Consider the following 109128-nt stretch of genomic DNA (forward strand, 5'->3'; position numbering starts at 1 on the left):
TAGTCACCTCCTTTTCCCGATCTCAATTGCTGTCTGGAGGAAAACGTACCAAGCTGTTCAGTTTGCGGGGTAGCGCGCCGCTAATGGTATTACCTTTGCAGGCCCATAAACAGCGCGGTTATCCAAAATCGGCGTGAATATTAATCCACCAATCTGAACCAAGCGGTCTATTTTATGGGTGATTCCACTCCCTGAATCACCCGCCAAAACAGTGGTGGGGTGTCAAGCTGGCCACTATGCTGGATGGGAAAGGACAGATAAATCTCATCTAAGGAGCACCTGCACTCATGAACCCCACCGCAGTGAATATGGCGTTGAAGACCGGTTCCAATCTGTGGAAGCAATTACGCGATTACCGGCAAGAAAAGTCCCGCGAAACGTATACCGCGCTCGAAGAGGCTGCCCAGCAGATGCAAAAGGAAGACAATAGCGCCTTCGATGAGGCCCGCAAGCAGGCAGGCGCAGTTACCCAGGCCGCGCATTCCCGCCTCGAGCGCGCCCTAGAGGAATTCAATAACTACCGCGAGGATGCCGTCGAGCGTTTCGATGAGGCCAAGAAGGAAGCCACCAAGAAGGACAAGAAGTCTTCCAGGTTCTGGACCGTTGCCGGAATCGTTGCCCTGCTCGCCGCGGCAACCGGTGCGATTTACTACTGGCTGCGCTCCAATGACAAGCCTTCCCAGACCCCACCGCGCGTGGATGACTACCGCGGTGGCACCCAAAACACCGCCCCAGAATCCACCTTGGTCTACACCTCCACCAGCGAAGCTAAGCACGAAGCCGATTCGGACCTCGCCGAAGAGGGCGCTGTGCGCGATGAGGAACTCTTGGGTTCCATCGATGAGCAGCTGGCCAAGCACCGCGAGGAAGAAGAGGCCGCCGCGGAGGAAGCGGATACCACCCGCATCACCGATGATCACCAGAGTGAGGGCAAGCACCGCCTGCAATCTGACGAGCAGTAGTTCCTTTCGCACCCCCGCGGTGGGGGTGCAGTAGGCGTTGCCTAGATCTCATTGCTTTGCCTAATCAAAAATCTCCTGCTTGAATTCACCCATTAAGGCTTTCTACAAGGAGATAAACAATGAGCTTTGAGTCTCTCACCGTCAAGCTCAAAGACGGTTCAACGTACTATTTCCCCGCAGGCCCAGTAACCGATGATCCCTCCCCGCGCGTGGATAACCTCCGCTTTGCCATCGATAACGGCGCTACCTTCCGCTCCGTTGACGAATCCGGTGAAATGCGCGAATTCAACGGCGCGGACGTGCATAACTACCACTTGGCTTAACTAGCCCGGCGGATTCTTCATATATCCTGGGGATTATGGAAATTCGCGCGACACAAGAATCTGATCGCACTTATATAGCTCGCCTCAACTTCCTGACCGATACCTTCGGCGATGAACGAGGCGAGCTTTCTTCCGGTTTTGCCGACGATTTTTCCTTCTACGTGGAAAATTGGGAGCCCAACCAGGGAGGTTTCATCGCTTGGGAGGACCTCGTGCCCGCCGGCGGTGTGTGGCTCAATTGGGGCACCGAGGACAATCACGGTTACGGGTTCGTGGAACCGGCCATCCCAGAATTTGCCATCGCGGTAGAAAGCCGCTTTGCGGGCCAGGGCATTGCCACCGCGCTTATCGATGCCGCCATTTCCCTCGCCCAGACCCTCAAAGCGCCCGGCATTTCCTTAGCCGTCCACCCCGATAATCCGCGTGCGCAGGGACTTTATGAACGCTTGGGATTCGAGCATGTAGGTGTGTACGCCGAGCATTACATCATGGTCAAGCGCTTTTTATAGCCCTATGCATGACTAAAGTCCGGATTCTTTAACCAGAATCCGGACTTTTCCTGTGGAGCATAGGAGAATCGAACTCCTGACCTTCTGCTTGCAAAGCAGATGCTCTACCAATTGAGCTAATGCCCCAGTGGCTTGTACTCTACTACTGCAGCCGCTCATTCCAAAAATGCCGAAGACACCGCGGCACAGTGATGTACTTCTATCACATTTATCACACGCGTTTAATCCATAATTCCCTTCGCAGTGGAGTAGGCTGGCTAATCGTGCCCATCTGTCCTCGTTCCTAGGAAAAGTATGCGTCGTCTTCTTACCTCCGCGCTCACCGTGCTTGCCACCGCTGCCCTTCCCGCCTGCGCCAATGCGCAATTCCTCGAAGGCACCCCAAAAGTAGCCGGGTCCTCAGAACCAAATATCCAGTCCGCGGTTTCTGAGATTCAGACCGATATTCAAAGCCGCATCGACAGCACCCGCGCGCAGGCACAAGATCTTGTTTCCTCGGTAGCACCACAAGACGAGCCGCAGAATGAGGCTGCACCCGCACCGGATCCCCAGGCTGGGGCCGCACCGCAACCAGCCCCGCAGCCACAGGCTAACGGCGTCGATTGCCCGAATTGCGTGGCCCTGACCTTTGACGATGGCCCAAGCCCTTATACCAACCAGCTCTTGGATACCTTTAAGGCGAAAAACGCCCACGCCAGCTTCATGGTGCTAGCGGATCACGCCTACCAGTACCCCCAAGCGCTCCAGCGCATGCAGGCAGAAGGTCATACCATTGGCAATCACACCAAGACCCATCGCCAGCTCAACCAGTTAGCTTACGGCGATATTGCCCAAGAAATCGACGCCGGCAATGCGGCGATCCGCAATGCCACCGGGCAGAATCCAAAGTGGCTGCGCCCGCCCTACGGTGCCACCAATGAAACGGTTGACCAGGTAGCCAGGGATAAGGGCTTGTCGCAGGCCCTATGGAACGTGGATACCTTGGACTGGAAGATCCGCGACTCGCAGCACGTCTGCAATGCCGCCGTCCAGGATGCTAACCCAGGCTCCATCGTCTTGATGCACGATATTCACCCGACCACCGTCAATGCGGCCGAGTGCATTATCGATGGCCTGCGCGCCAAGGGCTTGGAGCCGGTCAGCCTCGATGAGTTGCTGCGCACCCCGGTAGACGGAAAGCGCTACTACTCCCGTTAATGATTGATTTCTCCCACACTGCTGATGTCGTAGCCCCGCAGCTCCTTGGCTGCGTCATTACGCACGCCGGGGTGAGCATTCGCCTTACGGAAGTCGAGGCCTATTTGGGCACGGACGATGCCGCCGCCCATACCTTTCGTGGGAAAACCCCGCGCAATGCCGCCATGTTCGGCCCACCGGGCCGACTGTACGTGTATGCCTCTTACGGCATCCACCGCAATGTCAATATCGTGTGCGCGCCCGAAGGCGTGGGCCAAGGGTGCCTACTGCGCGGCGGTGAGGTGCTATCCGGGATCGATACCGCCTTTGCACGCCGCGGCACCAGCGATTTTCATAATCTAGCCCGCGGCCCTGGGAACCTCGGTAAAGCTCTTGGAGCAACGCTGGAGGATAACCACCTACCAGTGCAGCTTTCTGAGCGCGAGTCTGCACCGGAATGGGTGCGCGGCCCGCGCATTGGTATTTCCAAAAACCAGGAAGCGGCCCTGCGGTTTTGGATTCCCTTTGATAAGACCGTCTCCGGCCGCCGCGGCTATCCCAAAAATAATTAATAGCGCCCGCCGTAGCGCTCATCGGCTTCGATGGCTTTGATGATGCGCTCATTAATTTGGGTCATTTGATGGATCTGCGCGCGGGTCAGGTTATCGATAACGGATCGGCGGGCCTGCTTAGCGTGGCCCGGGGCGGTTTCTACTACCTTGTCCCAGCCGCTATCGGTAAGGTGCGCCATCGTCGTCCGCCCATCATTGGGACAAGGACGCCGCACGACCCAGCCCTGGCGCTCCAAACGGGTAACAACCTGGCTCAGACGGGACAAGGAGCCGTTTGCGGTGATGGCGAGGTCTCGCATGCGCATCTCATGGTTCTCGGCCTCTGATAGCCGTGAGAGCACCGTATATTCAAAGAAGCTTAGCTTGGCATCATCGCGCAGCTGCGCGTCTAGAATATTGGTGAGCCGGACATTCACGCTCATCAGGGACATGAATGCTGCTAGTTCATCCTCTTCCAGCCAAAAGTCGTCCCGCTCGGTCATGAGGATTATTTTAGCAACTGGACTTCAATTCTAAAATAATCCCAAGTAGCCGGAGCCCGTCCCACTTATTCGAACTTGGTCTCCTCCACCTAGTGGCTGGTGGGTGCCAAGCGAGCTGGGTCCAATTCAATCCGGCGCAGCAACTGCGCGTTGAATGCCACCACGATGGTCGATAGCGACATCAATACCGCGCCGGCCGCCGGGGAGAGCACGACACCGATGGGTGCGAGTACGCCTGCCGCCAAGGGCACGGCAATGATGTTGTAGCCAGATGCCCAAATAAGGTTCTGGATCATCTTGCGGTAGCTAGCGCGCGACAAGGTGATCATCGAAAGCACCGACCGCGGGTCGTCGCTGGCGAGCACCACCTCGGCGGATTCCATGGCGACATCGGTGCCGGCGCCAATGGCGATGCCGACTTCCGCGCGGGCCAAGGCTGGGGCGTCGTTGACGCCATCGCCAACCATGGCCACGGCTAGACCGCGCTCCTGTAATTCGGTGACCTTGGAGTCCTTGTCCTGCGGCAGGACTTCGGCAAAGACCTCGTCAATACCCAATTCTTCGCCAACGGCCTCGGCGACCTGCGTGGCATCGCCAGTGATCATCGCAACCTTGACGCCCTGCTCTTGGAGGGCCTGTACGGCCGCGCGGGATTCGGGACGAACCTTGTCTTCAACCGCGAGAGCGCCGATTATCTGACCATCGCGCACGACGTGCAGGACACCCGCGCCGCGTTGGGACCACTCTTCAACCTGCGCATCAAACACCCCAGGGGTGGCAAGCTCTAGCTCGCGCAGCATATTCGGTCCACCGACGAGGACCTCTGCCCCATCGACGGTGGCCTTGATTCCCCGGCCGGCGGCCGCACTGAAATCGGTGCTGTGCAGCTGCTCCTGAGATGCTTCCGCGTGGTCTTCGGCTGCCTTGACGATGGCGCGGGCCAATGGGTGTTCACTATCGGCCTCGGCCGCGGCGGCCACTGCTAGCAGCTGCCCCTCGCTGATGTCCTCAACGGTTGCAACACCGGTAACGGCATGAGCGCCTTCGGTCAGGGTACCGGTCTTATCGAAGAGGACGGCGTCGATGGTGCGCATGCGCTCCAACGCCAAACGTTCCTTGATGAGTACCCCAGACTGTGCGGCCTGCTCGGTAGAGATCGCAATGACCAGTGGGATAGCCAAACCGAGGGCGTGGGGGCAAGCGATGACGAGCACGGTAACGGTGCGCACCACGGCGTCGCTTGGGCTCCCGATAATGGCCCAGACCACCGCAGTAATGAGGGCTGCGATTAGCGCAAACCAGAAGAGCAACGCTGCGGCGCGATCGGCAAGGGCTTGGGCGCGGGAGGAGGATTCCTGCGCCTCGGCGACCATGCTTTGGATACCGCCCAGGGCCGTATCTCCTCCGATGGCTTCTACCTGGACGCGGACGGTGTTGTCGGTGGCCACCGTACCGGCGACCACGCGCTCACCTTTATCGCGGAAGACTGGGCGGGATTCACCGGTGATCATGGATTCATCGAATTCGGCTGAGCCTTTAACAATGGTGCCATCGGCAGGCGCCCGCGCTCCAGCGCGGACCAGTACTATGTCATCCACCGCCAGCTCAGAGACTGGCACGGTGTGGGCCTGCCCATCGATGATCTTCTCGGCTTCGTCAGGCAAAAGTTCTGCTAAGGCGTCCAAAGCGGAGGAGGCCGCGCCGAGTGCACGCATCTCCAACCAGTGGCCCAGCAGCATAATGACGACCAGGAGGGCCAGCTCCCACCAGAAATCTAGGTCGAATCCTCCAATCCCCAAGGTGGTGACCCATGAGGCGACGAACGCCACGGTAATAGCCATGGCGATAAGCAGCATCATCCCGGGCTGGCGGGATTTCAGTTCCGACCAGCCGCCTTGCAGGAACGGCGTGCCGCCATAAATGAAGATGATGGTGCCAAGCACCGGGGGAATCCAGGATGAACCATTGAATTCGGGTACGCCGTAGCCGAGCAATTCTGCGACCATAGGGCTGAAGATGACGACCGGTACCGATAGCAGCAGCGACCACCAGAAGCGGCTGCGGAACATCGCCGCGTGATCGCCGTGTCCGTGCCCATGGCCGTGGCCATGCCCGTGCTCGTGGCCATGACCTTGATGGTCACCGTGAGAGTGCCCTTCGTGGCCGCCATGATCTGTGTGTTGCGTATGATCCGCTCCCGCGGCCTGGTGAGCACCGGAATGCTCACTGTGTTGGTGGGAAGTACTCATGAAGTTCCTTTCTTCTCCTCCCTGCACCAAGAGGAGTTCTAGCGTCGGTGGAACACAGTGATGGTTACTCTCCCCACCATATACCCCGTGGAGGTATATTTACAGAACGGAAGGAGCCATTCTCGTATAAGAGGCGAAGTGGAGCTGCCGAGATGGCCACCCAGCTTAAACGGGCCTAGCCCCCGGAAAGTGGACACGGCGCGGTCAGCCCGACCCCATCAGCTCGGTTATTCTTCAACGTCATTGCAGATGAACTCGACAGAGAAACGGTCCCGGCATTTAGCGATGAACCGGATCATAACGGAGGCTTTGGGCCCAGTTCTGGGAAGTTTCCTGCACGATGGGCCTCCTGCGCCCATTGCCAGGCTGTGTGCCATGAAACGCCGAGCTTCGGGGCTTACTGCCTAACATGCTCTTCCAGCAAGATGCGATCTTCCACAAGTGGGACACTTCAGGTTTCACCTACCGTTTTCGCCTACTCAAAGTGGAAGAAAGAGGCAAAGAAACGACATATGGGGCACTCCATTTTAGTTGGAGTGCCCCATGTTGGCTTTAAAGAGGAACTTTAGTCCTCATCACCCGAAAACTTCTTTCTCATTGTCCAATCTATCCAGAACCAAATGCAGAACAAGATGAGACCGATCACCGTTCTAGGGACGACATCTAAGTCAAAAACGATTCCGAGAAATAGTCCCAGAAGGACCAATGAAGCAAAAAATACAGCCCACGATACTCGTGAATTATATTTTTTGGATTTTAGCTTCTGCATTCATGCCCTCCAACTGGATGCGGACGATCTCCCATGTATGGTGCAATCTTAAGCTGATAGCAGGTGTTGTGGTCGTATTCAGCGAATGCGGGTTAAGGGACAGAATGTGTGTCCGGATGTGCGTCGGTAGCTAGGTTGACCAGTCGCAACGAGGATTCCGCTCTAGGCGGTGAGGCGCAGCGCGGGGTCTGGGCGCGAAATCCACGTATCTGGCTGAGAATGTGGTACCCGACGGGGTAGGCAGCAAACTAACCCGCGTGGTTAATCAACACATCACGTGCCCCGTGTGCCTGGGGCCAGTAAAGAAAAATGGCACAACGTCCGCAGGCAAGACTCGTTGGCGCTGCAAAGACCGTTCATGCGGCCACAGCTTCACCAATACCAACGATGACCCCATCCAGACTGCCAGGTTCCGGATGTTCTACGAGTGGTTCTTGTCTTCATCAACCCTGTCGTCAATCGCCGCAGAGCACGGCTATAGCCGTCGGCAACTCACCCGGTGGTTCGAAAACTTCTGGCTCGTCCACGTTCCCGACAACACCGACTCCAATCGCATCTATGACCAGCTATTTGTCGACGGAACCTACTTCGGCCACCAGAACTGCCTACTGGTGGCATCAACGAAAGCCCACGTCGTGGCCTGGCATTGGTGCCGCCAAGAAGACACGTTCAACTACAACCGTCTCTTCGACAAGGTCGGGCATGCCCCACTGGTGGTCACCACCGATGGACACCAAGGCTCGCTAGAAGCCATCAAAACAACCTGGTCACAAGCACACATCCAACGCTGCCTCGTCCACGTCAAACGCAACATTCAACGCTACGTCGGCTTGTACCCCGTGCTGCCATCTGGCAAAGCACTGCGCGGCCTATCGTTGTCACTGCTGCGGGTAAGCAACCTGGATGAGGCCGCGGAATGGACCGCGAAGCTGCAGCAATTCCACGACGTGTACGGCAAGTGGCTCAGTGAGAAGACCTACATCAAAGACCTCAAACCGGAAGAGATTCCAAAGAAATTCCGTCGAAACAAGAAGTTCTTTTACATGCATTCCCGACACCGCAGTGCCTACGAACTGCTCGCCAAACTGGAACGGAACAAGCACCTATTTACGTTCCTGACCAGTCAGGAAGACGCAGTCGAAGGACAACTCGCTCGCGATACCAACAGCCTGGAAGGCGGCATAAACGCCGGAGTAAAAGCCCTTGCCAGGTACCACCGAGGAATGCCAGAGGAGCACCAGCGCACTGCCGTGGACTGGTGGCTGCATCTGCACACGCAATATCCCGGTGACCCTATTGAGATTGCCCGAAGTCAAAAATGGGGACGCAGCGCACTCGCCAAAGTACAAGCTGCGTCCACCAACAACACGGCTAACGACCTCGACGGCGCACCAGCACGGTACGACACCGGAATCGAAAGCACGCACACCAACGATATCGGTATCCGCAAAGGCTCCATGCGCTAACCCCTAAACCCCCAGCCCAAACCCCTAAACCGCGGGGCGGCAGACACACAAAATGTCCCACCCCGCGACACGCCGGCCTAGACACTCATTTTGTCCCTTAACCCGCGAATGCCTTTGCTGTTTTAACAATATCAAGCGCGTTGATGCCTGCTATCGGACAAACACCCCCAAAACCAGTTTGATAGGTGTGGGGAGCTTCGAGAGGGTACAAAAAGCAAAAAGTCCGACTCTCTTAAGGAAGCCGGACTGATGCTGTGGAGCATAGGAGAATCGAACTCCTGACCTTCTGCTTGCAAAGCAGATGCTCTACCAATTGAGCTAATGCCCCATTGTTCCGTGGTGGGCCTAGCTGGAATCGAACCAGCGACCTCATCGTTATCAGCGATGCGCTCTAACCGACTGAGCTATAGGCCCTTTAGCGGAACGAGATGTAACTTTACATACTACCCCGGAAAGAACACAAATCGGCAGCTCAAAGAGGTTTTCAGAGGCGCACTTCGTGGGTCTAATGAGGACGCTACTTCGCGCTTAAAACTAGAAAAATGCCGGCAACCGTAGCTGCCGGCATAGTCTCCCACTCACAGTGGTCTAGATGTCATCCAAGCTGACCTTTAGCCCACCGAAGACATCCACGATGGCGTTATAGATTACGGCCATCAGCGGTGCGAGCAAGGTGAACAGGACGGCGAAAATAACGCCAATCAGCGCGCTGGCTGCGATCACCACTCCAAAGGTGACCTCAAAGCCGCCGCCGACGCCACCAACGAGGCTATTGACTGACTCCCATATGCCCACCTGGTGCAAACCGATGTACAACAGGCACACGGCCAGCAACCACGCGATGAGTCCGACGAGTGACAGGGCCAGACCAACGCGAAACGCCGAGGTGGGCGAGATGTGGTGGATGGTTACGTCTCGTCGTTCCATGTCCTACTCCTCGTCCTTGGAGGCATCGCTTACCTTGTGGTGCTCTTGCTGGACCTCATCGACGGTCTTTTCGCCCTTGGCCACAGCCTGCGCGTCTTCCTCACCATCTTCTTCAACATTGCGGTCGATGGCAAGCAATTCGACGTCATCGGCAAGGTCAACCAGGCGCACGCCCATCGTGGCGCGCGAGGACGGACGAATCTGGTTTACTTCGGTGCGAATAACCCCACCGGCGGAGGTAATGGCGAAGATTTCATCGTCCTTGTCAATGGAAATGGCACCAATGAGCTTGCCGCGCTTCGGAGTGTACTTGAAGGTCATGACACCCAAGCCACCGCGGCCCTGCGGGGTGTATTCCTCAATGGCGGTGCGCTTGCCGTAACCACCCGAGGTAGCAACGAGTAGGAACTCGCCGTCGTGGACGACGGACATCGCCAGCAGCTGGTCATCGCCGCGGAAGCGCATGCCCTTCACGCCGGCGGTAGCGCGGCCCATGGGGCGCAGCTGGTCGTCATCGGCAGTAAAGCGAATGGCTTGGCCCTGCTCAGAGGTCAGCAGGATGTCATCGCCCTCAGAAACGAGCTGGGCGCCAATGAGCGCATCGCCCTCGTTCAGATTGATGGCGATAAGGCCTGCGGAACGAGCGGACTCGTAATCGGTCAGGCGCGATTTCTTCACGCGGCCCTGCTGGGTGGCCAGGACCAGGTATGGCGCATCCTCGTAGGACTGGATCTGAATGACCTGGGCAATCTTTTCCTCCGGCTGGAATTCCAGCAGGTTGGCCACGTGCTGGCCGCGGGCGGCGCGGCCGCTCTCTGGCAGCTCGTAGGCCTTCAGGCGGTAGACGCGGCCAAAGTTGGTAAAGAACAGGATCCAGTCGTGCGTGGAGCAGACGAAGAAGTTCTTCACAATGTCATCTTGCTTGAGCTCCGCACCGCGCACGCCCTTGCCGCCGCGCTTTTGTGACTTATAGGTATCGACCTTGGTGCGCTTGGCATAACCCGTGGCGGTAATGGTGACCACGACGTTTTCGCGGGCAATGAGGTCTTCATCGGTGACCTCGCCGGAGGCAGGCAGGATCTCGGTGCGGCGCTCATCGCCGTACTTTTCGACGATCGCCTCCAGCTCATCGTGGACGATCTGGCGCTGGCGTTCCTCGTGGGCGAGGATGTGCTTGAGGTCGGCGATCTCCTCTTCGATTTCTGCCAATTCATCGACGATCTTTTGGCGCTCCAGGGCAGCCAGGCGGCGCAGCTGCATCGCCAGGATGGCATCGGCCTGGATATCGTCGACATCGAGAAGTTCCTTCAATCCCTCGCGCGCCTCATCAACGGTGGGCGAACGACGGATCAGGGCGATGACCTCATCCAACATATCCAGCGCCTTGACCAAGCCACGCAAGATGTGCGCGCGCTTTTCCGCCTCATCCAGGCGGTACTGGGTACGGCGAACGATGACCTCGATCTGGTGCGCAACATAATTGCTCAGCATCTGATCCAGGCGCAGGGTGCGCGGCACGCCATCGACGATGGAGAGCATATTCGCACCGAAGGAGGTCTGCAGCTGGGAGTGCTTGTACAGGTTATTGAGCACCACGCGGGCGACGGCGTCGCGCTTCAGGGTCACAACAATGCGCATGCCCACGCGGTCAGAGGACTCATCTTCGATCTTGGAAATACCGGCGATCTTGCCGTTGGCTACGGACTCCGCGATATTGGAGATGAGGTTATCGGGGTTGACCTGGAACGGCAGCTCCGTAATCACGATGGTCTGCCGGGAACCGGATTCCTCGATGGAGGTCACACCGCGCATGCGGATGGAGCCGCGGCCGGTGGTATATGCATCCTTGATGCCCTGATCGCCCACGATGAGGCCGGCGGTGGGAAAATCCGGGCCCTTCACGCGTTCCATGCAGGCCGCGAGCGCGGCATCCTCGTCTGCGTCCGGGTTCTCCAGCAGCCAGTAAATGGCCGAGGCCAACTCATTGAGGTTATGCGGCGGGATATTGGTGGCCATGCCCACGGCAATGCCGCCGGAACCATTCATCAAAAGGTTAGGCACGCGGGACGGCAGGACGTCCGGCTCGCTGGTCTTGCCATCATAGTTGGGCGAGAAATCCACGGTATTTTCGCGGATATCGCGGACCATTTCCATGGCCAACGGGGTGAGCTTGCACTCGGTATAACGCATTGCGGCGGGGCCGTCGTTACCGCGGGAACCGAAGTTACCCTGGCCATCGACAAGCGGGTAGCGCATATTCCAAGACTGCGCCAAGCGCACCAAGGTGTCATAGATGGCCGAGTCACCGTGCGGGTGGAATTGACCCATGGTGTCAGAGACCGGGCGCGCGGACTTCACATATCCGCGCTCGGGGCGGTAACCCGAATCGAACATGGCGTAGAGAATGCGGCGGTGCACTGGTTTTAGGCCATCGCGCACCTCAGGCAGCGCGCGGCCCACAATGACGGACATGGCGTAGTCGATATAGCTCGACTCCATCTCCTCATTAATGTCAATGGGAAAAATCCGATCAAAAAGATCGTCGTTACTGTCACTCATAAGGCCAAATTCTACCTTCTCCGGGCTTTATCGGCCTTATTTGCCGCACCGGTGGTATCACTGTGGTATCACTGGGGCATGGCAATGACATTGCGGCTTACCGCAGAACAAGATCACGCCCTTACCCTCTTGGCCTCCGCGCAGGGAACCTCCAAGCACGAGGCGGTGGTGCGTGCCATCGTGGCGGCGGCCTCGCGCACGCTTGCCGATGCCCACGTGCAAGCCACCGCCCGCGAGCTCCTCCCCGGCCGCGCGGATCTAGAGGCCGAAATTCGCAGGGCGCGAAAGACACACGCATGAGCCCCGAACAGCTGTACCTATTGGCCCAAGAATTTTGCGCCCGCTTTAATCTCCGCATCATCAACTATTCCGCCTTAGTGTCTGCCGCCGCTGCCAGCACCGCGCGCCTAGAGGGCATCGCCATCCACGGCGATGAGCGGCAGGCCGCTCGAGCTATGGCGGAGGTTTTGGAAAAGGTGCCAGCGTTAAACGCTGGAAATCAGACCTTCGCGCAGTACTGTGCCCGCGTCTATATGGCCACTAAATTCGCGTAAAGTATGGCACCATGTCTCACCTTTCTACCTTGATGCACGGATCCACCCGCACCGAGTTCATCGCCGAATGCGGGGATCTCGTTGAAAAAGTCGCCTCCGCCAAATCCGGCATTTCCGGCATAGCCATTAAAGGCGGATTGGCGGCCGCCAAAAAAGCCGATGCCAATGTCGTCCCCAAGGCGCTGGAACGGATCCTGCCGGATGTCCTCGATGCCCTGGATCCACGGTGGCAAGACTTTGCGGAAAGCGGGAAGGATGATTTCGGCGCCTTCCTTGAACCGCACCAGGAAGAGGTCAGCGATGAGATTATGAACATCGCAGATAAGCACGTGGAAAAGGTAAACTCCGCCGCACTGCGCAAACCCTATAATTCCCTGCGCGGCAAGGCCACCAAGATCTTAAGCCCGGAAGTTCCTGCATTCGGCCGCGTCGTGCAAAAGCACATGTAAATAATTAATTTCCACCGGTTTTCCTGCGGTTGAAGGTTATCTGGACTGCGGAGTATAAGTGTGGAAGTGACTTTTTCCCCACATCATAAATCGTCGACATCAGAAGCAAACCGTACCGATTACCCCGCCGGCCAAGACCCCGCCCGCTGGCGGGTTCTTATTATTGTGCTGGTCACGGTGTTCATGTCACTGATTAGTGTGTCCATCGTGAACGTGGCACTGCCGTCGATCCAGTCTGGGCTTGGTGCCACGGATTCGGATGTGCAATGGGTGCTGTCTGGTTATGCGCTTACCTTCGGCGTGGTCCTCGTCGCCGCTGGGCGCGCCGGCGATCTCGTGGGGCGCGGGGGCATCTTCCTGCTCGGCATCGCCGTCTACACCATCAGCGCCGCCGTGGCGGGTTTCGCGCCGAATGCGCATTCTCTGAACATCGCGCGCTTTGTCCAGGGTGTTGGTGCCGGATTACTGAACCCCCAAGGCGTGGGAATGATTCAGCAATACTTCCGCGGGGAAGAACGCGGCCGCGCCTTCGGATACTTTGGCGCCACCGTGGGAATCGCCGTGGCCATCGGCCCGGTATTGGGCGGCTTCCTCATTAAGCTCGGTGGTCCTGACCACGGGTGGCGGCTGACCATGCTGGTCAACGCGCCTATCGGCCTGCTAGCCATCATCTTGGGCCTCATGTGGTTCCCACGCCCGCTGTTTTCCCGCGTCCGCGATGCCGCGGGCAATAAGCTGGGCATCTTCAAGGCACTGGCCACCCTGGATCCCATCGGCGCGCTCATCCTCGGCGCCGCGGTATGGTGCATCCTCTTCCCCTTCATGGACTCAACCGGCTCCCCGGCCGTGTGGTGGCTGCTTCTGGCGGGTGCCGTCCTCATTGGCGTGTGGGTGCTGTGGGAGCGCCACCACAAGGCCACCGGCCACCCGCCGATGGTGGATCTCAATATCTTTGCCACCTCGAGCTTCCGCAACGGCACCATCATCGCCACGTTGTGGTTTATGGGTATTACCAGCATCTGGGTGCTCGTTGCGTTGTATTTCCAAAATGGCCTGGGCTACTCCGCCCTAGCGGCCGGCTCGGTGGGCATTCCTTCCGCACTCCTCAACTCCATTACCGCCACCATCGCTGGCCGCAAGATCTCGCGGTATGGGCGCATGGTGGTCATCATCGGCATGCTAACCACCATCTTCGGTCTCATCGCCACGGTGGTCTTTATTTGGAGCACCACGCATTGGGGAATGAACGAATGGTGGCTCATCCTCTCCTTGGCATTTATCGGGCTTGGCCAGGGTGCCGTGGTCTCACCTAACCAAACCCTGACCTTGGCGCAGGTCCCAGATAACTACGCCGGTTCCTCCGGCGCGGTCCTACAAACCGGCCAGCGCATCGGCACCGCCATTGGCTTGGCCGTCATTACCGCCATCGTCTTTGCCATGCTCCAAAGCACCTCCGGAGATTGGCCCGTATCCATCATGACCGGCTTTGGCGTCATCATCGCCGTCTGCCTAGTGTCCTTGAGCTTTGGTTTTGCGGATCAGCGCGCTTCCCGCAGCTAATACCTCGCCCCATAGTTAAAGCCCACCGTGGAATTATCCACGGTGGGCTCTAGCTTTTTGCCTAGCCCCTGCACGCAGAAGGGCTAAGCCAACGGTTTAGATATCCAGGAAGCGGACATCCTTCGCGCGGCGGGTAATAAAGGAGCGGCGGGCGGCCACGTCATCACCCATGAGGATGGAAAACAGCTCATCGGCGCGCTGTGCGTCTTCCAGGTCCACGCGGCGCAACAGGCGCGTGGAGGGATCCAGGGTGGTCTCCCAGAGCTCGGAGGCGTTCATCTCGCCCAAGCCCTTGTAGCGCTGGATGCCGTCATCCTTGTTGATCTTACGGTTGTGCTCCAGGCCTTCCGCCAGCAGCTTATCGCGCTCGTCATCAGAGAAGGCGTAGCCCGGCGTGCCCTTGGACCACTTCAGCTTGTAGAGCGGCGGGTTAGCTAGGTACACGTGGCCATCCTCAACCAACTGCGGCATAAAGCGGAAGAGCAGGGTCAACAGCAGCGTGGCGATGTGCTGGCCGTCCACGTCGGCATCGGCCATCAGCACGATCTTGTCGTACCGCAGCTTCTTGATATCGAATTCCTCGTGGATGCCAGTACCCAACGCGGTGATGATGGCTTGGACCTCGGCATTTTTTAAGACCTTATCCATGCGGGCCTTTTCCACGTTCAGGATCTTGCCGCGCAAGGGCAAGATGGCCTGGAACATAGAGTCACGGCCGGCCTTCGCGGAACCGCCCGCGGAGTCACCCTCCACGATATAAAGCTCCGAACTCCGCGGATCCTTAGAACGGCAATCCGCAAGCTTGCCGGGCAGTCCACCCAGATCGGTGGCGGACTTGCGGCGCACCATCTCGCGCGCCTTACGCGCTGCCATGCGGGCATGCGCCGAGGAGACGGCCTTATTGATAATGGCCTTTGCCTCTGCCGGGTTGGCATCAAACCAGTCATTGACGTACTCGTTGACCGAGCGCTGCACAAAGCCTTTGATCTCGGAGTTGCCCAGCTTGGTCTTGGTCTGACCCTCGAACTGCGGGTCGCCCACCTTGACCGAAATAACGGCGGCCAAGCCTTCGCGGCAGTCATCGCCGGAAAGGTTGCCGTCCTTGTCCTTGATGAGCTTGTGCTCCTTGGCATAGCGGTTCATCAAGGAGGTCAGGGCTGCGCGGAAGCCCTCTTCGTGCGTGCCGCCCTCGTGGGTATTGATGGTATTGGCAAAGGTGTGCACGGACTGCTTATAGCCCTGGTTCCACTGCAAGGCCACCTCAACCTCGTGGTCCTCGCCTTTTGCCTCGAAGGACACGATGGTGGGGTGAATGGCGCTCTTGGACTTATTGAGGAATTTTACGTAGTCCGTCAGGCCCTCCGGATAGTGAAAGGTGATCTTCTTGCGGCGCTTCTTATCGGCCTTGGTGACGTTCTTGGAATCGGCTTCCTCGTTAAAGGTATCGCCGGCATCGGGGACATCATCAAAGGAGGTCTCATCCGCGCTCGCCTCACCGGATTCCGCATCCGCGATTTCCTCGAGCTCGATCTGCTCTTGAGTCACGCGTTCATCAATCAGCTCGATGGTCAGGCCCTTGTTCAGGAAGGCCATCTCCTGCAGGCGGCGCGCAATGGTGTCGTAGTCGAACTCGGTGGTTTCAAAGATCTCCGGGTCCGCCCAGAAGCGAATCTTGGTACCCGTGCCACGGGCGTTGCCGCCTTCTACAAGGTCATCCGGGATGGCGTTCTGGAAGTTTTGGTACCAGTGCTTGCCCTCACGCTTGATCTCCGCCTCCACGCGGGTGGACAGGGCGTTGACCACGGAAATGCCGACGCCGTGCAAGCCGCCGGAAACGGCATAGGAATCGGAGTCGAATTTACCGCCGGCGTGCAGCTGCGTCATGACCACCTGGACGGTCGGCGCACCGGAGGCGTGCATCTCCACCGGGATGCCGCGGCCATTATCGATGACCTCGACGCCGCCGTCTTCCAAGAGCTTGACGGTAACCTTGTCCGCGAAGCCTGCCATGGCCTCATCGACGGAGTTATCGACGATCTCCCAGATAAGGTGGTGCAAACCGCGCGATCCGGTAGAACCGATGTACATACCGGGGCGCTTGCGGACGGCCTCTAGACCTTCCAGGATCGTAATTGATCCAGCATCATATGCGTGTTCTTCAGCCACGGATTCGTGCTCTCCTTTTGGCTATAGCTAATTCTAAGACTTTCACTATTCTACACGCATACCCCCTACTGAATGACACCCCACACCGGCCAGAGGTAGCTATGTGGCGCGCTCTGTGGTTATTTATCTTTTAAAGGGCAGAGCTAACCTGCGCCTATCAGCCACTTATCAGCCGTAGGTATCTTGCGATCCCTGAGGTTTCACCCACTGCCGCCCCTCGTAATTGCGCTGCTGCCGCGGGCCGTGGATCCGCAGCTCAGCGATGACATCGGGGCCGAGCCGGTCCGCAATTTTGCGCAGGATTTCCCGCTGCAGGTAGCGCAGTTCCGTCGCCCAAGTGGAGTTATCGCAGGAAATATAGACGATCTTGTCCTTGATTTTTTGCGGCTGCGTATGGGCGGCAATGCGCTCACCCACCAGGTTTTCCCAATTTCCCATGACCCAGCCGTGCGCTAATTCATGCTCCCAGCCGCGGTGAGAAATCTCCTTTTTAATCTGTGCGCCCAGGCTCGGCACGTCGATCTGTCGCCGCGGCCTCCTGCCATCGGCGCCGGTAGGCCTACCCACCTGGTAGCCGCGATAGTTCTGCTGTTGGGCATCCGCCAAGGAGGGAACCGGCATCTTCGGCACCGGGCGCGTAAGTTTTGGCGGGTTCTTCGAGGTAGAGCGCACCAAGCGGAAGTATTGGGTGACGGGATCCGTGCGCTGCGTGCCGGTTTCCCCTTCTTCCTCACTCATGCTTCTTCCTCGCTATCCTCTCCTGCGGTGGCTTCCGTGTGCAGGGTGGAAATGCGCCCCTGGTCCGTATCTTCCACTCCTACCCGGTAACGCACGATGGGCTCTAGGTTATCCGGTAAGTCCTCATCCACCGCGGCGGTAATTAGCACCTGTTCTGCCGTGGCGGCGAGGTAAACCAGCTGAGTGCGGCGCTTGGCATCGAGCTCGGCAAAGACATCATCCAAGATGAGGACCGGATCGGATCCCCCATCCTCTCGCAGGAGCTCAAACTCCGCCAGGCGCAGGGCGATGGCATAAGACCAGGTTTCGCCGTGGCTGGCAAAACCCTTGGCCGGCTGATCCCCCAGGTGGAGCACGAGATCATCGCGGTGCGGGCCCACCAGAGAGATGCCGCGCTCGATCTCGCGCTGCCGGGCAGTGGCCAGCTCGGTCAGCATGACGGCCTCCAGCACCTCGCGGTCAGAGGTATCAATGGTGGATTTATACTCCACGTGCGCAGGCCGCGACTCCGGTGCGAGGCCGGCATAGGCGGCGGGAATGTGGTCCAAGAGGGCATCGACAAGCGCAAGGCGCGCCGCAATGACCTGTGCGCCTAAGCGCGCGAGCTGGGCATCCCACGTATCCAGCGTGGACAGGGCCGATGCGCCGTCGCTATCGCCGTAGCCGCGCCGCAAGCTTGCCGATGCCGACTTCAACAATGCATTGCGCTGCTTTAATACCTTGTCATAATCCGCCTTAACCCCAGCTAAGCGCGGGGTGCGCGAGGCGATGATGCTATCGAGATACGCGCGGCGCCCCGCGGGCTCACCGCGCACCAAGGCCAAATCTTCAGGGGAAAACAGCACCGTTTTCACCACGCCGAGCAGCTCGCGCGGGCTGCGCAACCTCGTGCGGTTAATCTGCGCCTGGTTGGCGGCATGGGGTTTTATCAGCAGGTGGGTGGTTAATTCGCGCCCCTGGTTCACGGCAGTAAGGGACACCCGCGCGCTCTGCGCGCCCTGGCGCACCAGCGGCGAATCATGGGAGACGCGGTGGGAAGACAGGTGGGCGGTATAGCCCACGGCTTCCACGATATTGGTCTTGCCAAAGCCATTGCGGCCCACAAACAGAGTGATCCCCGGGCCCAGCTCAAGCTTTAGTTCGGGCCATGAGCGAAAATCCCGAACATCGAGATCCCGTATAAACATTAACCTGGCAGGCGAACCGGCATTAAGAGGTAGGTGAAATTGGTCTGCGGCGTAGGGAAATTGCCATCCTCATCGGCTTCCGGCAGCTCTTCTGGCTCCGGGATCATGATGGCGGGGCGGGAAGGCTCCGTGAATCCGAAGACCACGCGGTCGGTGTTGATGACCGCTAGGCCGTCCTTCAGATAGCCCGGGTTGAAGGCGATGAGGAATTCATCGCGGCCGTGGAATGCGCATGGCAGGGTCTCGGTGGCATTACCGGCATCGGCGCCGGCGGACAGGGTGACCTGGCCATCGGCAAATTCCATGCGGATCTGCGCATTGCGGTCCGTCAGCAGGGAAACGCGACGAATGGCTTCTTGCAGCGGTGCCACCTCAACCGAGGCAATATTCGTGTGCGACTTGGGAAGCAAGGGCTGGACGTTTGGGAAGTCCGCATCCAGCATGCGCGTGGTGGTTTCGCGGTTATCCGCGTGCAGGCCAAAGAGGCCATCGGCGCCGATATTATCGCCGGAGCCCACCGCGATCTCGATGGGATTATTCAAATGCGGATCCAGGCTGCGCCCGGTATCTTGCAGGGTCTTTGCCGGGACTAGGAGCTTAGCCTCAACGTCCTCAGCCGCTGGCTCCCACTCCAGGGTGCGCATGGCCAAGCGGAAGCGGTCCGTAGCCGTCATCTCAATATCCTTGCCGTGGATATCCATGTGCACGCCAGTGAGCATGGGCAGGGTGTCATCCTTGCCGGCTGCGGATGCTACCTGCTGGATGGCCTCTGCGAAGAGCTGCGGCTGGATCGTGCCGGTGACCTCAGGCAATACCGGCAATTGCGGGTAATCATCGAGCGGGATAAGCGGTAGCTCGAAGCGGGAGGAACCACAGGCAACCAAAGCCTTGGAATCTACCTGGGAGATCTCCACTTCCTTATTGGGCAAGGTAGCCACGATATCGGAAAGCAACTTACCGGCAACAGCGATCTGGCCGGGCTCATCCACCATGCCGGCGATGCGCACCTTGGTAGAAACCTCGTAATCAAAGCCGGTGAACTCTAAGCCGTTGTCATCAGCGGTGATGAGCATCGCGCGCAGCACCGGTTGGGTGACCTTGGAAGGCAGGCTGCGGGCAACCCACGCTACGGCGTTGGCAAGGTCATCTTTGGCAACGCGAAATGACACGGCTTCATCCATGGTGCGAAGAGCTCCTCTTTGGCGGGGTAGGAATGTGTAACTTTCAAAAGCTGGCTTCCAACTTACCGCATCCGGTGAGCCTTGTAATTTTCCCTCCGCCCGTCCGAGCCAGCGCCGCGTGCTCGGCGCCGGGCACAATTCCACACATCCCCTTTCTACTTACAAGATCAGAGAAATAATTTAGTAGTAGTAATAAGCGTTGTGGGATCTGTGATCAACGGGGTAAATGACAAGTTCAGCGCGGCGATCCGGGGTGTGCCAATTCTTGTGATCTTGCTGTGATCAACCGGCCCGGAGTGTGGATAAATTGGCGGGTCATCGTTTTATCCACAGCCTGTACTAGTTTTCCACGGATCTGCACACAGTGTTGATCACAGGGGCGTCTGTGCTGGATAGGGCCTGTGGAATTTAAAACTGTGAGCAAAATCTACAAATTACATCCGTGAAATTACACAGGTGTGGATAACTCTGTGGATAGCTGTTCATACGGTCTTTACAGGGACATAACCGCAGGTAGGCGGTGGTGGAAGGTGGAGGGCACCGGGAAGCGCGGCGCCTGCTTACAAAAATGGCGCCTTCCTGTTATTTAAGGAAGACGCCACCGAGTGGTTCGTTTGATCTAGGCGCGACCGCGATTCTTGATGCGCTGGGTCAGGGACTGAATCTCGTCGTAGGTATTGCGCTTTTCCGTCATCTCTTTGCGGATCTTGCGATCGGCATAGATCACCGTGGTGTGGTCCTTGCCGCCGAATTGCTCGCCAATCTTGGGCAGCGATAGCTCGGTCAATTCGCGGCAGAGGTACATCGCCAGCTGGCGGGCATGAGCCACCGCGCGCTTCTTACCAGCACCGCGCAGGGTTTCTACATCAATATCGAAGTATTCCGCGGTGACCTCCATGATGGAGGCCGCGGTAATTTGCCTGTCAGCAGAATCCGGCGCGAGATCGCGCAATGCAATTTCTGCCATTTCCACGTTGATCGGCTCATTGACCAGGGAGGAGTAGGCGGAGACGCGAATGAGCGCGCCCTCGAGCTCGCGAATGGAAGACTCGAAGCGCGAGGCGATGAGCTCCAGGACGGAGCGATCCACCTCAGTGCCATCGGCGGCGGCCTTCTTCATCAAAATGGCGATGCGGGTTTCCAGGTCAGGCGGTTGAATATCTGTAATCAACCCACCCTCAAAGCGGGTGCGCAGGCGGTCTTCCAGCGTGGTGAGCTGTTTTGGCGGGCGGTCCGAGGACAAAATGATCTGTTTATTGGCCTGGTGCAGCGCATTGAAGGTGTGGAAGAACTCCTCCTGCGTGGATTCCTTGCCCTCTAAGAACTGGATGTCATCCACCATCAAGATATCGAGGTTGCGGTAGCGCCGCTTGAAGGATTCCTGGCGGTCATCGCGCAAGGAATTAATATAATCATTCGTAAATTCTTCCGAGGACACGTACTTCACGCGCAGCCCCGGGTGCAGCACCTGTGCGTAGTTGCCGGCGGCATGCAAAAGGTGCGTTTTGCCCAGTCCAGAACCACCCCAAATAAATAGCGGGTTATAGGCGCGGGCGGGATTTTCCGCCACCGCCACCGCCGCGCCATTGGCAAAACGATTCGATGAACCGATGACGAAGCTTTCAAAAGTGTGCTTCGGGTTCAGCGAGGTCTCCCGGTTGGGATCGTGCGCCGGGGCTTCCCGCGGAATGCGCGCGGCATTCGCAGATCCGCCGAACTCTGGTTGCTGGCGGTTATCGTCCTGCTGGCTGGTGTAGTGCTCCGCCAATTCATCCAGGCTTGCCGGGGCATGGCTGGACCGCCAATTAGGCGGGGTCTGACCTGCGGTGGGGTTGTTATTTCCGCGGGCTGCCGCCGCATCCGTTTGCTGGGGGCGAGAGACGTAATTGTGCGCGGAGGAAGAATCGGTCTGCGCCGGTGGCATGTGCTGTGCCGGCGGGTTGGGTTGGGAGGAAGGGGCCTGCGTGCTTGCCGATGCCCCTCCTGGTGCCGGCTGCGAATTCGATGGGTCAGCCGGCGGTTGTGGTTCTTGCGGGGTAGCCAAAGTGACGGCGAAGGAACACGGGCGGCCGAGGTGGCGGGTAAGGGCCTTGGAGATGTATCCGCCGAGCTCATTTTCTACAACTTCTTTGGCGTTGACATTTTCCGCTGCGACAAGCGTGTAGCCTTCCACCATCATGATCGGGCGAACCAGCTGCAGGTAGAGCCGTTGCGTATGCGAAAAGCTCGGGACCTCAGAGTTGGGCTGCTCGGATTGCGCGAGCAGATCATCGACGATCGCGCGCCAGACAGCTTCTAGGTTCGCTTGTGGTTCAGTCACAACGGGCTACCTTCAATAATTCTCTCGGGGACGGGTGGACAGTAAATAACAAATTCCACGGTGGATTCCACCGCGGTTTTCACAGTGGTTTTTATCGAGTCACCTCGATCTCCACAGAGTTATCCACAGGTGTGGAAGAAATAGTTATTCACAGCTTAGTGCATGGCTGTGGATAACTTGTGATAGGCCACTTTATGGTCTTGTACTGCGGAAACCCTAAAACTCTCAAGTGGTTATTTAGAGTTATCCACAACGGTGCACGTGCTGTGGAATTCGATTCCTTAGTTCTACCGCCGCAAAGGTGGGTGTGTCTAACGGAAGATTTATACTTAAAACGCAGGCGGCTATAGACCATTGCGGCGCGAAGGATTAGCCGCAGCATGAGCGCCAAAACTGGCCTTCTAGCTGCAGGAAAAAACACTTATGTAATTTCGGGTGTACCCGAGTGTCGATTTGTTTCCAGCGGTTTAAATCACGTAATCTGGCATGGTCTATTGCAACAGAGAGTTGCGCGTGAACAGGACAGCGTCACTTCGCATTGGCTGGGCTACCAGAGCTCGCCGAGCGTTCGGATAACAGTGACGCGTCAGGTTCATGGAATCCATTCATCAGTGGATATGCTGCCCCTTTGTGGCGGCAGTATGTCCACGTACAACTTCAAGGAGAATTGACGTGGCAAAGGGTAAGCGCACGTTCCAGCCGAACAACCGTCGCCGTGCACGTAAGCACGGTTTCCGCACTCGCATGAGCACCCGCTCCGGTCGTGCAATTGTGGCCGCTCGCCGCAAGAAGGGCCGCGCAAAGCTGTCCGCATAAGTCATGCTGCCAGCCCACCACAAGCTCACATCGCCGCCGCAATTTCGGCGGACGATGAAGGGCAGTCGCCGGCAGGGCACTCGCACCGTCGTCGTGCATGCGCGCGATACCATGAGTGCGGATTCCAATGGCACCATGGGCAATCCGGCCGACATCGCGGCCACCGGGCCGCGATTCGGCCTCATTGTTTCTAAAGCCGTCGGGAATGCAGTGGTACGCCACCGCACCTCCCGGCGGCTTCGCCATGTGTGCATGACACTTATCCCCAAGCTCCCAGCGGGCGTGGATGTCGTGATTCGTGCGCTACCTGCAAGCGCGACTGCTACCAGTGAGCAATTAGAAAAAGATATTACTAAGGCGCTGCGCAAGCAATGGGATATTTAAATACCCGTGGGGAAGAAATTCCTGCAGCCTCTGGACTGGCCGCACCGTTGGTTAAAGCGGTTCGTTTCTACCAAAAACATGTCTCGGGCCTTAAGATGGTATCAACCTGTCGGTTCGAACCGACATGCAGTGCTTATGCCTTAGAGGCGTTGTCCAGACACGGCGCGTTTAAAGGTACGGCGATGGCAATGGCTAGGGTGTGCAAATGTGGGCCCTGGCATCCGGGCGGATTCGATCCAGTCCCGGTACCGGTCACCAACAACAACTGAGGATTAAACACTCGTGCTTAATTTCATTTACTGGCCAATTTCGGCCGTTTTATGGTTCTGGCACTGGCTGCTATCCCTCGTAATGGATCCCGCCTGGGGCATTACGTGGATTTTGGCCATCGTGCTGCTGACCTGGACGCTGAAGGCGCTCATGGTCAAGCCCACCGTGAGCCAGATCCGATCTTCACGCAAGATGCAGGAAATCCAGCCCAAGGTGCAGGAAATCCGCGCGAAGTACGGCAACGATCAGGCTCGAGCCGCGCAGGAAATGCAGAAGGTCTATAAGGAATCTGGCGTTCGCCCGATGGCCGGCTGCCTTCCGGTCTTGGTTCAGATTCCAATGTTCATTGGTCTTTTCCACGTGCTGCGCTCGTTCGACCGCACGGTTGCTGTAGCCGGCGGCATTGGACACCCCAGCGGCGAACCGATGTCCATTGAGGCCAACGCCAATACCGCGAACTACATCTTTAAGCCGGAGCTCGTCCAGCAGTTCTTGGATGCCAAGATCTTTGGCGTTCCGCTGGTTACTAACCTCCGCCTGAACTCGCCCCTGGTGGAAGGCGTTACCACTACCACCCAGGCGGCGTTCATCATTGTGCCGATGATTGCCGTCATTGTGGTGCTGATGCACTTTAACGCGCGCATGAGCCTGAACCGCCAAGAAAAGCGCCGCGCCCAGGGCAAGACTTCCGCCCCGCAGGGTCAGAATGCGGAAATGATGCAGCAGCAGATGGCAATGATGTCCAAGATGATGCTGTGGGTCATGCCCGCAATGCTGATCTTTTCCGGCTTCATCTGGCCCATCGGTTTGCTGTTCTACATGCTGTCCAACACCGTGTGGACCTTCTTCCAGACCCGCATCATCTACGGCAAGATGGACCGCGAAGAAGAAGAGGAAGAGGCCGCTAAGATTGAGGCCAAGCGCACCACCGCTCCAAAGCCAGGCGCTCGCAAGAAAGATAACCGCACCAAGAAACAGCGGAAGAACGACAATTAAACAGCTACTGAGGAGATTCTCATAGTGTCCGAGATGGACCCGTCTGCAGTATTTGGCTCTCGCCTGCCGCTCGCGCAGGAATACCACGATTCGCTCGCTACAGACGGGTCCACTCGTGGTTTTATCGGCCCGCGCGAGGTACCGCGGCTGTGGGAGCGCCACATCTTAAACTGCGCCGTCATTGAACAAGTCATTCCGGAAGGCACCACGGTTATCGATGTCGGCTCTGGTGCCGGGCTGCCCGGCATCCCGCTGGCCATCGCCCGCCCCGATCTGCATATCACGCTCATTGAGCCGCTTTTAAAGCGCTATAACTACCTCAACGAGGTGACCGAAAAGCTGGGGCTAGATAATGTCACCGTGTTGCGAGGGCGCGCGGAAGAAGGCCCCATTAAAAAGGCAGTGGTCGGCGCGGATGTGGTGACCTCCCGCGCAGTAGCACCCCTGGGAAGGCTGGCAAAGTGGTCTCTTCCCTTGGTGCGTAAGGGCGGGGAAATGATCGCGCTGAAGGGTTCTTCTGTACACGAAGAACTAGAGCGCGATGCCGCGGATATTCAGAAAGCCGGCGGCGGAAAAGCCGAGGTCACGACCGTTCACGGAACCACGATTATCCGTGTCCCGCGCGTGAACTAAAGTAGACGGCATGACTAATCCGCGCCTTATCACCATTGCCAACCAGAAGGGCGGCGTAGGTAAAACCACCTCCGCCGCTAACTTGGCCGCAGCCCTTGCTACTGAAGGCAAGAAGGTATTGGTCATTGACCTTGACCCCCAGGGAAACGCATCGACCGCCATGGGCGCGGAACATAGCTCAGGGACTGATTCCAGCTATGAATTGCTCTTGGGTGATTGCACTGCGGAAAAGGCCATGCAGGCTTCCCCGCACAATTCCAACCTTTATTGCATCCCCGCGACTATCGATCTCGCCGGCGCGGAAATTGAGATGGTCTCTCTCGTGCGCCGCGAGTTTCGGCTTTACGATGCCCTGCATAAAGGGTTCCTAGAAGATCACGGCTTTGAATACGTCTTTATCGATTGCCCGCCATCTTTGGGCTTGCTGACGATCAATGCCATGACGTGTGCGGAAGAAGTCATCATTCCTATCCAGTGCGAGTACTACGCACTGGAGGGCGTGGGCCAGTTACTGGGCAATATCACGATGATTCGCGAGCACCTCAATGAAGATCTCCATATCTCTGCGGTGCTCCTTACCATGTATGATGCACGTACGCGTTTGGCTGAGGATGTGGCCGATAACGTTCGTGAGCAATTTGGCGCCGTTGTCATGGGCAATGTCATCCCGCGTTCCGTGCGCGTCTCAGAGGCACCTGGTTACGGGACCACGGTGATTGATTACGCCCCTTCATCCACGGGTGCACGGGCGTATCTCGCCGCGGCTCGCGAGCTCAACAGGCGCGGTGATTATCGCCCGCATCCCACTACGGGGGCGATTGGCGTGAGCCCCGAAATTTATGCGGAATTGGAAGGATAGGATTTCATGGCAGAACAAAAGCAAGGTGGCCTAGGCAAAGGCTTGGCCGCTCTCATCCCGTCCGGCCCCGACGCGCCCACCCGCAAGCCACGGCTGGGTGATTCCGCCGCAGATATTATCTTGGGAAATTCCACGGGCAATAGCGAGCGTAAGGCACGCGGTGAGAAGCGCGTGAAGGGCGCTCCCACCATCCAACAAGGCTCTGGGTCCAAGTCCTCCAAGAAGCGGCAAGCTACGCCGGCAGCAATCGGGGCGACCTACCGCGAGATTTCCGTGGGGGAAATCGTCCCGAACCCCAAGCAGCCGCGTACCGTTTTTGATGAGGATGAGCTCAGCGAACTGGTTCATTCCATCCGCGAATTCGGCCTCCTGCAGCCGGTCGTCGTCCGCCCCTCCGAGGAGGGCGGATTTGAGCTCATCATGGGTGAGCGTCGTTGGCGCGCCTCCTCCAAGGCTGGTTTGGCCACCATCCCTGCCATCGTGCGCGATACCAAAGATGACAACCTGCTGCGCGATGCCCTGCTGGAAAACATTCACCGCGTCCAGCTCAACCCTTTGGAAGAGGCACACGCCTATCAGCAGCTTTTGGAAGAGTTCGGCGTTACCCAGAACGAACTAGCGGACCGCATTGGCCGCTCCCGCCCGCAGGTGACCAACATGCTCCGCCTGTTGCGGTTGCCTGTGGAAGTGCAAAAGCGAGTCGCCGCAGGCACCCTCTCGGCTGGTCACGCCCGCGCTATCTTGGGCCTCGATGACAAGGAAGCGATGGACTACATCGCGGACCGGGTTATTTCGGAAGGCCTGTCCGTGCGCGCCACCGAGGAAGCCGTGACGCTGTATAAGCGCGACGGGAAGCCTGCGGAGAATAAGAAGAAGTCTCAGGTACCGCAGCCGCAATTTTTCACCGACTCGGCTGAGCGCCTCTCAGATCGCTTCGATACTAAGGTCACCGTGACCATGGGTAAGCGCAAGGGCAAGATGGTCGTAGAATTTGGCGACCAAGAAGACTTCGAGCGCATCATGGCGCTGATGGAGCGGGATAAATAACTGGCTCCTGCGGCAGGTTCCCCAGGTACCTGCCGAGTTCCCATCGTTAGTGCCCTCCTCTTCAGAGCGAGGGCACTATTTTTTAGAAAAGATGAAGTGGCCCTTGGCTTGTTCTTCCTCGTGTTCGGCGCCAAGCGGGATGCCCTTGCGCTCGCGCAGGAGTAGGGCTGCAATAAATCCGACGATGCTTGCGGAGACAAGATAGACGGATACCGCAAAGGTCGTGCCCGTTGCTTCTACCAACGCTGCGGCGATCATCGGGGCGAAGGCGCCGCCGAGGACGGAACCAATGGCATAAGTAATCGATACGCCCGAGGCACGGATGGATGCGGGGAAAAGCTCGGTATACATGGCAGATTGCGCACCGTAGGTTAACCCGAGTCCTACCGTCAGGAAGATGAGGGCGGCATAAAGCAATCCCAGGGACGCCGTATTTACCAGCGGGAAAAGGGCCGCTGCGCCGATTGCTTGAATGACAAATCCGATGAGATATGTCGCGCGGCGCCCGATGTAGTCCGATAACCAGCCGGCGAAAAGGGTAAAGATGAGCCACGTGAAGGCGGATAGGGTGACGGCATTGAGGACATCGCCACGCGCGAGCGAGACCGGGCCCTCGGGGTTGGTGGCGTAATTTTGGATATAGCCACCGGTGGTCATATAGCCCACGGTGCCATTGCCGGCAAAGACTAGGGCCGCGACGAGGACAAGCGGGAAATACCGCTTGAAAAGGATCCCAATGGGGTTTGCCGCCTCGCGTTTCTTATTATCCGAGATCTCTTGAAAGACCGGTGATTCATCTACGCCGACGCGGACGGCGTAACCGATGATCACGAGGACAAAGGAAAGCAAGAACGGCACGCGCCAACCCCACTCAAGGAAGGCATCCCCTGGCGCGATGATGTTCATGATGGACAGCACGCCAGAGGACATCAGCAGGCCGATGGGGACTCCGATCTGTGGCCCAGCGCCGAAGAGGCCGCGCTTATCGTTGGGAGCGTGCTCAACTGCAAGCAGTACCGCTGATCCCCACTCTCCCCCGGCAGAGATGCCTTGGATGATGCGGAGGAAAATCAACAGGACGGGAGCCCATACTCCCGCCGTATCGTAGGTAGGCAGGAGGCCAATCAGTGTGGTGGCCCCGCCCATGGCAAAAAGGGTGACCATGAGAACGAGGCGGCGGCCAAGGCGGTCACCAAAATGGCCCGCTAGGAACGCGCCAAGCGGGCGAAACAGGAAGGACAGGCCCACGGAGGCGAAGGAGACGATGCTGGCTACCCCGCCTTCTAGGGGGCCGAACATCACCTGGTTGAATACCAGGCCGGCAACTGCGGCATAGAGAAAGTAGTCATACCATTCAATCGCTGTTCCGATTGTGGTGGCAGCTACCACGCGGCGAGTTTCTTTTCTGGAAATTGGGGCGGAGGTTGTGCTGCCCATAATGAGAATCCATTCACTGTGTAGTAGTCAATAACTGGACTGATATTACACGGTGGCTACGCCACAAAAGAATGCCTGCGCCCCAAACCTAGCGTGGAGGGCTAAGCCTGCTCCGCCTGAAGAAGCTCGGAGAATTTGTAGGTGCCGGTAATGGCGGTGTCTTGCTCCATGAGGTACATGCGCTTGACGGCGATGACGATTGCTTCTGCAATATCGTCACGGCGCTTTGGGTTGGTCAGGATTTTGACGTCCTCAGGGTTGGTGAGATAACCTAAAAAGATCTGTACCACCGGCATTTGCGTCAGGCGCAAGAGATCCCAAGTGCGGCCATGGTTGGAACAGTCCTGGAGATCGGTGCGTGCCACTATTTCACGCTGGATGAAGCCGGAAAGGGTTTCACCAATGAGTGAGGAGTTTCCGGATTCGGACCCAAAGTAGAACGTGGCGACGCCATGGGCCTTTTCGTTGGGATAAGAATCGCACGCCAAAGAGATGACCATATCGGCATCAAAGGCATTGGCCAGCTCGGCACGTGATTGCACGTCCGCATCATCGGTGCGGGGGCGCGAAATAATGGTTTCCATGCCGGCGGCGATCATGCGGCCTTCGATGCGTTGGGTGAGATCCCAGAGGATTTCTTGCTCAGAAATATCACCAAAACGGCCCTTGACGGTGAAGCCGGAGTCCCGGCCGCTCAGTGCAGGGTCAATGACCACGCGCTTGCCAGCCAGTTTCGGCCCGGCATTGCGCACGCGCTCGCGTTCTACAATATTGTGCGCTGAACCGCCGGTGATGCGGCGGCCGAGCAAGCTGAGCGCGCGAATGGTCGCGGGCCCACACACGCCGTCTTCCTGTAGCCCGCAGTTGTGCTGGTATTCGGTGAGTGCAGCGTGGGTAGTGCGGCCAAAATGGCCATCGACGCGATCTTGATAAAACCCAAGCTCTTGTAGCTGTTGCTGCAATTGAGAGATGTCATCGCCCACCAACGCATTGGTGGGTTCGTAGCTCAATACGCGGCTGCCCAGGGTATAAGAGGCTTGGCGCAATTCGCGCAGGGTGAGATCGTCGATCTCTCCCGTTGGGAGGATGCCGCGAGACTGCTGGAATGCCTTGAGCACTTCAGCGAGATCGGCATCAAAGGTCTTATCAGTCTCGGAGTACTTCTGCTTTTTCCAGGCAGACAGTTCCCCCGTGAAATCTGATAAGAGGCCAAGGCGAGCCAAGGTGGCGCGAGCTTCAGCTACGCGCACACTTGAATCACCAACCCGAAGAACGCGATTCACGCCTTTCACCCCTTCCACGGCCCTAGGACTTTGGGCCGCATGGCAGATTTCCTACTCGTTAACTTTAGTAACAAGATTAACAGCTATAGCTGTTTTTTCACTTGCGCCACGATGTCATCTTTAGAACGCAGGCCGACGAACTCATCGACCTTCTCGCCATTGTTGAAAATCAATACATTTGGGATGGACATGATTTGGAACATGGCACCGAGGTTTCGTTCTTCATCGACGTTGACCTGGGCGATGGTGACCTCACCGTCGAGCTCATCTGCGACCTCTTCCAAGATCGGAGACAGCTTCTTGCATGGCCCGCACCATTCCGCCCAGAAGTCCACGACGACGGGTTTATCCGACTCGATAACATCAGAACGGAATGTTTCAGTGGTCACCTTTTTGACGTTACTCATACTGGATCTAACGGTTTGCAGCCAAGAATTGTTCCGCATCCATGGCAGCGCGGCAGCCAGATCCCGCGGCCGTGATGGCCTGCTGATAGTGATCATCTACCAAGTCACCGCAAGCGAAAACGCCAGGCAGCGAGGTCTTAGTGGAGGGCTGATCAACCTCAACGTAGCCGTTGTCGTTCAGCTTTACCTGGCCGTTGAGGAAGGACGAGCGCGGATCGTGGCCAATGGCAACGAACATGGCGGTCACATCCAAGGTGGAGGTTTCCCCAGTCTCAACGTCCTTGAGCTCTAGGCCGCCGACCTTGCCGTCATCTTCAAGCACGCGCTCGACAACCTTGTTGGTTTCCCACTTAATCTGCTCGTTCTCCTGGGCGCGGTCCAACATGATCTTGGAGGCGCGGAAGTTTTCGGAGCGGTTCACAATGGTGACAGACTCCGCGAACTTGGTCAGGAAGGTAGCTTCCTCCATGGCGGAATCGCCGCCGCCGATGACGGCGATATTGTGTCCCTTGAAGAAGAAACCATCGCACGTAGCGCAGGTGGAAACACCGCGGCCGGAGAGCTCTTCCTCGCCGGGAATGCCAAGGTGGCGCGGTGCGGCGCCGGTGGCGAGGATTACCGTGCGGGCTTCAAATACCTCATCGCCTACGTGGAGCTTTTTAATATCGCCCTCCAACTCGACGGAGTCGACGACTTCCATGCGCAGATCCGCGCCAAAGCGGATTGACTGTGCGCGCATTTCTTCCATGAGCTCTGGGCCCATGATGCCCTTTTGGAAGCCCGGGTAGTTCTCTACCTCGGTGGTGTTCATTAATTCGCCACCGTATTCAAATCCCTCAAATACAATGGGGCTGAGTTCAGCACGAGCGGCATAAAGCGCGGCGGTATAACCGGCAGGTCCGGAACCTACGATGGCAACATCGTGGACGGTCATTGCTAACTCCCTAAAATCACAGTGTCATTTTGCGTAACGTCAAGAGTCTACCCGCCAGATTGCGAATCGTTCATATTGCAAAGGCTCGCCGCAGCGAAATTGATGCAAGAATGATGCGATATCGAGATGTTAACCGATGGCTTCGCGCAAGACCTCCCGCGCGCGTGCCCGGCGAGATTTAACGGTGCCTGGCTTTACGCCCTGGGCGGTGGCAACTTCGTTGACGCGGAAGCCGGCGACATCGGTAAGCATGAGGGCTTCGCGCTGATCTTGCCTTAATAGCTCCATGGCCTCGCGGACGACGAGCTGCTCGGCAAGATTTTCAGATGGGTTATGCGCCAGCAGTGGATTGCGATCATCGGCAAAATCATCGCTATCGAGCGAGGCGTTTTCCCTATTAGCCCGGTGATTTAAATAGTCGTAGCCGGTGTTTTTCACCAGGCGGTGCAGCCACGTGCTTAAGGCCGATTCCCGCCGGTAATTATGGAGATTGCAGCTAGCGCGCAGAAAGGCTTCTTGCACGACATCCTGCGCGTCATATTCATTCCTTGTATAACGCCGCGCCACGGTGGTCAGCCGCTTGCGGTGGCGTTCCACGATGGCGGAAAAGGCTTTATTATCCCCCTCGATGAAAGCATCAACTAATTCTTCGTCGCTGTGGTCAGGACTTAATGGCATCTGTAGATTCCCCCCGGATCAACAAGTGTTAAAGCAATTGTGACCCGAGGGGAACTCCGGCGCGAGCCGGCGGCGGTACAGTCTATTGACCCGCCTACTGCTGAGCGCGCACGCGCAGGGTGCGGCGCAGGTGATCGCGGCACTCTAGGAGTACGCGGCGCAGCGCACCCGGTAGATCCTTGTGCAGGAGATCCGTGGTGGCGGACTCCGCCATGGAAGATTCCGGGTAGAGGCCGCGGATCAGCCGGTTGGCTATCTCAATGGGGTGGTTATCCCAGATTTCTTCGACGCGGCGGAAGAACTCTTCGGCGAATTCTTCCTGCAGCTCCGCCGAGCGCGGGGCATTAAAGCCGGCCAGCAGGGCATCGACCTCCGCATTGGAGTACTCCCCTGGCGTTAGCGCGCTATTGAAGGCGGCCCGCTTGGTCTGCGGCGTGGGGAAGGCGTGGCTAGCGCCCAAGAATTCGGCGGCGCCGGTCAGCGTATTATCGCGCTGCTTTTCTGCCTCCAACTCATCCAGTTTGACGGCGTCGCGGGCGGCTAGGGCGCGCAGGATGGACCAGCGGATCTGCGGATCGAGGCGCAGGCCCGCCACCGCGCCGGCGAGCAGGTCACGCAGGCGATCGGTGCCGGAGTCCTTAGGCGTTGCGGCCAGTGCGGCAATGGAGGTGCGGGCCAGAATGAGCTGCGCATCGGAGCCCGGATCCGCGGCGTCGAGCTGTTCCCACAGTGCATCGGCGAATTCGGCGCGCACCTGCTCGCGGCGGTCTTCGGCCACATAGTGCTGGATGGCAAAGTGCGCATTGCCGTAAGCGGTGGTCAGCAGCGTGGCATTGGTCTCTGCGGGCGCGTGCTTGGCGACGACCCCCACGTACTCCTCCGCATTCCATTCCCCGTCCCTAGTGAGGTTCCACAACGAGGTCCAGATGACCGCGCGGCTAAGCCCATCCTGGACCTCGGAGAGGTGATCGCTGATGGTGGCAAGCGAAACGTCGTCGAAGCGGACCTTGGTGTAGGTGTGGTCGGCATCGTTAAGCAGCAGCAATGCCGGGGCCTTCTCCCCCGCCGCCTCATCCACGATGGTGCGGTGGCCACCGGCGGGAAGGTCGATGTCGAATTCGCGGTACTTGTGCAAGGAGGCATCAAAAAGCGCCACGCTCAGGCGGTGTGGCCGGGTCGTATCCTCGGCCTCGGCGCTCACCGCGAGCTCGGTGATCTTGTCGCCCTCCGTGTGCAGCTCCGGGGTAAGTGTATCCGGCCCCCAGGTGCGCAGCCACGCCTTTGACCAGGAATCGAGGTCGCGGTCGGTGTGCTTTTTCAGGGCAGTGAGCAGGTCATCGAAGGTGGCCGCGGCGAAGGCATGCTCCTGGAAGTAATTCCTTGCGCCCGCGTAAAAATTATCGCGGCCTACGTAGTGCACGAGCTGCTTGAGCACGGCCGCGCCCTTGGCATAGGTAATGCCATCGAAGTTCTGGCGCGCGGCATCCACGTCTGGGATCTCGGCCTTGATGGGGTGCGTGGTGGGAAGCTGATCCTGCAGGTAGGCCCAGTTCTTGCGCTCGCCAGCGAAGTTGACCCACGCCTCTTCGTAGGCGGTGGCGTGCACGGAGGCATCGGCGCCCATGAACTCGGCAAAGGACTCCTTGAGCCAGAGATCGTCCCACCACTGCGGGGTGACAAGATCGCCGAACCACATGTGGGACATCTCGTGCAGGATGGTATTTGCGCGAGCGGCCTTCTGGCTGTGCGTGGCCTTAGAGCGGAAGATATAGCTTTCCGTAAAGGTCACCAGGCCCGGGTTCTCCATCGCGCCGAGGTTATATTCCGGTACGAAGATGGAATCGTACTTACCCCAAGGGTAAGCAAAGCCGAAATTCTCGTGGAAATAGTCCATGCCCTGTGCGGTAAGCTCCAAGATCTCCTCGTCCAAGTACTCAAACATGGAGGCGCGGGCAAAGGCGCGCAGCTGCGCGGAGTGCTCGCCATCCGGCGAGGTCCAGACGCGTTCTTGATACTGATAAGGCCCCGCGGCAAAAGAGGTGAGGTACGTCGAGAGCGGCGGGGTGGGCGCAAAGCGAACCGTGGCATTGTCCCCCTGCTCCTCGCGCTCGGTCTCCGGCTGGTTGGAGAGGATCTGCCAGTCCTTCGGCGCGGTCATGGCGACGTGGAACGGCGCCTTGAGGTCGGGCTGCTCAAAGCAAGGGAAGATGCGGCGGGCATCGGAAGGCTCGAGGTGCGAGTACAGATAGGTCGCGTCATCGGCCTGGTCGTGCATGCGGTGCAAACCCTGGCCCGTACGCGAGTAGCGCGAGGTGCCGCTGATCTCAATGGTTAGCTCCTCCCCCACCGGTAGCCCGTGGAGGCGGATAAGGCTGCCATCAAAGTCGATGTCCTGCGCCTGACCGTTAACTGTTACCTGCTCTACCGATTCTCCCAGGTAGTCCAGGAAAAGCTCGGGCTCGGTGGTGGTGAGCTCGATGCAGCTCGTCGCGCCAAACGTGGGGCTTTCCTTCACCTGAGATAAGTCCAAATGCAGGTGGTATGCCCGCAGGTCTACTGCTGCGGCGCGCTCTTGGAGTAGCTCGTGCTGGGATTTATAGCATTGTGTCGTCATAGTTAGAAACTATAGTTACCGCAGAAGCTGGGCTCAGGAAGATGTGCTCCTGAATCTGCGAGGAGCATTTCAACCGGCGACAATCCACCGAGTATTACTGCCTCTTTGTGGGCCCGATGGATCGATCGTGGCTTGTCCCATTTTTTTCAAATGGCGCAGGATATCAGTTATCACCTTTCTGTCGACACCTAGTTCCTCGGCCGTCTCCCGTGCGGAGAGTACTTCGCCTGCTTCAAGCTGTGCCAAAATCCAATCTTGCACTGAGGCCGATGAAATTGCTCCTTGTTTATTCAATCCCATGAGTTTCCTCGCGTCACCAGACAGGATCCATTCCCCGGCGTTCCGAAGCCTTTCCAGGTATCCAATAGACGAATACCACTGGAGAATATCTTGGGCTTCTTGCTCGGTGACCTGCATTAGAGCGGCTGTGGATCGGTTGAGCAAAATCTTGTGATCCATGAGTTGGCGTGCGATAAGTAACCCATTGATACTTTCGAACGCCTTGTCCGGGTAATGGTCGTTTAATTTAGCTAACGCATAGACAAAGTCCTTGTCTACCTCACCAGAAGATAGGCTTACTTCGACAAAATTCTCCGCTGTATGCAAAGCCGGGGTATGGCGTCCACTAGCTAACATCGCTGCCCACATGCGGTCGAAACCCCGTGAAGATTCCTCTGCAAGGTCCAGCATTCTTAAGGCAGCCATGAGTCGCGGATTGCGGGGAATCGATTGAGTAGTTAAGATTCGCTTTTCTGTGACTCCCACTGGCAACGGTCCTGGTGACCACACAGTAAGCGCTGTCGGTGATTGGTCAATGACTACTGCACTACTAGCATCCCAATCCCTGTGTGCGAGAGCGTTAGAAATGACCTCGTCCACTGCGGTCTCAGGAAAGGCTGGGATAGAAATCTCTTGCCCGTTTGGGAAGGTCACGCGTGCAACTTCTGTTCGTGCTGCGGTTGCTACGAGCTCTTTTAGCCTCAGGTAGGCGGTGATCAAAGGTGCAGATATTTCCGTGGCCTGGGGATCTCCTCCAGGTACCTCACGGGCCAAGTGCCTGATGGTAGTTCGACTGTTGGCTGGAGTAATGAACAGGATTTCTGCGGCGTAGGTTAACTGACCATCGCGGGTGAGAAGACCGAGCTCGGAAAGTAGTTCATTGGTCGTGTGGGGTACTCGATCTAAGGAACCTGAAGCCGATCGTGCTTTTTTGAGGAGCCGGCGCGCTTGATCGATGGCTGTAGCATCCAAATCTTCGAAAGAATATCGGGACTCAGCTGCAGAAAAGTCCGGATTTGCGCGCTGAAAGGCGATGGAGCGCCGCTCTTCTTCAGAAAGTGGCACGCACGAGGTGCCTCTGCGAATGCTGGCCTGCCCTTTCGGGCGTTGGTAAAGTGTCAACCCCTTGGGAATTCGCAGACAAATAAGCCGCTGACCGCAATAGTTAAGTTCAGTTCCTTCTACTCTGATTCCAGGTTGAGTACCATTAAATATTTTCTGCTCAATCCATTCGATGCTGCGTGAGGTTCCGGTAAAAGCTGCGGCACCTGCCCTTTTATCTGAAACGCCCAAGACGATATGGCAAACCCCGGCGTTCGCGTTGGAAAAGCATATGGTTTCATCAATGAGGAATTCAGTAAGTGAAGCATCTGGGTTTCGATTCTGTGGATGTGTTGTGGGATCTTCTTTGAAGTCCAAAACCTGACTCTCTTGGCTATCGGCGGTAGCACCTTCCTCGATAGCTTTGAGAGCTGCGTAAACGGCCTGCAATTCTGCCTCAGACATAAATGAATGCTAGCACAAGTTGTTTCAAACAACTTGTGCACAACTCCTCGAAGCTTAATTACTCGATTACAACAGATGTGCTGGTCAGAAGAGTAGCAAGTTGTTTGAAGTTGTTTACCTTAAAATCGCGCGGCGATTCCAGGGTTTTAAACGAGGGACCTAGGAATTTCTTTAAAAACCCAGCCTAACTTCGATATTTTGGGCAAACTGCTACTTCCGGCGGGGGTGCTAACTCGCGAATACTTGGGGCTTCACGGAACCCAGAAGTTGTTTGAAATAACTATACACAACTCTCAACTAATATAATTCGGTCGCTTCTTCATACCTGCAGCTCAAGGTATAAATTCAAGTTGTTTGAAGTTGTTGTGGAGTTGTTTTGTGCTGGCCGAGTAATTGCCCAGACAAGGCACCAAACCTGAAAGATTTGCCTGGGGAATACGACTAAAGCCCGCGGCCGGGCGGATACGCGGCGCGGGCTTTAGTTATTGGTAACCAGGAGGCTGTGAGAGCCCAAGGTTTTCAAAGAAGTGCGATTACTGCTTGATGGCAGAAACCTCGAGCTCGATCTTGATGTCTTCAGAAACGAGGACGCCGCCGGTCTTGAGCGGAGCGTTGAAGTCGATGCCGAAGTCCTTGCGGTTGATCTTGGTCTGCGCCTCGAAGCCCAGGCGGAAGTTGCCGAATGGGTCTTCAGCGGTAGCGACCTCTTCAACCTTGAGGTCGACGGACTTGGTGGTGCCCTTGATGGTCAGGTCACCGGTGACGGTGCCGTTGCCGTCCTCATCAACGTTGACGTTGGTGGTGGTGAAGGAAAGCTCTGGGTACTCCTCCACGTTGAAGAAGTCTTCGTTCTTTACGTGGCCATCGCGGTCCTCGTTGCCGGTGGAGATGGAAGCAGCCTTGATGGTGGCCTCTGCGGTGGAGTCAGCGATGTTCTCGGCGACGTTGATGGTGCCGTCGAACTCACCGAAGTTGCCGCGCACCTTGGTAACCATGGCGTGCTTGGTAACGAATCCGATGACGGTGTGCTCTTTGTCGATGGTGTAGGTACCTGCTGCGAGGGACATGGTTGTTTCTCCTAACGTTGTTGTTGATGTAACACCAACTACGATACCCGATTGGGCGTTTTAGTCAAGCCTTGAAGTAAAAATTCTTTTTCCAACCCGCTGACCTCGGCATTAAGGATGGCCTACAAGCTGGACCTCCCCCAGTGTAACCTCTTTTGCCTTAGGCAGTTCCGTGATGACTATGAGCGCGGCATCGAATTGTTGGGGCGCTTCTTTTAGCTCCAGCTCCTCGTTTAAGTGCTTGAACTTTCCTTCCGCCAATTTGGGAAGAGAGCTCAGCTGCGGGTGCTTCGGATCGAAATCGTCTTTATTAACGCCATAGATTTCGTAGTGCGCGCCATTGGACCTGGTGTGGGTCACGGTCATGACAGAAAGGTGGGCCGGGTTATCCAGGGTGACCAAGGCGCCGGAACCGGATTCCTTCGTGGACCAGGTGGTGATCGTCTTGCCATCGATAAGCTGCTCATTATCCTCGCCATCTGGCACCGTGATGGCGGATGATTCCTTGAGGTGCACTGGCGGGGTATCCGGGATCATCGTGGAGCCCTGCACGGTTTCGGTAACCGAACTGGTCTTTTCTACATCGCTGAGCAGGGACATCACCCACGTCGTCAGCGCCGCCATGCCCACGACGAAGATGGTGGCGAAAATGCCGATGACCACGACGCCAGAGCCCGAGTAACCGCGGCCGCCAAAGCCGGGTTCTTGCTTCGGATCCTCTTCCTGCGTGGGCTCATCTTCAACGACCACGGGGAGGGCCTCCGTCTTTTCTTCCTGCTCTTCCGGGGCAAATTCGCGCAGGCGCTTGGCGATGCCCGCCGAGGTCAGCCCCTCCGCCTCCTGCAGCTCTTCCAGCTTCTCTTCGCGGGTCTCTGCATCCGCAGCATCAAAGGCCAGCCGTGCCTCTTCGAGGCGCTCTGCGGCCTCATCGGCGGTGAGATTGGCGTCATCGGAAATATCGCGCAGCTTCTTCGGCGATGGTTCGGTCGATTCAACCAGCATGCTTAGCGCGGAGCTGAGGGCCTCGCGGTCGCTTTCTGCAGACGTCCCATCCAGCACCGCGGGGAAGGCAACCTTGACGATGCCGGAGGTGGATACGCGGAAGCGGTCGCGGTGCTCCACGCCGAGGATGAGGCCGGCGTCGTGGGCCGTGGCGGCATCGGCAAACAGCGGCGCGGTAGCGCGGGCAACGGAATTGGGATCGAGGTTATCTGCCTCTGCCACCTGCTTGAGGGAGGTGCCCTCAAACCAATCCGCCACCACCAGGCAGCCGGTGCGGTAGGACAAAATCTCGATATTATCCGCCATGGTCTCTAGGTTGAGCTCGGCCAAACGCCGCGTATTGCGGGAGATTTCGGCGGAGCGGCGGGCAGAGACCGTGGGCGTCGACGGCGCGATGGGTGCCTGGGTATTGGTATCGACGAACGTCAGCGCCACGAGGCGGCCGGTGGCTTGTTCGCGGGCTTGCCAGAACCGGGCGCCGGATACAGCGCCGTGATCCTGCAGGAGGCGGAAGCGACCGTCCGATACGGGGGCGCCGGGGACCAAGCGCGGGCCGCGGACGATACCGGCGGACATTGGTGGCGGGACCAAGGTGGCATTGAAGGAATCCTGTGTATAGACCGGCTGGATTTCCTGCAGGTCTGGTTCCTCGACCTCGATGGCCTTGGAATTGTCCACCGTGATGAACCGGGACATTCCCGGGATGCGCTGGAGGGCGCGCGCCAGGTTCTGCACCTCGGGCAGGGAGGACTTGGACAGAACCAACCCAGTGATAATCACAAAGACGATGCCCAGCACGACGACATTGACCAGCGAGACGATCGAAGGCAGCTGCTCCGGCAAGAACAATTGCACGAGCCAGTACAGCGCCCACGAGACAACCAGGCCTACCGCGCCGGCACCGGAGGACCACAGGACCGTCTGGGTCACGGCCTTGCCGCCCAGGCTGCCCAGCTTGCGCTTGAGCAGGAAGCCGCCGATGACCGCACCGGAGACAAAGCCAAAGCCGTTGGCGGTACCGAGGAGGATGACCACCCGGTCTGGGTTGCTGGTCATCAGCGGTGCCAGCAAGGTCAGCACGATCTTGGTCAGCGTGATGCCGGCAATGATGAAGGTGGGCGTCCACGCCTCTTCCCTGGCGTAGAAAACGCGCAGGTGCAGCAGCACCAACGCATATGGGATCAAGGTAAAGGCGGAAAAACTGATGGTGAGGCCGAGCTGCTCTGCGCTATCCGCGCCGTAGGCGCCGTACTGGAATAGCGCGCGGGCGATGGGCACGCCGAAGCCCGTCATGAAAATGACGATGGGGATTAGCGCGATGAAGGTCAGCTTGGTACCCAAGGTGAGGTCGCGCACCACGGCATCGACATCGCCATCGGCGGCATTGCGCGAAAGCCGCGGCATGATGGCGGTCAACAAGGTCACGCCGATAACGCCGTACGGCACCTGCAGCATCAGCCATGCGTTCTGGTACACCAGCGGCGCACCGGCATCGGCATACGCCGCCACACGGGAGGTGATGACGTAACCCAGCTGGGAGATGGCCACGTAGGTAATAATGGCCAGCGCCATGCCGCCGAATTGCTTGATGCGGGCATCGAGGCCCCACTTCGGGCGCAGGTTGATGCCGGCCTTGTTCAGGTACGGCACAAGGATAAAGCACTGCACGATCACCGCCGTGGTGGTGCCCAGGCCCAGCAGCATGATGTGTGGATCCGCCACCGGCGTAGGTTCGTGCGGGTCGAGGCGGCCTGGCAAAAAGCGATACGCCAGCAGGACGCTGATGGAGATGATGTTATTGACCACCGGCGCCCAGGCGCCAGGGCCAAAGATATTCTTGGTATTTAAGACCGCTTGGAAGAGGGCGAAAAGGCCGTAAAACAGGATCTGCGGCAAGAGCAAGAAGGCCAATGATGTTGCCTGCACGGCATTGGCCTTGGAATCTTCAGGCAGCATCATCCTTGTTAAGAATGGTGCGAAGATAACGGAGAGGATGGTAACGATGCCCAGGATCGAAAACGCCAGGGTAAAAAGTCTTCGGACGAAGGTTTCGCCGCGGTCCGAGTCCTCCTTCTCCGCGCGCACCAAGACCGGAACCACCAGTGAGGTCAGCACCGCGCCCAGCACGATTTCGGTGACCAGGTTGGGGATCTGGTTGGCGCTGCTAAAGGCCGTACCCACAGTGGCACCAAGGGTGGCGCCGATCAGCATCTGCCGCAGGAAGCCGGTGATGCGCGAGAGCAGCGTGGCGATGGCCATCGTTCCCGTCGCGCGGATGACGTCCTGATTGGAGGCCTCGATCTCCGCATTGCGGCCAGTCAGCGCGGACTTATCTTCCTCAGGGGGAACGGTCGTGTTCTGCACTGAGGGGGTGGGCCGCTTTTCTGGTACCGGTGCGGGCGGAGAGGCGCGCACGATGCGGCCGCGCGCGCCGGCGGTAACCGGGACACGGTTTTCTTCCGCATTGGGGGCGGTATCCGTGGGGTCTACCGCGCCTGCAGGTGCCTTCTCCGCGTGGTGGGCCTGGCGGCCATCTTTTTCGGTCATAGAGGATACAACTTCAACTTTTACTTTTCAGCCTTGTGATTTTTGCGTCGGTGACGGCCAAGCCGAAAGAGCGTAGCCAAAACCAGCGCGAGAGCGCCGGCTATGCCGGCAGCGTATAAGGTTACGATACCGGCACGTGTCTGCACCGAGATAGTGATGGGCTGCGAAATGGTCTGATCTTTAGGAGTGGCCAGCCACAGCCCAATGTCCGTGCGATCCGCATCCTTCGGCATATCAGCGGTCATGGATACAGTAATAGAGCCCTTAGCGGGAATACGGACGCTTTTGGGCGTGTTGAGCCGCGCGCCATCGGGGGCATCGTATTGCAGCTTCGCCTCCACCGGCAATGGCAGGCCATTTTCGGCCACGATGAGCAGCGGCGATGACTCAGATACGCGGGTATAAACATTGCCCGGCGGGATGAGGGAGACGGAATCGCGCAGATCCCGCAGCGTATTGGAGTGCATCTCCATGGTGCGGGAAAAGGACTGGCGCGCTGCGGCGTGGGTGCTCAAGCTATCGCGATTATTCAGCGATAAGGAATTGAGGAGATCGCGGCGCAGTGGCAGCACGAATTCAGAGCGCGTCATGGTGATATCAGGGTCATCCACCACGATATTCATTAGCTCATCGGTATAGCGCGCCTGTTGCTCAACGCGGGCCAATTCGGGCTCCGAAAAGACCGCCGGATCGATAAAGGGGCTGCCGGTGGGAGCGTTCGGATCGCCCTGCTGCAATTCCACCGCGCTGATCCCGCGGGGACGGGAGTGGCCGGAGTCGAGCAAGTCTTCCGCGGCGGCGAGTGCATGCTCGGCCGCGCTAGGGTCTAAGTAGTTGGGAAGCTTGGCCACGGTATCTTCCCCGCCCGCGAGGCTGAGGGCCGCCCCGCCCGTGATGGCGCGGGACAGAGCAGAATCTTTGGCGTAGTCATAGCGCAGCTCCGGGTTGGAATAGCCAACCGTCTGCGGCTTGGAGCCGGTTTGGGATAGCAGGGCGCCGAGGGAGGCATCGAAAGTCGCGGCCTCGCCGGACCAGTTCGAGTTATCCGCAACAAGGGATGGCACCGGCAATTTTTGGTCAATATAGCCGGAACCTACCGCCAAGATATTGCTGGCCGGGGCCTTGCCCAGGACGCGTTCGATGGTCTGGTTGCCGCGCTGCAAACCCTCAAAGACAAGGGCGGGATTATTAGCCCTTGCTACCGCAGAGGCATTCGCATTGGCCCAGGGCATGGCGATGAAGCAATCCAACTCGCGCAGGCGTTCCAGCCACCGCTCGGCATCATTTTTCGCATCGCCTGGCTCCCCCTTGTCATCGTCACTGCCCCGCGACCAGGAATCGCGCAGGCGCTTGGGGCGATCGCCTTGGGCGGGGCGGGTGGAATTGACCGTATAGCCTTGCGACATGCGGTTGACGGTATCGAGCAGCGCGGGGTCGATGGCCACACAGCCCGCCCCCTGCAGGTCATGATCCTCGTAGGTAGAAACCAACCTATCGAGGCGGCCGCCTTCGCGCAGTTCGTGCCCTAACTCATCGGAGGACAAGATGAGCTCTTCTCCCCCAAGCCCGCCGGGGACGATGTCTAGGTTGGCGCTGATGGGATAGACCACCGTGAGATCGTGGGGTTGGGAATCCTCGACTTCGTCGTGTCCTTCTTCTAGTGCCGTTTCTTCCGGTGCCTCGGTATCTTTGGCATCCGTGGGGCCCTCGTCAGAGAATTGGGCCACAAAGCGCTCCTCCGCCAGGCTCACCGCATCGCCCTCGAGAGTGCCGGTCAGGGTAAAGAGCAGCGGATAAGCGCCCGGTTCATTGATGGCCAAGGTGCGCTCGGCATCTAAGCCACTGGGCACGGTGAAGCTTATTTCCCGGGTTTCACCTGGTTGCAGCGGTGCGGTGGTCATGCCCGAGCCATAATAAGGAAAATTACCGGTGGCCATTTCCGTCCGCGCTTCTGCCGCATCAGCAACGCTATCGCCGCGGCGGCTAGTTACCTGCAGATCTTCCAAGGGCTGATCGGTGGGGTTATGCACGCGGAACCGCAGCCGCATGTCAGTGCCTACGGTAAAGGGCTGGGCATCGATAAGATCCAGATCGGCGCGCTCCGGCCCGCGCGCTCCCAACCAGGCTTGGATATCCATCTGCTCGTCCGGAACAGAGTCCATTTGGGCCGCCGCGTTTGGTAGGAACAATCCCCAACCGGTAAGTACCGCGCAACCGCCGGCCGCAGCGAGTGATTTCAGGCGCTGGTGCATTAGCGTGGGGTCGCTTTCCCTGCGTCGGCTTCCTTTCGTGCAAGATCGGGGAGGAGATCGTGCGCGATGCGCGCGAGCTTGCGTTCGTCCGCGTACGCCAAGTGCTCGATGAGTTCAGAAACGGGGATCCAGGACACCTCGGTAACCTCTGGATCCTCATCGTTCATGATGCCGTCCACAAAGCGCAGTAGGTGGTGGTGCACCGTCTTGTGGATGCGGACGCCATCAGAAACGAACCAATAATCGATCACGCCGAGGTCAGCGAAAACCTCGCCGGAAATACCGGTTTCTTCCCATACCTCGCGCTCCGCGGTGACCTCCTTGGCCTCGCCATTTTCCACGTGCCCCTTGGGCATGGACCACAATAAACGCCCGCGACGGTCTAGGCGCCCGATAAGAGCCACGTAGACGCGGGACAGGTCCGCTTTACCGTTGCCGTCGACGCACTCGGCCAGCCCAGAGATTACGAGCCCGCCCGCAGAGGTCTCATCGCGGGTCTCCATGACGGTGGAGGCGCCGTGATTATTGCCGCCGCGTTGCTGCCTGCGCTGCTGGGTGTTGCGGCGCGTGCGGTTATCCGGCCGCCGCCGGCGCCGGCGCCGGTTACGGCTACGGCCGCCTCCTTTGGAGGGGCCTTGCGCGGAGCCTTGTTCTTGGTTAGTCATCCCTGCCAATCGTAGTAGACTCTCACCCGTGAATTTTCAGGACACTCAGTTAATCGGCGTTCTTGCGCGCGCGGAGTCTACCGTGAACTCGCTCAGTGGCTTATTGAGCGGGCTGGTAGACAAATTCAGCGCGCGCGGGCATGCCCTCTACCTCGTGGGCGGCTCGGTGCGCGATGCCCTCCTCGGCCGCTTGGGCAATGATCTGGACTTCACCACCCCAGCGCGCCCGGAGGTGGTCAAGGAAATCCTAGATGAGTGGGCCGAAACGGTGTGGGATACCGGCATCGCCTATGGCACTGTGTCCGCCGTGTACAAGGGCCAGCAGATTGAAATCACCACCTTCCGCTCCGATTCCTATGATGGGCAGTCCCGCAACCCCGAGGTCATCTACGGCGATAGCCTGGAGGGCGATCTGGTGCGGCGCGATTTCAAGGTCAACGCGATGGCCATTGAGCTGCTTGCCGATGCCACCTTTGAGTTCCACGATCCCCTTGGCGGCCTCCACGATGTGGCCAATAAGGTGCTCGATACCCCGGATAAACCGGAAATCTCCTTCCACGATGATCCGCTGCGGATGCTGCGCGCTGCGCGCTTTGCGTCCCAATTGGAGTTTCACGTGGCAGACCGCGTGGTAGCCGCCATGCGCGATATGGCGGCAGAGATTCAGCGCATCACGGTAGAGCGCGTCCAAGTGGAGCTGGATAAGCTCATGTGCGGCAAAGCCCCGTGGGATGGCATCGATCTGCTGGTCAATACCGGGATTGCGGATTACATCTTCCCGGAGATCCCCGCCCTGCGCATGACCACGGACGAGCACGCCCAGCACAAGGATGTTTACGCGCACTCGCTGAAGGTGCTGCGCCAAGCCATGGATCAAGAAGAGGACGGTCCCGACTTGGTATTGCGGTGGGCCGCATTGCTGCATGACATCGGCAAGCCCGATACCTTCGATAACACCGACGGCAAGGTTTCTTTCCACCACCACGAGGTGGTGGGCGCCAAGTTGACGCGCAAGCGCCTGCGGAAGCTGAAATACCCCAAGGCCACGACGGAAGATATTGGCCAGTTGGTCTACTTGCACATGCGTTTCCACGGTTTTGGGGAAAATCAATGGACCGATTCTGCCGTGCGGCGCTACGTCAACGATGCCGGTGACCTCCTCCCCCGCCTGCACAAGCTGGTGCGCGCCGATTGCACTACCCGCAATGCCAAGAAGGCGCGGCGTTTGCAGCGCACCTATGACCAATTGGAGGAGCGAATCGAGGAGATTGGCCGTAAGGAAGACCTCGCGCGGGTGCGTCCGGATCTCGATGGCAACGAGATCATGGAGATCCTAGGCCTCTCCCCTGGCCCCGAAGTGGGACAGGCGTGGTCCTATTTGAAGGAAATGCGCCTGGAGTACGGCCCCCTCGAGCGGGAAGAAGCTATTGCGAAGTTGCGCCAGTGGTGGGAGTCTAAACAGTGATGTTTGCCGATAGATTATTTAATGCCCTCGAGCGCAACGATCCCGCCCCTGGGCAATTACTCGTGTCCGCACCAGGGATGTTGTCCCCGGAATTCGCCCGCTCCGTCATCTTATTGGTCGAGCACAATGACATGATGACCTTTGGCGTGGACCTTACCAAGCGCTCAGAGGTGGCCATTTTTAATGTGCTCCCAGAATGGATGCCCGTCGTTGCTAAACCGCAGGCGCTGTATATCGGTGGTCCGCTCAACCAGCAATCCGTCGTGGGCCTGGCGCAGACCAAGCAAGGCGTGGACCCAGATAAAGAAGAACAGCTCAACCGCCTCGCACCGCGCCTAGCGCACGTGGATCTGCGCTCCAACCCAGAAGATATCGAGCCGCTGGTGACCGGCATTCGAATGTTTGCCGGTTACGCCGAGTGGGGTCCCGGGCAGCTGGAGGAAGAAATCGAGGCCGGCGAATGGTTCGTGGCGCCCGCCCTAGCGCAGGACGTGGTGGCCCCAGGCCCGGCCGATTTGTGGGCCGATGTCATGAAACGCCAGCCTATGCCCCTGCCGCTGTATTCCACCTATCCCGTGAATGTGGATGATAATTAATTCCTAGCGGCCGGTATGTGATCGGTTACACTGACCCGTATGCGCGAGGAAATCCACAAGGGCATTAAAGACACGTGGGCGGTGGCTCTCGGGCTAATTCCATTGGGCTTGGCTTTTGGCCTCCTGATGGTGCAATCCGGCTTTAGCTGGTGGTGGACGCCCATATTTTCCATCGTTATCTACGCCGGCTCTATGGAGTTTCTCGCCATCTCCATGGTTACCGGCGGTGTTTCCGCGCTGTCCTCGCTCCTTACCGGGTTTATGGTGAATTTCCGCCATATCTTCTATGGGCTAACATTCCCCCGCAAACGGATTAATGCCCCCGTGGGCAAGGCCTATTCCACCTATGCCCTCACGGATGAAACGTATGCCATCGTCTCGGCGCTCCCGCGCGAGGAGCGGCCTACCGGCACCCGCATTTTGAGCATACAAATCTTTTGCCAAATTCTGTGGGTAGGCGGCGGCATCGTTGGCGCGCTCGCCGGCCAGGTAATCCCCTCTTCCGTCGAGGGAATGGAATTCGCCCTCGTCGCCCTATTCGTTGTCTTGGCGATGGACTCCTTCCGCAACAATCAGGATCTGTCCCTACCGCTATCGGCCGCGGCCTTGGGCATCCTCGCCGCTTTCATCACCCCGGGGCAGCTGCTGATGGTCTCCCTGAGCGCCTATTTCTTGTTGCTCATCATTCGCTACCTGTCACCGCGCGCGGATAACGCGCTTACCTGGCGGCTGCAGCCCCTTCCCTCCACGACCGTGAAGGAGGATAACTAAATGCCGGACGGAGTCAGTTTAGGGGCGATTGCTGCAGTGCTCATCCCTGTAGGCATCGTGACCGTCTTATTGCGGGAGCTTCCCTTCTCCGCGAAGAAGTGGATGAAGGATAGCGAGTTCTTTTCGCTGCTGGGCTTGATGATGCCCGTAGGCGTCATGACCATCTTGGTGGTCTATGCCGTTGCCGGACAGGCGGATGGCACCGGCGGGCTGTGGCCGGTGCTCTTGGGCGTGCTAGTTACCGTCGGACTACACAAGTGGAAGCGCGATTCCGGATTATCCATATTCGGCGGTACCGCGTTCTACATGATCCTGGTGAACCTGGTGCTGTAGGCCGCGGCTAGCTAAGCCCAAACTTTGTGGTGGCTTCCGTCCACAGCGCTTCAAATTGTTCTTGGTCCATGTACTGGGCGCTAATATCCGGGAACTCATCGTAGGTATCGGGGTGCGGAACTACTTCTTGCGGCGTGTCCACGTTTCCCGTGGAACTATCCGGGGTCGCTACCCCGACCACGGAATCCGCGGGATCCAAAGCGATCATGCGGTGCATGCGGCAGCGTTGGGCGTCGTGTTCTTCTAATTCTGCGAGGTGGACCGCTGAGCCCACTCCTGGGACGGAAAGCTCGGTGCGCACATAAAGGTAATTAGCCATGGGCACTTAGTGTAGTTGCTCCTCGTCCTCCTGTGCGTACCGGGAGGCCAACACAGAACAGATCATCAGCTGCACCTGGTGGTAAATCATGAGCGGGAGGATCAATAGCCCGAGCGATGTCGACCCTGAGGCAAAGATGACCGAGGCCATGGGAAGGCCGGTAGCCAAAGACTTCTTAGAGCCACAGAACTGGATCGCGATGATATCGGCACGAGAAAATCCTAGCTTCCCGGAGATAAACCGCGTCAGCCACAACATGAAAATGACGAAGGCTGCGGCGAAAACCACGAGGAACACGATCTCCCAGATAGAGATGGAGGACCAGATTCCATCGACCACGCCCTTAGAAAATGCGGAATAGACCACCATGGCAATGGAGCCGCGGTCGACCACCTTTGTGGCCTTGCTCTGAGCGAAGTCCGCAATCCAGCGCCGGGTTAATTGGCCCAATATGAATGGCGCGAGAAGCAAGAGGGAGATTTCCCCAAAGACGGAGGTATCGATATGTAGGCCGGAACCGGTACCCATGAGCACCATGACCAGGACAGGCGTGATGAAGACGCCGGCCAAGTTAGAGGTTGAGGCGGAGACAATTGCTCCAGATACGTTGCCCTTGGCAATGGAAGTAAAAGCCACGGAAGACTGCACGGTGGACGGGACCAGCGTAAGGAATAGGATCCCCATGTACATATCGTCAGTGATGAACTCGGTAAGGGGCCGCAGGGCCAGACCGATGAGGGGATAAATCACGAACGTGAAAGCAAGAATCGTGATGTGGAGCCGCCAGTGCTTAAGCCCGTTTAGAGCTTCTTGGGTGGATAGCCGCGCGCCGTAGAGAAAAAACAACAGCGCGATCGCCACATTCGTCAGGCTGCCAAAGACGTCAGCGAAGGTGCCGCGGGCCGGTGCAATGATCGCGATTGCGACGGCCGTAAGGATGAGGACGATGAGCGGATCCGGCTTTTTAAGTCTGTGCAGCATGACCCAAAGTGTAAACCGTCTCGCTTGGTTCCACGAAAGGTAGTGCGGATAATTTTCTTCTGCGTACTCCCATTGAGTCTCATGGTTTCACGTGAAACGATGGGCGTAGAGGGTGAAGCGTCCGCGGGGATTTACGCTGTAGTGACCTTTGTACCCTCTTGGCTTACCCCAAATTCTTTGAGTGGGTCTCGGCCAGGTCCTTCAATGACCGAACCATCTTTCAGGTTATAGGACGTATGATGCGCCGTGCAGGTAGCAGTCATACCGTCGATTTCTGTAATGGGGTTTTGTTGGTGCGGGCAGGTTTGGGAGTAGGCCTTAAACTCCCCTTCTTTCGGCTGCGTGAAGATAACCCTGTCGACGATGATCCCGGAGCCTACTGGAATGTCCGTTGCCGCGATTTCCGCGGACGGTTCTGAGCCGCAGGCCGCGAGGTATGCACCTGCGAAAGTCGTAGCGGATCCGAGCAAGAACATGCGGCGCGAACAGATAGTCATAGCCTCTACTCTATCCTGAATGGTTCACGGCCGGAACATGATTTCGGCAACGGTTAATCATATTTCGGGGCAGCTAAAGTGAAATGGCTCAGTGTAGGTTTCACGTGAAACACGAAATTAGGACAGATTGCCGTTCCAGGTTGCGACCGGCCCAGCCTCGGTGGGTGTGAGTTCATAGGTGCCGGAATCTAGACCTATGTCATTAACGATGGGATGTGGCCCGTCCCCTCCTGCGGCGTGCGATTCAGGTTCGACGCGGTGGGAGTCGGCGACATAGGTACCGATGCTGAAGGTGGAAACGGCGATTGCGGCGAGGGCTGTGGTTTTCTTCATGTCTCCCATTGTCAACCCTTCCCCGCGTTAGGTGTAGTGGCGGAGCCGAGCTCTGCGGAACCTCTATGCGAGTTCTAGGAATGCCCACAGGAATCCCCGTAGGTTGAGACGCGCAACTATAGATGGAGTCCAACATAGGTACGAGTCGTTAAATACCCCCAACTTAATTTAGTTGTGACGAAAAGTGTGGGATTCCGTGGTTGGAATAATAACGTCACAGTGTCATAAAAACTCTCCCTGACCCGTCCCTGTGTGGCGCGATTGCCGGACAGGAAAGGGAGGGAGAAAGAAACTCAAAAGATAGTTATTTAATTATCAGAGTGGCGAGCGGCCTGGCGGAGGGCACCCAGATCAACCTCGGGTTGAGCGGCGGAGTCTGTGGCCTCCTCCCCACCGCAGCCTCCGGAGCCGCAGTTGCAGCTATCGCCACAACCATCGTCATCGGCATGCGCTTGCTCATAAAGAAACGCCGCGCGCGAGCCAAGGTTCGAGCCGACGGAAAGCGCGAGGATAGCGATTACGAAAGTGGTGACCGGAATAAGCCACATCCAACCTTCCGCGCGGAAGGCTACGACGCCGCCGAAAAGCAGCGAAAGTCCGCCAAGGGCCCAGAAGGGGCCCGCAACGGCGTGGGCGTTATCCCACGCTTCACGTGACTTTCGGATCTCTTGTAAGCGCAAGCCGATGTATTTATTGCCGGGCAACCGCTTGGTGGCGGCGAGTGCGCCCACCGCGATAAGGAAAACGGCAAGGATTAAAAATATGATTCCCACTGCGACCATATCCATAGTTTAATCCTGCAACGCGATATTGGAAATTAAGCTACGGGGCTTGTGTCTTAAATATAAGGCGGCTCGGGTAATATTCAATTTGGATCGATCGATAGATATTCGCTCGATTTTGCACCTGCACCACGTTGTCTCTCCTTCCGTCGAACCACACACAAGTGAGTCCCCGGACTGGGAACACCTAACCTGATTGTGATTGCATGAATCTCAAGAAAATAGCGGACTCTCTCCTTTTCCGCATCGTTCTCGCCATCGTGCTTGGCATTGTCGTCAGCTTCTTTGCGCCCGAATGGTTCGGTCGAGCCTTTGCCACCTTTAACGGGCTCTTTGGTAACTTCCTCAACTTCTTCATTCCTGTGCTGATTTTCGCCCTTGTCGCCCCGGCGATCGCCGGTCTTGGCAAGGGCGCAGGAAAATGGTTGGGGGTTACGGCGGGCATCGCCTACGGTTCCACCATTCTCTCGGGATTGATTGCCTATGGCCTGGCACAGTGGCTCTATCCTTCGATGCTGGCGGGCCAAACCCTAGTGACCAACGTATCGGACGTGGACGAAGGCTCCCTCTCACCTTATTTCGAGGTGGAGATGGCACCACCGTTTGAGGTGATGACGGCGCTATTGCTTTCCTTCTGCATTGGTGTCGCCATGACGTCGGTGAAGTCCGATACGCTCTATACCGTCACCAAGGAACTGGAAAATGTGGTGGTTAAGGTCATTTGGGGATTCGTTATTCCCATCTTGCCGTTCTACATTTTCGGCATGTTCCTTGGCCTGGGTATGAATGGCAATATTGGCGACGTCCTTTCTGCCTTTGCGAAGGTACTGATCCTGGCAGTGGTCATGACGCTGGTGTACCTCGTGCTCCAGTATGTGGTTGCCGGTGCAATCGCAGGAAAGAATCCTTTTAAGGCCCTGCGGAATATGCTGCCGGCATACTTCACTGCATTGGGTACGTCATCTTCTGCTGCGACCATTCCGGTGTCTTTGGAATCCAGCTTGCGTAACGGCATTTCGAAGCCGGTCGCGAGCTTTGTGATCCCGCTGTGCGCGACAATTCACCTGTCCGGGTCCATGATGAAGCTGACGCTTTATGCCTTCGCCATCGTCTTTATGGCGAATATGGATATCAGCACTGGCACCGGCCTTGGCTTTATCTTCCTGCTGGGAATCATGATGATCGCCGCACCAGGCGTGCCGGGTGGTGCCGTTATGGTGGCCGTTGGCCTTTTGGCGGATATGATGGGCTTCGATGACGGAATGGTGGCGCTGATGATCGCCGCTTATATAGCGATTGACTCCGTCGGCACCGCAGCGAACGTGACCGGCGATGGTGCCATTGCGATGGTCGTCGATAAGTTCGCCCGCGATAAGGTCGATACTCTCAATGAAGAAGAGGCGGAGACTGCGGCCTAGTTTCCCGTGAAACATTTGCGCCCCCTGGCTTCCCCACCCAACAAATGTGGGAGGAAGCCAGGGGGCTTTTTGGCGCTACCGTCCGGAAGGCTCTAACGCTTGGTCGCTTCCTTCATCGCGGAGATGAAGTCGGTCAGCTCAGCGTGCAAGGCATCGGCATCCTCGATCGTCCCAGCGGCACCGGTTTCACGTGAAACATGGCGGTCGATGATCTTGGTGATCGCGGACCCAGTAATGGCGCCCGCGGCGTTTGCGGCGATGGCATCGGCGACGTGCTGCGGTGAGGAGATACCGAAACCGAGCAGCACCGGTGGACCATCAAAGCGCTGAATGCTGGCGACGACCTCGTCGAGGCCGGTGGTCTCGGATTCCTTCTCGGTTCCCGTGACGCCATCACGGGAGATGGCGTAAATATATCCCTGTGAATGCTCGGCAACGCCGGCGAGCGTGCGCTCCGCGGCGCGCGCGGGGGCGATGAAGATGGGGTCGATACCGGCTTCTTTTGCCGCGGCGATGAATGGGGCGCCTTCGCGTACGGGGACATCGGGAAGCAAAATGCTATCGGCGCCAGCGTCCGCGAACTCCGCATAGAATTGCTCCACTCCGCGGGCGAAGGCAACGTTCCCATAGATCAACATGCCGATGGGCAAATCAGGGAACTCGGAACGAATCGTCCGCACCTGATCCAAAGCACTATCAAGAGTTGCTCCCCCATCGAGGGCGCGGATATGCGAAGCCTGGATGGTGGGACCATCCGCCACTGGGTCAGAGAAGGGGACGCCGAGCTCCAAGGCGTCGGCCCCGGCGGCGACTGCGGTCCGGATGATCTCCAGGCTGGCCTCAGGGGTCGGATCGCCCAGCATGATGAAAGGGACAAACGCGCCCTCATTCTTCTCACGCAACGCGGCAAAAAGCTTATCATAACGGCTGCCCATGATTAGTTCTCCTTGAGTTGCAGTTCGGGGTGGGATTCCAGCGTGTGGCGGACATGGTCGATGTCCTTATCGCCGCGGCCAGATAGTGAGACCAAGATGGTGATGTCCTCGTTTTTGCGTTTGAGGGCATAGGCCAGCGCGTGGGAGGATTCGAGGGCGGGAATGATGCCTTCCTTCTTGGACAAGAGTTGGAATGCCTCTAGGGCCTCGGCGTCCGTGATTCCCACGTATTTTGCTCGGCCGGTTGCGTGAAGGTGCGCGTGCTGTGGGCCCACGCCGGGGTAGTCCAAACCCGCAGAGATGGAATAGGATTCTTCAACCTGACCGTCAGAATTGCGCATGAGGTAACTGCGCGCGCCGTGGAGGATGCCCACGGTGCCGTTGTTGATGGTGGCTCCGTGTTCGCCGGAGTCGAGGCCCGCACCGCCTGGTTCGGCGCCGACCAATTCCACCGCGTCCTCGTCAATGAAGTCCGCGAACATGCCGATGGCGTTGGAGCCGCCGCCCACGCAGGCGACGACGAGATCGGGAAGGCCGCCCGTCTTCTCGATCAGCTGCGCCTTGGCTTCGGTAGAAATGACGCGGTGGAATTCGCGCACGATGGTGGGAAATGGGTGCGGCCCCGCCGCGGTGCCGAGCAGGTAATGCGATTCATGGAAGGTAGCGGTCCAATCGCGCAGGGCCTCGTTGACGGCATCCTTCAGGGTTCCGGATCCGGTATCAACGGGGATGACCTTCGCGCCCATGAGTTCCATGCGGAAGACGTTCGGTTGCTGGCGCTGGACATCCTTGGCGCCCATGTAGACCACGCATTCGAGATCGAGCAGCGCACACGCTAATGCCGTTGCCGTGCCGTGCTGGCCCGCGCCGGTCTCGGAAATGATTCGCTTTTTGCCCATACGCTTTGCCAGGAGGGCCTGTCCGAGCACTTGGTTGGTCTTGTGTGCCCCGCCGTGGACGAGGTCTTCGCGCTTTAGGAAGATCCGCGCCTTCCCGCCGAGCTTTTTTACCTCGGTAACGGGGGTTGGACGACCCAGGTAGTCGCGCAGCAATCCGGCGAGCTCTTCGCGGAACCTGGGATCATTTTGGGCATCAACAAACGCCTGCTCCAATTGATCCAATGCGGGGATGAGGGATTCCGGAACGTATTGACCGCCGAATTCCCCGAAGTACGCGGGAAGGAGTGTTTCACGTGAATCGGGCATGGTTAATCTTTCTTGTCTGGTTGGTTGAATAATTGGATGGTGCGGAAGGTTTGAGAAATCAGGGCGGCGTCTTTGTTCCCGGGGCGCGTTTCTAATCCTGAATTCAGGTCGAGCCCAGCGGTACCCACGCGGAGCGCGCCTTCCAGGTTGTCTAGACTGAGGCCCCCTGCCAGGAGGCTGTGAGCTTTGATGTCTTCCGGGATCGACGCCCAATCAAATCTTTGGCCGGTGCCTCCCCTACCCGAGTCGAGCACGAGGCGGTCCACACGCGCGGCGAGTTCCGGCGCCATCTCTATCCACTGGGGGTTGGTCATGTCGATGGCCCGCCAGACAAACTCGGCATCGGTGTCCGCGAGCACCGCGCGGGCACGCTCGATCAGCGCCAGCTCGCCATCCAAGTTGCCCTGGAACGGGGCGTGCAACTGGATTCCGGATAGCCCGCGGGTCGCCGCCGCGGCCCGCAACTCTGCGGGGTCGTCGCTGCGGCTGACTGCTACGAAATCCAAGCCGTGCTCGGCGGCGATGATTTTCTCGGCGGTTTCACGTGAAACATTGCGCGGGGAATCCGGGGCGAAGATGAGCCCTCCGTAGCGGGCACCGGCGGCACGGGCGGCTTGGGCCGTGGAGGTGGCGGTGAGCCCGCACACCTTATTCGCGCCGAAGAGCAGATCCCGGGCGGCGCGGTCGATGTCCTCGTGAGAGGTGAGTTGGGAGCCGACGAGGAAGGCATTGGCGTGGGCACCTAAACGCCGGACGGTGTGGTTATCGCGGATACCGGATTCGGAGACGACGACCTTATCGTCAGGCACGTACCCGGCGAGTTGCTCGGTGCGGGAGAGGTCGATGCTCAAGTCATGGAGGTTGCGGTTATTAATGCCGATGATCTCCACCCCGAAGGATAGCGCCCGGTCCACCTCCTCCTTGGTGATGGCTTCAGTCAGTACATCTAGTCCTAATTTATCCGCCAAGGACTTCAGCTGTGCAAAAGTTTCATCATCCACGATGGACATCATGAGCAAAATCGCATCCGCGCCGTAGTAGCGCGCGGCATAGACCTGAACCGGATCGACGATGAAGTCCTTGCACAAAACCGGCAGGTGCGTGGACTGGGCTACGGTCTGGAGGTGATCGTAATCCCCGCCGAACCGCTCCGGCTCACACAGCACGGAAATGGCATTCGCGTAGCGGGAATAGACGCGCGCGATTTCGCCGGGGCGGTAATCCTCGCGAATCATTCCGAGTGATGGCGATGCAGACTTGCACTCCATGATGAAGCGATTGGTGCCATTGAGCGCCGCAAAAAGCGAACGCCGAGACGGCTCAAGCTTGTCCACATCTACGTGGGCGATGCGCTCGCGAATGCCGGCAAGGTGAGTGCGGCGCTGAGCCACAATCCCCTCGAGCACCGTCGGCAGTTTCTGTTTTGTCATTTCTTTTCCCTCGTGTGGCCTTCTTAGTATTCCGCTTGCTCGTGGGTGCGCAGCCAGCGGTCCACGTCCCCGCTATCGATGAGCCCCTTGGCGTGCGCGACGCCCTCTGCAATGGAGGCCGTGGTGCCACCCAGATAAAACATTGCCCCAGCCGATGCCACGACAGCGTCATAGTGCGCCGGCTTACCCGAGCCATTAAATATGGCGCGCACGTGCGCGGCATTATCTTGGCCGTCGCCGCCGGCAAGCTCACTGAGCTCATGCTTGGCGATGCCCAACTCCTCCGGCGTTAGCTCATAGTGTGAAATCTCGCCGTCCTTTAGCTCCCAAACCTGGGTGGTGCCGTGGGTGGCAATCTCATCGGTACCAGCGCCGTGGACGACGAGCGCCCGCGTGCGCCCCAGCTCCCGGAAGACTTCCGCGATCATGGGACCCTGGGCGGGGTTGGCGATGCCCATGATCTGTAGTTTGGGGCGGCCCGGGGAGAGCAGGGGTCCCAAGGTATTGAAGATGGTGGAGACCCCGAGCGCCTTGCGCACCGGTTGCACGTGAGCCACTGCGGGGTTGTAGGCCGGAGCGAAGAGGAAGGTGAAATTGGAGGCCTCGAATTGCCGGACGGCGCGGTCCACGTCCAGGTCCAGGGGAATATTCAGTGCCTCGAGCACATCGGCGGAACCGGACTTGGAGGAAACGGACCGGTTGCCGTGCTTGACCATCCTCACTCCCCCAGCGGCGGCAACCAAGGAGGCCGCCGTAGTGATATTGATGGTATTTGCGCCATCGCCGCCCGTGCCCGCGGAGTCCATGAGTCCCTCGCCGGTAATGGGAAAGGGGTGTCCAACTTTCAGGAATGCCTTGGCGGCACCCGTGATATCCGCGAGGGTTTCGCCGCGGGTGCGGATATGTGTGAGCAACGCGGAGATCTGAATATCGTCATAATCACCCACGGCAACCGGGGTGAAGACCTTGGTGGCCTCCTCCACGGTGGGTGCGGGATTATCCAAGAAGGCTTGCAGCGTTTTCAATGGGCTTTGGTTCGTCATTAATGCTTTGGCTCCATAGTGGGATGGGTCGATAGTCGGTGGATGCAACGGTCTAGCATGTCTGGGCCACGGGGCGAGAGGATTGACTCGGGGTGGAATTGCATCCCTAGTGCCATCCCATCGTCCGTTTCTGCCGCCATGGCGATGGTCCCGATCTCTGCCTCCGTCTCCGCGAGCACCCGCATGCCGGCTGGCACGCGCGTGCACCCCAAGGAGTGATACCGGGCCACGGGGACCTGGGTGCCGGGGACGCAGGGCTGGGCGGGATCGGCATCGGTGGCTAGGCCGGCGAAGACTGGGTGGGCGGTGCCGGCATCGGTAAGCGTCATAGGTATGGACTTGCCGTGCACGGGGCCGCACGGCCCTACCCCGCCACCGTGGTATTCCAGTAGCGCCTGGAAGCCCAAGCAGACGCCGAGGATGGGGATGGTGCCCAAGGTGGCACCGATAAGCTCCATTATGCAACCAGCATCGCGCGGGTGGCCGGGGCCTGGGGAAAGGACAATAATATCGGGCTCGGCCGCCAGCACCTCCGCGACGGAGACGCTGTTGCGGTAGACGGTGGTGCGGTAACCGGCGAGGGCATCGACGAGGTTATAGACAAAGGAATCGTGGTTATCGAGCAAGACCACGTGCGGTGAATTCATCGCTGTACCTCCAGGGTGGCGTTGTGCGCGAGGGCAATGGCGTGGAGAACGGCATAGGCCTTGTGCAGGGTTTCATCGGCTTCGGATTGCGGGATGGAATCGTGCACCACCCCGGCACCAGCTTGGACGGCGGCCGTACCGCGGTGGACGAAGGCGGAGCGAATGACAATGCAGGTATCCATGGCGCCGTCGCCGCGCAGGTACCCCACTGCGCCGCCGTAGGAGCCACGGCGCTTGTGTTCGGCCTGGCGGATGAGCTCGCTGGCGCGCAACTTGGGTGCGCCGGTCAACGTTCCCATGTTCATGCAGGCGCGGTAGGCATCGAGGGCATCGAAGTCCTCGTGCAACGTGGCGGTCACGCGGGAGACCAGGTGCATGACTCGTGAATAGCGGTCTACTTGGAGCAGGTCTGCCACCCGCCGGGTGCCGGGTTCTGCTACGCGGGCGAGGTCATTGCGCGCCAGATCTACCAGCATGGTGTGCTCGGCTAACTCCTTGGTATCCGTGCGCATTTCTAGCTCATTGCGGATATCCAATTCATCGTTGATCGTGCCGTCCGGGTTGAGCCCGCGGGGCCTAGTTCCGGCAATGGGATAGAGCTCCACCTGCCGCGTCTCTGGGTCAAACTTCAAATTGGATTCCGGTGATGCGCCGAAAAGCTCATAACCTTCTCCCCGGAGATAGAACATATACGGCGAAGGATTAGTCTCCCGGAGCTGGCGATAGGCCGCGAAGGCATCGGGGCAGTCCACCGTGAAGGTGCGAGCGGGGACGACCTGGTAAATATCGCCAGAGTCAATATTGCCCTTGAGCCGCGTCACCTGCTCGCAAAACGCGGCATCGTCAATATCCGCGGTCGCCCTCAAGGTCTCCACGGGCTGGTCAAGCGCCGGATTCTCTATCGCGTCGATGGGCGTGGCGGCCAAGGCGTCGAGCCTGTCTTCCAAGCGGGCTCGGTCGATATCCCAGCCCTCTACCCGCGCCGTCTTCGTTAGGTGGTCCACCGCAAGGACAGTTTGGGCGACGAGGAATTCATAATCGGGAAACGTATTGGGCCCCTCGCCTACCTCAGGCAGGTTTTCAAAAGTGGCCAAATAGTCATAGGCAAAGCCGCCGGCGACGAATGGCAACAAGGGCGAGGAATAGGAATGATCGCGCTGCAGCGCGCGGAGGATATCGGCCGTCGATTCATCTAGGAGCCGTTGCCGTTCATCAGACTCGCTGGAGGGCGAGAACTCAAAGACAATTTCCGTGGTTTCACGTGAAACAATCCGGTTTGTAAAACGCGAGTACAGCATGGTGATGAGCTGCTCCCCCGCTGGGCTGAGTGCGAGGACGCGAACTCGCTGGCCGGTGCAGGTCACTCTCGCCGCGGCATCGAGCACGGCCAGGCACGTGAGGTTTTTCTTGGTTTCAATATCCGCGCTTTCCAATAACAAGGAATCGCTCGATCGCGCCAAGCTATGAAATAGCGCTGAGGCATCCCGGCAATAGGCAATATCGCGGGTGGCGGTGTATGTCATTGCAGTGCCCTTTCAGGAGTAACTGAGGAACAGAGTGCGAGGGACCCGGGGTATCCGCGAGCAAAGGCACTGAAAACGCCGAAAGGCCCGCAGAATGCGAGCCTAAAAATGGGGTGCGAAGAAAGGCCCGCGAGTTACGCGCGCCACCACCAACGAGTAGTCATTTTCTTCATGGGCACTAGCCTAGCCTAAATTTCTATAGCGTGGAAGAAACAAGTGAAAAATATTCAATCGGTATCTAATGAGTGGTCTTCGCGCCCGTTAAGGGTAATGTGGTGCAGGTCAATATCTTCAAGAAAGGTGACGATAAGTGAGTATTAATATCGACGAGGTAATTGCAAAGGTCCCCACCCAATTGCTTATTGGTGGTGAGTGGCGCGATTCCACCTCCGGCGAGACTTTTGACGTTGAAAACCCAGCGACGGGCGAAACGCTGGCGACGCTATCTTCCGCAAACTCGGACGATGCGATTGCTGCCCTCGACGCTGCCTGTGCCGTGCAGGATGACTGGGCGCGCACCACGCCGCGCGAGCGCGCGGAGATTCTGCGCCGAGCATTCGATCTAGTACAGGAGCGGGCAGATGAATTCGCCGCCCTGATGACGCTAGAGATGGGCAAGCCCTTCGCGGAAGCTAAGGGCGAGGTCACTTATGGCGGCGAGTTCCTGCGTTGGTTCAGTGAGGAAGCGGTGCGCGATTACGGTCGCGCCGCAACCGTTCCCGAAGGCACGCTGCGGATGATCACTCGCCGCAAGCCGGTGGGCCCCTGCCTTCTGATCACCCCGTGGAACTTTCCGTTGGCCATGGCTACTCGCAAGGTGGCTCCTGCGGTGGCAGCGGGTTGCACGATGGTGCTCAAGCCGGCCAAGCTGACTCCCCTGACTGCGCAGTACTTTGCGCAAACCATGATCGATGCTGGGCTTCCAAAGGGCGTTCTCAACGTCGTTGCCGGCAAGTCTGCATCTGCAATTTCGGAGCCATTGCTTGCCGATGACCGCTTGCGCAAGCTTTCCTTCACCGGTTCTACCCCAGTGGGCCGGACCCTTTTGAAGGGCGCGGCCGATAACGTGCTGCGTACCTCCATGGAACTGGGCGGCAATGCCCCATTCATTGTCTTTGAGGACGCAGATATTGACCAAGCGGTCCAGGGTGCGATGGGCGCCAAGATGCGCAATATCGGCGAGGCCTGCACCGCAGCTAACCGCTTCTTGGTCCACGAGTCTGTTGCTGAGGAGTTCTCTGAGAAACTCGTTGCGGAGTTTGAGAAGCTCAATCTGGGCAATGGTATGGACGAAGGTATTACCTGCGGACCTCTCGTCGAGTCCAAGGCTTTGGAGAGCATTGCGGCATTGGTGGACGATGCTGCAGAAAAGGGCGCTACCATCGCCACCGGCGGTAAGCGCGGGGACGGTGCCGGATACTTCTACGAGCCTACGGTGATTACCAATGTTTCACGTGAAACACGCGTCGCCCAGGAAGAGATCTTCGGTCCAGTCGCCCCGATTATCACCTTCAGTACCGAGGAAGAGGCGCTCGAGATCGCCAATGATACCGAGTACGGTTTGGCATCTTACGTCTTTACCGAGAACTCGGACCGCCTGTGGCGCATCGCTGATGGCCTAGAGTTTGGCCTGATGGGCTTCAACGCCGGCGTTATCTCTAATGCCGCTGCCCCCTTCGGCGGAGTGAAGCAATCCGGAATGGGCCGCGAGGGTGGCGCGGAAGGTATCGAGGAATACACCTCCGTGCAATACCTAGGCATCCGCGACCCTTATGCCAACGCTTAGGCCTTTAGCCGGCAACGCAATCACTGTTTAGCGCGCTTATAACCGTGTTTGATTAAACATTTAAGTGCGTGCGGCGTATACTCACTCCCCGCATAATTGTGATTGCTTTCCTTCTCCCCGCACGCGGCCCTTCTGGGGCCGTGCGCGGTTGGGAGGATTTTTTATTTTTTATTTGGAGTGAGTCTTGTCAACAACGAATTCAGCGGCAGCTCAGCCGCCATTGATTACACCCACGTTCCTATTGGCGTGGGTGGCTAATTTTGGCCAGTTCCTTGTCTTCTACCTAACGGTGACGACCATGGCCCTGTATGCCGTCGAAAGCTTCGGGGCGTCCGATACCGTCAGTGGTTTTGCCTCCAGCGCCTTCGTTTTGGGCGCGACCTTCATGCGCATCGTCTCCGGCTGGTTGGTGGACCGCGTGGGGCAAAAGCACGCCGCCCTGACCTCGCTGGCCTTCGTCAGCATCGTGACGGTGGGCTATTTCGTGGCGCATAACGTGGCCGTCCTGATCCTGGTGCGCCTGCTTCACGGCGCAGGCTATGCGCTGACCTCTACGGCGCTGATGGCCGTCGCGCAATCCGTCATCCCCCAGCAGCGCCGCGCGGAAGGCACCGGCTACTTCGCCTTGGGCACCACCCTTGCCACCGCCTTCGGCCCGGCAGTGGGCTTGTTCTTGGCCAATAATATTGGCTATAACACCCTCTTTGCGGTCGCCCTAGGTTCCAATATCGTCTCCCTCGTGCTGGCGCTCGTATTGCGCTACCCGGCGGAGCTCGATGAGGAAAAGCCGGCCTTCAAGCTGCGCAACGCGGTGCACCCCAACGTGTTGCCGATCGGCTTTTTCATGCTGCTTGTGGGCATCGCCTACTCCGGTGTGGTCACCTATCTCAATGCCTATGCGCGCGAAGAGGACCTGGCCGCCGGCGCCGGCCTCTTTTTCATCGGCTACGCCGTAGTCATGCTCATCATGCGCTTCTTCTTGGGCCGCATCCAGGACCACAAAGGCGATAACTCGGTCATGTACCTGGGCCTGGTGTCCTTCGCCATCGCCCTTATTATCATGGGCTTTCCCAGCAATGACGTGATGCTCGTGGTCGCGGGTGCGTTTACGGGCATGGGATACGGCACGCTAAGCCCCGCCTGCCAGGCCATTTCTGTACGCTCTGTATCGGCCGCCCAGATAGGCGCGGGTATTTCCACGATGTTCCTCTTGATGGACTTCGGCATCGGCCTCGCCCCCTTCGGGCTTGGCCCCATCGTGAGCGCCACCGGCTTCGATACGATGTACCTCATCCTGGCCGGCCTCATCGCCGTAGCGGCGGTGTACTACTACATGGTCCACGGGCGCTACCCCAAGGCGAAGGCGCCCGTCGTCAGCGCCACAGAGGGCACGCAGCCGGCTTAAAGGCGCAATGAATTTTGGCTCCGGGTTTATACCCGGAGCTTTTTTGCGTGCTGGGGCGGCAAGCACTTGGCATCGACCACGCGCCGGGCCAGCGCTCGGTCCCCCATCTTGGCCGCAAATGCCATGCGCATGGTGATATCGTGCGCGGGAGCGGGGCCGCGGGTGATGGCATCCCCCGCAGAAATGCGCCCGGGCGAGATGACGCGGAAGTACACGCCGCAATCACCGCGCGCGGTCCACCGCTTGAGCCAGCCCTTTTCCTGCACCCAGCCGGAAAAGGTAGCGCACGGCTGGCGGGGTATGGAGACCTCGAGCGTGGTCGTACCGATGTGGAGGCGTTGATTGATAAGCAGCGCGGAGAGATCAATACCGCGCGTGGTGAGGTTCTCCCCAAAAGACCCTGAAGCCAGCGTGCGGCCCAGCGAATCCTCCCAATAATCCAATTCCTCGCGGGCATAGGCATAAACCGCCTTGTCACTTCCACCGTGGTGATCGCTATCGCCGATAGAATCACCGCGCACGCCAGAACCATCGCCGTAATTTGGTCCGGGAGCGGAGATATCGATGAAGTCTTGCGGGCGCTTGTCGATGCCCGAAAACTCATGCCTCCCGCTCGGATCCGGCCTGCGCACGGCGACGTTGGTGGAAATAACCTGCATATCAGTCACTGTAGTCGCGGGTAAGTGCCTCCGCAGTGAGAATATCCCGGTAAAACAGCTCCGGGGCCAGCGAAACCGCCTCCGCGAGCTGCGGGAGGGCGTTATCCAGCGCGGAGGCCACGGCTGGATCGGTGAGCTTCCCATTGGCCACCCCTCGCGCGGTAATGGCAAAAACATAGGAAATAAACGGGATCCAGGCAGAGCCGCCAAGATCCGTGTTTCCATCCCCGAAGGCGTCCAGGGCGAGCAGGGTGTGCAATACCGACTTATCTACGCCCAATTGCTGCAGCGTCACCCGCAATTGCAGCGCGGTAGAGCGCAGGTTGGACATGGTCCCCAGGCGGGTCAGCGCCAAGTCGTTATCGAAGCACTCGCGCAGCGCGGCGATGCGGTGGGCGTCATCGCACAGCTGCGCGCTGTCAGTAGCGGGCGTTGGGGCCTCGCCGGTGGCGCTCATGAGCAGCATGGGGCGGGTGACATCGTCTACGCCCGTAGTGGCCGTCCGCCACAGCGAGGGGGAGCCGGAGTGCTCCACGTGGGCCTGGTTGGCATCGGCAAGCGCGGCGAGCACGGAAGACGGATCCGTGGCCTCTTCCCCATCGCTGTTAAAGGAACTGGTAATCAGGCCCGTGCGCACCAACGCGCGCATGCGCTGGCCGCGCGCGAAGTCCACCTGCATGAGCGCATCGAGGCTGGCGCGCGGATCAGCCTCGATGTCCTTGATAACGCCCTCGAAGGTCTCCTTGGCCTTGGGGGCAAGGCGGCGCAGGGCGGCATAGGTCTCCCACGTGCCGGCGGTATTCTCGCTCTCGCCATCGTGGAAGATGATAAGCGAGCTCGCCGGCGGGTACTGCGGGGCGGCGAGATCGCTGGCCGGTTCATCCTCGCGGAAGTCCACGATGAGATCGCCCGCCTCGTGCAATTCCTCCGGCAGCTCGAAGCCCTCCTCAACCGGCTCCAAGGGCAGCGGCTCGCTGGCGGGGTTGCCAAGCGGCCACGCCCAAGCCAAAAGCTCCACCTCTTCCTCGTGGGTTTGCTCGGGCATAAGAATGCCGTCTTCGATAGTGGCGCGGGCGACCAGCGGCGTCTTGCGCACCGTGGCGATGGCGGCATAGATAAGGTCGCTTGCCGCGGTTGCCTCGTATTCCATCACGCGGCGGTCCATGCTGCGCTTCAAGTGCGCCGCGCGCTCCTTATCCGGCAGGCCCTCCAGGTACTCCTCGTAGGACAGCGTGGACCACAGGAGGTAGAGCTCCAGCGAGGACTTCTTGGTCAGCGCGGCCTTAAGCGCGCGATTCGGCACGGAGAGAGTATTGGTCGCCTCCGTCGAGCCATTGGCAGTAACGAGATCCCGGATCTTCTGGTTCTTATCAATGACCACGAATTTCGCCAGCGGCAGCGGCTCCGGTGAGTGCACCGTAAAGAGTGCATCCGCATCCAGCTGATCCGCCAGGATGACTTGCTTGTCCATATAATCCACGGGCTCGGCCGCGGTACGCTTCACGCGCGTGCGGATGGTCGCCGGAATGACCTCAAAGGTCAGCTCGTAGCCGGCCTCGCTGCTGATGGTCTCCTCGCGCACCGATTCGTCTTCGCCAAATACGCGTTGGCCCTTTTCCATGTGAATGGGCTTATCGGAAGACGAGGCCAGGGCATAGCTAAACGGCGAGAGGTTACCCAGCGCGTCGATGAAGCGGAAGTTGGTGCCGCGGGGCCCCTCGTTCTTGGAGCGCATGTGGAGCGTTTCGGCAAAGTTGAGATAGTGGACATCGACAAGCTCCTCGCCCTTAAACAGGCTAAAGCGATACCGGCCCACCCAGGGGTCTTCGAAGACGTCGCCGGGTAGAACCTCATGGATTCCCTCCGGCAGCTCATCTTCTAAGATTTCTTCCTCTTCCCCACCGATGGGGACATAGGTCAGCTGCAGGTGAAGTGGGGTATTGACCAAGAGGCGCGGGGATTTCGTGTACACCAGCTCGCCGTCCAGCCCGCGCGCGTTGGGCAGGGACTTGACCGCCATATCCCAGGAAAAATCCGCGCTATCCGCAACGGTGATGGTGGCCTTGTCCTGGCGCGGCACAGCAATGGAGAAGGAATCTTCTGCCGCTAGCTCAAAGATGGACCAGCCTTCCCACGCGCCATGCGGGCGCGGCTGGCTATCCGGGGTAGGTGTTAGCTGCGTGCCGTTCGGCGCGATGAAGGTGTACGCGCCCTGCGGGATGGGCTGCGTGCTATCGACGGGGCGGTGCGCGGAATCGAGCAGCAGGCCGCCATTGGCAATACCCGCAAACTCCAGGGTCTGCTCCGCAAACGTTACGGCAAGGTGGGTAAAGGGCTGTGGCATGGAAACCCACAGGCCAGGTTCTTCACCGGCGACGTAATAAAACTTGCGGGTGACCTCCGTACCATCCAATAGCTGCGTGGCCACGGTCCATTGCGGGTCTTCTGGTTCATAGGCCGCGCCCACGGCTGGCAGGTAAAGCTCTAAAGTATCGGTATCCGGCGCGAGGCGAAGATGCGGGACCCCCTGAAAAACCGCCGCGTCTAGAAAAGATGATAGCTGGCTACGAAACTTCTCCTGGCTCATTTACACCAGCCTAGATCATTTTTGAAAAGATGTGGATTCTGCAGGCAGAGGCCAAAAAGGCTTTCACCACCGCCGGTGATGAAAGCCTTCGCGCGCGATTAATCGCGTGGATTAGTGGAAGAAGTTACGCCACGCATTCGGGTTGATGGTGATGATGCCCAGCTTTTGCGCCAAGAAGGCAATGGCCCCGATGGCCAGCGAGGCGATACCGGCGCCCGCGATGCCGGCGAGGAGCCCGCTCTTGGAAGAGCCGTCATCGCCGTTGTCATTGTTGCCGGGCTGATCGGATGCAGAATCGTCTGCCTGGTCGTTGCCGCCCTGGTCATCGTGCTTGATCCACCATTCATTCAAGGTGAGCTTGGCCAAGGTGGTGTTATCGATGTAGTCACCGCGCACAGGATCGGTGTGGGTGGCCTTCGCGCGAAGGGCCTCCGAGCCAGCACCCTGGAAGAAGAATGGGACGACCTGGTTGGTGTGCTGCGTGGAGTACCACTGGTGGCCAGAGGGCAAGGTGTTGTTACCGCCACCGTTCATGGAGTTGAACTTGCCCTCAGAGCGCTCATTGGCACCGGAGAGGTATCCCGTTTCGTGGTCAGCGGTAACCACCAACAGGGTCTCGTCCCAGGAGGAGTTTTCTTCTACCCAGTCGATGGCGGCATCGACGGACTTATTGAAGTCCTGTACCTCTTCGATATCGCGGGCAGATTGGTTGCCGTGGCCGCTCCAGTCGATGGCACCGCCTTCGATCATGACGTGGAAGCCCTCGTCATTTTGGCCCAGCGCGTTGAGGGCGCCGGTGGTCATGGTGGGAAGATCCACGACATCGTTAAACGGAATGTCAAAAGGCTCCGCTGACTCGCCGGTGCGCCCCTGCTGCAAGGTCGAGGCCACAGGCGCCAGGCCGAAGTACTTCTCCCCCGCCGCGACCTCGCCTTGGGCCAAGGCCTCAAATTGCTCCTTGGTTTCGGCGTAGTTCCAGTCGGACTCGCCGGAAGACAGCTTGTTGTAGACCTCTTCAGATAGGTACTTGTACTTGGCCTCATCCTTCTTCTTATTGTCATCGTCGTAGAACGAGTGGCCGGCACCCATGATGACATCAAGATCAGAGTTGAACATCTCATCCGCAATCTCCAGGTAGTTATTGCGGGAAATGTTGTGCGCGGCCCAGGCAGCTGGGGTGGCGTGGCTAAACGGCACGGAGGAGACCACGCCGGCGGATTTTCCGGCCTTCTTGGCGCGCTCGGAGGTGTTTTCCTGCTCGTGGCCGTAATCGTTCACGCCCAGCTTGCCGTTATCGGTCTTCACGCCGGTGGACATGGCGGTGCCGGCAGCAGAGGAATCGGTGTATCCCTTATCCACGTACTCATGGCTAGCCCACGCTTTTTGTGGGTCATAGGAAGAGTTATTTGGGTAGGTGGTCATGGACAGGCGGTTGAAGTCTTCGAAGCGCTGCACGGATTCGCCGTCGAGTTCTTCTGGACCTTCGGCGCTAAATGCGCCATCGACCAGGTACTTGGATTGGCCGGTTTCGTAGAGGTTATTAAATGCCACGTGGCCGTAGCCCATCCCATCACCAATCATGTAGATGATGTTCTTTGGGCCCTGGGATTCGGCGGCGGTGGCTGGGGCAATTGCGCCAGCGGTAGCCACGGTTGCGGCTACGGCAGCGGCGCCAATGCGGAGAGAGGTGCGCATGAATTGTCCTTTGTGGAAGTGAGAGATGAAGAGATGGTGGCTTTGCGAGCAAGAGAGAAGTAACCCAGACATAGCTGGGTGCAAAGCCTTGAATTGAAGATAAAGGCGTGGTTTAACCATGAAAGGAACTGGGCGTTAATAGCTCCTAAACACCGCCGGAACATCTCGTGGCGGGCCTTAGTCCTTGCCCCACTCCCCCTTCGTCACCGCCAGAGTGCCAGCCCGGTGCCGGATTAGTGAAGCAAAACCCACCTCTGCCTACCCCGCGCCGGGCTGGGGCTATTACACTGTGTGTTTATGACTAAACCGAGCGATTCCACGTCGTACCGCTACACCCCTGAGCTGGCGAACCAGATCGAAAAGACTTGGCAGCAGTATTGGAAGGACCACGAGACCTTTAACGCGCCGAACCCGGTCGGTTCGCTAGCCACGGGTGCGGGCGAGCTGCCCAAGGAAAAGCTCAATGTGCAGGACATGTTCCCCTACCCTTCCGGTGCGGGCCTGCATGTGGGGCACCCGTTTGGTTATATCGCCACCGATACCTACGCCCGCTATAACCGCATGCTGGGCAAGAACGTGTTGCACACCATGGGCTACGATGCCTTCGGTTTGCCGGCCGAACAGTACGCCATTCAGACCGGTACGCACCCGCGGACCACCACGATGGCCAATATCGACAACATGCGCCGCCAGCTGGGCATGCTGGGCTTGGGCCACGATCCGCGCCGCTCGGTGGAATCCACGGATCCTGAGTTCTTTAAATGGACACAGTGGATCTTCCTGCAGATTTATAATTCTTGGTTCGATGAAGAGCAGCAAAAGGCCCGCCCCATTGCTGAGCTCATCAAGGAATTGGAGGCCAATAAGCGCACCACCAAGGACGGGCGCTACTACGAGGACTTGTCCGCGCAGGAAAAGGCCCAGGCCGTCGATGAGTTCCGCCTGGTGTACCTGTCCAACTCCACGGTGAACTGGTGCCCGGGCCTGGGTACCGTCTTGGCCAACGAGGAGGTCACCGCGGAGGGCAAGTCTGAGCGCGGCAACTTCCCGGTATTCCGCAAGAACCTGTCCCAGTGGATGATGCGCATTACCGCGTATTCGGATCGCCTGCTCGATGATCTGGAGCTGCTGGATTGGCCGGAGAAGGTCAAGTCCATGCAGCGCAACTGGATCGGTCGCTCCCGCGGTGCGGAGGTAACCTTCCCCGCGGAAGGCTACGGCATCGACGTGTTTACCACGCGCCCAGATACGCTTTTTGGCGCGGAATACGTGGTCTTGGCACCGGAACATGAGCTTGTCGATGCCCTCTTGTCCCCCATTCCTTACGACGATGACGTGGATGAGCGCTGGACCTACGGCAACGATGACCCGAAGGAAGCCGTCGAGTCCTACCGCGCGGATATCGCAGCAAAGTCGGACCTGGAGCGCCAGGAAAACAAGGAAAAGACCGGAGTATTCTTGGGCACCTATGCCACCAACCCGGTCTCCGGCAAGCGCATCCCGATCTTCATCGCGGACTACGTGCTGACCGGTTACGGTACCGGCGCCATCATGGCGGTACCCGCGCACGATACGCGCGACTATGAGTTTGCCCAGGCCTTTGGCCTGCCGATTACGGAGGTCGTCTCCGGCGGCAATATCGAGGAAGAAGCCTGGACCGAGGACGGCGCGTTGGTAAACTCCGCCAACGATAAGGGCCTGGACCTCAATGGCCTGAATAAGGCGGAGGCGATCGCCCAGGCCATCGAATGGTTGGAAAAGGACGGCTCCGGCCGCGGCAAGATTCAGTACAAGCTGCGCGACTGGCTCTTCGCCCGCCAGCGCTACTGGGGCGAGCCCTTCCCCATCGTCTACGACAAGGACGGCATGGCCCACCCGCTGCCAGAGTCGATGCTGCCGGTGGAGCTGCCCGAGGTGGAAGACTACAAGCCGGCCTCCTTCGATCCTGAAGATAAGGACTCGGAGCCACAACCGCCGCTGGCCAAGGTCCGCGACTGGGTAGAGGTAGAGCTGGACCTAGGCGATGGCCCGCAGACCTATTACCGCGATACCAACGTTATGCCCCAGTGGGCGGGTTCTTCCTGGTACCAGCTGCGCTATATCGATCCCCGCAATAGCGAGGCCTTCTGCGATATCGAAAACGAGCGCTACTGGACCGGCCCGCGCCCAGACGAGCACGGTGAAAACGATCCGGGTGGTGTGGATCTGTACGTCGGCGGCGTCGAGCACGCCGTGCTGCACTTGCTCTACGCCCGCTTCTGGCACAAGGTGCTCTTTGACCTGGGCTTTGTCAGCTCGCAGGAGCCGTATCGCCGCCTGTACAACCAGGGCTATATTCAGGCCTACGCCTATACCGATTCCCGCGGCGTATATGTCCCTGCGGCCGAGGTAGAGGAAAAGGACGGCAAGTTCTACTACAACGGCGAAGAGGTCAACCAGGAATACGGCAAGATGGGCAAGTCCCTGAAAAACGCCGTGGCCCCGGACGATATCTGCCGCGACTTCGGCGCCGATACCCTGCGCGTGTACGAGATGTCCATGGGCCCGCTGGATACCTCCCGCCCGTGGGCGACCAAGGACGTCGTCGGTTCGCAGCGCTTCCTGCAGCGCCTGTGGCGCCTGGCCATCAATGAGGACACCGGTGAAGTGGCAACTACCGATGCCGAGCTCACCCAGGATGACCTGAAGCAGCTGCACCGCACCATCGCGGGCGTGCGCGATGATTATGAGAACCTGCGCCTGAACACGGTCGTGGCTAAGCTCATCGAGTACGTCAACTACCTGACCAAGACCTACCGCACCGAGGCACCGCGCGCGGCGGTGGAGCCCATCACCCAGCTGGTCTCCCCCATCGCCCCGCACATTGCGGAGGAACTGTGGCAGCGCTTTGGCCACGATGAGACCATCACCTACGAGCCACTCCCCTCTTTTGAGGAGAAATACCTGGTAGATGATGAGATCCAGGTGCCAGTGCAGATCAACGGCAAGGTTAAATCCCGCATCAACGTTGCGGCCGATGCTGACCAAGACGCCGTATTCGAGGCCGCTTTTGCCGATGCCAAGGTGGCTGACCTTACCTCCGGCAAGAACGTGGTGAAGAAGATCTACGTTCCCGGCCGGATGGTGAACCTGGTGGTTAAGTAACCAATGAGCGTGGACGTCTCGGGCCTTTCGCCATCCAATCAGGACTACCTCAAGGCCCTGTTTAAGCTGGGCGAATGGCACGACGATCCCGTAACGGTAAAGATGCTCGCCCAGCACATAGGCGTTCGGCTCTCCAGCGCGTCGGATGCGGTGCGGCGGCTAGAGAAAAAGGGTCTCGTCACCCATACGCCGTATGGTGCCATCGGGCTGAGTACCGAGGGGCGTGCCTTTGCGCTTGCCATGGTGCGGCGGCACCGCCTTATTGAAACTTTCCTGGTGGAATCCCTGCACTACCGCTGGGACCAGGTCCACGCGGAGGCTGAGCAATTGGAGCACTGCGTCTCCGATTTCTTTCTGGAGCGCATAGACGCTGAACTGGGTTTTCCGAGCCGCGATCCGCATGGAGACCCCATCCCCAGCGCCACGGGTGACTATCCCGCGGACTATGCCGCGAGCCCCGCGTCCGAGCCAGGGGATCTGCGCAAACTCAGCGATCTGGAGCCCGGTGAGGCCGGTGTAGTCGACCGCATCAGTGATGCAGACGCCGATCTGTTGCGCTTTTTCAGCGAGAATAACGTGACCATCGGCGCTGCCGTGAGCGTACGGGATAGCCAACCCTATTCCGGCGGGATGGCCGTGCGCGTAGAGGGCAACCAGAACGAGCATGCCCAGAATGAACATTCCGCGGCGTTTTCTTTGAGCTCCCACGCAGCCCGCGCCGTGTGGGTGCGCATGTAACTCTCCTTCCCCCCCTCTCCCCTTCTTTTCTGAAAGAAGGGGAGTATTTGCGCATGTCAATGGTGATTAGTTGCGGCGTAGTTAAAAGTACGTTAGATCTGTAGTTGAAGCAGAAAGTGCGCTTCGGCGCAGCCACTAAGGAGCGAGATGACTACAGCCTCGACGCCACCCTGCGGCACTAAGACCGCCGCTAATCTTGTGTATTTTTCCTCGGTCAGTGAAAATACCCACCGTTTTGTCCACAAGCTGGGCTTTCCAGCGGCACGCATTCCTTTGCGGCCGAAGCGTGAAGGAATGCTCTATGTCACCGAGCCCTTTGTGCTCATCGTCCCGACCTACGGCGGCGGCAATATCAAGGCGGCGATTCCGGTGCAGGTGCGCCAATTCCTCAACGTTCCGGAAAATCGCGCACTCCTGCGCGGCGTCATCACCTCTGGAAATACCAATTTTGGTGAAGCGTATTGCTGCGCCGGGCCACAGATAGCCCGAAAGTGCGGCGTGCCTGAGCTCTACCGTTTTGAGCTGCTCGGTACCGACCGCGATGTTGCCCGCGTACGGGAGGGGTTGCAGGACTTCTTTGCGCACCACCTCTACCCCACCGCCCACGCGTCCATTGCCTGACGGCTAGGGCCTCGAAGACAAAGAAAAGAGAAAGTACCGATGAAATATCAAGAGCTCATTGAGCGATCCCAAACCCCGCCGCATTTTCGCCACGATGCCTCCACCCCGTTGCGCCCAGTGAACTGGAATCGCATCTGGGATGATAAGGATTTAGAGGTGTGGAACCGCCTGACCTCGAATTTCTGGTTGCCGGAGAAGGTCCCGCTTTCCAATGACCGCAACGATTGGTCGCGCATGGATCCAGCCGAGCGCGATCTCACCATTCGCGTCTTTACCGGCCTGACGCTACTGGATACCGTGCAGGCCACCGTGGGCGAAATCAGCCAGATTCAAGATGCCCGGACGGAACATGAGGAGGCCGTTTATACCAATATAGCCTTCATGCAGGCCGTGCATGCGCGGAGCTATTCCTCCATCTTTTCTACCCTGGCCAGCACCGAAGAGATCGAAAAATCCTATGCGTGGGCCGTGGATAACCCAGTGCTGCAGCAGCGCGCGACCAGTGTGATGGTGCATTACTACGGCGACGACCCACTAAAGCGCAAGGTTGCCTCTACCCTCTTGTCCTCCTTGCTGCTGTACGCCGGCTTCTATCTACCACTGCATTTTAGCGTGCACGGGAAGCTGACCAATACCGCTGACATGATCAGGCTCATCCTGCGGGATAAGGCGGTCCACGGCTACTACTCCGGATACAAGTTCCAGCGGGGACTCGACCACGCCACGGACGCTCGCCGCGAAGAAATGCGCGAATTCACCTTTGACCTGGTGCGCAAGCTCTATGACCTGGAGATGCGCTATTCCGGCGAGCTCTATGAACCATACGGGCTTATGGATGATGTCGCTACATTCGTGCGCTACAACGCTAATAAAGCCCTGATGAATCTGGGCTATCCCAACCTCTTCCCGTACGAGGAATGCCAGGTCAACCCGAAAATCCTCGCGGCACTCACGCCAGGATCGGATGAAAACCACGACTTCTTTTCGGGTTCGGGGTCCTCTTATATCATCGGCAAAGCCGTAGAGACCTCCGATGCCGACTGGGATTTCTAAAAACCAACAAGTCTCCACACGAAAGGACACCCATCATGAAACTTCTTGTACTCGTTGGCAGCCTGCGGCGGGAAAGCATTGCGAAGAAGATCGCCAACCATGCCATTGAACTCGTTCCCGAGCACGTAGAGTGCCAGCGCTATGACCTGCGCACACTCCCGCTTTATGATTTCGACTACGACGATTCTGGCGTGGAGGATAAACCCACGCCGGGAGAGTACACCGATTTCCGCAACGCAATTAAGGAAGCGGATGCCATTTTGTTCGTCACCAGCGAGAATAACCGGACGATCCCGGCGTGTTTAAAGAATGCCATCGATATTGGGTCCAAGCCCAATTCCGATGTCGCCTGGAAGAATAAGCCAGCTGGCATCATCAGCCACTCCGTCGGCCGCATGGGTGGCTATTCTTCCCACAAGAATGTGCGCCTAGCCTTGTCCTACTTTGACATGCCGATGCCCGGTCAGCCCGAGGTATTCTTGGGCAATTCTCCCCAGCTCATCGGCGAGGATGGAAAGATCGAGCCGCCCAGCACCATCGATTTCGTGCGGGACTACCTCGATCGCCTTTTAGCGCTGGTACCTGCAGCTCCGCAACACTAGGAGCTGCCTCTACCTAGCAGCGAGGCGGTTAATCCCAGTATTCCGTGGCGCAGAGCGCTATGCCGTGCGCCCGGATTCCCTGGCCCGCCTCAACTGGGGCATCAACGATGAGCGGGAGTCCATCGATTTCGCATACCCAGTACTCCCCTCCCCCAAATTCATTGGTCTTTTTCTCGACGTTATTCACGGTGCCAGCTAGCTCGACCTGCGGGTTGAGCAGGCTGGGCTTGTAGTTTTTATAAAATCGTTCAGTCGCTGGGGATCGCAGCGAAAACTCCGCCGGTTCCGTTAATTCATAGTCCAGCGCAACGACTGCGGGCCGCACGCGGCCGCGCAGTTTTTCGCCGCCCACGGGGTTGCCGGTGGGAAGCGTGAAGGGGGCATCGCTAAGCACTGCCCACCGGAAATCTTCCATTTTTAAGATGCCAATAAATGGCATGGCGCGATATAGCGTTGCCTCAACGTCTTCCCCGCCTCGGAACGACGGCAATACGGTCCACTCCCCCTCGTACTCCATCGCCGTGACGGCGATGCCAGAGGGATCCGCATAGTAGAGCACTTGATCAAAAGCAGGCGCATCCCACAGGGTCCGGTCTGCGGGAAGCTCCGCGATGAGTTCTTCCGTGTCCAGGAAATCGAATCCGCAGGCGCTAAAAAGTTTATCCATGCCCGCCATCATAGACAGCCGCCTACCCGACGGGGGGCGCAGCCGGCTCGAAATCCGGCCGATAGGTACTTATTAAGTCCTAATGATAGATGGTATCCAGAAACCGTCAGGACCAATAAATAGCTTAGGAAAAGCAAAGTATATGCGTTTAAATTGGCAAAAATATGGCACTTATGAATGATTGGAAGTCCAAATCCCGCACCTTAATAAATGGTGGGGGTTGATGGAACAACCGCTCCGCTCAATTGTCGGTTGAGTGATCAACTGCGCATTATATAATGCTATTTAAGTCAAAGCCTAAGGGGGAATCCTGTGCGCCCAGAAGAAAGTGCAGCGTGGGCGGACTTCGTAGCGATGCAGCGGGCGCTGCATAAGGAGTTGGCCAACGCGCTGCAGGCAACTGCGAATGTGAGCGAGGCCGATTATGCGGTGTTGGCCGTCCTGCAGCGCCGCCGTGGGCAGAGCACCCGGCCGCATGAGTTGGCCGCGGAACTGGGGTGGGAAAAGTCGCGGTTGCACCGACAACTGGTCCGGATGGAGGGGCGCAAGTTGGTGACAAGGCGGCACGCGGAGGAACTAGGACCCCGAGCTATTGAAGTCACAGTGACGAAAGTAGGCGAGGAAGCATTCGCTACAGCACTGGAGAGCCATACCGCGAAGGTGGATAACAAGGTGGTATCCGTATTGACGGGTGAGGAATTGCAGCAGTTGGGTTTCATCTCCAGAAAAATCATGCGCAGCTTAACGGGCGATACCTAGAACCCAAGGAGTCGATCGCACAAGAAAGGCACCCCGTCACTGACGGGGTGCCTGCCTATTTGTAGGTCCTAAAGACTAAGACCTTAGGAAATCTTCAACACCGTGCGGCCGTGGTGGCTGCCGTTGATGAGCGATTGCGCTTCCTTTACCGCATCTTCCAGGGGAAGGGTATTGGTCAAGGACTCCAGGATGGACAGGTCCAAGGTGCGGGCGAGGAGCTGCCAAGCATTCTGGCGGTAGTGCAATGGGGCATCGACGGAGTTCACGCCGGCAAGGTGCACGTTGCGCAGGATGAAGGGCATGACCGTGGCGGGCAGGTCGGGGCCGCTGGCCATACCGGTAGCGGCAACGGTGCCGCCCCACTTGGTGCGGGCCAGGACATTGGCCAGCTCCTGAGAACCGGAGGTGTCTACGGCGCCGGCGTAGATGGCCTTTTGCAGGGGCTTGCCCGGCTCGGTGAATTCGGAGCGGTCAATGATCTCGTGCGCGCCGAGCTCGTGGAGGTAGTTGGCGTAATCGTCGGGGCGGCCGGTCATGGCGTGGACCTCGTAGCCGGCATTGCGCAGGAGGTTGACGGCGATGGAACCGACGCCGCCGGTGGCGCCGGTGACGAGGACGGGGCCCTCGGGAAGCCCGCGCAGCGAGTTAACGCACAGCGCCGCGGTGTAGCCAGCGGTACCAACGGCAGCGGCCTGTTCCGCGGTGAAATCTGCGGGGAGGGCAACGGTGGCGCGGGAATTGACGCGCTGCTTTGGGGTGTAGCCGCCGTGGCGGAATTCACCAAGGCCATCGCCGAAGGAGGCAACAAGGGTGCCCACCGGCAGGCGCTGCACGTTGGACTCGGATACGGTGCCGACCACGTCGATGCCGGGCACCAGCGGGTTGGTGCGGACGACGCCGGGATCGCCGGTAATCGCCATCGCGTCCTTGTAGTTCAGCGAGGAATAAGAGACGTCAACGGTCAGGTCACCCTCGCCGAGGAATTCCCCTTCCTCAAAGGAGGTGGTGACGGATTTATCTTCGTTACGGGTAACAAGTAGCGTGCTCATGCTCACCATGATACGTGAATTGTGATGCAACCATTTTTGGGCAGCTAAAGGTCGGGGGAGCAGAGCTTGGCGATGTCCCCCGCGGTCTGCTTGGCAAAGGGGCTCACCCCAGTAATCGTTGCGGACCCCGGGCCCGTCCACGTGCCATAACCAACGAGGAAAAGGCCCGTTACGGTGGGGGTGCGGCCATCGAGAAGCTCGCGGAAAGGGCCTAGCGCGGGGCGAAATCCGGTACACCAGATGAGGTGATCCGCCTCTACCTCATCAAGGTTAGAAAACATGGGGGAGGCCTCGAGCAGGCCCTCATCGCGGGCTTGTTTTACGGGAGGAACGACAACGATATCGCCCAAGTTGGTATCTGCGCCTGGGTCGGGCTCGCCGCGCATCATGGCGTTGAGGCGGGCGCGGTTGCGCTGAAAGAGCACGCGGCCATCGACATCATCGGGCATCCACCGTGGCGGCTTCGCCGTGAACCAGGTGGTGTCTACTCCGGATAGCACGAGTTCAGCGGCTATCTGGGACCCGGAATTACCTGCCCCAACGACGGCGACGGATTCGCCCTGGAAAGGATCGGGCCCAGGATATACCGCCGAGTGCCATTGCCGGCCAGAAAAAGCGCCGGGGTAGTAGGGGACAAACGGGGAAGACCACGTGCCCGTGGCGGCTACCACCGTGCGCGCGGTGAGGTGCTCATCATCGGTGGTGACGTGAAAGCGCTCGCCATCGTGGGTGACTTCCTGGACCCGCACCGGCCGGCGTACGGGCAGGTCATAGCGTTGCTCGTAGCGGGTGAAGTAATCGATGACGTGGCTGGCGGGCGGAAATCCGTCGTGGTGGGGCATCGGCAAGCCGGGCAGGTTGGAAGACGCGCTATTGCTAAATAACGTGAGCGATGGCCACGCGTGGCGCCAGGCCGCGCCGGGGGAGGGCTCGGCATCAAGGATCTGGAAATCGAGGCGCTTTTTCCGCAAGTAATAGCCCGTAGCTAAACCTGCTTGGCCGCCGCCGATAACGATGCAGTCCAGCATTAAATCAGTTTCCTTTCGCGGGCCACAGTTACCGCGGCAGTGCGGGTGTCTACGCCCAGCTTTTGATAGATGTGAATGAGGTGTGTTTTCACGGTGGCCTCAGAAATGAAGAGTTGATTGGCCAGCTCCTTATTGGAGGAGCCGGTCGCAAGGGCGCGGAGGATCTCCAGCTCGCGCGTGGAGAGGGACTGCTCCGGCTGGCCCACGCGCTGGGCCAAGAGGTTGACCACCTCAGGGGCGAGGGTGCGCCGGCGTGCGGCGGTATTGAGCACCGCTTCGTGTAGCTCTTCCTCGGGCGAATCCTTGAGCAGGTAGCCCATCGCGCCAGCCTCGACCGCGGCCAAGATATCGGCTTGGGTGTCATAGGTGGTGAGTATGAGCACGGGCGGGCCGCCGGCCTCGGACAGCTTCTTGGTGGCGGTGATGCCATCGACGCCCGGCATCTGAATATCGCAGACCACGACGTCGACTTCGGGGGCATCATCGGTAAAGAGCTTGTCCACGTCCGCGCCGTTATCGCCTTCCATGACCACGCGGACATCGGCAAAGGTATTCAGTATCGCGCGCAGCCCGGCGCGGACGACGGGGTGGTCATCGATAAGCATGACATTAACCATGGGGCTGCTCCTTGAGGGGGATTCTGATGGCAAGGGCGGTGCCGTCGCCGGATTCGAGGCTCAGGGAGCCACCGACGCTTTCCACGCGCTGGGACAATCCTTGCAAGCCAAAGCCGCTATCGCCGCCGTGGCGCGGGGGCTCAACTACACCGTGCCCATTATCCACGACGTCCAGGGTAATCGCATCCTCAAAAAGGCCCAGGGTGACCACCGCGCGGGAGGCGTGCGCGTGCTTGATCACGTTATTAAGGCCCTCCTGCGCGGCGCGCACGACCACTTGCTTGATATCGCTGGGCACGCTGCCGCTGCCGGAAACGACGAGGTCAATGGTGGTGTCCTCGCCCAAAGCCTCCGTGTGTCGGCGCATTTGGGACAGGATGGAATCCAACTGAGTCTCCAGGCGCTCATCGGGACCGGCGAGCTCGCGGACGAAGCGACGGGCCTCGGCCAGGTTCTCGCCCGCGGTGTCCTCGATGACGGCGAGCTGTTCGTTCTTGGTCTCTAGGTCATCGGTATTCCGGGCGGCGCGTGAGAGTAACAGGATGGAACTCAACCCTTGGGCCACGGTGTCATGGATATCCCGGGACAGGCGTTCGCGCTCTTCCAGGCGCCCGGCCTGGTGCTCGCTGGCGGCCAGCTCGGCCTGGGTTTCTTGCAGCTGCTTGGCGATGTCCCTGTGGTGCGCCGCCTCCGCCTGCAAGCGGCGCTGGATATAAAACACGCCCGCGGCAAAGGTCGTGCCGATAAGCGGGCCGATGGCCGCGGCGATGGACCAGCCATCCGGATGCAGCCACGCCGGAATGAAGGCGGCCGCCGCCCATAGCGCCGTGATGGAGATAAGCCCTGGCCACTTGGGCAAGGCACGCAGGAAAACGAAGATAAGCGGGAACTCGAGCCACATGAAATCCTGCGCGTGGACCATGAGCCCCAACCAGAGCAGGCACAGCCCGGTGAGCCAGAGCCAGGTGGGAATCCAGCGCGCGGCCGCGTACACCGCGGCTAGGCCGATGGCCAAAAGGATGGCGCGGGCGTCCAAGCGGTCATCGATATAGGCGCGGGCCACGCCGAAAAGCAGCAGGAACGCGAACATGGCGTGCAGGCCCCAGAGCCATAATTTCTGTCCAGAAAACACAATTTCCTACAGTATCTGCCGGAGGGTGGATGAGGGATCAACCAGTTGGTTGACTGGAGGTTCAACTAGGCCGCCGATTACTTCTGACCTGCGCAAAGGGACTATAGAAGTATGTTCTTAGCTATTCGTGAAATCACCGCAGCGCGCGGCCGCTTCGGGCTCATCGGCCGCACCGTGGCGCTTATTACCCTGCTCTTGGTGATGCTTTCCGGCCTGACGGAGGGCCTATCCAAGCAAAATACCTCGGCGCTTGAGGCCGTGGCGCAGGAATACCCCTATGTCAGCTTTTCTACTGAAGAGCCCGCTTATAACGAGTCCGAGATCAAAGAGGAAGACCTTTCCGGCGAGGCGATTGCCTTGGGCACCGCGCAAACCAAATTGGAGGGCGAGGGCGCGGTAGGCGTGATGGGCTTGCCGGCCGGTACGACCATCCCTAATACCAAAGCCACCATCCCGGAAGATGGCGCCGTCCTGTCTGACACGATTGATGCCTCCGGCACCGTGAATATCGGCGGGGTAGACCTTTCCGTAGAGGGCACCGTTGCCGAAACGCAGTTTTCCCACTCGCCGGTGGTATGGGTATCTACCCAGACTTGGCAGAAGGTAAGCCACGCCCCAGAGGGTGTGGTCGGCACGCTTGCCCTCCATTCCGAAGAGGTCCCCGGCTCGGTCGAGATGTCCGATTCCTTCTCCGGCCTGCCCGCTTATCAGTCCGAACGCGGTTCGTTGCTGACTATGCAGGGCTTCCTTTACGGCATCTCCGCGCTGGTCACCGTGGCCTTCCTGACGGTGTGGACCCTCCAGCGCACCCGCGATCTCTCCATCCTGCGCGCCCTGGGCGCCTCGGTGCGCTATCTGCTGCGCGATGCCCTGGCCCAGGCCGCGCTGATTTTGGCCGCCGGCACCATCCTCGGCGCGTTCGTCGGCTGGCTGCTTGGCCTGCTGGCCTCCGGCACCGTTCCCTTCGACGTATCCGTGCGCACCATCATTGTTCCCGCGGTCGGCATCTGGATCCTGGGCATGGCCGGTGCCCTGGTCTCCACCCGCCGCGTAGCCAAAGCCAACCCCCTCGATGCATTGGGAGGAAATGCCTAAAATGTCCACCGTTCTTGATATTCGCGACGCCACCGTCACCTTTCAGGACGGCACGACGACTACTACGGCGCTTGATAATGCCACCTTTAGCGCCGACTCCGATACTCTCACCGCAATCGTGGGCGAGTCCGGTTCCGGTAAGTCCACGCTGCTCTCCGTCGGCGCCGGGCTCATCACTCCGGACTCCGGCACCGTAGAGGTCAACGGTACGAACTCCATCATCTTCCAGCAGTCGAACCTGTTGTCCGCGCTCAAGGTGCGCGATCAGCTGCTCATCATGGACCACATGGCCGGGCGCAAGCTGCGTAAGGATCGGGCCGATGAGCTGCTAGAATTCGTTGGTCTTAAGGGCATGGGCAATCGCCGCATCGGCCAGCTTTCCGGCGGCCAGGCCCAGCGCGTCAATATCGCGCGCGCCTTGATGGATGAGCCGAACCTGCTGCTTGCCGATGAACCCACCTCCGCCCTCGACTCCCACCTTTCCCAGGAAATCATCCGCCTGCTGCGCGATATTACCCAGGAGATGCATACCGCCACGGTGCTCGTGACGCACGATCGCTCCCTACTCACCTTCGCCGACCACGTGGTTGAGGTCAAAGACGGCCGCGTGAGCACGCAGGACGCTATCGGTGCATAACGAGCAAGCGCGCGATGGACTGGGGCATCGCCGCGGCGATCTGGGAAGCGGAACAAATGCCAAAACCATCGGGGGTATGCGCCGCGATGGCGGCCGCGTGCTGGTGTAGGGCGGCGGCGTGGAGGATCTCCATAATGATGTACTCCGCATCGGCCTTCTCGTGGTCTACCTGCGCGATGGTGGCGCCGAGGATGCCGGATAAAACATCGCCGGAGCCGGCGGTGGCCGCATAAGAGTGGCCGGCATTCATCCCATAGATGGACTGGCCAGGCGCGGTCACCGTGGTGATTCGGCCCTTGTGCAGGACAAAACAGTCCAAGTCCTCGGCGAGCTCGCGCTGGCGCGGGCCCACGCCCTCGCTGAGATCGAGCTCGCGGCCGCAGGTGGCCTCGTAGAGGCGGCGGAACTCGCCGGCGTGCGGGGTAAGGATGACCCGCGGGTGGGCGCGGACGCTATCGCGCAGCTCGGCGCTTTGGGCGAGCAGCGTCAGGGCATCGGCATCCAGGATGGTAGGCAGCCCGCGATCCAAGACGGCGTGGAGCTCGCGGGCTGCTGCTTCATCGGTGCCGCGGCCAGGGCCCACCACCCACGCCTGGGCATGCACCTTATCCTCGGCGCTCGCGTGGGGAACCACCTCGGGTAGGTGGGGGACCACGGCATCGTTATCTATCACCCGCACCATGGAGGGCGTCGCGCGCACCGCCCCGGTAGCCGCTAGGATGCCCGCGCCGGGATACGCGTTGCTACCAGCACAGATGGCGGTGACCCCGCCGGTGTATTTCGTGCTCGAAGCGCGGGGAGTGGGGTCCACGATGGGCCCCGTGCAACCCACGGGCTTGGGGGCGGTGACGTGGCCGAGGTGGGCATCGGCAAGCACGGGGTCCGCAGGCCACTGGAAGGGGAGATCGATGGTGGGCTCGTTGGCGATATAGCCCGCCGGCTCAGCCGTGGCCGTTAGTTCCTCCGCAAAGGAACGCGGCGCCTTGGGCAGCTGCAGATCGCAGAGCACGACCGTGCCGCATTCCGGGGCGAAGATATGGCCGGCGCGCGCCCAACCGAAGCTCGCGGTAATCGTGGCCTCGACGGCATTATCCGCGGCCACGCCCGTATCGGCGTTGATGCCAGAGGGGATATCCACCGAAAGCACCGGGATATCGTGCTGCTTGGCCGCGCGGTACGCGGCAAGGCCCACACCGCTAAGCCCGCGGGTGGAGTTGAGGCCGACGACGGCATCAATAAGCAGCCCCGTAGCCTCCGCGCGCGGTTGCTCCGTAATGGTCCCGCCGGCAGCAGTAAAGGCCTGCAGCGCCGGGTCGTGCGCAGCATCGGCGACGAGGAGCGCGTCAACGCCATAGCCCTCCTCGGCGAGGAAAGCGCCTGCATAAAGGCCATCGCCGCCATTGCCGCCAGGTCCGGCGAGGAGGGTGATGCGGTGAGGCGCAGGGCCCGTCAGCATGGATTTCGCCGTGGCGGCAACGCCCCTGGCGGCCAAGCGCATGAGCTCATCATCGTGGCTCTGCTGCGCGAGGAGCGCGGATTCGGCGGAACGAACGGCGGATACACTATAGGCAGGTCGCATGCCCGCCACTATAGGCCTTAAGCAGCGGATTGGCAGGTAGGGCACCAGGAGAGGTTTCGGCCCTCCATTACTTGTTCCGCAATCGGCGTGCCGCAGACATAGCAGGGCAGGCCGGCGCGCCGGTAGACGTAGACTTCGCCGCCGTGATCATCCTTGCGCGGGTCGCGCCCCATGGCCTCGGGGGAGTGCTCGGCGCGCACGGTATCGATGCGGCCGTGCTCCACGCCGTAGTTCATGAGCTCTACCAGGTCTTTCCAGATGGCGAAGAATGTTTCACGGGAAACATCCTTGCCAGGGGTGAAGGGGGAGAGGCAGGCGCGAAAGAGGGCCTCCGCGCGGTAGATATTGCCCACACCGGCATACAGGTGCTGGTCCATCATGAGGGAACCTATGCTGCGGCGGGATTTGCTCACCTTGGCCCACAGGGCTTTTGGGTCGGCATCGGCGCGGAGCGGATCCTGGCCCACCTTGGTTAGTCGCGCCCGGTAGTCCTCCTCTGTAAGTAGCAGGCAGAATTGGGGCCCGCGCAGTTGCGCGGCTTGCGCCCCATTGTCTATGCGTATGCGGATTTGCCCGCGGGTTTCCTCGCGCGGTTCGAAGCTGAGCTTGCCGATGAGCCCCAGGTGAATATAGAGGATATGCGCCGGGTTGGTGGCGGTGAAGTGCACGAAGAGGTGCTTGCCGAAGGCCTCTGCGTGGTCGATTTCTGTACCGTCCAGGATGGCCGCCTCGGCGGCGAAGCGGCCTTGCGGGCTGGTCACGCTGAGCGGCATCCCGCGATAGTCAGTGTTGAGTGTGAGGGCTAGGCGGTGGATCACGTGACCTTCAGGCATGACTTCAGTGTAGTGAAATAGTTGGTCGCCCCCAACTAGGGTGCGTGGCGCCGGGGGATGAAAAAGAGTAAACTCGAAGCGCGGATTGATTTTATTTCTATTGAAGGGTCGATAAATCATGACGCATAAAATCGGTTTTGACCGAGAAAAATACATAGAGCTGCAGTCAAAGCACATACAGGCCCGCCGCGAAGAAATCGGCGGAAAGCTCTATCTGGAAATGGGCGGCAAGCTTTTCGATGATATGCACGCCTCCCGAGTGCTGCCGGGCTTTACCCCGGATAACAAGATCGCCATGCTGGAGCGCATCAAAGAGGACATTGAAATCCTCCCGTGCATCAACGCCAAAGACATTGCCCGCCACAAAGTCCGCGCTGATTTAGACATCCTGTATGAAGACGACCTCCTGCGCTTGGTGGACGTATTCCGCAGCCGCGGCTTCTTGGTTGAAAACATCGTCATGACCCAGGTGGAAGACGGAAATGCGCAGGCAGAAGCGTTCATCGAAAAGCTCGAGCGCCTCGGCCTCAAGGTAGCTCGCCACCGCGTTATCCCTGGCTATCCCACGAATACGGATCTCATTGTGTCTGAGGATGGCCTTGGCAAGAACGAGTTCGCGGAAACCTCCCGGGACTTGGTCGTCGTGACCGCCCCAGGTCCTGGTTCCGGCAAGCTCGCCACCGCACTATCGCAGGTCTACCACGAGCACCAGCGCGGCAATAACGCTGGTTACGCCAAGTTTGAGACCTTCCCCATCTGGAATCTTCCCCTCGAGCACCCGGTTAACCTGGCCTATGAGGCAGCCACGGTGGATCTCAACGATTCCAATATTATTGACCACTTCCACTTGAGCGCCCACGGCGAATCCACGGTCAACTACAACCGCGACGTTGAGGCCTTCCCGCTGCTGCGGACCCTGCTGGAAAAGCTCACCGGCACCACGCCGTATGAATCGCCCACGGACATGGGCGTGAATATGGCCGGCTACTGCATTACCGATGACGCGGTCTGCCGCGCCGCCGCCCAACAGGAAATCATCCGCCGCTACTTCAAGGCCAAGGTGGAAGAAGCCCGCGCCGGGCTGGGCGATGAGCAGTCTGAGCGCGCCGCCGTCGTCATGGCAAAGGCCGGCATCAAAGCCGATGACCGCCCAGTAGTGGGCCCGGCCCGCAAGCGCGCGGAGGAAACCGATGGACCCGCCTCCGCAATGCAGCTTCACGATGGCACCATCATCACCGGCCGGACCTCCCCGCTGCTGGGCTGCTCCGCGGCGATGCTGCTCAATGCCCTCAAGTACTTAGCCGGCATCGATGACGATACCCACCTGCTCTCGCCGGAATCGATAGAGCCAATCCAAACGCTCAAGACGAAGCACTTGGGTTCTTCCAATCCCCGCCTGCACACCGATGAAGTGCTCATCGCGCTGTCCGTATCCGCCGCAAAGGACGAGGATGCCCGCAAGGCGCTGGAGCAGATCAAGGAACTTTCCGGCTGCGATGTCCACACCACCACCATCCTGGGCTCGGTGGATGAGGGCATCTTCCGCAACCTTGGCGTGCTTGTGACCTCAGATCCGGTCTTCGCCCGCAAGAAGGCGCTGTACCAGAAGCGCTAAGGAATTGGGGATCTTTCCGGTAGCGGGCCTAAGATTATGGGCGTGACTATCGGCAAAGTTCTCCTATATTACTGCTTTACCCCCATTGAGGATCCCACCGCCGTCATGCTATGGCAGCGCACCCTGTGTGAGTCCTTGGGCTTAAAGGGGCGCATCCTCATTTCGGAACACGGCATCAATGGCACCGTTGGTGGCGACATGGATGCCTGCAAGCGCTACGTGCGTCAAACCCGTGAGTACCCAGGCTTTAAGCGCATGCAGTTCAAGTGGTCCGATGGCGGAGCCGATGATTTCCCGCGCCTATCGGTTAAGGTGCGCGATGAAATCGTGGCCTTTGGTGCCCCAGGCGAGCTGAAGGTAGATGAAACCGGTGTCGTCGGCGGCGGTACACACCTCAAGCCGGAAGAGGTCAACAAGCTGGTAGAAGAGCGCGGCGATGAGGTCGTCTTCTTCGATGGGCGCAATGCAATGGAAGCAGAGATTGGCAAATTCAAAAATGCCGTCGTGCCGGATGTGCGCACCACCCATGATTTCATTGAAGAGCTGGAATCCGGCAAATACGACTGGATGAAGGACAAACCGGTCGTCTCCTATTGCACCGGCGGCATCCGGTGTGAGGTCCTTTCCTCCCTGATGAAGAATCGCGGGTTCAACGAGATTTATCAGATTGATGGTGGCATCGTGCGCTACGGCGAAAAGTACGGCAATGATGGCCTGTGGGAAGGCTCCATGTACGTCTTTGATAAGCGCATGCACCAAGAGTTTGGCCAAGGACTAGAGGATCCGGGCTTTATCCAATTGGGCCACTGTGTGCACTGCGGCAAGGGCACTAATACCTTCCACAACTGCATCAACGAGGACACGTGCCGCCAGCAGGTGCTCATCTGTGATGACTGCATCCAGCATGTAGAAACGCAGCATTGCGGCCGACCAGATTGCGCCGAGGTGGCAGCAAAATTCGTCGACCAAGATTCCAAGGCTTGATTAGAAATTGCTAGGTACTGTAAAACAGGCGCGAGATCGCTAGATGCAGCGCCCAGCAGATGCTTTGCTTCGTCTTTGCGTGGACTGAGTGTTAACCAAAGTGGTAATAAAATTTTACCACCATTTTACTTGCTGCAAAGTACTTTCAAGTATGTTGATTTTTATAGGTCCAGCTTTGGCCGTTGCGCTGCAGAGATCGTACGCATCGGTGGCAGGCGGGCCTAAGGTTTTCACATTCGACTTGAGGAGTTTAGTTTATGCCCAATATTAAGATGAAGGGGGGCGCGTTGCCGCGGCTGCACTCGTTGCCCTAGGTGCGATTTCTGTTGCAGTTCCGTCCGCCGTTGCGGCTGAACAAACTGATGAGACGGTGAACGCGGTTAATGATGCTGTTGGAAAAGAATTGCCTCCCGAGGTTGCTAAGCAATTGGATGAGTGGGCAGCATCTCAGAATCTTGATCTCGATGCCGAATTTCAAGAGGAACCTGTAACTACATCTACCGAGACTCAAAAGGCTCTTGCTGATAAGCACATTGTAATGTTCAACCGAGCAGGGGTTGAACCCCCACCGGGTTATGTGTATGACCCTTCAAAGGGAAGTCTGAATGACTATTGTACGAAGTCTCCCGATCAGTTCCCCGCTCCTGGCGACAATGCTGATTTCTCTGGCGCATGCGCAAAGCACGACATGTGCTACGGAGCCCATCAGGATCCCGGTGAGCGTGTGGGCTGCAATGTTCAACTAAATAAGGACATGGTTCATATTTGCCAGAGCGTTTATCCAAACGCTGCCGATCCGCGTAGGGGAGGCTGTCTTTCTACTGCAGCAACCTATTTTGCTTTTGTCACTGCAGCTCATCCTAGCCAGTGGAACCCTACGATTTCGGGATAAGAGAAGCAAAGGAGAGTAACTATGGCAAGTGGAAAACTCCGTCCGCTTTGGCCTGAATTGGTGGCGGCTGTCTTAGGGGTGGCTCTCGTTCTTATGGCCCCAGTCAGAATCGGTTGGATCGGCACTGTGGTCATTATTCTATCTGCGGTTTCCGCAATTACCACGTTAATTCTCTCGAAACAGTCCGCGAAAGTTCAGTTGACAGGAATGATCATCGGCATCATTGCCATTGCAGTCGGTCTGTTAATCGGTTCAAAAAATGATGGGCAAACTGCGATCTTCTCGCCGGCCCTTGTTTGGGTACTTGGTGCGGGACTAGTGATGTCGACCCTTTGTACTTTGATAGCTCGAAATTTGAAAGTTAATTCAAAGCAAACAGCTTAGGATTTTGAGTCTTTTCTCCGGCGGCCTCGTCTACCTATCTAGCATAGTAGGCGGGGCCGCTCTCGTGCTTACTGACTGGGTGGTTAGGTGTTTGTAGAGGACAGTCGACTTAGAGAGTCAGTACCCATGACTGGTTACGGTCAACATGCAGTGCAAACGCAGTTGGCAGCCCAGCTAGCCAAGCAGGAGAGCTAGTCGCGCGCCTTTTCCTTGTGGAAGGAGTCCCACCACCACTGTTGCCACGCGGTGGCGTGTGGGTTGCCTGGCGGATAGGTGACGCCACCGGGCGTGTGTAGTTCGGTCACCGGGCTAATGCCGTGCAGCGAGTTGAGGAACCACAGGGGGCATTCGGTGGTGAGCTCCGGGGGGGGAGCGGGCGTGTTTCGGTCCGTATGCCTAGGGCCGCGGCGCGCCGGGTGACCTGGTGCAGCGTGATGCTGGGCAGCGCCGTCCCGGTGGGGAGGACAAGAGTCTCTCCTCCCAAGCGACGAGCGCGCCGGTGGTAGTCTCCATCATGGCACCGGTGGAATCCACAATGATGGTGTCATCGGTGCCGTCTACCTGATACTCGGCACGGTAGCGTGCCCGTGCTGGGAAATCAGGGCCCTTGACTAACGGCTGCGAGCAAGGGTCGGGAGCATGTGCATAGGATAGCCGGGTGACTGGGCGCGCTGGGGGAGCGGGGCGAATATCCAGGCGCAGTTGTCCGGCGGCTAGCGAGATACGGGGAAAAAGATCGCCCGGGGGCGAAGAGCTGCAGCATCGCAGGAACGAATCCCGCGGGAAGCGGTCCGGCCACCGACTCCAAGCGCCGGAGGTGAAGGTGAAGGCCGTTTGAGTGGGCGTCGCCAAGCATCCGCCAGGAATCCGCAACGTCGAAGGGGCCGGGGTGGGGTTGGTGCGGAATAAAACTGCCGTCGTGCCAGAGATAGGTGCTCATTGCCATGCCCCTAATACGGACTGCGCTTTGAGGTTGCGCTCTTCTAGCTCGGCTATTGGATCCGAATCCAAAACGATGGCCCCGCCGGCCCCGATAGTGACCTCACCGCCCGCGCGTACGGTCGTGCGAATGACCACGCTGAGATCGGCTTGTTCATCAAAACCCAAGTAGCCCACCACGCCAGAGTAGACCCTGCGCGGGCTGGTCTCGAGCTGATCGATGATTTCGCAGGTGCGCAGCTTTGGCGCGCCCGTCATCGAGCCAGGAGGAAAGGTCGCGCGGAGAGCATCTACTGCGGTGGTACCGGTTCGCAGTTGTCCAGTTATGGAGGACACCAATTGATGAACCGTGGCATAGCTTTCTACCTGCATCAACTTTGGCACGCGCACGCTGTCGAGCTCGCATACTCGGGAAAGGTCATTGCGCAGCAGGTCCACGATCATGAGGTTTTCGGCGCGCGTCCTCAGGTCCGTGGTCAACAACGCAGGATCTTGGTCGGCGGAGATAGTGCCTTTAATCGGCTTGGCCTCCATCTCACGCCCGTGCACGGTGAGGAAGCGCTCAGGCGAGGCACTGCACACTTCTACGCCATCGAAGACGAGGTGCGCGGCATAGGGAGCGGGATTGCGCGAGCGCAGTTGGGGGTAGAGCTCCCCCTCCCCTCGGCCGTGGCCGAGTAGGTATCGGTTAGGCAGACCTCGTAGCTCTCGCCGACGTGCAGGAATCCTTGGGCGCGCTTAATCCGCTCCAGGTAGCCGGGGCTGCGCCAGGAGCCCGCGCTGAGCGACGCCCCGCTGCCTTCCCCAGTGTCCTGTAGCCCATCCGCGCCCAAGGCGGTTTCCAATCGGTCCAGCAGATCTTCAGCGCTGTTGCCAGCCAGGCAGCACAGATGCGCGGTTTCTGCCTGGTGGTCATAGACGATAAAGGATCGCGGACGCACAAAATAAGCATCTGGGTAAGGGGAGCGGTGGCTTAACGCAATGGGCAGGGTGAGCTGGGCGCACTCATAGGCTAGGTAGCCGATAACCCCGCCGGTGAAGGGAAGTTCTGGGGCGTTGGTGACGCGGGTAGCGAGCTCACGGTCAAGGAGGGCGGGGATATCGGGGGATTCGCCAAGCCGGTAGCGGAAGGAGCGGCTCAACGTACCGGCGGTATCACCGAGGATGGAATAGCGCCTGTGGGGATCCGCGGAGTCGAGGAAAAGGCATCGTCGCCTTCGGCGCGCAGGGTGGCAAAGACACGTGCGCAGTCTACCGCGCCGGGAATCTCGCGGTGGAGCAGGCGAAACCCACCCAGGAAATTGCGCATGATCTGCCTCCCATAGTGGGTGAGCACCGACTCGGGATGGAATTGCACGCCCCAGTGCGGCAACCCATCGACCTTGAGCGCTTGAATGACGCCATCCTCGCTGCGGGCATGAACGGTGACACCGAAGACCTCGTCAATCTGCAGGGAGTGGTAGCGCACTACCTCGAAGTTTTGCGGGATTCCAGCAAAGATTCCCTCGCCCGAGTGGCTAATGGTAGAGACAAAACCGTGGCGCGGCTGCGGCGCACGAGAAACTTGGGCGCCGGCCAACAGGCCCAGCCCTTCGTGGCAAAGGCATACGCCCAGCACCGGAATCTCGGCCGAGGTTGCGGCGGCAATGACGGCTCAGGCAGCACCGAAATCCTCCTCCCGTTCAGACCTGCCCGGACCAGGAGAAATCACCACATGAGAAAACTCGCCCGCACGGACGCGCTCGGGGAGCCCCTCCGCCTCACCGGCAGCGACGACGAGTGGCTCGCAGCCTGCTACCTCCGCGATGAGGTGGGCGAGGTTAAAGGTATAAGAATCGTAATTATCAAGCAGAGGGATCATCGGGAGGTGGAATTTCTCTAGGTGGTGCCCGAATCCATGAGGAAAAGCTGGATATCGCTAATAGCCCAGATCATGAAATTGAAAGCTACCACCCAAAAGATCGCCATCCAGCTACGCCAGCGCAGGTAGCGGCGCAGCTTGCGCACCATAATGATCGCGCAGCCAATCATGCCCAGCAGTGGGATGATCATGGTGGAAATGGCAAAGAAGTTTCTTTGGCCTTCGGTACACAGCCAGCTTGCGGTGCCGTCCTCGCACAGGGGTCCGCCGGTAAGGCGCGAAAAGAGCGCGACGCCGAAGCCATATAGCGCGGAGATGACCAGCACGGACACCATGTACCAGACGGCTTGGCGTGTGGAGCGCCGGTTGGCGGCGGCTACCTCGACGGGATCGGGCTCGTCTGCCAAATCATCGAAGCTTTGCGGCTCGGGCCGGCGCAGGTTGGCATAATCGGCGTCGGTCGTCAGGTCGTTTTCGGGGTGCTCTGGGCGCGAGCTCATACATCAAAGCCTAGTCGGTCGCGGGGTGAATGAGTACCGGTACGCGAATATGAGGGAGCAACTCGGTTGCGTTAGAACCCAAAAAGACCCGCGCGATGGGGCCTTGTGGGGTAGAGGCCATCAACATTAGATCGCCCTTTTTCCACTTGAGCGAATCAACGGCACCGGACCACCCGGCCCCGGAACCGATCTCAGAGGAGACCTCGAGCTCCGGGTAAGCATCTTGGATGCGGTCGCGAGCCCGGTCGAGCATTGCTAACGAATCCTCGTGCCACTCGGCGGTGAGCTTTAGCGCAATATCGCTTTTATCCTTCGACGGGGAATTCAGCAGGTCATTCGCTGAGAAAGCCAAGATGCGCAGGGGTAGATCCCAGCGATCCGCCAGCGCGGCTGCACCCAATAATTCCCTATCCGCACGGTCACCGCGCTCCGTAATGACAAAATTAAAGCGGGTCACGCCGTGTTTCGATAATTTGGCCTTGCGCGGGATAAGCCCTAAAGATTGTGGCGAGTAGTGCAGGAGGGTATCCGCAGTTGAACTGGGGAAAAAGCGGCCCTTGGGCGCGGCCTGGTTGGGGCCTAAAAGTATGAGATCAGCCTGAAAATCCTGGGCCATCTCAGTAAGGAGCTGGGGGCGGGAAGGGCCATCGACAAGCACGGAGGGCGTATCGTCCCAGTACTTTTCCGGGATACCTGCCTCCGTCAGGGCCGCAGCGGTGGCTGTCGTGCATGCTTGCTTTTGCTCTTTAAACCATTTTTTGTATTTCCCGCCTAGCTTGGACAAGGACGTCGTGGTCCACGGTTGGAAAACCGTGGAAATAACGCGCACCTCTATCACCGCGGTGCGCGATAGCCATGCGGCGAAGTCGAGGGGTTCCGTACCGGAAGAGGAAGGACTCCACGAAATGAGGATGCGCAACGGCTCTTTGGCCGAGCCTTTATGCAGGGTCGGCAGCAGCGGTTGGTTAGATTTTTTGCCCATAGAATGAATAAGTATGCGAAAGCTTAATGAGTACTAAAGCTCATTATCGTCTGTTGCGGCCGCAAAACTAAAATTGCATGTGGCCGTAAGCTCGCTACTCGCTATCCATGGTGGGGCGGTAGACATCCGCAAGCTTGGAAATGACCGCGCCCATCTCGCGGGCGGTGGCCAAGTCCTCGGGCTCGAGCCACCGCATAATCTCCGCAAGGGCCGCGGCGCGTTGCCCGGAAACTATGGCCAATTCGGACTCGCCCAGTTGGGTGAGCGCGACCAGCACGCCGCGGCGATCTTCTTCATCGCGGTGGCGTTCCACGAACCCGCGGCGTTCTAGTTGATAGAGCGCGTTGGACGCGGTGGGCATGCGGATAAGCTCTGCCTGGGCGATGGTGGATACGCGGGAAGGCCCGCGCAAGCGCAACTGGTTCATGATGGAGACCTGCGAGGTAGTCAGCGATGAACCCTCTGCAGTGCGCTGGAAAATAAGAATTAACTTATTGAGCGCCGGTTGGATGTCCCGCGCTACCTCTACCGCGTCCTCGTAGTTGGACGGGGACTTCGTTGGGTCCGTCTCATCATGGTGTTGCGTCATAGAACTAAATTCTATCGTGCCCTACCGCCTGGCGGTAGTATCGCGACGAAAAAATTAGCTTCCCTTAATAAAATCTTCCAGCTCATTGCGCGCGACATCGTCGCCCTTCTGCACTGGAGGGGACTTCATCAGGTAGGAGGAAGCGGAAAGTACCGGTCCGGCAACCTTGCGGTCCAAGGCGATCTTGGCGGCACGGACGGCATCGATAATGATGCCGGCGGAGTTAGGGGAGTCCCAGACCTCGAGCTTGTACTCCAGGTTCAGCGGGACCTCGCCGAATGCGGAACCCTCCAAGCGGACATAGGCCCACTTGCGGTCATCCAGCCACTCCACGTAGTCCGAGGGACCGATGTGGACGTTGCGGTCTGCGCGCTTGCCAGCAATAGGGGAATTGTGCACGTTGGAGGTCACGGACTGGGTCTTGGAAATCTTCTTAGACTCCAGGCGCTCGCGCTCCAGCATGTTCTTGAAGTCCATGTTGCCGCCCACGTTGAGCTGCATCGTGCGGTCCAAGCGCACGCCGCGGTCTTCAAAAAGCTTCGCCATAACGCGGTGGGTAATGGTGGCACCAACCTGGGACTTGATGTCATCGCCCACGATGGGCAGGCCGGCGTCTTCAAACTTCTTGGCCCACTCTGGGTCGGAAGCAATGAAGACCGGCAGGGCGTTTACGAATGCGCAACCAGCGTCGATAGCGGCCTGGGCGTAGAACTTATCCGCCTCTTCGGAACCAACCGGCAGGTAAGAAACAACAACCTCGGCACCGGCCTCGCGGAGGGCAGCTGCGACATCGGCAGGAGCTTCATCCGATTCCGTGATGGATTCCTGGTAGTAACGGCCCAGGCCATCCATGGTGGGGCCGCGCTGAACGGTGACCCCGAGGTCTGGGACGTCTGCGATGGTGATGGTGCAGTTGCGGGAGCTGCGGGTAGCCTCCGCAAGATCCTTGCCCACCTTGTCTCCATCGACGTCGAAGGCCGCGACGAACTCAATATCGCCGACGTGGTAAGGCCCGAACTGGGTGTGCATCAGGCCAGGAATATTTTCCTCTGCTGCGGCGTTGCGATAAAACTCCACGCCCTGAATAAGGGATGTGGCGCAGTTGCCGACGCCGACGATGGCGACCTTTACTTTGTCAGACACACTATGCTCCTTTATAAATTCGTTGCTGTGTGGTGCCTGCGCAACGTTAGGCCAGAAATTATGCCTGGTGGTAGCACGACGGCATATGGATCGATCAAGAAGAGGAAATTAAGATAATGCGGGTGAATTCCGTTGCCTTTAAGCACGAGCTTTCTCACGAATGGGAGCGCACCCAACACGTCCGCGAATACCGCGCCGGGCACTTGGGGCGCGATGAGGTGTGTGACGCGGACTTCCTCCTCCGGGCCGCCGCCGAGCACCACGGCCGCACCATGGATAAGCCCTGCCCGGTCTGTGGGGAGGACCTGCGCCTGACCCGGTGGGTATACGGCGAGAGCCTAGGCCGGCGCGCCGGGAGCGCCCGTAGCGAGCAAGAAATAGCGGAATTTGTTGGTGAAGGCCTGGAATTTACCGTGCATGAGGTGGAGGTCTGTCGACACTGCCGGTGGAATCATTTGTTGCGTTCTGCAACGGCTTTTAACGCGTGTTAGTTTTCGACGCACCGCCTTAGGCAGTAAGCTGCAATTATTTAGATTGTTACCAGGGATGAATGAGGACACGAATCAGTGACCGAGAAGGAATCTACTGGCGAGTCCACTAAGGTGGACCGCCGTAAAGAAGGCGAAGAACCCAAAAAGCGCCGCATCTGGCCGTGGGTCGTTGCGGCTCTCCTAGTGGTTTTTGTGGCACTGCCTGCAGGCCTTTTTGCGTATGCCTATTCGCAATACACCGTTCCGGAGCCCAAAGAGCTGGCCAATAACCAGGTCTCTACCATCTATGCCTCCGATAACGACACCCAGTTGGCGCGTTTGGTTCCGCCGGAAGGCAACCGCACGCATGTGACCTTGGATGAGGTACCCGTCTTTGTCCAAGACTCCGTGCTCGCCGCCGAGGACCGCGACTTCTGGGAAAACTCCGGCTTTTCCTTTACCGGTTTGGGCCGCGCGGTACTGGGTAAGGTCACCGGCAATGACACCGCCGGTGGTGGTTCCACGATTACCCAGCAGTACGTGAAAAACACCCTGGTGGGCAACGAATATTCCTACGTGCGCAAGGCGCGCGAGCTCATCTACTCCATTAAGATGACCAATGAGTGGGAAAAAGAAGACATCCTTAACGCCTACCTGAACACGGTCTACTTCGGCCGCAATGCCTACGGCATCCAGGCTGCATCCAACGCCTACTTTGATAAGGACGCCAAGGACCTCACCCCTGAGGAAGGCGCCATGCTCGCCGGTCTTATCCAGTCGCCTTCTGGCCTGGACCCGCGCGTGAACCAGGAAGGTTCCGAAAACCGGTGGAACTACGTTCTTGACGGCCTCGTGGACATGGGCGATCTCAGCAAGGAAGAGCGCGATGGAATGGTCTTCCCGGAGACCCGCGACCCCTCTGAGTATTCGGCATATACGGAAGCCCCTGGTGCTAATGGCCACATTAAGGACCAGGTCATCCGCGAACTTGAAGAGGTGGGAATTACGGAAAACCAGGTCTCCACCGGCGGCCTGCGCATTACCACCACCATCGATATGAACGTGCAAAACAATACGGTGCAGGCAGTCGATGACCAGCTGGCGCCGCTGCAAGAAGACGCCCGCGCCGCTTCCGTGACCATCGACCCGAAGACGGGTGCGGTGCGCGGTTACTTTGGCGGGCATGATTCCAACGGTTGGGACTACGCCAATTCGCCGCTACAGACCGGCTCGACCTTCAAGATCATGGCGCTTGCCGCTGCACTGCAGCAGGGCATTAGCTTGGATACCAACTACTCCTCGGCGCCGTACCAGCTGCCGGGCTCCGATCTGGTCACCAACGTGGGCGGCGGCTGTGGCGTATGCGACCTACGCGAGGCGACCAAGCAGTCCCTGAACACGTCTTACTTGCGCCTGCAGAGCGATTTGAAGAACGGTACCCAGGACACCGCGGATATGGCCCACGCTTTGGGCGTTGCCCGCTCGCTGCCGGGTATCGAAGAGACGCTGACCGAAAACGGCAAGCAGCCTTTCGAAGGCGTGGTCTTGGGCCAGTACCAGTCCCGTCCGCTGGACATGGCAACCGCGATGTCTACCCTTGCGAACCAGGGCGTCTGGCACAACCCGCACTTTGTGCAGCGCGTAGAAAATGCCGCCGGTGAAGTTCTGTATGAACACCCAGACGATGAGGGCGAGCGCCGCGTTTCTGCCAATGTGGCCAATAACGTCCTTGAGGCCATGGGGCCGGTGGCGGCATGGTCCAACGGCTCGCTGGCGGGCGGACGTGCTTCGGCATCTAAGACCGGTACGACCCAGCTGGGTGATTCGGGAACTAATAAGGATGCGTGGATGGTCGGCGCTACCCCGCAGCTTGCCTCCGCCGTGTGGGTCGGTACGGCCGATAACACCTCTGCCATTTTCGACCAGTATGGCGGCATCATGTACGGTGCGGGCGCACCGACGAAGATCTGGAAGTCCGTGTTGGATAACTCCTTGGCGGACCAGGAATTCCAGCAATTCCCCTCTGCTTATCCCGTACGCTTCGGCACGGTTTCTGCCGGCGGTGGCGCTCCGGCCTACAACTCAGGTGGTAGCGCCGGCGGGCAAAGCACCCAGAACTACACTGGTCCAGCGCAAAATGGCGCCCCTGAAGAAGAGACCAGCCCAGCACCTGCGGAAAGCCCGGAAGCGGGTCGCGATGCCCCATCACAGCAGCCGGAGACCCAGGGAGGCAATAATGGAAACGGCGGCAACCGGGGCAACGGCGGCGGCAATAATGAGCCGGCCCCACCCGAAGCTCCGTCTTTAGATGACATCCTTGACCGCGAAGGCGGCCTGGCTGACCTCTTAGGCTAAGCAAGGAGCGGTACGCGTGAGCCAAGATCAGCGCTTGTCTGCTGCAGACGAACCTATGGCGCGGGGCGTCATCGAGTTCCTGGGCGGGCCGAGGGGACGCTTTGCCCGGGGCAGCCGCACGCAGTGGTGGACCCCGTTGCGCGCGCTCATCGCGGTAGCATGGGTTTTCTTAGCCGGCGGGTTCTTATCCAAGGCAAATTGCGCTACTGGTACTCCCGGCGAAGACGGCACCATCAAGCTTGATTGGTCCGCCAACCGCCAGTACACCTCTTTTTGCTATAACGACATCGTCCCGCTGTATGAAGGCCGCGGTTTAGATCAACCGGGCTTTCCCTACGCCTATTCCTGGCAGGAAGATGGCCTGACCCGCTACATGGAATACCCGGTATTGGCGGGCATGTTCCAGGGCCTGATGGGCTGGATTGCGCGCCATACCTATGGGCTCGTGGAGTGGGCCGGGGTGCCCGCCGCTGGTTGGTACTTTGGGCTAACCGCCATGGTCATGGCCTGCATCTGGGTCGGCGTCATCTACATGGTCTACCTTTTGGTGGGAAATCGCACGTGGGACACCATCCTGGTGGCCGCCAGCCCGTTGATTATCATCCATGCCTTTAGCAATTGGGATATACCTGCCATCGCCTTTGCCGTCGGCGCGCTGCTGGCCATTAGCCGCCACCGCCCCTGGCTCGCCGGCATCCTCATCGGCCTTGGAACCGCATTCAAATTATGGCCGGTATTCCTGCTTGGTGCGTTTTTCGTCCTTGCCTGGCGCAATCGCCGCTGGGACGCTTTTGCCAAGGTCGCCGTCGCTACGGCCGCCGCGTGGCTCGTGGTCAACCTTCCCGTCGCCTTGAAATACCCGGCGGCTTGGGCGGAATTTTTCCGCTTGAACCAGGAGCGCGGCGCGGAATGGACCACCCTGTATGCACTGATTAGCCGGAATTCGGGCATTTCTTTCAGCCAGGACTTTTTGAATACCTTCTCCCTCGTGGCATTCATCCTCTTGTGCGTCTGTATTGCCTTGGCCGGCTGGCGCAGCCCGCTTACCCCGCGGGTGGCGGAGTTGGTATTCCTCATCGTTGCGGCTTTCCTGCTGGTCAATAAGGTATGGTCCCCGCAGTATTCGCTCTGGCTGCTGGTCCCAGCGGCCTTGGCCGTGCCGCGTTGGCGGTTGGTTTTGGGCTGGGCGCTTGCCGATGCCCTCGTATGGCCCCTACTTATGTGGCACATGCTCGGCATTGATAATAAGGGCATTCCCCACGAGCTTTTGGACGTGGCGATCCTCGTGCGCGATGGATTCATTATCGCCATGGCGGTGATTGTTCTGCGGCAAATGTGGAATAACACGGAAGATAAAGTGCGTGCTGCGCATACGGGCCGCGACCCAGTGGCGGGAGTATTTCAATGATTGTGACATTAATCGGCATGGTGTCGATCTTGTTGGGCTTTATCTGCGTCATGGCGGCGTTTTGGCTGTTTCATAACAGGGAAGATAAGCGCGGGCCCATCATCTTGGGCGTCCTTGCCATTGTTTTTCTGACCATCATCCCTGCGACGTGTGCTATCTTTTTTGCCGCCACCACGACGGGATAGATTTCTTTTCGCCGGTCATATGCGGTACTGTGGTGGGGTTGCTTGACGCAACGTACCCTCCTGCTGCATCCGCAAAGGTGATGCAGCCGAAAACGACTAGACCATAGGAGGTGATGAGGTCCGTGCGTCACTACGAAGTCATGATCATTCTGGATCCTAATCAGGATGAGCGCACCGTAACCCCGTCCCTAGATAAGTACCTCGACATCGTCCGCAAGGACGGCGGCAAGGTTGAGAACCTCGATGTATGGGGCAAGCGTCGCCTTGCATACCCCATCGAGAAGAAGGAAGAGGGCATTTACGCCGTCGTTAACCTGGAGTGCGAGCACCCTTCGGTTTCCGAGCTCGACCGCCGCCTGAACCTGAACGACACCATCCTGCGTACCAAGGTTCTGCGCACCGACAGCAAGTAGCGGATACTGGGATCAGGCACAATCCACGTAACCGATAAGGAGTAAAGACATGGCACAGGGAGATACCAATATTACGGTGGTGGGCAACATGGTTGCTGACCCCGAGCTTCGCTTCACCCCAGCGGGTGCGGCGGTAGCTAACTTCCGCGTCGCCTCCACGCCTCGTCGCTATAATTCGCAGACGAACCAGTGGGAAGACGGCGAAGCTATGTTCCTGACCTGCAACGTATGGCGCCAGGCGGCGGAGAACGTCGCCGAGACCCTGAGCAAGGGCATGCGCATCATCGTTACCGGCCGCTTGAAGCAGCGTTCCTTCCAGACCCGCGAGGGTGAAAACCGCACTGTATTTGAGATCGACGTCGATGAGGTCGGTCCGTCGCTCCGCTACGCCACCGCACAGGTAAACCGCAATCCCCGTGAGGGCGGCGGCAACTATGGTGGCGGCCAGCAGCAGCGCTCGAATAACAATAATCAGGGCGGCTTTGGAGGACAGCAACAGCAACAGCAGCAGTCGCAGCAGCAGAACCAGGCTCCTGCAGAGGATCCGTGGAACTCCGCACCGCCCGCTGGCGGCTTCGGAGGCGCTGATTCTGAACCCCCGTTCTAAGTCTGTCACCCGCAACTATTCAACTAACTCAATTGAAAGGCAGGGATCATGAAGCTGATCCTCACCGCTGCCGTTGAGAACCTCGGCGCCGCTGGCGAAATTGTTGAGGTTAAGGACGGCTACGGACGTAATTACCTGCTTCCCCGCGGCTTGGCTATCGTGGCTTCCCGCGGCGCTGAGAAGCAGATTGAGGGCATCAAGCGCGCCCAGGAAGCTCGCGAAATTCGCGACCTGGACCACGCACGCGAGGTCCGCAACCAGCTTGAGCAGCTGACGAACGTTGAGGTCAAGGTTAAGACCTCCACTTCCGGCAAGCTCTTCGGTTCCGTTACCGCAGAAGACATTGTCAAGGCCGTCTCCAAGGCCGGTGGCCCTAACTTGGATAAGCGTATCGTTGATATGCCCAAGGGCCTGGTCAAGAAGACCGGCAACTACCAGGTCGAGCTGAAGCTGCACGCTGACGTGCTCGGCAAGGTGAACTTCTCGGTCGTCGCTGCCTAAGCAGCGCTCGACGGTCCACAGACCCAAAGACAACAGCACGGCTTAAGGCCCCAAGAATTCTCTATGTGAGGTGGAGAATTCCTGGGGCCTTTTGCCTACCCAATTGGCCTGTGGATAACTGTGAAAATCTGTGGATGAATGTGGAATTCAGGGTTCGGGGACACCACGATTTTGTCACGACTTTACCGCTGGTCACGGCCTATTTTCCGCTACGCTGTGGGAATTTTCACACTAGCAAATAACAGCTCTGACCAGCGGTTATTATCGCTGCAGGTCAGGGCGGTGTTGAGTTATCCACACCCGTGACCTCGGTAAATGAAATGCAAGGATCGGCCTACCAGGTAATTCCACAAGACCCTGTGGATAACTGTGGGAGTTATACCCAGGCGGGTAGTGTCCGGGCGCTCGTCTACACTTGGACAGCGTTACACAAGGTCGCTTCACGGACACCAAGGGGGACACATGACCAACGCGAGCTTTGATGATGAACAGCTTCCACCGGAACCGCCTGCGCCGGATAACGCCGTCGCGCGCCGGCCGCGGTATCAACAGGACCAACCGCAGCGCTACGAGGAGTATCGTCAGCCGCCATCGGACCGGGAAGCCGAGCAGGGCGTATTGGGTGCAATGCTGCTTAGCCCCAATACGGTCATGGAGGTTATTGAAGAGCTCGAACCCGATGACTTTTATTATCCGGCCCACGCGCTAATTTATGGCGCGATGCTGGACCTTTATGCAGCGGGCCAAGACATTGACCCGCTTATCCTTTCCTCGCGGTTGGATAGGTTCAATAACCTTGAGCGCGTTGGCGGCGCACCCTATTTGCACACGCTTTTGGCTACGGTTCCTACCGCTGCCAACGCCCGCTATTACGCGGAAATCGTGGCGGAAAAGGCCGTCTTGCGCCGGCTAGTGGATGCCGGTACGCGCGTGGTCCAATTGGGCTTTTCGGGCACGGAGGATGCTGAGATCGAATCGGTGATCGACCGGGCCCAGCAGGAAGTTTTTGCCATCGCCCAGCGCAAAACCGCTGAGGACTACCGCGTGCTGGGGGATCTGATTGACCCGACCATTGATGAGTTGGCGGCGCTGCAGCAGGCCGGCGGCGTTGAATTGGGTGTGCCCACAGGGTTTATTGACTTGGATAAGCTCACCAACGGTTTGCACGCAGGCCAGATGATCATCGTGGCCGCGCGACCCGGTGTGGGTAAGTCCACGCTGGCGATGGACTTCATTCGCTCGTGCTCGCTGCAGCACGGCAAGTCCTCCGTCATCTTCTCCTTGGAAATGTCCGCCTCAGAGATCGTTATGCGCCTGCTCTCCGCGGAATCCGAGGTCAAGCTTACCGATATGCGCAGTGGCGGGGTGTCCACAGAGGATTGGGCGAAGATCGATGACACGCTTAACCGCGTTCAAGATGCGCCGCTGTTTATCGATGATTCCCCGAACCTGACGATGATGGAGATCCGCTCCAAGGCCCGCAGGCTCAAGCAGCAGCATGGCCTCGACCTTATCGTTTTGGACTATCTGCAGCTGATGTCCTCGGGCAAAAAGGTAGAGTCACGCCAGCAAGAGGTCTCGGAATTCTCGCGCCAGCTTAAGCTATTGGCCAAGGAGCTTGAGGTGCCGGTGATTGCCATTTCGCAGCTGAACCGTGGACCTGAAGCCCGAAACGACAAGAAGCCACAATTGGCTGACCTGCGTGAGTCCGGTTCCTTGGAGCAGGACGCCGATATGGTGATGCTGCTTTACCGCCCAGACTCGCAGGACCGTGATAACGAGCGCGCCGGTGAAGCGGATATTATCTTGGCCAAGCACCGCGGCGGGCCCATTGACACCGTACAGGTGGCCCACCAGCTGCACTACTCCAAGTTCGTCAACATGGCGCACGGATAAAAGACTTATAGGTCCACGACGGCCGCGGGGTCCCCTAACCGGGGACCCAGAATTACCAGCACGATAAAGACCGCCGCAGCGGCCAGAGAGAGCCACCGCCAAACCGGGAAGAAGCGTTGGCCGCACCAGTAGGCGATCGCTGCACCGATGAGCGCGCCGAGGGTATTAAAGAGGAGATCGTCGACATCCGTGCGGCCCAGCGCGAAGGCATATTGGGCCGTCTCTAGCGTTAAGCTCAGCGCGAACCCCCAGGCCGTGGATACTTTTACGGAACGGCAAAGGGTAAATACTAGGAGCCCGAAGGGGATGAAGAAGGCGGTATTACCGGCGTATTCAAAAAGCGGGGCGAACCAACTATTACCGGAGAATTCATCGAGGGGAACTAAATGGAGCTCGCGGACGCGTTGATTTTCGGGTTTCCATAGGTAACCGATCTGGAAGAAGGCCTTCAGGGTGGTCAGTGCCACCATGACGCTTATCCAGGCGCTTAGGGCTAATTTATCGAGCAAGGGCCTCACCCTTCAGCTCAGGCAAAGTAAATGCCGCTACGGCGGCGATGGCGAATGCGGCCGCAAATAACACAAAGAGGAATCCAGCACCGGTCGCCGCGATCAATGGCGGCACAATAAGCGGTGCCACGATGGAGGCTATGCGGCCAAAACCCGCCGCGGCGCCCGTACCGCGACCGCGCAGCGCGGTGGGGTAGAGCTCCGGACCAATGGCATACAGGGCACCCCAGGCGCCGAGGTTGAAGAAGGACAACAGGCACCCGGCGATGATGATGAATACCTCGGAGCTTGCGGTTCCATAGAGCCCGGCGGAGACGGCGGAGCCGACCAAGAACACGGCGAGGGTGATTCGCCGGCCCCAGACCTCAATGAGCCAGGCGGCGGTGGCATAGCCCGGCAACTGCGCCAGGGTAATGATGAGGGTGAAGCTGAATGATTTTACGAGCGAGAAACCATCGGCAACCAGCAGGGACGGAATCCAGATGAAGGCGCCGTAATAGGAGAAGTTGACGCAAAACCAAATGGTCCACAGCGCCGCCGTGCGCCGGCGCAGGCCCGGCCCCCAAATGGAGGTCTCGGTGGAGGCGGTGGGTTCTGGGTGGGCATCGTCAAGCCGCTGGCCCGCGGCGGCCTCTTCGAAGGACGCCACAATCTCTTCGGCCTCCTCGTGGCGGCCCTTGGACTCGAGGAAGCGCACCGATTCCGGCAAGCCCAGGCGCACGTAGACCGAATAAGCGGCGGGGATGAGACCCACGGCAAAACCCCAGCGCCAGCCGTTTTCGCCGGCGCCCACGATGAAGGTGCCGATGAGCGCGGCGAGGATCCAGCCGAGCGCCCAGAAGGCCTCGAGGAGGACCACCATGCGCCCGCGGATGCGGCGCGGCGAGAACTCGGAGATGAGCGTGGAGGCGACCGGCAGCTCCGCGCCCAAGCCCAGCCCGACGATGAAGCGGAAGATGATAAGCATGGTCAGCCCACCGGCCAGGGCGGAAGCGCCGGTGGCCAGGCCATAGACCAAGAGGGTGAGGGAGAAGATGTGGCGGCGGCCGTATTTATCCGCAAGGAGCCCGCCGAATGTCGCGCCCAGAGCCATGCCGAGGAAGCCAACAGAGGCGAGCCAGGAGGTTTGGGTGCTGCTCAAATCCCAATGCACGGCCAGGGCGGCCATGATGAAGGAAATGAGCCCGACATCCATAGCATCGAGCGCCCACCCTAGGCCGGAGCCCAAGAGTAGGCGCTTGTGTTTGCTGGTGACCGGAAGCCGGTCTAATCGTTCATTGCGGCTGAGCATGCGCTAATCATAGCGCTGGCTAGAAAATTTCCGGAGACGCAGGGAATTAGAGACGACGAATACGGAACTCAATGCCATGGCAATGCCGGCAAATAGCGGGTTGAGCAGGCCAAAGGCCGCCACGGGGATGAGAATAATATTGTAGGCAAAGGCCCAGAACAGGTTGCCCTTAATGATCTGCAGCGTGCGGCGGGATAGGCGAATGGCATCGGCGGCAGACCGCAGGTCCCCATTCATCAAGGTGATATCGGAGGCCTCGATGGCAACGTCGGTACCGGCGCCCATCGCCAAGCCAAGGTCCGCTTGGGCCAAGGCCGCGGCATCGTTGACGCCGTCACCAACCATCGCCACATTGTGCCCCTCGGACTGCAGCTTCTTGATGACGTCGACCTTTTCCTCCGGAATCACGCCAGCCGTGACCTCGGTGATGCCAACTTCTTCTGCCACGCGCTTGGCCGCGCCCTCATTATCGCCGGTCAGCAGGTGCGGGGTCAGGCCCAGCTTCTTCATCTGCTGGACGGCCTCGGCGGAGGTGGGCTTGACGGTGTCCCGGACCTCAATGAGCCCAGCGAGGTCATCGTCTAGGTACACCGCCACCGGGGTAGCGCCCGCGGTCTCTGCCTCGCGGAAGGCCTCAGCGTATTGGCCTAGGTCTCCACGCGGCTTGCCGACGCCCACGCGCCCCCCATCCACCGTTGCTTCCACGCCAGCGGTGCTGGTGGAAAAATCGGTGCCGGGCTCCACGTCGCGCTCACGGGCAATAGCCTGGGCGATGGGGTGCTCGGAGTTCCGTTCGACGGCGGCGGCGTAATCGAGGACATCGCCATGCACGGCCGTAACGGACATTTCCCCGGCGGTCACCGTGCCGGTCTTATCCATCACGATGGTATCGACCTGCTTGGTGGACTCGAGGATCTCCGGGCCCTTGATGAGCAAGCCCAGCTGCGCACCGCGCCCCGTGCCGACCAAGATGGCGGTTGGGGTGGCAAGGCCCAGCGCGCAAGGGCAGGCGATGATCAGCACGGAGACGGCGGCGATAAACGCCGGCGCCACGCCGCCAAAGATGAGGTGTACCAGCAGCGTGAGGACGGAAATCCCGATAACTACCGGAACGAAGACCTGCGCGATGCGGTCCACTAGGCGCTGCACGGGCGCCTTGGAGGCCTGTGCGTTGGTAACCAAGGTGGCCATTTGGGAAAGGACCGTGTCCTCGCCCACCTGGGTGGCCTTGACCTCCAACTTGCCGGAAGCGTTAATGGTGGCGCCGGTAACGGTATCGCCCACGCCCACCTCTTCCGGGACGGATTCACCGGTGATCATGGAGGCATCCACGGCGGAATTGCCGGAGACGACCTCACCATCGGTGGCAACCTTTTCGCCCGGGCGCACAACGAAGACATCGCCCACCTGCAATTGGGAGATGGGGATGCGCTTTTCCTTGCCATCCCGCAGCACGGAGGCTTCCTTCGCACCCATGGACAGCAGGGTGCGCAGCGCCTCGGACGATTGTCCCTTGGCCTTGACCTCGAACCAGCGGCCGAGGAGCAGGAAGGTAATGACCATTCCCACGGACTCAAAGTAGATATGGTCCATCTCGGCCGAGCTGGAGGACCACGACATGCTCATGGTCATGCCGGGCTCGCCGGCGTTGCCAAAGAATAGCGCGTACAGGGACCACAGGTATGCGGCCGAAGTGCCCATGGAAATTAAGGTATCCATGGTGAACGAGCCGTGCTTCAGGTTGGTCCACGTAGCGGAGTGGAAGGGGGCGCCACCAAAGATGAAGACGACGGTGGCCAGCATGGCGCAGGCCCACTGCCAGTTCTGGAACTGCAGGGCAGGCACCATGGAGACGACCATGATGGGAGCAGACAATACCGCGGAGATGATGGTGCGCCGCAGCAGGCTCTGCTGTTCTTCAGCGCGGGCATCATCAACCGGCGTGCCTTCTGCGTCTGCGTCCCCGCCCTGGTCGGCGTCATCACTGCCAGACATATCGAAGGCGCTGTATCCTGCACCTTCCACGACTTTGATCAGATCCGCGGCCGTGGACGTTTCTGGATCGAACTCAATAGAGGCGGATTCGGTGGCAAAGTTAACGCTCGCCTCCACGCCGTCTACCTTGTTGAGCTTGCGTTCTACCCGGGAAGAGCAGGACGTGCAAGTCATGCCCGAGACCCCGAGATCAACGTGTGACATAGTATTCGCCTACTTAAGGGTGTATCCGGCTTCGGCTACGGCAGCTGCTACTTGCTCATCGGTGAAATCGCTACCGGAAACAGACACAGCGCCAGTGGTGTGGTCTGCAGAAACTTCCTCAACACCGGCGATTTCGCCTACCTCTTCGCGGATGGACATTTCGCAGTGTCCGCAGCTCATTCCTTCTACGGTGTAGTTCTTCGTTGCCATGACTATCATCCTTTCTCGATTGCTTATGTCTCCATGTTATACCCCCTCGGGGTATCTAGCAAGGAAGAGATTTAGGTACGGTGGGGAATAAACCACAATGTAAAGGAGTTACAACGAGTATGGCTACTATCGACGTCACTGAAGAGAACTTTGAACAGACCGTAACCGGCGAAGGCATTACGCTTGTCGATGCCTGGGCGGACTGGTGCGGCCCATGTAAGCGCTTTGCCCCTGTCTACGAGAAGGCATCCGAGGAGCACACCGATGCTACCTTTGCCAAGCTGGACACCGAGGCAAACCAGGGCCTTGCTTCCGCGCTGCAGATTCAGTCCATTCCTACCCTGATGATCTTTCGCGATGGCATCCTCGTATTCCGCGAGGCCGGCGCACTGCCGCCCGCAGCGTTGGAGGATCTGCTCAAGCAGGTTAAGGACCTTGATATGGCTGACGTTCGCCGCCAGGTTGAAGAGCAGAACGCACAGCAGGCATAGAATCTGAATTTTCAGAGCTTCCACGGCGCTTTCTGGTGAGTATCGCTAAACTCGCTAGAAAGCGTCTTTTTTATGACCAAAGGAGATAGTGATGGCTAACCCCTTCAGCAAGGGCTGGAAGTACGTGATGAGTTCTCTCGATCAAAAGATTGATGAGAACGCCGATCCAAAGGTCCAAATCCAGCAGGCGGTCAAGGCCGCCAAGGAACAGCACCAGGAAATCTCGGATCATGCGGCAGAGATCATCGGGCACAAGTCTCAGTTGGAAATGCAGATGAACCGCCTGGTGAAGTCCCAGCAGGATTACCAATCTCAGACCGAGCGCGCACTGGAGCTTGCGGATTCCGCCGAGGACCCGCAGAAGGCGAACGAGTACAACCAAGCCGCTGAGGTAGTGGCCTCTCAGCTCGTTGCGGTGGAACAGGAACTGGAAGACGTCAAGCAGCAGTACGCGGCGGCGGAGCAGGCGGCTGAACAGGCCAAGAACCAGCAAAAACAATCCGAGGCTCGCCTGAAGGAGCAGTTGGCCCAGGTGAGCCAGCTAGAAGCGCAGGCGGATCAGGCTGCTATGCAGGAGAAGAACGCGGAAGCGCTCGATTCCATGAACGAGCTCAAGCCCGATGATTCCGTGCCGAGCCTGGATTCCGTCCGCTCCAAGATCGAAAAGCGCTACGCCGATGCCCTTGGTGCACAAGAATTGCAGCAGGCAACCGGCGGCGACCGCATGAGTGAGATTCAAGCGGCCGGCAACGACATGAAGGCCAGCGCGCGGCTGGATGCGCTGCGCGCCGATATGGCCAAGAAGAAGGAAATCGAATCCGGGGATTAATTCTCGCGGCGGATATTAATAAGCACGCCGCGAATCCCTGAGTGGAACCCATCGCGCAAGTTCACGCGCTGGGTTTCCGTCAGCGTGTATTCATGCAGGGTTTCGCAGGCGAACTGTAGCAGCGGGCGGTCGATCTCCGGTGGCAATCCGCCGCCAGACAGTAAGTGGGCTTGGTCGCGCTGCTCTGAGTTGGCGGCATTATCAAACCACCACGATGCGTATTGCTGGCCTACATCGAATGGGGACTGGAACCCAGCAGAGCTCCAGACCTCTTCTGGCAGCGGGACGTACTTCGAGCGCAGCTTGCGCCGCGGTGCCATCATTGACGGTTTCGGCGCAGGCTTTGGTGCTGCTTGATCGGTAGCCTCGGCCTCTTCGGCAGGGCCCTTCTCCGCTTCTGCAGAGGGCTTTTCCTGCTCTTGTGGGGCTGGGGTTGCGGCCTGCTGTGCGCTTTGGGGCGGCGCAGGCTTTGGGGCGGGCGCCGGCGTGGGCTTTTCCGGGGTGCCGAATGCGGTTTCCACCTCGGAGGGCTCCTCGCACTCGTCGCAGTGCTCGGTGCCTGGAAGCTCCTCTTCTGCTCCCTCTGCCTTCTGCGCCGTATCGCGCACCACCGGGGGAAGCGGGCCTTCGAGGACCTGTAGCTCCATGGAATCCGCGAAGTCCTCGCGCGGATCCAAGATGGTGGTGGAATCACACGTATGGCGCAGCGCTGCGGACATGGAATCCCAGCCAAAGCCGTACAGGTGCACGCGGATGCCATTGTCCACGGCGGTCTGCGCGCCGGGGATCATGTCAGCATCGCCGCTGACCAGAACGAAATCGGTGAACTGGTTCTTCATAGCGGCCATGACCATATCGGCCACGAGCCGAGTGTCGACGCCTTTTTGGGTGCGTCGCTCACCCCATTCAATGAGTTGCCCTGTGCGCAATTGCACGCCCTCGCAGGTGCGAAGGGCGCGTTGGTAGCGGTGTGGACCGGTATCCGGGATTCCGTCGTACCAGTATTGGCGCTGAATCGGGTTGCCTAATTGCTCCTCGATCATCCCGCCCATGGTGCTGACCACCTCGGGCAGATCGATTTCTAGCTGCGCGCGAGCCCCCGTTTCCCAGGAGTTATAAAAGCTCGCGAGCAGGTATGAGGTATCGACAAAGACAAGTGTGCGTTCAAGCATGGCTCCTAAGTTCCGTTCTAATTGTTCTAAATAAAATTCTTTGTTACCTCCAGTGTGCCTTATTCACCCCGAAACGTCGATCACAATTCGCTAATTCCCAGCATATTGGCCGCAAATGAAAAGAATTCGGTGACCATTGCGGCGTCGGCAAGCGTGTTATATGGTTAGTTACACAACTAACTAAGTAACTAACGAGCCGAAGGTGATGATGGATAACTCCACGCAGCCGCTCTTTCGGCAGATTGCGTCCTTGGTGGAAGACACCATTGTGGACGGCACTCTGGCGGAGGGCGATAAGGCGCCTTCCACCAATGAGTTGGCGGATTTCCACAACATCAACCCCGCAACCGCGCGAAAGGGGATCACCCTCTTGGTGGACTTAGGGGTGCTGGAAAAGCGCCGGGGCATCGGCATGTTTGTGGCCGAGGGTGCTTCGCGTGCCATCCGCGAGCGCAGGCGAGGCGACTTTGCCGCGGAGTATATGGCCCCGCTTGTCGATGAAGCAGTGTGCCTGGGCTACAACCGCGCCCAGCTCCATGACCTTTTCGATCGGGTTGCAGAAAGCAGAGGAATGTACTCATGATTACTACCCGCGATTTCACCTTTTCCGCAGGTCTTACCCATGGTCTGGTGGGCCGCAACGGAATTGGCAAGACCACCTTATTGCGAAAAATCGCCGGCCAAATTCAATCCGGCCGCATCACGGTCTTTGACCGCCAGCCCTTTGATAACCAATCCGTGCTCAACCGGGTGATCCTCATGGGCATCGACAATCCGCTGCCGGATTCGTGGGGAAGCAAGAAACTCGGCGCCGTCGGCCAGGCCCGATGGCCCAACTGGAATGCGGAGCGATACGACGACCTCATCGCGCGCTTTGACATCCCAAATAAGGCGTATTCCGCGCTCTCCCGCGGGCAGAAATCGGCGTTGGGATTTGTTTTCGCCGTTGCCTCTGGCTGCGAAATAATGCTTTTGGACGAGCCTTATCTGGGCCTCGACCTGCCGCGGCGCGAACTCTTTTACCAGGTCCTCCGGGAAGAACACGGTCGCACCATCGTGGTATCCACCCATCACCTCAACGAGATAGAGGGCTTACTGGACACCATTTCCCTCATGGGGGAGCACCCCATTAGCGGCCCCGTAGACGAATTTGTCGATTCTTTCCTGGAAATCAGCGGGCCCGAAGAAGCGATCTCCGCGGCCATTTCCGCACTGGACCTGCCGGTATTGGAGCGCGCTTCAACCAGCCTGGGAGACCAGGTGCTTGTCGATGCCCGCACTACCTCGCCCGATCCCGTCTTCCGCTATGCCAACGAACATCACCTCCGGGTAACAGAGGTATCACTTGAAAAGGCTGTCCGATCATTGGAGGAGCAGTCATGAAACTTCTATGGCACACAACGGAATGGGTTTGGGTTACAGTCCTATTCTTCATCGCGCTTTACCCCGTACTTTTTGGCGAAAAGTGGGGAACTGTCACCTTGCTCTTGCCCCTTGTGCCCATCCTGACGTATCAACCCAGTTTTGATAAGTACCAAGTACTTGGCTTGAGCTCACAGATATGGAATGAACACCGCCGGATTATCGTCACGGTTTTTGCTGTTGTAGCCATGGCAGGAACGGCTGCACGGCAGGGCTGGTGGGCGTTGGCCGTTTATGCGGCGGCATTGGCATGGGCACTGTGGCGCAAACCAACCCCAACCAGGACGGGGTACTCGACGACCCCTTTGGGAATTGCATCCAAGCTTGGGCGTTTCCCGCCGACGCTCGACGCACAGGCTGTATACCGCCGCCAGGTCCGAATGTGGCTGATGGTCGTCGTATTTTTATCCATCAACGTTGTGCTTTCGCTAATGAGCACGCTGTGGGAACCGATGGAATTCATCGCTTTCATTGCTTGGGTGCTCTTCTCCTTTTTCCTCAGCCAAACCATGGGCATATTGCGGGATACGCTCAGGGACTATGTCACGCTCGGCGGCACGCGCCGCCGCTGGGCGACCATGACTGCAGCGACTGGGCTCATCTTCGTCCTTGGTTGTGCCGCCGTGGGCTTAGCCCTTTCCTTCTGGGGGAACACAATCGAGGTCGCCGCCGGCATCACCGCAATCGCCGCCGTCACCGTACCTGGTCTTACGTACCTCGAGTTCCTAGAGAAGAGGACTCTTGGAGTTTTTGTGGCGTACCTCCTCGGTATCGCACCGCTGGTTTGGCTTTTCGTCCAAGGCTATGTCTCGGCCGCGGTGGGGATGTTTATAAGCCTCGGCATCTACGCCGTATGGGCCGCAACCCTGCCGATATACGCAAGCCGCATAAGCAGCCTGTGGGAGAAAGGCCTTGCGGGCTGGTTTGGCATGAAATAGAAGTGTCTGAAATCCGTGCTGCCCAGCAAGTTTGTGAAACTTTAAAGCGGTGTGTAACTTAATACGAGTCAGCGCGACCGACAGCGCCCCACAGAGACAAGACATTGTCTCTGGCTGAAGCGGCGATAGGAAAACAGGCCCTGACAAAAACAATTTTTTACTCGCAACGAGTTCCATGCTTTTGAGTATGTAGCTGTTGTGTGGTGACGATGTCTGAGAACTCAATAGTGTGCCAATGTACTTATTTTTTATTTTTGTGTGCATGGTTGTGTGTTGATTGGTCTGTTGGCCAGCAAGCCTAAAGTTGGTTTGTTGGTTGGTGTGTGCCGGTAAGGTGTTGGAATACGCATATTTTTGAATACTGTTTAGTGTTTCGGCTGCATTGATGGATTGGTTGGCATGTGATTGTGTTCAACTTTTTGTCTCCCTTTTTTGCCCCGTCGGGTTGGGGAGGCAGTGATTTTTTCTTTGTAGTAATTTTTGGACGCCAGCATGGGCCTGCTTTTGTGGGTGTGTGGTGGTTTGTTCTTTTGGTTAGGTTTGGGCTTTTCACG

Annotated in this window: 101 protein-coding genes, 3 tRNA genes and 2 pseudogenes; 50 read left to right on the forward strand and 56 right to left on the reverse strand. The window is 58.8% G+C overall.

All coding sequences use genetic code 11. The features are described from left to right. The first annotated feature begins 287 nt into the window (after positions 1-287). From MHX65_RS07605 to MHX65_RS07615, 3 genes are all read left to right on the forward strand, one after another. Positions 288-962 carry a hypothetical protein gene (locus tag MHX65_RS07605; RefSeq protein WP_239269550.1) on the forward strand — a complete coding sequence of 225 codons (675 nt, stop codon included), beginning with the start codon at positions 288-290 and terminating at the stop codon, positions 960-962. Positions 963-1081: 119 nt separating this feature from the next. After that, entirely contained in the window at positions 1082-1285 is a 204-nt protein-coding gene (locus MHX65_RS07610; protein ID WP_005276046.1) for a hypothetical protein, read from the forward strand. A gap of 35 nt (positions 1286-1320) precedes the next feature. Then, a complete protein-coding gene (locus MHX65_RS07615) occupies positions 1321-1794 on the forward strand; it encodes a GNAT family N-acetyltransferase (RefSeq protein WP_005276043.1) in 474 nt (157 codons plus the stop codon). A 53-nt stretch (positions 1795-1847) separates the two neighbouring features. Here MHX65_RS07615 and MHX65_RS07620 read toward each other — a convergent pair. After that, positions 1848-1920 (reverse strand) — tRNA-Ala (locus MHX65_RS07620). Between the two features lie 168 nt (positions 1921-2088). On the opposite strand from MHX65_RS07620, the gene MHX65_RS07625 reads away from it, so the two are divergent. Next, a complete protein-coding gene (locus MHX65_RS07625; RefSeq protein WP_239269551.1) occupies positions 2089-2991 on the forward strand; it encodes a polysaccharide deacetylase family protein in 903 nt (300 codons plus the stop codon). Then, entirely contained in the window at positions 2991-3542 is a 552-nt protein-coding gene (locus tag MHX65_RS07630; protein ID WP_239269552.1) for a DNA-3-methyladenine glycosylase, read from the forward strand. Before MHX65_RS07625 ends, MHX65_RS07630 begins: the two co-directional genes overlap by 1 nt. Here MHX65_RS07630 and MHX65_RS07635 read toward each other — a convergent pair. Next, the gene (locus tag MHX65_RS07635) at positions 3539-4024 is read right to left on the reverse strand and encodes a MarR family winged helix-turn-helix transcriptional regulator (protein WP_005276035.1); all 486 of its coding nucleotides are present in this window, start codon (positions 4022-4024) and stop codon (positions 3539-3541) included. The genes MHX65_RS07630 and MHX65_RS07635 overlap by 4 nt on opposite strands. A gap of 89 nt (positions 4025-4113) precedes the next feature. Then, positions 4114-6093: a copper-translocating P-type ATPase gene (locus MHX65_RS07640; protein WP_349883441.1), complete on the reverse strand. Its 1980-nt coding sequence runs from the start codon at positions 6091-6093 to the stop codon at positions 4114-4116. 6 nt (positions 6094-6099) lie between these two features. Here MHX65_RS07640 and MHX65_RS11620 point away from each other — a divergent pair, with 6 nt between their 5' ends. Beyond that, positions 6100-6315, forward strand: a complete 216-nt coding sequence (locus MHX65_RS11620; RefSeq protein WP_349819933.1) for a hypothetical protein — start codon at positions 6100-6102, stop codon at positions 6313-6315. Between the two features lie 984 nt (positions 6316-7299). Next, the gene (locus tag MHX65_RS07645; protein WP_239269554.1) at positions 7300-8508 is read left to right on the forward strand and encodes an IS1249 family transposase; all 1209 of its coding nucleotides are present in this window, start codon (positions 7300-7302) and stop codon (positions 8506-8508) included. 255 nt (positions 8509-8763) lie between these two features. Here the strand turns inward: MHX65_RS07645 and MHX65_RS07650 are convergent. From MHX65_RS07650 to gyrA, 4 genes are all read right to left on the reverse strand, one after another. Beyond that, positions 8764-8836: transfer RNA gene (locus MHX65_RS07650), tRNA-Ala, on the reverse strand. A gap of 9 nt (positions 8837-8845) precedes the next feature. Continuing rightward, positions 8846-8922: transfer RNA gene (locus tag MHX65_RS07655), tRNA-Ile, on the reverse strand. Positions 8923-9096: 174 nt separating this feature from the next. Then, entirely contained in the window at positions 9097-9435 is a 339-nt protein-coding gene (locus MHX65_RS07660; protein ID WP_005280482.1) for a DUF3566 domain-containing protein, read from the reverse strand. 3 nt (positions 9436-9438) lie between these two features. Next, positions 9439-11994: a DNA gyrase subunit A gene (gene gyrA / locus MHX65_RS07665; protein ID WP_239269555.1), complete on the reverse strand. Its 2556-nt coding sequence runs from the start codon at positions 11992-11994 to the stop codon at positions 9439-9441. A gap of 78 nt (positions 11995-12072) precedes the next feature. Here gyrA and MHX65_RS07670 point away from each other — a divergent pair, with 78 nt between their 5' ends. From MHX65_RS07670 to MHX65_RS07685, 4 genes are read left to right on the forward strand one after another with little or no spacing between them, the layout of a single operon-like run. Then, positions 12073-12294, forward strand: coding sequence for a hypothetical protein (locus tag MHX65_RS07670; protein WP_005280480.1), 222 nt, complete (start codon positions 12073-12075; stop codon positions 12292-12294). Next, the gene (locus MHX65_RS07675) at positions 12291-12548 is read left to right on the forward strand and encodes a cell filamentation protein Fic (RefSeq protein WP_239269556.1); all 258 of its coding nucleotides are present in this window, start codon (positions 12291-12293) and stop codon (positions 12546-12548) included. The genes MHX65_RS07670 and MHX65_RS07675 overlap by 4 nt, the downstream gene beginning before the upstream one ends. Positions 12549-12559: 11 nt before the next feature. Beyond that, on the forward strand, positions 12560-12997 hold the full coding sequence (locus MHX65_RS07680; RefSeq protein WP_239269557.1) for a DUF6918 family protein: 438 nt from the start codon (positions 12560-12562) through the stop codon (positions 12995-12997). A gap of 60 nt (positions 12998-13057) precedes the next feature. Continuing rightward, positions 13058-14557: an MFS transporter gene (locus MHX65_RS07685; protein WP_239269558.1), complete on the forward strand. Its 1500-nt coding sequence runs from the start codon at positions 13058-13060 to the stop codon at positions 14555-14557. Between the two features lie 96 nt (positions 14558-14653). Here MHX65_RS07685 and gyrB read toward each other — a convergent pair whose 3' ends face one another. The 5 genes from gyrB to dnaA form a co-directional block, all read right to left on the reverse strand. Further along, a complete protein-coding gene (gyrB, locus tag MHX65_RS07690; RefSeq protein WP_239269559.1) occupies positions 14654-16723 on the reverse strand; it encodes a DNA topoisomerase (ATP-hydrolyzing) subunit B in 2070 nt (689 codons plus the stop codon). Between the two features lie 168 nt (positions 16724-16891). After that, positions 16892-17461 carry a DciA family protein gene (locus MHX65_RS07695; RefSeq protein ID WP_239269560.1) on the reverse strand — a complete coding sequence of 190 codons (570 nt, stop codon included), beginning with the start codon at positions 17459-17461 and terminating at the stop codon, positions 16892-16894. Beyond that, positions 17458-18648 (reverse strand): DNA replication/repair protein RecF, encoded by a 1191-nt coding sequence (gene recF, locus MHX65_RS07700; protein ID WP_239269561.1) that lies wholly within the window; start codon positions 18646-18648, stop codon positions 17458-17460. Before recF ends, MHX65_RS07695 begins: the two co-directional genes overlap by 4 nt. Next, a complete protein-coding gene (gene dnaN / locus MHX65_RS07705; protein ID WP_239269562.1) occupies positions 18648-19829 on the reverse strand; it encodes a DNA polymerase III subunit beta in 1182 nt (393 codons plus the stop codon). The genes recF and dnaN overlap by 1 nt, the downstream gene beginning before the upstream one ends. Positions 19830-20448: 619 nt before the next feature. Then, positions 20449-22149, reverse strand: coding sequence for a chromosomal replication initiator protein DnaA (dnaA, locus tag MHX65_RS07710; protein WP_239269563.1), 1701 nt, complete (start codon positions 22147-22149; stop codon positions 20449-20451). Positions 22150-22821: 672 nt separating this feature from the next. Here dnaA and rpmH point away from each other — a divergent pair. Genes rpmH through MHX65_RS07745 form a run of 7 tightly spaced genes read left to right on the forward strand, consistent with a single transcriptional unit; the run spans position 22822 to position 27154 of the window. Further along, positions 22822-22965, forward strand: a complete 144-nt coding sequence (rpmH, locus tag MHX65_RS07715) for a 50S ribosomal protein L34 (RefSeq protein WP_005275994.1) — start codon at positions 22822-22824, stop codon at positions 22963-22965. Between the two features lie 3 nt (positions 22966-22968). Then, positions 22969-23349 carry a ribonuclease P protein component gene (gene rnpA, locus MHX65_RS07720; protein WP_239269564.1) on the forward strand — a complete coding sequence of 127 codons (381 nt, stop codon included), beginning with the start codon at positions 22969-22971 and terminating at the stop codon, positions 23347-23349. Then, entirely contained in the window at positions 23337-23618 is a 282-nt protein-coding gene (gene yidD / locus MHX65_RS07725; RefSeq protein ID WP_239269565.1) for a membrane protein insertion efficiency factor YidD, read from the forward strand. The genes rnpA and yidD overlap by 13 nt, the downstream gene beginning before the upstream one ends. A gap of 13 nt (positions 23619-23631) precedes the next feature. After that, on the forward strand, positions 23632-24615 hold the full coding sequence (gene yidC, locus MHX65_RS07730; protein WP_023024601.1) for a membrane protein insertase YidC: 984 nt from the start codon (positions 23632-23634) through the stop codon (positions 24613-24615). A gap of 33 nt (positions 24616-24648) precedes the next feature. After that, positions 24649-25248 (forward strand): 16S rRNA (guanine(527)-N(7))-methyltransferase RsmG, encoded by a 600-nt coding sequence (gene rsmG, locus MHX65_RS07735; RefSeq protein WP_239269625.1) that lies wholly within the window; start codon positions 24649-24651, stop codon positions 25246-25248. Positions 25249-25258: 10 nt separating this feature from the next. Next, positions 25259-26107 (forward strand): ParA family protein, encoded by an 849-nt coding sequence (locus MHX65_RS07740; RefSeq protein ID WP_239269566.1) that lies wholly within the window; start codon positions 25259-25261, stop codon positions 26105-26107. Between the two features lie 6 nt (positions 26108-26113). After that, positions 26114-27154 (forward strand): ParB/RepB/Spo0J family partition protein, encoded by a 1041-nt coding sequence (locus MHX65_RS07745; protein ID WP_239269567.1) that lies wholly within the window; start codon positions 26114-26116, stop codon positions 27152-27154. 75 nt (positions 27155-27229) lie between these two features. Here MHX65_RS07745 and MHX65_RS07750 read toward each other — a convergent pair whose 3' ends face one another. From MHX65_RS07750 to MHX65_RS07800, 11 genes and pseudogenes are all read right to left on the reverse strand, one after another. Further along, the gene (locus MHX65_RS07750) at positions 27230-28591 is read right to left on the reverse strand and encodes an MFS transporter (protein WP_239269568.1); all 1362 of its coding nucleotides are present in this window, start codon (positions 28589-28591) and stop codon (positions 27230-27232) included. Positions 28592-28692: 101 nt separating this feature from the next. Further along, a complete protein-coding gene (locus tag MHX65_RS07755) occupies positions 28693-29874 on the reverse strand; it encodes an N-acetylmuramoyl-L-alanine amidase (RefSeq protein ID WP_034653713.1) in 1182 nt (393 codons plus the stop codon). Between the two features lie 83 nt (positions 29875-29957). Next, a complete protein-coding gene (gene trxA / locus MHX65_RS07760; protein ID WP_023029766.1) occupies positions 29958-30281 on the reverse strand; it encodes a thioredoxin in 324 nt (107 codons plus the stop codon). Between the two features lie 7 nt (positions 30282-30288). Further along, complete coding sequence (trxB, locus tag MHX65_RS07765) at positions 30289-31215, reverse strand: thioredoxin-disulfide reductase (RefSeq protein WP_005275966.1); 927 nt, start codon at positions 31213-31215, stop codon at positions 30289-30291. Positions 31216-31344: 129 nt separating this feature from the next. Beyond that, the gene (locus MHX65_RS07770) at positions 31345-31893 is read right to left on the reverse strand and encodes an RNA polymerase sigma factor (RefSeq protein WP_005275963.1); all 549 of its coding nucleotides are present in this window, start codon (positions 31891-31893) and stop codon (positions 31345-31347) included. A 94-nt stretch (positions 31894-31987) separates the two neighbouring features. Continuing rightward, positions 31988-34507: an aminopeptidase N gene (gene pepN / locus MHX65_RS07775; RefSeq protein WP_239269569.1), complete on the reverse strand. Its 2520-nt coding sequence runs from the start codon at positions 34505-34507 to the stop codon at positions 31988-31990. Positions 34508-34576: 69 nt separating this feature from the next. Continuing rightward, complete coding sequence (locus tag MHX65_RS07780; RefSeq protein WP_239269570.1) at positions 34577-36292, reverse strand: ATP-binding protein; 1716 nt, start codon at positions 36290-36292, stop codon at positions 34577-34579. Positions 36293-36825: 533 nt separating this feature from the next. Next, on the reverse strand, positions 36826-37359 hold the full coding sequence (locus MHX65_RS07785) for a YceI family protein (RefSeq protein ID WP_239269571.1): 534 nt from the start codon (positions 37357-37359) through the stop codon (positions 36826-36828). A 111-nt stretch (positions 37360-37470) separates the two neighbouring features. Continuing rightward, positions 37471-40908, reverse strand: coding sequence for a murein biosynthesis integral membrane protein MurJ (gene murJ / locus MHX65_RS07790; RefSeq protein WP_239269572.1), 3438 nt, complete (start codon positions 40906-40908; stop codon positions 37471-37473). A 20-nt stretch (positions 40909-40928) separates the two neighbouring features. After that, a complete protein-coding gene (locus MHX65_RS07795) occupies positions 40929-43160 on the reverse strand; it encodes a hypothetical protein (RefSeq protein WP_239269573.1) in 2232 nt (743 codons plus the stop codon). Next, positions 43160-43660 (reverse strand): annotated as a pseudogene (locus MHX65_RS07800) (NUDIX hydrolase); the annotation flags it as partial. The gene MHX65_RS07795 and the pseudogene MHX65_RS07800, both read right to left, overlap by 1 nt. Before the next feature lie 193 nt (positions 43661-43853). Here MHX65_RS07800 and MHX65_RS07805 point away from each other — a divergent pair. From MHX65_RS07805 to MHX65_RS07820, 4 genes are read left to right on the forward strand one after another with little or no spacing between them, the layout of a single operon-like run. Further along, a complete protein-coding gene (locus MHX65_RS07805) occupies positions 43854-45290 on the forward strand; it encodes a CCA tRNA nucleotidyltransferase (RefSeq protein ID WP_023029759.1) in 1437 nt (478 codons plus the stop codon). Continuing rightward, a complete protein-coding gene (locus MHX65_RS07810; protein ID WP_239269626.1) occupies positions 45290-45886 on the forward strand; it encodes a YqgE/AlgH family protein in 597 nt (198 codons plus the stop codon). The genes MHX65_RS07805 and MHX65_RS07810 overlap by 1 nt, the downstream gene beginning before the upstream one ends. A gap of 39 nt (positions 45887-45925) precedes the next feature. After that, entirely contained in the window at positions 45926-46657 is a 732-nt protein-coding gene (locus MHX65_RS07815; protein WP_239269575.1) for an AzlC family ABC transporter permease, read from the forward strand. Then, positions 46658-46990: a branched-chain amino acid transporter permease gene (locus tag MHX65_RS07820; RefSeq protein WP_239269576.1), complete on the forward strand. Its 333-nt coding sequence runs from the start codon at positions 46658-46660 to the stop codon at positions 46988-46990. 7 nt (positions 46991-46997) lie between these two features. Here MHX65_RS07820 and MHX65_RS07825 read toward each other — a convergent pair whose 3' ends face one another. The 5 genes from MHX65_RS07825 to MHX65_RS07845 form a co-directional block, all read right to left on the reverse strand. After that, a complete protein-coding gene (locus MHX65_RS07825) occupies positions 46998-47309 on the reverse strand; it encodes a hypothetical protein (RefSeq protein WP_239269577.1) in 312 nt (103 codons plus the stop codon). 6 nt (positions 47310-47315) lie between these two features. Beyond that, the gene (locus tag MHX65_RS07830) at positions 47316-48290 is read right to left on the reverse strand and encodes a bile acid:sodium symporter family protein (RefSeq protein WP_239269578.1); all 975 of its coding nucleotides are present in this window, start codon (positions 48288-48290) and stop codon (positions 47316-47318) included. A gap of 131 nt (positions 48291-48421) precedes the next feature. Continuing rightward, positions 48422-48787: a Rieske (2Fe-2S) protein gene (locus MHX65_RS07835; RefSeq protein ID WP_239269579.1), complete on the reverse strand. Its 366-nt coding sequence runs from the start codon at positions 48785-48787 to the stop codon at positions 48422-48424. Positions 48788-48904: 117 nt separating this feature from the next. Further along, entirely contained in the window at positions 48905-49120 is a 216-nt protein-coding gene (locus tag MHX65_RS07840) for a catechol 1,2-dioxygenase (protein ID WP_239269580.1), read from the reverse strand. A gap of 308 nt (positions 49121-49428) precedes the next feature. Beyond that, on the reverse strand, positions 49429-49908 hold the full coding sequence (locus MHX65_RS07845; protein WP_370657796.1) for an SdpI family protein: 480 nt from the start codon (positions 49906-49908) through the stop codon (positions 49429-49431). A gap of 200 nt (positions 49909-50108) precedes the next feature. Between MHX65_RS07845 and MHX65_RS07850 the strand changes: the two genes are divergently transcribed. Beyond that, positions 50109-51320, forward strand: a complete 1212-nt coding sequence (locus MHX65_RS07850; protein ID WP_239269581.1) for a dicarboxylate/amino acid:cation symporter — start codon at positions 50109-50111, stop codon at positions 51318-51320. Positions 51321-51412: 92 nt separating this feature from the next. On the opposite strand, the gene trpA is transcribed toward MHX65_RS07850, so the two are convergent. The 6 genes from trpA to MHX65_RS07880 are packed head-to-tail and all read right to left on the reverse strand — an operon-like array spanning position 51413 to position 58103. Beyond that, positions 51413-52255, reverse strand: a complete 843-nt coding sequence (gene trpA, locus MHX65_RS07855; protein WP_239269582.1) for a tryptophan synthase subunit alpha — start codon at positions 52253-52255, stop codon at positions 51413-51415. Positions 52256-52257: 2 nt separating this feature from the next. Next, the gene (trpB, locus tag MHX65_RS07860; protein ID WP_239269583.1) at positions 52258-53460 is read right to left on the reverse strand and encodes a tryptophan synthase subunit beta; all 1203 of its coding nucleotides are present in this window, start codon (positions 53458-53460) and stop codon (positions 52258-52260) included. 2 nt (positions 53461-53462) lie between these two features. After that, positions 53463-54890: a bifunctional indole-3-glycerol-phosphate synthase TrpC/phosphoribosylanthranilate isomerase TrpF gene (gene trpCF / locus MHX65_RS07865; RefSeq protein ID WP_239269584.1), complete on the reverse strand. Its 1428-nt coding sequence runs from the start codon at positions 54888-54890 to the stop codon at positions 53463-53465. Between the two features lie 23 nt (positions 54891-54913). Continuing rightward, the gene (gene trpD, locus MHX65_RS07870) at positions 54914-55933 is read right to left on the reverse strand and encodes an anthranilate phosphoribosyltransferase (RefSeq protein WP_239269585.1); all 1020 of its coding nucleotides are present in this window, start codon (positions 55931-55933) and stop codon (positions 54914-54916) included. Then, a complete protein-coding gene (locus tag MHX65_RS07875; RefSeq protein WP_239269586.1) occupies positions 55933-56580 on the reverse strand; it encodes an anthranilate synthase component II in 648 nt (215 codons plus the stop codon). Before MHX65_RS07875 ends, trpD begins: the two co-directional genes overlap by 1 nt. Then, positions 56577-58103 carry an anthranilate synthase component 1 gene (locus tag MHX65_RS07880; RefSeq protein ID WP_239269587.1) on the reverse strand — a complete coding sequence of 509 codons (1527 nt, stop codon included), beginning with the start codon at positions 58101-58103 and terminating at the stop codon, positions 56577-56579. The genes MHX65_RS07875 and MHX65_RS07880 overlap by 4 nt, the downstream gene beginning before the upstream one ends. Before the next feature lie 310 nt (positions 58104-58413). On the opposite strand from MHX65_RS07880, the gene MHX65_RS07885 reads away from it, so the two are divergent. Together MHX65_RS07885 and MHX65_RS07890 are read left to right on the forward strand one after the other, a co-directional pair. Further along, a complete protein-coding gene (locus MHX65_RS07885; RefSeq protein WP_239269588.1) occupies positions 58414-59889 on the forward strand; it encodes an NAD-dependent succinate-semialdehyde dehydrogenase in 1476 nt (491 codons plus the stop codon). A gap of 220 nt (positions 59890-60109) precedes the next feature. Further along, on the forward strand, positions 60110-61294 hold the full coding sequence (locus tag MHX65_RS07890; RefSeq protein WP_370657797.1) for an MFS transporter: 1185 nt from the start codon (positions 60110-60112) through the stop codon (positions 61292-61294). A 26-nt stretch (positions 61295-61320) separates the two neighbouring features. Here MHX65_RS07890 and MHX65_RS07895 read toward each other — a convergent pair whose 3' ends face one another. The 3 genes from MHX65_RS07895 to MHX65_RS07905 form a co-directional block, all read right to left on the reverse strand. Further along, positions 61321-61953 (reverse strand): MOSC domain-containing protein, encoded by a 633-nt coding sequence (locus MHX65_RS07895; protein ID WP_239269628.1) that lies wholly within the window; start codon positions 61951-61953, stop codon positions 61321-61323. A 1-nt stretch (position 61954) separates the two neighbouring features. Continuing rightward, positions 61955-64540 carry a hypothetical protein gene (locus MHX65_RS07900; protein WP_239269590.1) on the reverse strand — a complete coding sequence of 862 codons (2586 nt, stop codon included), beginning with the start codon at positions 64538-64540 and terminating at the stop codon, positions 61955-61957. A gap of 111 nt (positions 64541-64651) precedes the next feature. Further along, positions 64652-66235 carry an alkaline phosphatase gene (locus tag MHX65_RS07905; protein ID WP_239269591.1) on the reverse strand — a complete coding sequence of 528 codons (1584 nt, stop codon included), beginning with the start codon at positions 66233-66235 and terminating at the stop codon, positions 64652-64654. 297 nt (positions 66236-66532) lie between these two features. Here MHX65_RS07905 and leuS point away from each other — a divergent pair, with 297 nt between their 5' ends. The 5 genes from leuS to MHX65_RS07930 all read left to right on the forward strand — a co-directional run bounded on the left by leuS (position 66533) and on the right by MHX65_RS07930 (position 72393). Beyond that, the gene (gene leuS / locus MHX65_RS07910; protein WP_239269592.1) at positions 66533-69379 is read left to right on the forward strand and encodes a leucine--tRNA ligase; all 2847 of its coding nucleotides are present in this window, start codon (positions 66533-66535) and stop codon (positions 69377-69379) included. 3 nt (positions 69380-69382) lie between these two features. After that, a complete protein-coding gene (locus MHX65_RS07915; RefSeq protein WP_239269593.1) occupies positions 69383-70117 on the forward strand; it encodes a metal-dependent transcriptional regulator in 735 nt (244 codons plus the stop codon). Between the two features lie 147 nt (positions 70118-70264). After that, complete coding sequence (gene nrdI, locus MHX65_RS07920) at positions 70265-70738, forward strand: class Ib ribonucleoside-diphosphate reductase assembly flavoprotein NrdI (RefSeq protein WP_023016373.1); 474 nt, start codon at positions 70265-70267, stop codon at positions 70736-70738. 39 nt (positions 70739-70777) lie between these two features. Beyond that, positions 70778-71791, forward strand: a complete 1014-nt coding sequence (gene nrdF, locus MHX65_RS07925; RefSeq protein ID WP_023016372.1) for a class 1b ribonucleoside-diphosphate reductase subunit beta — start codon at positions 70778-70780, stop codon at positions 71789-71791. Between the two features lie 35 nt (positions 71792-71826). Then, the gene (locus MHX65_RS07930) at positions 71827-72393 is read left to right on the forward strand and encodes an NADPH-dependent FMN reductase (protein WP_239269594.1); all 567 of its coding nucleotides are present in this window, start codon (positions 71827-71829) and stop codon (positions 72391-72393) included. Positions 72394-72421: 28 nt separating this feature from the next. Here MHX65_RS07930 and MHX65_RS07935 read toward each other — a convergent pair whose 3' ends face one another. Then, positions 72422-73060: a hypothetical protein gene (locus tag MHX65_RS07935; protein WP_239269595.1), complete on the reverse strand. Its 639-nt coding sequence runs from the start codon at positions 73058-73060 to the stop codon at positions 72422-72424. 312 nt (positions 73061-73372) lie between these two features. Here MHX65_RS07935 and MHX65_RS07940 point away from each other — a divergent pair, with 312 nt between their 5' ends. Continuing rightward, positions 73373-73819 (forward strand): MarR family winged helix-turn-helix transcriptional regulator, encoded by a 447-nt coding sequence (locus MHX65_RS07940; protein WP_239269596.1) that lies wholly within the window; start codon positions 73373-73375, stop codon positions 73817-73819. 83 nt (positions 73820-73902) lie between these two features. Here MHX65_RS07940 and MHX65_RS07945 read toward each other — a convergent pair whose 3' ends face one another. The 4 genes from MHX65_RS07945 to MHX65_RS07960 are packed head-to-tail and all read right to left on the reverse strand — an operon-like array spanning position 73903 to position 77603. Further along, positions 73903-74877 (reverse strand): MDR family oxidoreductase, encoded by a 975-nt coding sequence (locus tag MHX65_RS07945; protein WP_023027996.1) that lies wholly within the window; start codon positions 74875-74877, stop codon positions 73903-73905. A 35-nt stretch (positions 74878-74912) separates the two neighbouring features. Beyond that, positions 74913-75896, reverse strand: a complete 984-nt coding sequence (locus MHX65_RS07950; RefSeq protein ID WP_239269597.1) for an NAD(P)-binding domain-containing protein — start codon at positions 75894-75896, stop codon at positions 74913-74915. Further along, a complete protein-coding gene (locus MHX65_RS07955) occupies positions 75896-76513 on the reverse strand; it encodes a response regulator (RefSeq protein WP_023016367.1) in 618 nt (205 codons plus the stop codon). The genes MHX65_RS07950 and MHX65_RS07955 overlap by 1 nt, the downstream gene beginning before the upstream one ends. Next, positions 76506-77603, reverse strand: a complete 1098-nt coding sequence (locus tag MHX65_RS07960; protein ID WP_239269629.1) for a sensor histidine kinase — start codon at positions 77601-77603, stop codon at positions 76506-76508. Before MHX65_RS07960 ends, MHX65_RS07955 begins: the two co-directional genes overlap by 8 nt. 153 nt (positions 77604-77756) lie before the next feature. On the opposite strand from MHX65_RS07960, the gene MHX65_RS07965 reads away from it, so the two are divergent. Beyond that, a complete protein-coding gene (locus tag MHX65_RS07965) occupies positions 77757-78740 on the forward strand; it encodes an ABC transporter permease (protein ID WP_239269598.1) in 984 nt (327 codons plus the stop codon). Between the two features lies 1 nt (position 78741). Further along, entirely contained in the window at positions 78742-79377 is a 636-nt protein-coding gene (locus tag MHX65_RS07970) for an ABC transporter ATP-binding protein (RefSeq protein WP_239269599.1), read from the forward strand. Here the strand turns inward: MHX65_RS07970 and MHX65_RS07975 are convergent. Both MHX65_RS07975 and MHX65_RS07980 read right to left on the reverse strand, forming a co-directional pair. Next, positions 79364-80956 (reverse strand): bifunctional ADP-dependent NAD(P)H-hydrate dehydratase/NAD(P)H-hydrate epimerase, encoded by a 1593-nt coding sequence (locus MHX65_RS07975; protein ID WP_239269600.1) that lies wholly within the window; start codon positions 80954-80956, stop codon positions 79364-79366. The genes MHX65_RS07970 and MHX65_RS07975 overlap by 14 nt on opposite strands. A 17-nt stretch (positions 80957-80973) precedes the next feature. Continuing rightward, positions 80974-81789, reverse strand: a complete 816-nt coding sequence (locus MHX65_RS07980; protein ID WP_239269601.1) for an Fpg/Nei family DNA glycosylase — start codon at positions 81787-81789, stop codon at positions 80974-80976. Positions 81790-81907: 118 nt separating this feature from the next. Between MHX65_RS07980 and MHX65_RS07985 the strand changes: the two genes are divergently transcribed. The 4 genes from MHX65_RS07985 (at position 81908) to MHX65_RS08000 (ending at position 85664) form a co-directional block, all read left to right on the forward strand. Then, entirely contained in the window at positions 81908-83404 is a 1497-nt protein-coding gene (locus MHX65_RS07985) for a DUF1846 domain-containing protein (RefSeq protein WP_239269602.1), read from the forward strand. A 42-nt stretch (positions 83405-83446) separates the two neighbouring features. Then, positions 83447-84388 (forward strand): oxygen-dependent tRNA uridine(34) hydroxylase TrhO, encoded by a 942-nt coding sequence (gene trhO, locus MHX65_RS07990; RefSeq protein ID WP_239269603.1) that lies wholly within the window; start codon positions 83447-83449, stop codon positions 84386-84388. 370 nt (positions 84389-84758) lie between these two features. Continuing rightward, a complete protein-coding gene (locus MHX65_RS07995) occupies positions 84759-85280 on the forward strand; it encodes a phospholipase (RefSeq protein ID WP_239269604.1) in 522 nt (173 codons plus the stop codon). A gap of 21 nt (positions 85281-85301) precedes the next feature. Beyond that, on the forward strand, positions 85302-85664 hold the full coding sequence (locus MHX65_RS08000; RefSeq protein WP_239269605.1) for a hypothetical protein: 363 nt from the start codon (positions 85302-85304) through the stop codon (positions 85662-85664). A gap of 396 nt (positions 85665-86060) precedes the next feature. Here MHX65_RS08000 and MHX65_RS08005 read toward each other — a convergent pair whose 3' ends face one another. The 6 genes and pseudogenes from MHX65_RS08005 to MHX65_RS08030 all read right to left on the reverse strand — a co-directional run bounded on the left by MHX65_RS08005 (position 86061) and on the right by MHX65_RS08030 (position 91678). Next, on the reverse strand, positions 86061-86516 hold the full coding sequence (locus MHX65_RS08005; RefSeq protein WP_239269606.1) for a hypothetical protein: 456 nt from the start codon (positions 86514-86516) through the stop codon (positions 86061-86063). Between the two features lie 84 nt (positions 86517-86600). Continuing rightward, a pseudogene (locus MHX65_RS08010) lies at positions 86601-88464 on the reverse strand (chorismate-binding protein). A 17-nt stretch (positions 88465-88481) separates the two neighbouring features. Continuing rightward, positions 88482-88964: a hypothetical protein gene (locus tag MHX65_RS08015; RefSeq protein ID WP_239269607.1), complete on the reverse strand. Its 483-nt coding sequence runs from the start codon at positions 88962-88964 to the stop codon at positions 88482-88484. Positions 88965-88974: 10 nt separating this feature from the next. Next, entirely contained in the window at positions 88975-89946 is a 972-nt protein-coding gene (locus MHX65_RS08020; protein ID WP_239269608.1) for a universal stress protein, read from the reverse strand. A 94-nt stretch (positions 89947-90040) separates the two neighbouring features. Then, on the reverse strand, positions 90041-90535 hold the full coding sequence (locus tag MHX65_RS08025; RefSeq protein ID WP_239269609.1) for a MarR family winged helix-turn-helix transcriptional regulator: 495 nt from the start codon (positions 90533-90535) through the stop codon (positions 90041-90043). A gap of 54 nt (positions 90536-90589) precedes the next feature. Then, positions 90590-91678: an inositol-3-phosphate synthase gene (locus tag MHX65_RS08030; protein WP_239269610.1), complete on the reverse strand. Its 1089-nt coding sequence runs from the start codon at positions 91676-91678 to the stop codon at positions 90590-90592. A 116-nt stretch (positions 91679-91794) separates the two neighbouring features. On the opposite strand from MHX65_RS08030, the gene MHX65_RS08035 reads away from it, so the two are divergent. From MHX65_RS08035 to dnaB, 8 genes are all read left to right on the forward strand, one after another. Beyond that, positions 91795-92169, forward strand: coding sequence for a DUF5318 family protein (locus tag MHX65_RS08035; RefSeq protein ID WP_239269611.1), 375 nt, complete (start codon positions 91795-91797; stop codon positions 92167-92169). Between the two features lie 75 nt (positions 92170-92244). Next, a complete protein-coding gene (locus MHX65_RS08040) occupies positions 92245-94503 on the forward strand; it encodes a transglycosylase domain-containing protein (RefSeq protein ID WP_239269612.1) in 2259 nt (752 codons plus the stop codon). A gap of 16 nt (positions 94504-94519) precedes the next feature. Further along, positions 94520-95911 (forward strand): glycosyltransferase family 87 protein, encoded by a 1392-nt coding sequence (locus MHX65_RS08045; RefSeq protein WP_239269613.1) that lies wholly within the window; start codon positions 94520-94522, stop codon positions 95909-95911. Beyond that, entirely contained in the window at positions 95908-96096 is a 189-nt protein-coding gene (locus MHX65_RS08050) for a hypothetical protein (protein ID WP_239269614.1), read from the forward strand. Before MHX65_RS08045 ends, MHX65_RS08050 begins: the two co-directional genes overlap by 4 nt. A 122-nt stretch (positions 96097-96218) precedes the next feature. After that, complete coding sequence (gene rpsF / locus MHX65_RS08055; RefSeq protein WP_023016353.1) at positions 96219-96509, forward strand: 30S ribosomal protein S6; 291 nt, start codon at positions 96219-96221, stop codon at positions 96507-96509. Positions 96510-96558: 49 nt separating this feature from the next. Then, positions 96559-97116 carry a single-stranded DNA-binding protein gene (locus tag MHX65_RS08060; RefSeq protein ID WP_239269615.1) on the forward strand — a complete coding sequence of 186 codons (558 nt, stop codon included), beginning with the start codon at positions 96559-96561 and terminating at the stop codon, positions 97114-97116. A 48-nt stretch (positions 97117-97164) separates the two neighbouring features. Further along, positions 97165-97617: a 50S ribosomal protein L9 gene (gene rplI, locus MHX65_RS08065; protein ID WP_023024485.1), complete on the forward strand. Its 453-nt coding sequence runs from the start codon at positions 97165-97167 to the stop codon at positions 97615-97617. A 462-nt stretch (positions 97618-98079) separates the two neighbouring features. Beyond that, positions 98080-99513, forward strand: coding sequence for a replicative DNA helicase (gene dnaB / locus MHX65_RS08070; RefSeq protein WP_239269616.1), 1434 nt, complete (start codon positions 98080-98082; stop codon positions 99511-99513). Positions 99514-99518: 5 nt separating this feature from the next. Here the strand turns inward: dnaB and MHX65_RS08075 are convergent, their stop codons facing one another. The 4 genes from MHX65_RS08075 to MHX65_RS08090 are packed head-to-tail and all read right to left on the reverse strand — an operon-like array spanning position 99519 to position 103722. Beyond that, on the reverse strand, positions 99519-99983 hold the full coding sequence (locus tag MHX65_RS08075) for a VanZ family protein (RefSeq protein ID WP_239269630.1): 465 nt from the start codon (positions 99981-99983) through the stop codon (positions 99519-99521). 28 nt (positions 99984-100011) lie between these two features. Continuing rightward, a complete protein-coding gene (locus MHX65_RS08080; RefSeq protein WP_239269617.1) occupies positions 100012-101313 on the reverse strand; it encodes an MFS transporter in 1302 nt (433 codons plus the stop codon). Between the two features lie 3 nt (positions 101314-101316). Then, positions 101317-103512 carry a heavy metal translocating P-type ATPase gene (locus tag MHX65_RS08085; protein WP_239269618.1) on the reverse strand — a complete coding sequence of 732 codons (2196 nt, stop codon included), beginning with the start codon at positions 103510-103512 and terminating at the stop codon, positions 101317-101319. Positions 103513-103521: 9 nt separating this feature from the next. Further along, positions 103522-103722, reverse strand: coding sequence for a heavy-metal-associated domain-containing protein (locus MHX65_RS08090; protein WP_023024475.1), 201 nt, complete (start codon positions 103720-103722; stop codon positions 103522-103524). A gap of 119 nt (positions 103723-103841) precedes the next feature. Here MHX65_RS08090 and trxA (MHX65_RS08095) point away from each other — a divergent pair, with 119 nt between their 5' ends. Further along, positions 103842-104213 carry a thioredoxin gene (gene trxA, locus MHX65_RS08095; RefSeq protein WP_023024472.1) on the forward strand — a complete coding sequence of 124 codons (372 nt, stop codon included), beginning with the start codon at positions 103842-103844 and terminating at the stop codon, positions 104211-104213. A 91-nt stretch (positions 104214-104304) separates the two neighbouring features. Further along, the gene (locus tag MHX65_RS08100) at positions 104305-105042 is read left to right on the forward strand and encodes a PspA/IM30 family protein (protein ID WP_239269619.1); all 738 of its coding nucleotides are present in this window, start codon (positions 104305-104307) and stop codon (positions 105040-105042) included. Here MHX65_RS08100 and MHX65_RS08105 read toward each other — a convergent pair. Further along, a complete protein-coding gene (locus MHX65_RS08105) occupies positions 105039-106214 on the reverse strand; it encodes an NYN domain-containing protein (protein WP_239269620.1) in 1176 nt (391 codons plus the stop codon). The two genes, MHX65_RS08100 and MHX65_RS08105, sit on opposite strands and share 4 nt — an antisense overlap. A 208-nt stretch (positions 106215-106422) precedes the next feature. Between MHX65_RS08105 and MHX65_RS08110 the strand changes: the two genes are divergently transcribed. From MHX65_RS08110 to MHX65_RS08120, 3 genes are read left to right on the forward strand one after another with little or no spacing between them, the layout of a single operon-like run. Then, positions 106423-106797, forward strand: coding sequence for a GntR family transcriptional regulator (locus MHX65_RS08110; protein WP_239269621.1), 375 nt, complete (start codon positions 106423-106425; stop codon positions 106795-106797). Continuing rightward, positions 106794-107597, forward strand: a complete 804-nt coding sequence (locus MHX65_RS08115; RefSeq protein ID WP_239269622.1) for an ATP-binding cassette domain-containing protein — start codon at positions 106794-106796, stop codon at positions 107595-107597. The genes MHX65_RS08110 and MHX65_RS08115 overlap by 4 nt, the downstream gene beginning before the upstream one ends. Continuing rightward, a complete protein-coding gene (locus MHX65_RS08120) occupies positions 107594-108574 on the forward strand; it encodes a hypothetical protein (protein ID WP_239269623.1) in 981 nt (326 codons plus the stop codon). Before MHX65_RS08115 ends, MHX65_RS08120 begins: the two co-directional genes overlap by 4 nt. A 365-nt stretch (positions 108575-108939) precedes the next feature. Here MHX65_RS08120 and MHX65_RS08125 read toward each other — a convergent pair. After that, positions 108940-109128 (reverse strand): hypothetical protein (locus MHX65_RS08125; protein WP_239269624.1); only part of this gene is annotated, 189 nt, incomplete at its 5' end.

The organism is Corynebacterium sp. ACRPS, assembly GCF_022346005.1.
Lineage (GTDB): Bacteria > Actinomycetota > Actinomycetes > Mycobacteriales > Mycobacteriaceae > Corynebacterium.

What these genes read in the sequence shown, in the direction of transcription:
- MHX65_RS07980 (WP_239269601.1), bottom strand. Translation starts at nt 81,789, where the DNA reads ATGCCTGAAGGTCACGTGATCCACCGCCTAGCCCTCACACTCAACACT.
- MHX65_RS07850 (WP_239269581.1), top strand. Translation starts at nt 50,109, where the DNA reads ATGAATCTCAAGAAAATAGCGGACTCTCTCCTTTTCCGCATCGTTCTC.
- MHX65_RS07820 (WP_239269576.1), top strand. Translation starts at nt 46,658, where the DNA reads ATGCCGGACGGAGTCAGTTTAGGGGCGATTGCTGCAGTGCTCATCCCT.
- MHX65_RS07845 (WP_370657796.1), bottom strand. Translation starts at nt 49,908, where the DNA reads ATGGATATGGTCGCAGTGGGAATCATATTTTTAATCCTTGCCGTTTTC.
- MHX65_RS08035 (WP_239269611.1), top strand. Translation starts at nt 91,795, where the DNA reads ATGCGGGTGAATTCCGTTGCCTTTAAGCACGAGCTTTCTCACGAATGG.
- dnaB (WP_239269616.1), top strand. Translation starts at nt 98,080, where the DNA reads ATGACCAACGCGAGCTTTGATGATGAACAGCTTCCACCGGAACCGCCT.
- trpB (WP_239269583.1), bottom strand. Translation starts at nt 53,460, where the DNA reads ATGCCCGATTCACGTGAAACACTCCTTCCCGCGTACTTCGGGGAATTC.
- pepN (WP_239269569.1), bottom strand. Translation starts at nt 34,507, where the DNA reads ATGACGACACAATGCTATAAATCCCAGCACGAGCTACTCCAAGAGCGC.
- MHX65_RS07605 (WP_239269550.1), top strand. Translation starts at nt 288, where the DNA reads ATGAACCCCACCGCAGTGAATATGGCGTTGAAGACCGGTTCCAATCTG.
- MHX65_RS07815 (WP_239269575.1), top strand. Translation starts at nt 45,926, where the DNA reads ATGCGCGAGGAAATCCACAAGGGCATTAAAGACACGTGGGCGGTGGCT.
- MHX65_RS07880 (WP_239269587.1), bottom strand. Translation starts at nt 58,103, where the DNA reads ATGACATACACCGCCACCCGCGATATTGCCTATTGCCGGGATGCCTCA.
- MHX65_RS08110 (WP_239269621.1), top strand. Translation starts at nt 106,423, where the DNA reads ATGGATAACTCCACGCAGCCGCTCTTTCGGCAGATTGCGTCCTTGGTG.
- MHX65_RS07930 (WP_239269594.1), top strand. Translation starts at nt 71,827, where the DNA reads ATGAAACTTCTTGTACTCGTTGGCAGCCTGCGGCGGGAAAGCATTGCG.
- MHX65_RS07945 (WP_023027996.1), bottom strand. Translation starts at nt 74,877, where the DNA reads ATGGTGAGCATGAGCACGCTACTTGTTACCCGTAACGAAGATAAATCC.
- trxB (WP_005275966.1), bottom strand. Translation starts at nt 31,215, where the DNA reads ATGACCGTCCACGATGTTGCCATCGTAGGTTCCGGACCTGCCGGTTAT.
- MHX65_RS08000 (WP_239269605.1), top strand. Translation starts at nt 85,302, where the DNA reads ATGGCAAGTGGAAAACTCCGTCCGCTTTGGCCTGAATTGGTGGCGGCT.
- yidD (WP_239269565.1), top strand. Translation starts at nt 23,337, where the DNA reads ATGGGATATTTAAATACCCGTGGGGAAGAAATTCCTGCAGCCTCTGGA.
- MHX65_RS07840 (WP_239269580.1), bottom strand. Translation starts at nt 49,120, where the DNA reads ATGAAGAAAACCACAGCCCTCGCCGCAATCGCCGTTTCCACCTTCAGC.
- murJ (WP_239269572.1), bottom strand. Translation starts at nt 40,908, where the DNA reads ATGACCGAAAAAGATGGCCGCCAGGCCCACCACGCGGAGAAGGCACCT.
- MHX65_RS08115 (WP_239269622.1), top strand. Translation starts at nt 106,794, where the DNA reads ATGATTACTACCCGCGATTTCACCTTTTCCGCAGGTCTTACCCATGGT.
- MHX65_RS08015 (WP_239269607.1), bottom strand. Translation starts at nt 88,964, where the DNA reads ATGAGCTCGCGCCCAGAGCACCCCGAAAACGACCTGACGACCGACGCC.
- trxA (WP_023024472.1), top strand. Translation starts at nt 103,842, where the DNA reads ATGGCTACTATCGACGTCACTGAAGAGAACTTTGAACAGACCGTAACC.
- MHX65_RS07635 (WP_005276035.1), bottom strand. Translation starts at nt 4,024, where the DNA reads ATGACCGAGCGGGACGACTTTTGGCTGGAAGAGGATGAACTAGCAGCA.
- trpD (WP_239269585.1), bottom strand. Translation starts at nt 55,933, where the DNA reads ATGACGAACCAAAGCCCATTGAAAACGCTGCAAGCCTTCTTGGATAAT.
- MHX65_RS07955 (WP_023016367.1), bottom strand. Translation starts at nt 76,513, where the DNA reads ATGGTTAATGTCATGCTTATCGATGACCACCCCGTCGTCCGCGCCGGG.
- MHX65_RS07875 (WP_239269586.1), bottom strand. Translation starts at nt 56,580, where the DNA reads ATGAATTCACCGCACGTGGTCTTGCTCGATAACCACGATTCCTTTGTC.
- leuS (WP_239269592.1), top strand. Translation starts at nt 66,533, where the DNA reads ATGACTAAACCGAGCGATTCCACGTCGTACCGCTACACCCCTGAGCTG.
- MHX65_RS07950 (WP_239269597.1), bottom strand. Translation starts at nt 75,896, where the DNA reads ATGCTGGACTGCATCGTTATCGGCGGCGGCCAAGCAGGTTTAGCTACG.
- MHX65_RS07825 (WP_239269577.1), bottom strand. Translation starts at nt 47,309, where the DNA reads ATGGCTAATTACCTTTATGTGCGCACCGAGCTTTCCGTCCCAGGAGTG.
- gyrA (WP_239269555.1), bottom strand. Translation starts at nt 11,994, where the DNA reads ATGAGTGACAGTAACGACGATCTTTTTGATCGGATTTTTCCCATTGAC.
- MHX65_RS07630 (WP_239269552.1), top strand. Translation starts at nt 2,991, where the DNA reads ATGATTGATTTCTCCCACACTGCTGATGTCGTAGCCCCGCAGCTCCTT.
- MHX65_RS07610 (WP_005276046.1), top strand. Translation starts at nt 1,082, where the DNA reads ATGAGCTTTGAGTCTCTCACCGTCAAGCTCAAAGACGGTTCAACGTAC.
- MHX65_RS07795 (WP_239269573.1), bottom strand. Translation starts at nt 43,160, where the DNA reads ATGCACCAGCGCCTGAAATCACTCGCTGCGGCCGGCGGTTGCGCGGTA.
- MHX65_RS08060 (WP_239269615.1), top strand. Translation starts at nt 96,559, where the DNA reads ATGGCACAGGGAGATACCAATATTACGGTGGTGGGCAACATGGTTGCT.
- MHX65_RS07785 (WP_239269571.1), bottom strand. Translation starts at nt 37,359, where the DNA reads ATGTCCCTCGCAGCAGGTACCTACACCATCGACAAAGAGCACACCGTC.
- MHX65_RS07810 (WP_239269626.1), top strand. Translation starts at nt 45,290, where the DNA reads ATGTTTGCCGATAGATTATTTAATGCCCTCGAGCGCAACGATCCCGCC.
- MHX65_RS07960 (WP_239269629.1), bottom strand. Translation starts at nt 77,603, where the DNA reads ATGTTCGCGTTCCTGCTGCTTTTCGGCGTGGCCCGCGCCTATATCGAT.
- MHX65_RS07615 (WP_005276043.1), top strand. Translation starts at nt 1,321, where the DNA reads ATGGAAATTCGCGCGACACAAGAATCTGATCGCACTTATATAGCTCGC.
- MHX65_RS08075 (WP_239269630.1), bottom strand. Translation starts at nt 99,983, where the DNA reads ATGGTGGCACTGACCACCCTGAAGGCCTTCTTCCAGATCGGTTACCTA.
- MHX65_RS08120 (WP_239269623.1), top strand. Translation starts at nt 107,594, where the DNA reads ATGAAACTTCTATGGCACACAACGGAATGGGTTTGGGTTACAGTCCTA.
- recF (WP_239269561.1), bottom strand. Translation starts at nt 18,648, where the DNA reads ATGTTTATACGGGATCTCGATGTTCGGGATTTTCGCTCATGGCCCGAA.
- MHX65_RS07625 (WP_239269551.1), top strand. Translation starts at nt 2,089, where the DNA reads ATGCGTCGTCTTCTTACCTCCGCGCTCACCGTGCTTGCCACCGCTGCC.
- MHX65_RS07770 (WP_005275963.1), bottom strand. Translation starts at nt 31,893, where the DNA reads ATGCCATTAAGTCCTGACCACAGCGACGAAGAATTAGTTGATGCTTTC.
- MHX65_RS08090 (WP_023024475.1), bottom strand. Translation starts at nt 103,722, where the DNA reads ATGGCAACGAAGAACTACACCGTAGAAGGAATGAGCTGCGGACACTGC.
- MHX65_RS08085 (WP_239269618.1), bottom strand. Translation starts at nt 103,512, where the DNA reads ATGTCACACGTTGATCTCGGGGTCTCGGGCATGACTTGCACGTCCTGC.
- MHX65_RS07660 (WP_005280482.1), bottom strand. Translation starts at nt 9,435, where the DNA reads ATGGAACGACGAGACGTAACCATCCACCACATCTCGCCCACCTCGGCG.
- nrdI (WP_023016373.1), top strand. Translation starts at nt 70,265, where the DNA reads ATGACTACAGCCTCGACGCCACCCTGCGGCACTAAGACCGCCGCTAAT.
- MHX65_RS07640 (WP_349883441.1), bottom strand. Translation starts at nt 6,093, where the DNA reads ATGTTCCGCAGCCGCTTCTGGTGGTCGCTGCTGCTATCGGTACCGGTC.
- rsmG (WP_239269625.1), top strand. Translation starts at nt 24,649, where the DNA reads ATGGACCCGTCTGCAGTATTTGGCTCTCGCCTGCCGCTCGCGCAGGAA.
- MHX65_RS08050 (WP_239269614.1), top strand. Translation starts at nt 95,908, where the DNA reads ATGATTGTGACATTAATCGGCATGGTGTCGATCTTGTTGGGCTTTATC.
- MHX65_RS08025 (WP_239269609.1), bottom strand. Translation starts at nt 90,535, where the DNA reads ATGACGCAACACCATGATGAGACGGACCCAACGAAGTCCCCGTCCAAC.
- MHX65_RS07985 (WP_239269602.1), top strand. Translation starts at nt 81,908, where the DNA reads ATGACGCATAAAATCGGTTTTGACCGAGAAAAATACATAGAGCTGCAG.
- MHX65_RS07835 (WP_239269579.1), bottom strand. Translation starts at nt 48,787, where the DNA reads ATGACTATCTGTTCGCGCCGCATGTTCTTGCTCGGATCCGCTACGACT.
- MHX65_RS08080 (WP_239269617.1), bottom strand. Translation starts at nt 101,313, where the DNA reads ATGCTCAGCCGCAATGAACGATTAGACCGGCTTCCGGTCACCAGCAAA.
- MHX65_RS07670 (WP_005280480.1), top strand. Translation starts at nt 12,073, where the DNA reads ATGGCAATGACATTGCGGCTTACCGCAGAACAAGATCACGCCCTTACC.
- dnaN (WP_239269562.1), bottom strand. Translation starts at nt 19,829, where the DNA reads ATGGATGAAGCCGTGTCATTTCGCGTTGCCAAAGATGACCTTGCCAAC.
- nrdF (WP_023016372.1), top strand. Translation starts at nt 70,778, where the DNA reads ATGAAATATCAAGAGCTCATTGAGCGATCCCAAACCCCGCCGCATTTT.
- MHX65_RS07745 (WP_239269567.1), top strand. Translation starts at nt 26,114, where the DNA reads ATGGCAGAACAAAAGCAAGGTGGCCTAGGCAAAGGCTTGGCCGCTCTC.
- MHX65_RS07975 (WP_239269600.1), bottom strand. Translation starts at nt 80,956, where the DNA reads ATGCGACCTGCCTATAGTGTATCCGCCGTTCGTTCCGCCGAATCCGCG.
- MHX65_RS07935 (WP_239269595.1), bottom strand. Translation starts at nt 73,060, where the DNA reads ATGGATAAACTTTTTAGCGCCTGCGGATTCGATTTCCTGGACACGGAA.
- MHX65_RS07750 (WP_239269568.1), bottom strand. Translation starts at nt 28,591, where the DNA reads ATGGGCAGCACAACCTCCGCCCCAATTTCCAGAAAAGAAACTCGCCGC.
- MHX65_RS07680 (WP_239269557.1), top strand. Translation starts at nt 12,560, where the DNA reads ATGTCTCACCTTTCTACCTTGATGCACGGATCCACCCGCACCGAGTTC.
- trxA (WP_023029766.1), bottom strand. Translation starts at nt 30,281, where the DNA reads ATGAGTAACGTCAAAAAGGTGACCACTGAAACATTCCGTTCTGATGTT.
- MHX65_RS07780 (WP_239269570.1), bottom strand. Translation starts at nt 36,292, where the DNA reads ATGTCTGAGGCAGAATTGCAGGCCGTTTACGCAGCTCTCAAAGCTATC.
- MHX65_RS08100 (WP_239269619.1), top strand. Translation starts at nt 104,305, where the DNA reads ATGGCTAACCCCTTCAGCAAGGGCTGGAAGTACGTGATGAGTTCTCTC.
- MHX65_RS07675 (WP_239269556.1), top strand. Translation starts at nt 12,291, where the DNA reads ATGAGCCCCGAACAGCTGTACCTATTGGCCCAAGAATTTTGCGCCCGC.
- MHX65_RS07900 (WP_239269590.1), bottom strand. Translation starts at nt 64,540, where the DNA reads ATGAGCCAGGAGAAGTTTCGTAGCCAGCTATCATCTTTTCTAGACGCG.
- rnpA (WP_239269564.1), top strand. Translation starts at nt 22,969, where the DNA reads ATGCTGCCAGCCCACCACAAGCTCACATCGCCGCCGCAATTTCGGCGG.
- MHX65_RS07915 (WP_239269593.1), top strand. Translation starts at nt 69,383, where the DNA reads ATGAGCGTGGACGTCTCGGGCCTTTCGCCATCCAATCAGGACTACCTC.
- MHX65_RS08020 (WP_239269608.1), bottom strand. Translation starts at nt 89,946, where the DNA reads ATGGGCAAAAAATCTAACCAACCGCTGCTGCCGACCCTGCATAAAGGC.
- MHX65_RS08105 (WP_239269620.1), bottom strand. Translation starts at nt 106,214, where the DNA reads ATGCTTGAACGCACACTTGTCTTTGTCGATACCTCATACCTGCTCGCG.
- MHX65_RS07895 (WP_239269628.1), bottom strand. Translation starts at nt 61,953, where the DNA reads ATGCAGGTTATTTCCACCAACGTCGCCGTGCGCAGGCCGGATCCGAGC.
- MHX65_RS07965 (WP_239269598.1), top strand. Translation starts at nt 77,757, where the DNA reads ATGTTCTTAGCTATTCGTGAAATCACCGCAGCGCGCGGCCGCTTCGGG.
- MHX65_RS07830 (WP_239269578.1), bottom strand. Translation starts at nt 48,290, where the DNA reads ATGCTGCACAGACTTAAAAAGCCGGATCCGCTCATCGTCCTCATCCTT.
- MHX65_RS07695 (WP_239269560.1), bottom strand. Translation starts at nt 17,461, where the DNA reads ATGAGTGAGGAAGAAGGGGAAACCGGCACGCAGCGCACGGATCCCGTC.
- MHX65_RS07905 (WP_239269591.1), bottom strand. Translation starts at nt 66,235, where the DNA reads ATGCGCACCTCTCTCCGCATTGGCGCCGCTGCCGTAGCCGCAACCGTG.
- MHX65_RS07740 (WP_239269566.1), top strand. Translation starts at nt 25,259, where the DNA reads ATGACTAATCCGCGCCTTATCACCATTGCCAACCAGAAGGGCGGCGTA.
- trpCF (WP_239269584.1), bottom strand. Translation starts at nt 54,890, where the DNA reads ATGACAAAACAGAAACTGCCGACGGTGCTCGAGGGGATTGTGGCTCAG.
- MHX65_RS07970 (WP_239269599.1), top strand. Translation starts at nt 78,742, where the DNA reads ATGTCCACCGTTCTTGATATTCGCGACGCCACCGTCACCTTTCAGGAC.
- trpA (WP_239269582.1), bottom strand. Translation starts at nt 52,255, where the DNA reads ATGGGCAGCCGTTATGATAAGCTTTTTGCCGCGTTGCGTGAGAAGAAT.
- rplI (WP_023024485.1), top strand. Translation starts at nt 97,165, where the DNA reads ATGAAGCTGATCCTCACCGCTGCCGTTGAGAACCTCGGCGCCGCTGGC.